Below are 97,544 nucleotides of genomic sequence, written 5' to 3'. Positions count from 1 at the left end.
TATAACCCAACACCTACACACCAAAAAACGCATCGTTATGCGTTTTTTGGGATCGCAATATCTGAAGTGCAATTTGCGTATCTATGGGAGATTCCGAGCACAGCCCCTCAATCGCCACCCATGAGGAAAAGTACTTCGATGTCAGTGGCTCGATCTGCCACCGAGTAATCAAACTAACGCAGAAAGGGGCAGAAACGAGTTATACCGGAATGGCTGCAATTGGCACATAGCCCCCTTCGGCTAAAAAGCATTTTATCCAGTAAACACATACCCCAAAACACTATAAAGTGTAATTATTAGATGTAATTTATATCTTGCTCTTTTTTAAAGTTTGGTAAATGGCTCTAGGTGGAGTTAGCCAATGTGCTACCAGATGAAGTTAACAGTAGTGAAAACCCTAACAATTTAAGTCTATTTTGAAAGGGGATTGCTTTTTATCCATTCTTTCAAGTGGTCAATGAAGTTCCTAACTATCATCGATTGGTTTTTCCTAGACGGATATAATAGGTTAATTGAAATTGATGGGTCACACTCCCAATCTTCTAAAATAACCTTTAAGCGCCCTTTTTCAACATGTTCTTTAATATGCCAATCAGACAAGAGTGCAATACCGTGGTCTAATTCCACCATACTCAAAACGCTGTCTCCTAAGCTAGAAGAAAAGGCAGGGTTTAACTTAACTGTTTTCCGTTCACCTTCTCTAATGAATGACCAATTAGTTTCATTACCAACGGTTAATAAAGTATGCTCTGTTAAATATTCAGGTGAATGTGGCACTCCTCTCTTTTCTAAATAACTCGGCGTTGCACATAAGACTCTCTTTGTATCGGATAGCTTTTGACCTATTAACGATGAGTCCCGCGAAGGGCCATGCCTAACAGCTAAATCAACACCTTGTTCAGTTAAATTTACCAAGCTGTCAGTAGAAATGATTTCAATATTAACTTGCGGGAAATTTTTTAAAAAGCTGCTAATCACAGGTAATAAATAGCTTTGCGTAAAAGAAGCCGACGCAGTTATTTTTATTTTTCCTTTTAACGTATTAGTTGGGTCAAGGTCATGTTCAATCTCATCACTAATACTTAACAGTCTTTGTGCATGGTTATATAGCTTCTCACCTGTAAATGTCGGACTAAGAGTCCGAGTTGTTCTATAAAATAATTTCGCACTCAGTCTGTTTTCGAGCGCTATCAACCTTTTACTTACTGCCGCAGCCGTTAGATTGTGAGCATCAGCAGCCATTCGGATAGATTTGAGTTCAAAAATCGTACTGAATATCTTCAGCTCTTCTATGGAATCAATCACATTATCAACCTTTCGGAATTAATCATTAAACTTTTAGTGTGTTTTTGGTTGTTAATTATGTTGATAACATCACTTTCGTCAATAACAAAGAGGAAATTATTATGAAAGCAATAGCTATTAATGGTCATGGTGACGTTAATGTTTTACATGAAATCGAAGTTGATGCGCCAAAACCAAAACGCGGTCACGTCGTAATAGATGTAAAAGCGACAAGTGTTAACCCTGTTGATACTAAAATCCGTCAAGGCAGTGAAGGCACTGCTGGTATGACTTATCCAGCAATCCTTCACATGGATGTATCGGGCGTAATCAGTGAAGTAGGTGAAGGTGTAACTAACTTTAAAATTGGTGATGAAGTATACGGTTGTGTCGGCGGTATCGTTGGCATTCCGGGTACTCTTGCAGATAAGGTTGAAGCTGACGCTGTATTATTAGCACATAAACCTAAAACGCTTAGCTTTGGTGAGGCGGCTAGCTTGCCTTTAGTAGCAATTACAGCATGGGAAGCAATTATTGGTCGAGCTGAAATCCAGCCGAGCGATAGAGTGTTGGTTCATGGTGGTACAGGTGGCGTAGGCCACATTGGTCTTCAGCTTGCAAAAGCACTAGGTGCACATGTTACAACGACTGTTGCAGATGAAGCTCGCGCAGAAATTGCAAAACAATTAGGCGCAGATGAAACGGTTCTATTCCCTACAGAAGAGCCAAAGGAATATGTTGAACGACTAACCAATGGTCAAGGCTTCGATACGGTATTTGATACAGTGGGCGGGCCCGTTTTACAAAACTCATTAATCGCTGCAAAACTGAAGGGGCATGTTATCTCTACTATTGGTTATGCTGATTATAACTTAACTGAAATGCACTTTAAGGCTCTAAGGTTAGACCTAGTATTTATGGCGATTTCAATTATTCATAACATCGATAGAGAGACTCACGGTGACATTCTAAGCCGACTTGCTGGGCTTGTAGATAAAGGTCAAGTTAAACCGCTTATCGATAGTGTTTTCCCTTTAACTTTACAGGGAGTTAAAGATGCTCACACTCGTCTAGAGTCAGGGTTAGCCACAGGTAAAATCGTAATCGAGCGTTAAATTTCTGTTAATTAATTAAAGGCTGTGTAAGCAGCCTTATAAACCAAGATAAAGGTTAAAAATGGACAATGAAGTAATGATTGTTGTGGATATTCTATGCGAAACACAACATTACCGCACCGTATTAAATGCAATTTATGAATGTGCGAGTGACAGTATTCTTGAAGATGGGTGCGAGCGTTATGATGTTTTCCCTGATGTTAATGGGTCACAAAGAATCACACTAATTGAAATGTGGCGTGACATAGATACTTTAGAGCAACATAAGACACTGTCGCATTATCTTCAATTACAAACGTCTTTAGAAGGTAGAGTGCTATCAGTCGTTATTAAAACAGCTCGTGTGTTTTAAGGCTTGTGATAAATGAAATATCACCGCATATCAGATATTAAAACATCACTAAGATTTTGCTATGAGGGTCTTGGGTTGAAAGTTCTAAAAAGGAAAGACTACTTTGGAGCAAAGTTTTCTCTTATCTTTTAGCTGCACAAGGTGATGAAAGCGCTCAAATTGAACTTACTTATAACTTGGAGCCTGAGTATCTAAATACAGGAAGAAACCTCGGTCATATAGCCTACAGAGTTGAAAATATATACGAGACATGCGCTCACTTACAGGAACTAGGCATTGAAGTAAATCGATTTCCTCAAGACGGTCAAATGGTTTTTTTACGCTCTGCGGATAATATTTCCGTCGAGTTGTTACATGCAGGTGAGCCGCTACCAAAAAACTGAGACTTGAGCTCCAATGCCTAACAATGAAAGTTTGTAGCTTATTTTACAAGTAACCGACAAATCGGTTGGTTTAATTTATATGAGAAAGATAGTATGAAATTTCTATTATTATTAATGACACTAGTTTTCGCGGCTCCAAGTTTTGCTGCGGATAAAATCCTTTTCGTACTGACTAGCCACAATAAAATGGGTTCGTTAGATATGAAAACTGGCTTTTGGTTAGGTGAGTTAACACATCCTTATTACGTCCTTGCTGATGCAGGCTTTGGAGTTGATGTTGCTAGTATTGATGGTGGAATGGCCCCAATAGACCCTAAAAGTCTAGATTTTTCAGATGAAAACAATGCTAGGTTTATAAATGATAAAAAGCTCATGGCTTCAATTATAAATACTAAAGCGATTGAAGATGTAAACAGTGAAGATTATCAAGCAGTAGTTTATGTAGGCGGTCACGGTACCATGTGGGACTTCTCGAACAATGAACGTATCAATAAATTAACTGTTTCAATATATGAGCGAGGCGGTATTGTAAGCGCGATTTGTCATGGCCCAGCAGCTCTTACAGACGTAAAGCTTAGTAACGGACAATACCTCGTTAAAGGAAAAAAATTAGCTGCATTTACTAACGAGGAAGAGTCAAATGTAGGGCTAACAGAAGTTGTTCCTTTCTCACTACAGGATACATTAATGTCCAAAGGTGCAAAGCACATTTATGGTGCTGCATGGACGGTAAACGTTGTGAATGATAGGCGAGTTATTACTGGTCAAAACCCGCAATCAGCTCGTAAAGTGGGCGAAGAGATTCTAACTGGATTAAAAGGCATCAAATAGGCATTTAATGTCAGACACTTATCAATTCAAGGTTTTTAAGTGAATTTCAATAAAGAATGGGTAGTAGTACATAGTGAAAAATATCTTAATTTTAAATGGCGGTAAATGTTTCGCTCACTCTAAAGGTGAGCTTAACAATTCGCTCACAGCCTTTGCTGAAAACTTCTTTGTACAAAGTAACTGTAATGTTCGTAACACAACTATTGATAAAGGATATGATGTCGATGAAGAAATTTCTAAATGGCTGTGGGCTGACTTGGTAATCTTTCAGATGCCCGCATGGTGGATGGGGCCTCCTTGGACTGTGAAAAAGTACATGGATGAGGTGTTTACCAAAGGGCACGGTAAGTTATATAAAGCGACGGTAGGTCTAGAAGTGATATTTCAAAGCAGTATGGATCTGGAGGCTTACTTCACGGTAAAAAATACATGCTTTCTGTCACGTGGAATGCCCCAGTAAATGCGTTCATTGATAGTGAGCAGTTTTTTGAGGGGACTGGGGTAGATGGTGTGTATTTACCCGTGCATAAAGCAAATCAGTTTTTAGGAATGAAGCCACTAGAAACTTTTATTTGTAGCGATGTTATGAAAAATCCCCAAGTAAAAGTCGATATGGAGCGATATAAACTACATTTGGGTGCAGCACTTAAGATCTGATTTAGCATTGTTAAGTATTTTTAAGTAGCTCTACTCTACGGACCTTATGCCTCATAAAAACACCTTGTTCTTACTTACATGGTGTTTTACCTAGATAGTCAGCTGATTACAGCTCTGTTGAAGGTTACCAATGGCCGCCCAATAACTTTCAGAAAGAGTAAAAGAAGATTTTGCTTTAAAAAAACTAGGGGTGTAAGCGAGTGCTATGTGAACGCCCGGAAATGGCACTTTCTAGCCACTCGACAACATAAACGTGGTAGTCGTGTTGTTGCTAGCCAATTCATTATTTTTGTCGGATGGCGTGGCTTCGCCACTTATCCGACCTACACTGCCTAATAGCTATAACTTTTCCTCAAACCTCGGCACCTTTCGCTTATCAGCTTTACTCATAGCAAGCTCTTGAATTTCTTCTTGCTTAAGCTCATCGGATTTATCTTCCAATGATTGCTGATTAGCGTTTTCGTAAGAAAGCTCAGTAAGGAGTGCAAAGTGATCAGAGCCATACTTAGCTAAGCGCTTAATACGCTTTACTTTAAAGCCTTCGCTGTGAAATAAGTGATCGAGCGGCCAACGCATAAAAAAGTAACTTGCATGAAAGGTGTTATAAAAACCACGGCCTTTTCGAGGGTCTAAAAAGCCACTTATTTGCATAAACAAACGAGTGCTGCGCGACCATGCTACGTCGTTTAAATCTCCGGCAACTATAGTAGGCCGTGTAGGGTTTTTAAGTGCTTTAGCCACCATTATTAGCTCTGAGTCGCGCGGGCGCGATGAGTCTTCTTCGGTCGGGCTTGGCGGTGCTGGGTGAATAAAGTGCCCTTGCATTTGCAGGCCTTCATCATTTTCAAACAGAATATGAATTGAAGGAATATCTTCTTCTATTAGCTCACATATTTGTGCATCGAGTATTTTAAACTTGCTGTATAAGTGCATGCCGTAACGATTGTCTTTAGGGCATTCTATGTAATACGGGTAATTTTTTTTAATGACTGATAATTTATTTTCCCACCAGCTATCACTCTCAAGTGTAATAAGTAGGTCGGGTTGGTGCTCATCTACAAGGCTAATTAGCTGCTCACTTTTATGGTTCGACATCAGTACATTTGCCGACATAATTCGTACGCTGTGGTCTATATGCTTTGGTGCGCTTTGCACTTCTTTTTTAGCAAGCCACGTATACGGGTAAATCCATTTACCTTGTAAAATCATTATAAGTAATGAGGTTAAGGCTATAAATACATAACCTATTGCGCTACTTTGCCATAATAAAAACAACGATGTAACGGCTACAAAACTGGCAATATAAAATACCTGTAAGCGCACAAAGTCGCAGCTACGCACTAAGTAATGCTGGCTGTACGACATTGGCAACAAGGTAACCAGTAAAAAAAAGCCAATAATTATAGCCAGCGCAATAAGCATTTTAATATCCTTATAAAGTTAGTTTAGCGACTTAAGATTGAAAGTATTTCTCGGGTGTCGTGCACCATGTGAATAACTGTACGGTCTATTTCAATACTCACTGTACCACTATCTCTAGAGCGTTCAATCACTCTACCTCGTTTATATAAATCACGATCTAAAAAGTCGCCTCGGTGATAGCTTTTACTTAGCCCTGGTGGCGTCCAACCTGCGCGAATTAACTGCTTTGCCTCTTTTTTAGAAAGGTAGTCATTGTCGTTGTGTTTATGTGAATGATGCTTATTATCGCCGTGTTTATGACCATGCTTATCTTTATGCGGTTTTGCGTTTGCACTGATTGAACATAAAGCCAATGCTATTAGTGCTGTGTATGTTAGTGCTCTCATAAATAATCTCTAGCGTAATTAATAGCTAAAGGTTAACAAACACGGCTGAACATCATATGAAACAGCTTACACTTATTTAACGTTGTTTATATTGAGTTTTACAATGGCTTCGCATAATAGCGGGATCGCGTAATTTTAAGTGTTTTGTTTTACGACCAGCATGGCGTTTACGCCACACTTTAAAACTGCCTTTTGAAATATGTTCGCGCATAAATACCACCAGCTGGGAGTATTTTAATCCGTATAACTGCTCTATTGCCTCAAAAGGGGTTCTATCTTCCCACGCCATTTCGATAATGCGTGACTGCTGCTCTGCGTTAAACATGGTATATCTCACAAAATTTAACTTATACGCTAGGTAAAAATACTTAGATCAATGCAATTAAGCTCAGTAACTGTATAATTGGCGTTCAATTTATGTATTTTAAAAGATATCGAATTTTTATTTATGCGCGCAATATTTCTGTTTTTAGCTTTAACTTTACCTTCATTATTACTTGCAGCGCCAAGTAAAACCCTGCGCTGCGTAACAACTCACTACCCGCCTTTTACTATATTTGATGAGAAAAGCGATACGTTCACGGGTTTAGATATTGAATACTTAACCTTTATTGAGCGTAATTTAAATCTTAAAATTGACGTAATTCATCTGCCATGGGCGCGCGTTAAAAAAGAAATGGCGCTGGGCTACTACGACTGCTATTTCTCTTTGGCCAATACAGAGGAACGAGCAAAGTATTTAGATTTTACAAGCGTGCCCTTGCATACTACTAAGTATGGTTTATTTGCTTTAAACAAAGATAAACTACTCACTGACGATTTATCAAATACCCCAATAGCAATGCTACGCGGTGTTGCTGTGCCTGAGGTTATTGCTAAAAAGTATAAACTTGATGAGAATAATCTGCTTCGCTCACTTTCAACTAAAGACACTTTTGAGCTGCTAGAAAAAAATCGCGTTGAATACGCAATAACTAACTATCAAGCAGGTTTGTGGTACTCAAAGGAATATCAAAACGTATACGCTAGGCAGTTCAATGAGTTTACGTTTCCTACTTACATTGCTTTTAAGCGTGGCGTAATAGATACAAAATTAGTTGATGAGCAAATAAAGCGCTTTAAAGCACAAACTCAATAATTAACACTGTACACGTTAAGAGATAACCAATGTTTACAAAACTACCAAAGTGGGTTGAATATGGCGCGTTTACGCTCACATTTATAGCGGGCATAGTAAACGCTGTAGGCTTATTGGGATTTGAGCACCAGGCTATTTCGCATGTATCTGGCTCTGTTACTTTACTTGGTATTAAAGCAATAACTAATCCCAGTGCTGCTTTATTGCTACTTTCAATAATTATTAGCTTTATGTTGGGTTCGGCACTGTCGGGCTTTTTGCTCTCTGGTGGCTCATTAAAACTTGGTCGTCATTACGACACTTTGCTTTTTATTGAAGGATTGCTACTGCTTGCGAGTGCTTATTTACTCAAAAACACATTCGTTTACGGCATTGTTTTAACGTCTGCTGCGTGTGGGTTACAAAATGCGCTAGCAACTAATTACAGTGGTGCTGTTATACGTACGACACATTTAACCGGTATTTTTACTGACCTTGGTTTAATGCTAGGTAAAGCGCTTAAAGGTGAGCAATTTGATACCCGTAAAGGCGTTATGTTTTTACTCATTATTGCAGGCTTTTTACTAGGCGGTATAACCGGCTACGTTTTATTTAAGCATTACTTAGTGCTGGCTTTGGTATTTCCTGCTGTGGCTTGTTTTGTTTTATCAATTACGTATCGGATTTATAGGTTACGTACGCTTTAACGCAACAAGTTTAAATGCATATTAAAACCGCATATTATAGAGGCAATGCAATATAGATTACTTTCAAGGAATGTATGAAACCTTATTTTCTGCCGCTGATATTACCCTTTAGCCACACTGCGTTTGCCAATAATCAAAATAATGATGCAATAGAAACCATAACAACTACGGCATCACGTATTGAAGCGCTATCTACCCCACTCCCTTTATCAATAAGTACACTCAGCGAAGCGCAGCTAAATAGCATAGCGCCTACCCATATTGAAGAAGCCCTGCAACGTGTAGCAGGTGCTAATATTCAACGCGGAAATGGCCAAGAATATTTACCCGCACTTCGCTCCCCCGTACTTTCGGGCGCTGGCGCTTGTGGTGGCATATTGACTTTGGAGGATGGCATACCACTGAGAGCCGCTGGGTTTTGTAACATAAACGAGCTATTTGAGGCGCACAGCGAAATGGCGCAGCGCATTGAAGTACTAAAAGGCCCTGGCTCTGCACTTTATGGCTCAAACGCTGTGCATGGTGTTATTAATGTAATAACGCCCGACACCACACAAGGCGGTGGCTTAGTTGGTTTAGATTATGGCTCGTACGGTTATACTCGCTACAAATTACGCGCAGGGCAAGATTACGGCAACAGCGGTATCGGCATTAACGCAAGTGTTACCGACGATAGCGGTTACCGCGACGACGAAAGCGTAGAGCAACAAAAAGTAAATATTCGCCATCGCTATTCAAATAATAATTTATTACTGACCTCAGGCCTTACTTATACAAATCTTGATCAGCAAACTGCGGGATTTATTACAGGCTTTGAAAGCTATAAAAACGAAGACCTCGCGCAAAAAAACTTTGACCCAGACGCATTTAGAAAAGCACGCGCATTTAGAGCATGGAGCAATGCAACATGGCAATTAAATAACAATGATGTGCTCTCGACTACGTTATATTTTCGTGACCAAAGCATGGACTTTTTTAAGCACTTTTTACCCGGCACACCGCTTGAAAAAAACAGCCAAACAGGTTTTGGCGTACAATCGCTTTATCAATATAATTTACAACGTAATGTAAAAGTAAACCTAGGGCTTGATGGCGAATACACGCAAGCCGACTTTACTCAAAGCCAAAACGAGCCCACTCAAGGTTCTGCATTTTTAGTTGCTACAGTACCCCAAGGTAAGCATTACGATTACGATGTAAACGCCACGCTTTATGCCCCTTTTGCATCGGTTGATTGGCAATTAAATAAATGGTTACTTACCGCAGGTGTGCGCTACGAGCATATGCAATACGACTACACCAATAATATGCTAGCAGGTAGAACAAAAGACGATGGCACAGAATGCGGCTTTGGTGGCTGCCGATACAGCCGCCCTGAGAGTGGGGAAAATAGTTTTAGTAATCTATCGCCAAAGCTTGGGGTTAGTTATCAGTACAATACAAATAACACGCTTTATGCAAACTTTTCTCGCGGTTACAGAGCGCCACAAGCGGCTGAACTATACCAATTACAACGCGAGCAAACTACTGCAAATTTAAGCGCCGAAATAGCAAATAACGCAGAGCTTGGTATTAAAGGAATTTACGAAAAACTACGTTATGGCGTGTCGGTTTACGCTATGAGTAAACACAATACGATTTACCGCGATAGTGACTTCTTTACGGTAAATAATGGCAGCTCTCGCCATCGTGGTATTGAGCTTGAGCTTGACTACCAGCTCACTAAGTCGCTTGCGCTTAACTTTGCTGGCACTCACGCAAAGCATACTTACACTAACAACCAAATACTTAACGGTTTAAATATAAACGGCAACGACATAGATACCGCGCCGCGTAATATTGCTAATCTCGATTTAACATGGCAGGCATTAAACAACGCGCAATTTGCTTTGCAGTGGCACCGCGTTGGTAACTACTACACCGACCCAGAAAACTTAAATAAATACCAAGGGCATGATGTTTTAAGCCTACGCGCACAGTGGCAAGTTACTAGTAATCTTGAGCTACTTGCTCGTATTATTAACTTAACTGATGAGGCCTATGCAGAGCGCGCCGATTACACCAGTTTTACCGGCGACAGATACTTCCCGGGTAGGCCTCGTAACGCGATGCTTTCGGCAACTTATACGTGGTAATGCTTATTTAAGGGCTAAGCTGATTTAAATCGCTCATGTATTTCATGGGCGACTTTTTCATTACCTTTTTAAACATAGTAATAAATGCACTCACCGACTCATACCCTAATAACTCCGACACCTGCTGCACACTTTGCTTATCAGAAAGCGCTTTTAAGGCTGTAATTATATGCAATTGCGTACGCCATTTTCCAAATGTCATACCGGTTTCTTTTTTAATTAACCGCGCTAATGTGCGCTCAGTTAATGCAAACTGCTTAGCCCATTGTGGTAGTGTTTTTCGGTTGTTTGGCTTGTTTATAAGCTGATCGCTCATGGTTTGAATTACCTCGTTTTTAGATAATACAAAATCCAGTGGTTGTACGGGCATATCAATAAGTTGATCAAATAACACCTGCGCTAAACGCGCTGTTTTACTATTTAAAGTATAGTGCTGATTATGCCCAGCCAACTCACACATTAGCTCTTTAACCAACGGCGTAATAGCTAACGTACAGGTATTTAGCGGCATACCGTTTTTACTACTATCAATAAATAAATGACAAAGCTGCGCGTTATCAGACGCCCTATTGCTATGCACCTTTTGTGCTGGGATCCAAATTGCACTGTGCGTGGGCACCATCCACATTTTGGCCGATACTTCACACGTTACATACCCATGCAGCGCTAAAATTAATTGCCCTTTTGGATGGGTATGTAGTGGTATTTCGTGACTTGCATGGGCATGCTCTATTTTGGCTATTATGGGCTGCGCCATAGTTTCAAAATTTTTAATGTCGTCCCAACCAATTGCATCAAACATAGTTTTGTCTGTTTTTAGTTATTTAATGTCATTATCTCTAAATTATAGTTTTTACTAAGCCTTTATACTAGCGCCCATTAAGTATTAGCTTTAATGGTCTTCCCTTTTGTTAAATAACACACCTAAATCACGCTTTGCTGGCATATTACTTGTGCTTGGCATATTACTTATTGCCGCAAATTTACGCGCCACATTTACAGGTATTGCACCTGTGCTTGAACAAATTATTAATCACTTTGGGCTCAGCGCATCGCAAGCTGGTTTTTTAACAACATTGCCACTCATTGCCTTTGCGGTTATATCGCCAATGGCGGCAACTCTTGCTAAAAAGCAAGGGTTAGAGCGCACCTTGTTTGTGGCTTTGTTATTTATACTTGCAGGGGTTGCAGCGCGGGTAATAAATACCTCAGCCATGCTTTTTGTAGGCACCGCTATTATTGGTGTGGGCATTGCCATCGCAAACGTATTATTACCAAGTTTAATTAAGCGCGACTTCCCTGCAAAGGTTGCGTTAATGACCTCAGCCTACGTGCTTACTATGGGCGTGGTATCGGGTGGGTTTTCTACTTTGGTATTTCCGCTTAGTCAGTTAAACGGATTAGGATGGCAACTTGCGCTGGGCTCATCAGCTCTTATTACTTTGGCGAGTATTATTGTATGGATGTCGCAATTAAGTAAGCACACAAAACCCGCGAGTATTGCTCAACACACCGACACGTCAAAAAGTGTATGGCGTTATTTACTAGCATGGCAAATTACCCTACTGCTGGGCTTAAACTCGTTTTTAAATTATATAATTATTACGTGGTTACCAAGCATATTAACCGAAACTGGTCACTCAGCTACCCAAGCAGGTGCTTATCATGGTGCTTTTCAAATAGCGACTGCATTACCGGGTTTAATATTAATTCCGTTACTTGCCAAATTAAAAGATCAAAGCGCGCTTAGCTTTATTTTAGCCATGTTGAGTGCACTCAGTGCATTGGGGCTGCTTTACATGCCTAGCTTTGCTTTTGTTTGGACCCTAATGCTGGGCTTTTGCTCTGGGGCATGTTTTATATTGGGGCTGTCGTTTATTAGTTTACGAACTGACGATTCGCAACAAGCAGCGTCGCTTTCAGGTATGTCGCAAAGCGTAGGTTATTTGCTCGCGGCTATTGGTCCTATGCTAGCTGGTGCATTACACACTACAACAGGCAGTTGGAGTGCGCCATTGTGGTTGTGCGCTATTGCCGGAGTACTGTGTGCTTTATGTGGTTTGGGCAGTGGTAAAAACACCACTTTAGCTAAATCAGCTAACTAGCTGCTGTAACCACGAAAATAAACCAGACGAAGGTTTACTACTCGCGTGCTTTTGCTCATAGCGTTTATTCGTTACTTCGCGCTGTTCACGGCGCTCTTGTGCTAAATTAGCTTTTGCAGTAAAACGCAAGCGCTGCTCTTGAGTAAGCTCATCATTAAAACTAATGGCTGTTTTTTTCACTGCTCGGCTGCTTTTAGGTGAACTACACATATTACTCTCCAAATGACTGACTTATAAGTAGACAGTCATTTGGTTAAATAAATTTCAAACCGCTTACTAAAAAAGTAATACTGATAACCCCAAATAACTAGTTTTGTGGGGTTGTATCAAACGCAGGTACTTCGTGTAAGCCGCTCAACCAGCTCAATGTTGATTTAGCCCAAATTTGTGCTGTTGGCGTAAACTGATCACGCTGATCAACCGCACCAATACGCAAGCCATATACACGGTCAGCTTTAGCTTCGTTAGTTGCATAAAGTGTTGTACCACATGTGCCACAAAAACCTTGCGCACGCTTGTTACCACTTTGCGCTGTTTTAACAAACTCTTTTGGCTCACCTTGGGTAAATACTACCGAATTTGGCTCTGCAATTATAACGGCTCTAAATGGGCCGCTCGACATACGTTGGCAATCGCTACAATGGCAAACAAGTGCATTGTTATTTTGAGACTTTGCCTGGTATTTAATTTCACCACAGTAACAGCTTCCAGTAATTTCCATTATTTAAATCCTTAATGCTTATGAAGATTGAATCGAGATATAAGACCGGCAGTATCGATTCATTATTTTTAAAATATAAAAAATTGCTCGCCGGTTCATTTGTATATTCGGTTAGGTTTTTAATTTTTGAGAGTGATTTTTTCAAAATTGAGCAAGTGCTACAAACATGATGCGATGTTTTAAATAAAACAGCAATACCACGTTAAGCTAATAGCGTAACGTGGTGTTTTTAAGCTATCTTTTATGTGCGTTTAAATAATCAACAGCTAACAGGCTGAGCGCCTTAGTGCCTACTTTAAACGATGATTCGTCGGCATAAAAATAAGGTGAGTGATTACTAGCCACTGTATTTAAATCTTGCTCACTTGGTGTGCCGCCTAAAAATACAAATACACTCGGCACTTCTAATGCGTAAAACGAAAAGTCTTCTGCGCCGGTTATTTTTCCCATTTCAACTACGTTTTCATTACCTGCTGCTTTTTTAAGGCTAGGTAACATTTGCGCAGTTAACTTTGGGTTATTAATCGTTACCGGATAACCTTCGTGAATATGTACCTCTGCAGTAGCACCTGACGATTTAGCAATGTGCGTGGCTGTGGTTTTTATTTTTTCAAATATTTGTGCTCGGTTATCCATATCAAAGTTACGAATTGTACCTACCATTTCGACTTCTTCAGGAATAATATTATTACGTACCCCACCCGCTATCTTACCAAACGAGACAATAGCAGGCTCTTTGGTAATGTTGATTTGGCGACTAACAATATGATTTACGCCTGTTACTATTTGCGCAGCTGCGGCAATGGGGTCAACCCCAGTCCACGGTGCAGAGCCGTGTGCCTGCTTGCCATGTACTGTTATTTCAAACCGGTCTGCACTGGCCATTGCAGGGCCACTTCTATAGCCAATTTTACCGCTGTGCAAACTAGATGTTATGTGTAACCCAAAAGCAGCTTCTGGTTTGTATTGTTTAAATATGCCTTCTTTAAGCATTAACTCAGCGCCCCCCTCTTCCCCCTCTGGTGCGCCTTCTTCTGCAGGCTGAAATACAAACATAATATTACCGTGTAGCTCATCTTTCATGTTTGCAAGCACTTGTGCAGCGCCCATTAGCATGGCCACGTGCGTGTCGTGCCCACAAGCATGCATTATACCTACATCTACACCACGGTAATTAGTGGTTTTAGTTGATTTAAAATCAACATCTGCTTTTTCAGTAACTGGCAGCGCGTCCATATCTGCGCGTAGCATTACTGTCGGGCCAGGCTTTGCGCCTTTTAATAGCCCCACAACACCTGTATAAGCAATCCCTGTTTGTACTTCCATACCCAGCGACTTTAAGTGCTTAGCGACAATACCTGCTGTGCGGGTTTCGCGATTTCCAAGCTCAGGGTTTTGATGAAAATCACGTCGCCAATCAATAACCTGTTGCTCTATCTTTTTAACTTGCTGATCAATGTTTGCATTGGCATTAAACGCACTAAGGGCAGCAAAGCCCAACGCTATTGAAATTAGTGATTTTTTCATCCTGTTTGTCCTTATTATATTTATTGGTTTTATAATATTGATGAGCACGAGCCCTTATGTATTATTGAGAACATAATTAGTTTGCTCTATAACCACTATTACTGAAGGCTCTACAATAATCAATCCCATTTAAGCTAGATGCCCAACTATGAAGGGCCACTTCACTTTTCACTGGTTTTATCTATTTTTAGTTTGAAGTTTTAGCGCTAATTAAGCCTACCACTTTTGCTTTTGTTGATTTTAAAATGGCATTTAATAGTCAACCAACGCACGTAAAGTGAGTTTTAATAAGCGCGGTGGTGGATAGAGGAAGTTAACGAGTAATAGGCTTGGTACATAATTGCTATTCAAACTATAAAATAAGAATAGCAATGTAGAACCTCCTAATGTTGGAGGTAATTATTTATAAGCATTCGCATTTTTAATGCTGTCAAAATCGTTAAAGCGCACGTTATGCTGCGCCATTACTTTAAGTATTTTTTCGCTTAGCATTTGGCGTAAATAAAACGGCTGATTTGGCACAAAATGATGAATGGTATGCGTTTTACCAAAGTTAAAACAAAACAAGTGAAACGGCATAAATAAACGACTCGTTAGTACATGAGTTTGTTCAAGCATATTATTAACGCCGCCATAGTAATGCATGCTTGAGGTAACAAAATTAAGCGAGCTTGAACGAATAATATTAGGCACAATGAGCACAACCATTAAAAATTCAAACACATCCATTGTACTTAACAACCAATTAGGTGAATTTAGCGAAAGTGGTATAAATAAATCAACGATATGAAATATAATAACGCTATATAAAACAGCAAAATACGCAGTCGCTATCGGAAATCCCGCATTAAAAACACTCGAAAAACTAAAGCCATTAATTTCTTTTCTAAAACGTTTAGTAGAAATAACTAACCCTAATAACCCATCTACAATAACTAGCGCACGTAAAAATGGATTTTTAATACCGTTTCCCACCAAGCGTTCTTCTAGGTCTTGTTGTGTGCCTGAGGTTTTGTGATGGTGTAAATGCATTTTACGTCGGTACCATGGGCTAATAGTATTTGGCCGCATTAACCATACTGCTAACATCATAAAGTTATGCATGAAAGGCTGATTGCTAAAGTATTGTTTATGTATAAGGTCGTGCTCTAACTCATGGGAAATAGACGCAGCAATAGCCGCAAGCACTATACACACCCAAGCAGGTATTAGGGCTAAATAATATAAAACACCAACACCAATTAATGCGCTAAGCGACAGCAATAAAATAATTAACCCTAAGGTATTTTGATGTTCAAGTAATGGGTATTTTTGACGAAGTAATGCTTCTTCTGCCTTAATAGCTTTAACAATCGATTGAATGTTCTGTTTGGCACTTAATTGGGTCATAATTAATGTCTTAAAAACCTTGTTGTACAAATAATACCTGAATCAAGCGCAAAATCGGCATAAAGCAGGAATAATTATTATAATACGATTCACTATTATCAATAGTTCAATTGCTCATTTATTCAATCGCATAACAATTTAATAGCACTCATAACCCAAAATATTCGCTTTATATATCAGCCCAAAAAGACTTAAAAAATTTGCCGGTGGAGTCTCCTTGCTATAAACGATTAATTATCAATCAGTTGTTATTACAAACAAAAGAAAATGCTTGCCGCCCCCTCTTTTGTTTGTATAATGCGGATACAGAATAAGAGGTATATAAGTATCCTTTTTATTTTAAGTGGTTTTTCTTTATCTTTTTATGCTTAAAAGATTAAAGAAAAATTATGCCAGCGTGATGAAATTGGTAGACATGGGGGATTCAAAATCCCCTTCCGAAAGGAGTGCCGGTTCGAGTCCGGCCGCTGGTACCACTTTTTGAACCTCAGCTAATTATTGGCTGAGGTTTTTTTATGCCTAAAATTTAACTAGTAATCTATACCACTTCGCTTTACGAAGTGAGCTACTTTTAGGTAAGAAAACCGTGTCGATAACAAGGTAAAACCTAGTTAAGTTTAAGCAAAAGCCACAAACCTTCCATTAAAGCCATCAATGTAATTAGAAAGGTACATAAATCTAATTAGCATGCGAGTTATGCGTCTTGCTCTTGATTTGTTATATTCCCAATTCGATTATTTAACTCTTCGTCACTAACATCTTCTTTATGTGTACCAATGATCCATATATGACCAAATGGGTCTTGTAGTGTGCCGGTCCTATCACCATAAAACTGATCATGTACGGGTCTTATTTCTGTTGCACCAAGCTCAATTGCTTTTTTAAACACGGTATCAACATCTTCAACATAAAGCATAAGGCTTAGCGCTGTACCACCGAGTTCTTTTGGGTTTTTTAAATGCTCTTCAGAACCATTATCTGAAAGCATAATATGCGAATCACCAATTATTATTTCTGCATGGGCTATTCCACCATCAGGTAAAGGCATCTGCATTACATGTTCAGCACTAAATGCATCACAATAAAAATCTATCGCTTTTTGTGCGTCATTCATAATTAAATAAGGTGTAACTGAATGAAACCCTTTTGGTATTGCTGAGACTGCCATAATATTCTCCTTTACTTACGCGGTGATTTTTAATATTTAATTAACTAAATATGCGTTTAATTGCCCCTAAATTTAAGCTTAGCTCATACAAAAAATTGCGTTACTTTTCGAGGTTTAAACGTTTATGCCAAGCAGCAATACTTTCATCAGGGTATTCTTCAAACTGCTTGTCACCTTCATTAATGGGCGCATTTACCCAATTTGCTTTACTACCAAGCATTAAATGAGTGCGCTCTGGCGGTATGGGTAACTCACTATCTATTGCACCAGCAAAGGGGTGAACTTGCTCAGGCCAACGTGCATCGTATAACCACAAGTTAGCACTACAATGCTTACAAAAATGACGCTCTGCAGGGCTGATTTTATCGCCTATTTTTGCATGATAAATAGTTATGTGTTCACGCCCTGTAACCTCAAGCGTGCTGTATTGCGCGTTTAAATTAATAACAAACCCGCCGCTCCCTGCGGTTTTACGGCATATAGAGCAGTAACATAAATTGTAAGGATAAGGGTGTTTTGAGTTGACCGTAAATACCACTTTGCCACAGTGACAAGCGCCATTAAGCTTCATAATATATCCAATATTTATTGTTGGCTTGAACTAATACCTTAACTCGGTGAGCTAAAAAAACCACAACAATTACATGCTGTGGTTTTTTTAATTATTGAGCTTACTAACGCTCCCAATATCTTAAATTACGCAATGTATTTATAAATTTATCGGCTGAATGTGCCTCTAAATCTATCCAACCATCATCTACTTTTCCATCAAGGCCTGCCGCTTTAAATAAAGGCTTAGCCTCATTTGTAAAGCCTATAAATTTCATATGTGCATACGCATCACTTACAAAGTCTTTGGCTTCTGCTATGGCAGCTAGTTTTTCAGCTCCATCTTCGGTGGTGAGTACAAGTACCGCATCGTATAAAACCGATGGACCACCATTAATAACCTGATCAGCTTTAAAGTGCTTACCTTTACTGCATTTAGCACCGCCAACTTGCGGGGCAATAATTTCAAAGTTTGCACCTTCACTTTTAAGTGCATTGGTAACCGAATTGAAAACTTCTGCATTAAAGCCATCACTTACTAAAATACCTAATTTACGGCCTTTGAAGGTGTTGGGCGCATTTTTCAAAATACTTAACGCATCAGAGACAGGTAAGTCTTTACGTGTTGGCATAGCAGCTTCTGCCGGATCTGGCATTTCTTGCAAGCCAAGACCTTCGGCAACTTTATTTGCGAGGGTTTCGTCAATATTTACCAAGTGCGATACCAAACGTTCTCGTATTGGCAAATGCTCAACTTTAGACAGCTCAAACACGTACGCAGATTGAATATGCGCCTGCTCTACCTCTGTTTGACTTAAATAAAATTGACGAGCTTGACTGTAATGATCGCTGAATGTTTCTGAGCGATAACGCAGTTTATCACCGCCACTTACTTCAGGTTCCTTTGAGCTTTTAAAGCCATGTACTGGGCATTCGCGCGGGTTGTTTTCGTCGCCGCTCCATGAGTTTGGCTCATAATTAACACGCCCTTTTGGATTGTGCATTGCCATGTGGCCATCTTGCTGAAAATGACGCATTGGACATTTAGGCGCATTGACCGGAATATGCGTAAAGTTAGGACCACCTAAACGCTTGGTTTGAGTATCTAAGTATGAAAAGTTACGACCTTGCAGTAGCGGGTCAGGTGTAAAGTCGAGCCCCGGTACAATGTTTTGAGTACAAAATGCTACTTGCTCTGTTTCTGCAAAAAAGTTGTCTACAACACGGTCAAGCACCATACGACCAACAATTTGCACTGGTACTTGCTCTTCAGGTATAAGCTTGGTGGCATCAAAAACATCAAATTCAAATTCATCAGCAAATTGCTGATCAAACACCTGTACACCTAGTTCCCACTCAGGGAAGTCGCCGTTGCCAATAGATTCCCACATGTCTCTGCGATGAAAATCAGGGTCCGCGCCGTTTAGCTTAAGTGCTTCGTTCCATACTACAGATTGCATTCCGCCTTTTGGTTTCCAATGAAATTTAACAAATTTCTCATCACCTTTGGCATTAATAAATTTAAAGGTATGAACACCAAAACCTTCCATAAAGCGTAAAGAGCGTGGAATAGCTCTATCAGACATTGCCCACATAACCATGTGCATTGACTCAGGTGACAAACTCACAAAGTCCCAAAAGTTATCATGTGCTGTTTGCGCCTGCGGAAAACCACGATCAGGCTCGGCTTTAGCGCTATGAATTAAATCAGGAAACTTCATTGCATCCTGAATAAAGAATACCGGTATATTGTTACCCACTAAATCCCAGTTTCCTTCTTGGGTATAAAATTTTACCGCAAAACCGCGTACATCACGTGCTAAATCTGGTGATCCTTTATTACCTGCAACCGTAGAGAAGCGAGTAAACACAGGCGTTTTTTCACCTTTTCGCTGAAAAATATCTGCACAGGTTAAATCTTCAAGCGTGTCGTAAGTTTCAAAATATCCGTGTGCACCATAGCCTCTAGCGTGCACTACACGCTCAGGAATGCGTTCATGATCAAAGTGAAAGATCTTCTCGCGCATTATGTGATCTTCTAATAATCCGGGGCCACGTTTGCCCGCACGTAATGAGTTTTGATCGTCACTTACAGGGCAGCCCTGCGCGGTGGTCATGGTAGGGTGTTCATCCGACGCTTTTTGATGCAATTCGCCGCCATGCCCTTTATTACCTGAGTATTTAAATGATTCAGCCATGTTTAGTCCTTCATACAGTTTGATTTAATGGGTCAATAGTTTTTATGAGCTTTAAAGCTAAAAGCGACTATGCAAATGCAAAATAAAGACCAGCCATCCAACCTAGTAAAAAAGGGCTGTACAGATAACAATGTAGTATTTGAGATGATTTATAAAAGAAAAAGTTACACAGGTATGTAACTTTTTCACACAAAAAAGAGCACTTAAAAGTGCTCTTAGGTTTATGCATTTTTAAATTTAGTTAATCTTTATTCTCGTTAACTAAAATAACTTTACGATGTGGGAAAGGTATTTCAATGTTGTTTTTATCTAGTGCTTTTTTAATTAACTCTGGCACTGTGTAAAGAATATCGAAGTAATGCTCGCCCTTACAAAATGGCCTTACTAAAAAGTCTACTGAGCTGCTGTTAAGAGTTTCTACTTCAACAAAAGGCGCTGGATCTTTTAGTATGTGTGGGTGCGCTGCAAGTACCCCATCTATAACTTTACGTACAGCCGTTGTATCTTCACCGTAAGCAACACCAAAATGCATATCTACACCACGAATTGGATGATGTGAATGGTTTATAATTTGCGCGCCCCAAATTTGACTATTTGGTATAATAACCTGTTGATTATCGAACGTTTGTAAAATAGTAGTAAACATATCTACTTCTGTTACTTTACCAAAACGCCCTGCAGCCTCAATAAAGTCATTCACTTTATAAGGTCTAAATATTAGCAACATAACGCCTGCGGCAAGGTTCGACATTGCACCTTGTAACGCCAAGCCTATAGCAAGTCCCGCAGCACCGAGTAAAGCAATAATAGAGGCTGTTTGTACACCAAAGCGATTTAACACAGCAATAATAACGAACGCTAATATGATGTAGCGAGCCATGCTGCCTAAAAAGCGAAAAAGCGTATCGTCAAGATGTGTGTATTTATGACACAAGCCAATAATTAAATTGCGTACTTTGCCCGCTAACCATAAGCCCGCAAGTAAAATTGCAATTGCTAGTAATATGTTGGTTGCCCACGTAATTGCAGCGGGTAAATATTGATTAATATCAATGTTGTTTATTATGTCTTCCATTGTTTTTCCTGTTTTAAAACTTTTAGCTAGTTTTGCTATGCCAAACGCAATAGTTTAACAAAAAATTAACTAAAGTACGAATATAGGTTCAGTTTTACATGTATAAACACTTTGAAGGAGGGATTTCTTAACTACTGCTTTTAAAACTATGGATTAATAAAATATAATTTTAAGCCCTATTTAGCACCAATATTTAATTAAAGATTATACCCAGTAATATCTTGCTATAACGCAGTTTGGCTCATATAGTCAGCAAATTATCACACCTTATTTTGAACATCTTTGTTTATGAAATCTTCTGCTAGTGATTTTGGTACTTTATTAGGTTATGCACCTGGTAATGTTGCTGTTTACTCATCTGATTATGATACGGCTGATGAAAGCATTTATCCTAATCGTAGCGCCTATCGTAGTTACCTAGACGGTATTTACATGGGCTATAAATGGCAATGCGTTGAATTTGCCCGTAGATGGATGTACCTCAATCATGGTTATATTTTTGATGACATAGCCATGGCTTACGATATTTTTGAGCTGCGTTCAGTGCGCGATGTAAATAGCCAAAACAGATTGCCACTAAACGCGTTTAAAAATGGTGCTAAACATCCCCCTCAAGTAGGTAGTTTACTTATATGGGAAGAAGGCGGCGAGTTTGAAGAAACAGGTCATGTTGCTGTCATTGTTGAAGTGCATGAAGATAAAATACGTCTTGCTGAGCAAAATGTAGGGCATCAAATATGGCCAACAAATCAAAACTGGTGCCGTGAACTAAAAGCAAAAGTAACTAAAGATGGCGACTATTGGATTGAGTGCTCTTACAGCGACGCCACTATTTTAGGTTGGATGACACAAACTGATGAAACAGAATATGCTGAGCCAACGTTTGAGCTAAACACTGACTTATTTACTATAGAAGCCCATAAAGCAGCAGATACAGGCCAAGCAAACAAGTCATGGTTAAATATTGCGAATGACGATGAAGCTGCCTACGTAGAAATGATGCAAGGCCATAAACTTACATCCGTAGATGAGGATCAGCATAATTACTTTGCAATATCTCAAACGGCGCAGCAAAGCATTGAGCATGCAACAAATGAGCTGCATGGCTTATTTATGCATGCAACCGACTATGTATTGCAGCACCCTGAGTTATTAGAAAAGTTTAATTTACCCGATGTTGTGCTTAATAAAATTCGCCAATCGTGGGATAACCGCTTAAACCAATTAATTACCAGCCGGTTTGACTTTGCCTTAACAGCAGCAGGTTTAAAAGTTTACGAATACAATTGCGATTCGGCATCGTGTTACATGGAAAGCGGCAAAGTTCAGGGTAAATGGGCAAAACACTTTGGCGTTAAAACAGGTGTAGATGCAGGCCAAAATTTATTTAAAGATCTCGTAAAAGCATGGCGTAAAAGTGAGGTAAAAGGTCTTGTTCATATTCTGCAAGATGATGAACCAGAAGAACATTACCACGCATTATTTATGAAAGAAGCTATTGAAGCCGCAGGCTTTGAATGTAAGCTAGTAATTGGCTTAAGCACACTTCGCTGGAATGAGTCAGGCAACATAGTAGATACTGATGGCGCACAACTGAGTTACGTATGGAAAACCTGGTCGTGGGAAACCGCACTTGATCAAATTCGTGAAGAATGCGAAGCCGACCAATCATTAGGTGATAACTTTGAACCACAATTCAAAGCTGGTGAAACGCCACGCTTAGTCGATGTATTACTGCGTAAAAATGTCATGGTGTTTGAACCGCTGTGGACATTAATTCCAAGTAACAAGGCTATTTTGCCAATACTGTGGAGCTTATTCCCTAATCATAAATATTTACTTAATACCGCGTTTGAGCTTAACGACGAGTTATTACAATCCGGTTATGTAGTTAAACCAATAGTAGGACGCTGTGGCGCTAATATTCAACTTATTGATGAGCAGCAGCAAGTTATAGAAAAAACAATGGGGCACTTTGCAGAGCAAGACCAAATATACCAACAACTATTTGCACTGCCTAAAGTAGACGACTACTTTGTACAAATATGTAGTTTTACAGCCGCCGGTAAATACTCTGGTGGTGGCGTGCGTGTTGATAAAAGCATGATCATAAACGGTCATAGCGATTGTATGGCGCTGCGTATTAAATAATAAACAATACTAAGCCCGCAATTTGCTGCGGGCTTAAGTTTGTGTAGCCCTTCCCTCTTTTAAGTTTTATAGCTATCTCAAGCGAGTTACTCCTGTTAGAGTAAATTTATTAAACACCACAAATTAAGGTATTTCATGGCGAATCAATTTAATGTACTCGGCACACGCTTAAAACTATGTTGCGGTAATGGTGGCTACACACGTGAAGGGTTTTGTTATGAACCAGAATCAGATCTTGGCAATCACAGTGTGTGTGCAATTATGACTGATGAATTTTTACAATTTTCAAAATCACAAGGTAACGATTTAATAAGCCCGAACCCTCTTTACGATTTCGAAGGTTTAAAAGCCGGTGATAAATGGTGCTTGTGTGCAGTAAGATGGCTTCATGCTATTTCAGCAAACGTTGCGCCACCAGTGGTGCTTGAGGCTACAAATAAAAAATCATTAGAAATAGTGCCGCTCGATGTTTTAAAAGCGCACGAATACATAGCCAACGTTTAAATACACCTAAGAGTAACTAAATCGAAGTCTGCATATTTTACAAATATATGCAGGCTTTTCAAAAACCCAATCTCCTCTGCAGCCTTAGAAACCTTAATTTAAAATATAACCAATTGTTTTTGAATCACTTTTCAAATAAAGCAACTTACGGCATAACAGTTGCTTCATTAAGTTTAAGTCATGCTCATAACGCAACATATTATATGAGCAACACATTACTTAATGTAGGAGAAATTATGAGTAACAATAACGAATCAAACAAAACAACTAAATTTACCGCGCCAGGTATGAGTGACGAATCAGCCCAAAAAACAATAGCTACCCTCGATAACCGCATGGTTGCATTGATAGACTTACAACTAACTTTAAAGCATATTCACTGGAACGTAGTGGGACCTAATTTTATTGGCGTACATGAAATGATAGACCCACAAGTAGACATTGTGCGCGAAATGACAGATACAATTGCAGAGCGAATTGCGACTCTTGGTGCAGTACCTGTTGGCACACCAAAATCAATTGTAGATCGCCGTACTTGGGACGAATACTCAGTAGGCAAAGGCCTAGTAACCGAACATTTGGCTGCGCTTGATAAAGTATATAATGGCGTTAATGCCGATCACCGCAAAGCAATTGAGACTCTTTCTGAGCTAGATCCGGTCTCTGAAGATATGATCACCAGCCAACTAGCCGATTTAGAGCAATTTCAGTGGTTCATACGAGCACATTTAGAATCATCTACAGGCGAATTACAAAGCTAATACATCTAAAGTAAGAAAGCCCAGCATTGTTATGCTGGGCTTTTTTTTGCGTAAAAATCTATTTATCGCTACCTAGCTTACCGCCCCCACCCCAGCTAGTACAAAATCAATATAAAAACAATAGAAAATTGGTATTACCAAAATGATTTTTAATTATTTTAACCTCTCCACTATTTCGCAAATTTATAAATCATTTAGAACTTTTAATGGTCGCTCTTCCAATTCAATATCACTTAAAAAGTAAACTAAACACGTATAAAAGTACGACATAAAATTTCAAAATAGTACTAACAAATGTATTAAATAGTACAAATAATATATAAAAATGCCTTTGGTAAAGATACTTCAATAAAATTCATTCAAAATACAAAAAATAAAAACACCCTATAAGCCATTAAATTTATTAAATATAAGAAAAATAAAAGAGGTTTTTGTAATACACATTGTGAAATTTTGGTAAACAAAGGTTGTAAATAAAGTTGAATTGGATTAATTTCAACCATACCACCTGTATGACACACTACAGGAAAGAAACAGTTAAATTGGTTAACCAAGCCAAGTAACAACACACACACAATGACGCAAGTCGTACCCAAACGGGAGAGATACATGAAACTCAATCAAATTACTTCAACATTAATTAATAAGCATAAAAGAAGTAGCTCTACAACAATCAGTGCCGCAGCCCTTTTATTAATGGCTTCTTCAAATATTGCAGCGCAAGAGGCTCCCGCAGCTTCAGAAACGGCAGCTGCAGACATTGAAGTTATTGAAGTAAAAGGCATGCTAGGCAGTATGAAAGCCGCCGCTATGCTTAAGCGTACTGACGGACGTATTGTAGATGCGATTGTTGCTGAAGACATTGGTAAGTTACCAGATAATAATATTGCAGAAGCGTTGCAACGTATTACTGGCGTATCTATTAATACCGATTTTGGTGTGGGTGACAGTGTTTCGATTCGTGGCTTACCTCAAAACCGTGTTGAATTAAATGGTCGCTCTACTATTGGTGACTCTCGTGACGGCATTAGCTTGCAAGATTACCCATCAAGCTTCTTAAAAACAGTAGAAGTAGTTAAGTCTCCTACTGCCGATATGATTGAGGGTGCATTAGGCGGAACAGTTAGTTTAAAGACAGTTCGCCCATTAGAGTTAGATAAACTAACTGGCGCAGTTTCATTAGATGGCGAATACGCTGATAAAACAGAAAATGTAGCTCCTATTTTTAGTGGTTCAATTGGTAACAACTGGGACTTTGATGAAATGGGTACCTTTGGTGCCATTGCTATGTTTTCATTCCAAGATCGCGAAATTCGCCAAGATGAAACATCTAGCCGTGTTAAACCTCAAGATATCGAAATTAATGGCCAAGAAGGTAATACACCTAGTGGCAACGCTATCGTAAGAGACGAGCACAGTGTTGAACAATACGTAGAGCAGCGTAAACGAACTGCTGTAAATTTATCTCTTCAATGGGCACCACAATCTGGTAATGGCATGGTGTATCTTGATTTAAGCGGCACAAAGCGCTCAGGTGAACAAGCTGGTAACTCTATTTTAGGTGTCGCAGGTTCACTATCAACAGATGCAAATACAACTCAAGATGCTAACGGCGTAAATAATTACACGTTAACAAACGAGTTTGGTATTCCTAAAACATACAGTGACTTTCGTGAAACTGACTCGTTTTCAAATGCACTTGGTGCAGAGTGGAACCTTACTGACAGTATCAAAATCTCTGGTGAAATTGCGGTAGCATCATCAGAAAGCGTAAGACCTGATTCTGAATTTACACTTCGCCCAATCGAAAAATCAACATTTGAAGCAAGTGGTGGAACTCAGCTAACAAATCATTTATATGATGGTGCATTTTCTCAAGACGGTAATAAATTACCAAGCATCATTCATTCAGATCCTAATGCATTTACTGACCCACAAAACTTAGCACTTCGTACGTTTAAAAGTGAAGATAGAAGAACAGACAATGACGAAACAGCTATTCGTTTTGATGTTGAAATGTTTGAGCCACTCAGCAGCTTAAGCTGGGTATCTAAAGTAAAAGCGGGTGTACGTGTTACTAACCGCGATTACGAATATGAGCAATACAAAGTAGAAATTAAAGACATTTATAAAAATGCATTTAACGACTCAGACGGTTCGTTAGCCACTTTATGGGTTGATGACTACAACGCTGCTTTTTCAAATAGCTTTACAACAGTTAGCCACGACAACTCATTTGACCAATTAGGTCATTCGGGACAAAACGACCTACTAACCTTTTTAAGCTACAACGGTTTATCTAACCCGGCCAATACTTACGCTCAGCTTCAGCAGTTACTTGCAGGTACTAACCTAGCGTCAACAGGTAGTCTTTCAGATAACCAAGAGTTCCAAGAAAGCGCATACCGCAACGTAGTTGAAGATACTGCTGCCGTGTATATATCAGCCTACTTAGACTTTGATAACATCACTGCAATTGTGGGTGGTCGTTATGTAACTACAGATTTAGAATCAAGCGTATTTCTTAATGGCGAAAAAGTAACTGGCGACAATGACTACAGCGACTTTTTACCAAGCTTAAACGTAACGTATAACTACTCAGACGAAACATTATTCCGCTTTGCTGCAGCAAAAGTTATGCGCCGCGCTGACTTTAGCGAACTAAGCCCTGCATTTGACGTTAATAACGACATCACAGGTGCAACGCAAGGCTCTATTGATTTAGAACCATATCGTGCAACGCAATACGACTTATCTGTAGAGCATTACTTTGACCAAGGTAACGTAATTTCTTTCGCAGTATTTTATAAAGATGTTGAATCTTTCTTAAGTAACGAAAGTAGCTGTGTAGCTGCATCAAGCACTTCAACAGGTCAAAACGTAACTCAATGGAACCAAGTATGTCAGCTTGACGTTGCAGGTGTTTCACAAGACAACCTAGTTTACTCGGATGCAACTGACTTCCCAGTAGATGCTGATGGCTTTAACCATGTAGCAGGCTTACGTGACGCAGGACTAACGGGTATCGATACTGTTAAAAATGTAAACGGTGAAAACGGCTCAGTACAAGGCTTTGAAGTTGGTTATCAACAGTTCTTTACAGACCTACCTGGTGCATTTTCTGGCTTAGGCATTAACGCAAACTACACATACGCAGACAGCGAGCAACCAAACGGTAACCCGTTATTAGATATTTCTAAAAATACGTATAACTTACAAGTATTTTGGGAATACGAAGGTTTCTCTACTCGTCTAGCTTATAACTACCGTGACAGTTTCTTAGATACTGAAAACGAGAAACGTGTAGAAAATATTAACTCAGACGGCAGTATTTCAGCAGAAGGTACTGTTTACGGTAATAACTACCGTGACGACAGAGGCCAGTTAGACTTCTCTGCAAGCTGGGATATTAACGAAAACGTGACCTTAGTAGGTAATGCGACCAACTTAACGGGTGAGCCTTCTATTTACCTATCTGAACTAGGTGGTGCTTGGAAGTACACTGAAGCGGATCGCCGTTACAGCTTTGGTATTCGCGCTAAATTTTAATTTTCCCTAAAAACTAAAGCCTGCTTTTATGCAGGCTTTTTTACGTCTATAAAAAAGTGGCACTTGTGTTAAAACATCGCACAATTTTTATAACTAAATATTTATTTAAAGCAATAAAATTATTATTGAATAATACCCCAAACTAAAATTTAGATACCGCGTAAACAATATCAACCTTCTGCACTTCACTTTTAGCGCACAAACTAAGCACCATACATTGCACTAAAAACCAGCAACCTTGCAGCTTGGTTATAAAATGTCTAGTATTCTAAAGCTGTACTTATAATTGGTACGAAAAAAGGATTAACAATGTTTCTAAAATACATAACAACAATATCAATCACATTATCATTACTATTATTAACAGCATGCGGCTCTGGGGGAAGTAAAACAAAAGAGGCTGAAAGCATTGAAATACCACAATCAAAAGCGGTTATTAATAACAGTCCCTTAAGTGACTACAAAATAATTATCTATGGTAATAGCCATAGTTCACAGTTAGGGGGCTTATTAGAAATAATTATTACAAGCCAGTTACCTAGCACTTCAGTCAAAATAATGACTGTCAGTGGTCGATTTTTAGATGAAATAGTCGCAGTAAATGCGAATGTCGATAAATTAAAAAGTGATAACTGGAGTCATGCAATTTTTCAAGGCCAAAAGTACTCACAATCAGGTTCGACTGACTACCCTACAAGCGCAACTGAGCGATTAATCTCGAACGCAAAAGAGCATAAAATTACACCTATTTTATTTCCAGAGCATCCTCAAAAAGGGGATCCAGCAGAAGCAAAGCAGGTTTACGACCTCCATTTAGCAATCAGTCAAAAACAACCTAGCTGCATAGCGCCAGTTGGCTTCGTGTGGAATCGAGTATTAGAAATAATGCCTAGTATAAACCTTCATAGTGCCGACGGTAATCATGCATCCTATGCTGGGAATGTCCTTACAGCGATGACCTTTTATCAAATCATTACCTCGGAATTAACAGACACAATGCCATTTATTCCTGCTATAGATTTAACACAGCAAGAACAAGCCTTATTTGGACAAGTAGTAACAGAGGTGCTTGAGTTATATCCGGCATGTGGTGCTAAATAATCTTAAAAAATTTAAAACTAGATTTTAGATTTAGTGATTTCTTGAGGTGCTCAATATCAGTACATTAATACTACGCACATAAGCTGATTAAAAGACACCTCAGGAAAATTCAATTTTCACTTTTTTGCCAAATTATAAATTTAATATCTTGATAAATAATCACCTGCAATTTATTAAAATAACCGTCGTCCTAGCTATACTTATTTGAATATTAAATTTACTATCAAAACGTTGTAACTATTAGCAGGAAAACTAAGGTGCTGTCGCGTTTATATAATTTTATGCCCGGTTTAAATACATTGCTGCACTATGAACGCCAATGGTTTGCTGATGATGTAAGGGCGGCGCTATCAGTAGCTGCAGTGGCTTTACCTGTTGCCATTGCTTACGCACAACTAACCGGTGTTAACGCCGCCGTAGGGTTATACTCTTGCATACTGCCAATGATGCTATATGCACTTTTTGGTACTTCAAAACAATTAATAGTCGGCCCTGATGCCGCAACCTGCGCCGTTATTGCCGCTGTAGTAACACCTCTTGCTGCAGGTGACAGCTTTAAGCATTGGCAACTTGTTGTCACCATGACCGCCATGACCGGCTTTTGGTGCTTTATAGCCAGTAAATTTAAGTTAGGTGTATTAGCCGACTTTTTATCTAAACCTATTTTAATGGGCTTACTAAACGGCGTAGCCATCACTATTATTGTGGGTCAATTTTCTAAAGTATTTGGTTTTACTTTTGATGAGCGCTACTTACTTGAACGCCTCGGTGGTGTGCCCACATACCTAGCGCAAACACATGTTCCCACCTTATTAATGGCTTTGTTTACACTGGCGGTCTATTTTGCCATGAAACGGATAAAGCCCACGTGGCCTGCATCTATGTTTGCTATTGCTTTTGGTGCACTTTTGGTATGGATTTTTGATTTAAAACAATTTGATATAAAAACCATTGGCACCGTAACTGGCGGGCTTCCCGTTTTTAATACCCCTGTTTTTGATTTAGGGATTATTCGTGAGCTGGTGGTACCCGCACTTAACTTAGCCATCGTGAGCTTTGTTAGTATGATGCTAACTGCCCGCAGCTTTGCTGCTAAAAATGGCTACGACATAGACGCCGATAAAGAATTTAGAGCGTTGGGTATTGCCAATATAGCGTCAGCTCTTTCGCAAGGTTTTGCCGTCAGTGGCGCCGACTCACGCACCGCGGTTAACGATGCAACAGGTGGTAAAACACAGTTAGTATCAATAATTGCAGCAGCTATTATTGCGCTCATAGCTGTATTTTTAACAGCCCCACTTGAATTTATTCCAAGCGCAGCGCTAGGTATTGTACTTATTATTGCCTCTGTACACTTACTCGATTTAAAAGCTGTTTGGCAATTAAAACGAAAAGACAAACAGGCATTTTACCTCGCCTCAGCCACCTTACTTGCGGTGTTATTTATTGGCGTTATACCAGGGATCACACTTGCTGTATTACTAGGGTTATTTCAATTTATTCGCACTGTTATGCGCCCAACAGACAACATATTAGGCGTAGATGTTAACGGTGTAGTAAGAAGTTTAGACGCCACAGATAAAGCAAAAGCAGTGCAAGGTGTGTTCATCTATCGCTTTAATTCACCTTTAACTTACTTTAATGCCAGCTACTTTAAACGCAGATTACTTGAGCAATACGCAAGGCAAAAAGACGATACACAATGTGTAATAATTGACGCTGTGCCCTGCTTTACTCATTTAGATTTAAGTGTAATGGCCATGCTTGCAGATCTCGACGTTATATTTAAAAAGCGTGATATAAGGCTTGAGCTTGCAGGTAGAAAACGTCAGTTACTTTCGTGGTTTGATATTGCAGGAATGAAGTCAGGAAAAGAAGGTATATATATTCACTCCGATCTATATGTTGCGCTACAAAAAAATAGTGTAAGCCAGCCTACCGACGAAGTTGCCTTATTCGAAGCTCATACCAATTAGGAAGAATTAGCCGTGTTGTAAATTATAAACGGCAATAAAATAAAAAAGAGTAACTGTATTTTATGATTAGTTAAACAGCTAAGCCCCCTGATTGCCCTGTAAGTTATTTTCAATTCACTACATAAGCTATTTAATGGGCTAAAATAACTAAATTCTTAACAGGCTTCTGATATTGAAGTCACATCAATAGAGCAGCTAAGTTATAATACGGTTTAACCAACAACACTACTATACAACCTTGTTGGTTAAATTATTATGTCAATTAGCATTATAAAGTCGTCGATATTGACACAGCGTGTGGCTGCATAAGATCTTTTGCTTTTTCCATTTTCTCGTGGGAATCGGTATGTACAACAATCGCCCACAGACCCGAGCGAGTTGCTTCTCTTATATTATTGATCAAATCATCGTGATCTGGCCTTAACGAAAAAGCTCCAGCAATTAGTAAACCAACAAAAGTACAAAGAATACCTATCGAAACATATGTTTCTAGGATGTGTTGTTGTAAAAATTCAAACTCTAATAAAAAGAGTATACTGGCAATAATCACACCAAAAACAAGACCAACTACGGCAAATACTAAGTGTGATTTCAACATAGTTTTAGCAATTTTTTTATCTTCAGGCTCAACCTTTTCATCGTAATGTTGATCGTGAGGTGGAATTAGCCTTATGCTTTGTTTTACAAAATTCTCGTCATTATTTAAAATATCAAAGGTTGCTTTAGCTTTATGTTCGCTGTCAAAAATACCACCCACTTTAGTGGCTTTATCTCCACTGCTTATATTCGCTTTCATGGCTATTATCTCCGCATTAAATAAATAGTGGTTTAGTAAAACTACTAACACTAATTAATAAAAATTATTGATAATTGAAAATACGACTAATAAATTCACTTTATCATCATAAAAGCAGTTGCAAGACTAACACCAACTTGATTGACGAGTAATAACTCAACTCCCAAAGTAAATAAGCTTACGTGTAAATTAGAGGTGGAGGGGTTATCCTTTGTTTTTTAATACTTTTAGTACCTATTTAAATTCATCGATTATTCTAACCTTATTATTTTTGTTGCGAACTCTGCACTACAATAATTAATGTCCATATAAATCACCGTGTAGAATATACAAAAAATATTTCAAACCTCGAAGCAACTAAAAAGTAATAATTCAGTATCGCCTTGTTGATAAGCCTAGCTATCAACAAGGTGTTAAATTAATAGCATACCCTCGGAGTCAAGTTTGAGGATATATGGCTTTAAGTTAGCCTAAATAATTTGTATTTGAATACTTATAACTTCATGAAGGCCCGTTTTTTATTTCTTTGGATCTATGCTTAAATTACTGTGGATGAACCATGTGTTCAACCTCATGCCAGTTAATTTAGCAATCACTTTAATCACATAAAAGAAAATACCAATCATTGCCGACCTCGACGTTATATTTAAAAAGCGCGATATAAGGCTTGAACTTGCAGGCAGAAAACGCCAGCTGCTCTCATGGTTTGAAATTGCCGGTATGAAGTCAGGAACAGAGGGCATATACATTCACTCAGACCTATACATCGCCCTAAAAAGAAATAGCGTAAGCCAGCATACAGAGGAAGTTAATTTATTCGTGGCAGATGAAAATAAAGAGGCGCTCACACATCCATAAAATACTAAACAGCAGATCAGCTAGCTGATCTGCTTATTGTATTGAGTACTTTTTTATACTTTTGGATAGTTTGAAGGAAAAAACGCTTTTTTAGCATCTTCATCAAACTCTTTTTTAAAGGCTATATCAGTACCAATCACGCGTGCACGTGCAACTGCTGGGCGACTATCAATGCTTTCAAACCAACGCTTAAGATTTGGATACGGTGCTAAACCCTCTTCACCCAATACAACCGGTGCTTTATCAATCCAGCCCCATGCAGATACATCAGCAATGGTGTACGTATCACCCACAATAAAGTCACGACCTTCAAGGTGAGTATCAAGTACTTCGTAATGGCGCTGCGCTTCACGTAAATAGCGATTAACCGCGTAATCAAGCCCTTCTGGCGCCATGTGTCTAAAGTGTACACTTTGCCCTGAATACGGACCTAAACCAGATGCGATAAACATTAACCACGACAGCATTTCAGCGCGGTCCTCGCCCTTGCCTTCAAGCTTCCCATACTTTTCAGAAAGGTACATTAAAATAGCATTCGAATCGAACACACGTGTTTCACCATCAACAATTGCTGGCGCTTTAGCGTTTGGATTAATTGCTTTAAATTCAGGTGTATGTTGCTCACCTTTTAAAGTATCAAGAGGAACAAGTTCAAACGGTAAGCCTGTTTCTTCTAAAAAGAGTGCAACCTTCATTGGGTTAGGAGTATGGTGAAAATAAAATTTAATCATGTAAAGTTCCTCAATAATTGAGCAACGATTAAAGCACAACTTGAGCGGGTGTTCAAATTAAGTTTTAACTAAGTAAAATACACAGTTAAAACGTGATTTAATTGTGAGTATTTCGTGATACTACATTCGTAAATATCATTTAGGCTGAATGCAATATCAGCCTTTGCGAGAAGTAACATGCCTTTTAAAGCACTATCCCATCCATTTTTAATTTCACTTGTTGGGTTAATAATTTTTTGCTTTCAAAGCCAAGCTGCTGAGCAAGTAACTATTTCCAGTACAGCTAATCCGACTACCTTTTTAGAGCTTTACACGTCGCAAGGTTGCAGTAGCTGCCCACCAGCAGAGCGCTGGATTTCAACGCTTACAGATGATGAAAAACTATGGACTGATTTTATCCCTATTAATTTTCATGTTACTTATTGGGATTATTTGGGTTGGAAAGACCCGTTTGCCTCTGCTGTGTTTAGTAAAAGACAACGCACGTATAAGGCACTCGGTAAAAGTAGGATTGTAGCTACTCCAGGATTTATGGTTAACGGCAACGGGTGGCAAGGTTGGTTTTATAAACAAGCTATTCCTGTAGCTAAAGCCCGTTATTTAGGTAATTTAAAAGCGACTATAAACAACAGTAAAATTAATCTCGAATACGATACTGTTAATATCGAAGATAATACTGACCAAAACTTAATAGCCCATGTAGCTCTGTTAGGCTTTGGCATAGAAACACAAATACACAGCGGCGAAAACGCAGGCCATAAGTTAAAACACGACTTTGTTGTTATTGGCTACGAGCAAAATGACATGCAGACCAAGCAGCAATTATCATTAGCTGACTTAACCCTGCCTCGCGCTAAAAAAATATCGCCAACAAAGCAAGCCTTAGTGTTTTAGGTATCTAAAAAAGGCGATCCTTCCCCACTACAAGTTGCAGCCGATTGGTTTTAAAAATTACAGTTAATTGAATAAAATTACTAATTAACAACTCAGCGCGCAATAAATCTCCTTGTATATCAACTATAGAAAAAGGCTTTCAATAATTTAAAAACTAATGAATTAGCATTGTTATTACAAAGAATTTATTCTTTTTCATTGTGTGTATCTGTATAAAACATAAATAACATTGTATTTACATCAACTTTTGTTTATAAAGTAAGTTGAATGGACTCTTGAAATAAGTAATTGACTTATAAGTATAAAAATCAAGCGCCTATCAATAAAAACTTCTGCAATTATCTATATGGACAAAAATTTATGCGAATTAACCAAAGCCACATTAAAACAATTGTAATCGCTGCAATTACAGCTTCGTCTTTAGCTGGGTGTGCTACAACATCATCAAAAGTAATAGAAACACCAACTGTTGCTAGCTATAACACAACCTACTCAGGTGCAAAAAGCAAACTAGTCGTAGGTCAGTTTGTAAACCGTTCGAGCTTTCAAAATGGTATATTTGCATCAGGCCAAGACCGTTTAGGTAGCCAAGCAAAAACAACACTAATGAGCCACTTACAACAAACAAATCGCTTTAGTGTGCTTGATCGCGACAATATGGCAGCCCTTGCGGAAGAGGCAAAGTTAACAGGTACAAAACAAGTTCTTAGCGGTGCTAAATTTGTTGTAACTGGTGATGTAACAGAGTTTGGCCGTAAAGCCATTGGCGATCGCCAGCTTTTTGGTTTATTGGGTAAAGGTAAATCGCAAATTGCTTATGCTAAAGTAACGCTTAATGTTGTTGATGTTACTACATCAGAAGTTATTTATTCAGTGCAAGGTGCTGGTGAATACAGTCTATCAGAACGTGAAGTTATTGGTTTTGGTAGCACAGCTTCATACGATGCCACATTAAATGGCAAAGTACTTGACCTAGCTATTCGCGAAGTCGTTAACAAGTTAGTTACTGGTCTTGAGGCTGGCCAATGGGGCAATAAATAATGAAAAAGCTAATTACCTTAGCATTTGTTTGTATAGCCCTAACGGGTTGTAACTCAACGAAAGAACCTATTTACTATTACGGCGACTATAGCACTGCCGTATACGCCTATTTAAAAGCAGATGACGTAACAGCCGAAGAGCAAATTAGTATGCTTGAGCAAATTATTGCCGATGCCGCAAACAAAAGTAAGAATGTTGCACCTGGCCTACATGCTCACCTAGGTATGCTGTACTTTGAAACGGGTAATCCTTCATTAGGCACTACTCACTTCGAAACTGAGAAATCACTTTTCCCAGAATCAGTTCATTACATCGACTTCCTTCTAAAATCTGCGAAAGGCGCTTAATATGCTTAATTTAAAATCATACACAGCGATCGCATTAGTCGCATTACTCGCTGGTTGTGTTTCACCTCCACCAGCACATGACTACACAGCATTTAAACAAGCAGACCCTCACTCAGTTATTATTTTACCTCCGCTAAATAATACACCTGAAGTAATTGCACCATACAGTGTGATGACTCAAATGGTCGCGCCTATAGCTGAGTCGGGTTTTTATGTTTTTCCTGTTGCTTTAGTTGATCAAACCTTTAAAGGTAATGGCCTCACTGTTGCAAGCGACGTACACCAAGTACCGGCGAATAAATTACATGAAATTTTTGGTGCAGACTCTGCGCTTTACATCACTATTGAAGAATACGGCACTAGCTATGTTGTAATTTCTAGCGAAACAGCTGTAACTGTGTCAGCCTCACTAGTTGATTTACGCACTGGCGAGCAATTATGGCAAGGTAAAGCAAGAGCCTCTTCAGCTGAACAACAAAGTAATGGCGGTGGTGGCCTTGTAGGTATGCTTGTTATTGCAGCAATCAATCAAATTGCTGAAACGGTAACCGATAAAGGCTTTGAAATCGCAGCAATGACTTCAACACGCTTACTTTCTTCAGATGTTTACAACGGCTTATTATATGGACCTCGTTCACCTAATTATGGCCAACCAGCACCAAGCGAAAAGAAAAAATAAACTTTATAATTACTAATCTATTCTAGAGTTTTAAAAGGCCGTACTACCAAGTAGTAACCGGCCTTTTTTTTGGACGCTCAATTAGTACCGGCTATGCGCAACAGCCGTACGACTATTAATTATCTCAAACCAACCACTTTAGCAGTCGTTCAATTTACTTATGTTTACAAATAATTATGATTTAACTAGATTTACTGATTATTTTTATTCACAATTCGTTCACTTTTATACATTAGTTATGCTCAGCGTCATGGCTAATCTTATATTTCAGTTTATTTATATGGCTTATCAAAGCTCAGATTAAGGAAGATGTAATGCGAAAGCTACTCTCTGTAATATTTTTATCAACGAGCTTCATTTCCGGTTGCGGTGGCGGGGGTGAAGACGCCCCAAACTCCGCTGTAACTGCTGTTAATGAAACATCAAAATCAATTAGTGCCACTTGGTTTTACGAGTACCCAAATAAATGCTTAGAAACATTTCAGTTTAATACAGATGGTAGTTTCGAAATCAATTCTAATCAGTCGAATGTAACCGGTAGCTACTCATTTGATGCATCTGTTGATAGCGGTGAACGTCACTCATTAACCCTAAGCTTTGAGCAACAAAATCAAGGGTATGACTGTGAAAGTTCTTTTGATTATATTGTTGGGGCTAACCTTGAGCTATTTGCTAGTTTTCCTAATGAACAACAAATGCAATGGTATGAATCAGGCACTGGCGGCAGTGCTATTTTTACACTTGATAGAGCAATAACGTTGTCTTTATCAAGCGCACCTACTGAAGCAAAAGCAGGTGAAGAAGTTACATTCAATGTAAATAAAGATGCTGAGTCAGACACCCCAGTCGAGTTATTATACGGACCCACTGGAATGACGGTATCAAGCAAAGGGGAAGTAAAATGGACCCCACTATTGCCTATGATAACGCAACAAAATACGGTTAAATTTGCTTTTACATCTGATAGAACCCTTGAGCCATTAGTTAGTGAAATAAATGTAACAATACCAAACTTTAAAGCACCTACAATGCGAAAGGATATTGAGCTCACCCATATATCTAACGGTATGCAAATTGGTAACTTCATTGGCGATGAAAATAACGAAATGTTGGTGCTTGATAAATTAGGTGGACTGTCTGTTATATCTCAAAAAAGCGATGGATTCGAATCAATTTACAGCTACCCATACTCTTTTGGCGGTAATCAGAATGAAATGCGCCTATCTGTATTTAAAGAAGATAATGGCGTAAACAATACCTTTGTAGGAACAAATAATAATATCTATCAAGTAAGTGGTTTTACACAGCCCCCTCGCAGTGTATTTTCGACAAGTAAAACTATCCACAATTTTATGGTAAAAAATATTGATAGTGATAGCGAACCTGAATTAATCGTAATTTTTGGTGAAAGCTATAGCGCTAAAGAAGCTGTTGTTTACGACAATAATTTTCAAACAGAGCTTTTTAGCTTTTCTCTAGAGGGAGATTCTCCTATTGAAATAGCTGTTGCCAATATCGATAGCGACACATCATTAGAATTAATACTCTCAAACGGTGAAGTTTTTGATATCCAAAGTGCTAGCAGTCAATGGTTTAACGCTGACGGCTTTGGCCCAATTATGGCAACAGGTGACGTAAATAGCGATGGTATAGATGAGATCATTAGCACTGAAGGATGGAATTCGATAACAGTATGGAATGCTAATGATCGCTCTCAAATCCTAACTATTAATAATCAGGATAATTGTTCTGTAGCCACAGCAAATATAGATAACGACCCAGCCGATGAGATAATAATTGGCGACTGCCAATGGGGTCAAGTTCACGCCTACGATATTACTGTTAATACCCATGCAGAGCTGTGGACACTGCCACTTATAGATCATGGCAGCGCTGCGATGGTTGTTGGCGATATTAATAATGATGGTAAAGAAGAAATTGTTTGGGGGACAGGCTTAAGCAGTTCAGGTAAAGATATACTAGTAGTCGCTGGTATTACTCCAAATCCCGAAATTTTATGGCATAACGCAAATAGAGAATCACCTTCACAATACGATTCCTATATTGCAGCTGGGTGGGCAAATATAAGCCCTGAAAAAGAGGCGGCAGTTTATATAATTCCTAGTACAAATAGTGGCTATATTCGCCCTCGATACTTAACTATGAATGAAGATGGTGAAGTTACACCTAATTATAATAGCTCATCAAATATTCTCGAAGCAGCCCTAGCAGCAATAGGTGATATAGATTCAGACAATTATGATGAATTATTTATATTTGGAACTCGCAATTACTCTCCTTCCCTAAACGTAATTGAATTAGAGTCTGATATTTCTAAATGGCAAGTAACGACAGAAGATGACTCTTCTAATTATAATGCTTTAGAGGTTACTGATATTAATAACGATGGCTATGACGATGCATTAATAGCCACATATGAAACACTTACCGTACACGACATTAGTAACAATAATATTCTAGCTACATGGACAGCTAGCAGTGCCATCACCTCAATTACTGCCACAACAAGTACTTTAGGGGAAAAATTAGTAATACTAAGTACTCGAGATAGCCTAACAACTCTTACCTTTGAGAATAATAAACTGAGCATGCGCTCCAGTTCAGTAAACTCAGAGGAATGTAAGAGTCTTTATGCACAACCTCAAACGGATAGTGTTTTATGTTTTTCTCCTGAATACTCATATCAGGGTAATTTAGTTACTTTTTCATTAGACTTAGAACTATTACTAAAAGCTCGAATTAATGGTGAAGTAACAGGCCTAATACAATTACCTTATTCTGATAATGTATTAATTACCACAAACTCAAGTGACAATAATTATTATTCACAATCAAGTCTTATCTCTGAAGTTAGTACAAAGACAGGTGACATTATATGGCAAGGCTACCCATTAGCGGGAGAAGTAATGGGTAACTCAATAAAATTTGGCAAAATAGGTAAAGATACAGTGCCACTAGTTTTTGGCACTAATGTTGGAATGTTTTTAACTCATTAATTTAAATTAAAGGGCTACTTGTGGTTTATTAAAAATAATAAACCACAAGTATGCACGAGAAAGTAGAGATAATTTAGTTTTGACTAAATAAACATGAGGTTTAAAAACTAAATTTAATAGCAACAGAAAAAATAGTTTTTATAATAATACTAACTAAAAAAGCCACCATAAAAAACATAGCAAATGCTGAAACAGCCCCGCCACCGGTATACCCTGCTTTAGCTTTTTCCACCATCAATACATAAATTCCTAACCCTACGCTTACCTTAAACCATAGCCAGTAATCGTTGCTAAAAAGAGGAATTGCAGCAAAACCTATTATGGGCACTAATATTTTGCCCTCTTCGTTTTTGTGTAATAAATAAAAAGCCATAATCGCAATATAAAATAGAGCCGTTATATCAGGCATATAAATAACTTCCTTGTAAGAAAATAATAAAACCAATAAACGCGGCGATTATACCTATTACTGAGTCCCTATAAAATCTGATAATTGTGTTTACTTTTTAGCTGTGCAATATTAATTCACTAATAAGTACAAGGATTGCTAAACCTATTTACAGGTTTGGTATAAAAACTAAAAGGATGAATATGATTAAGCCATTTTACGCTAGCTGTTTGTTAGCCCTCTTGCTATTAACACCCAGCCTTGTAATAGCAAATCCGACAGCCTCGCAATATCAGGAAATTCTTAACGAGAGCCTAGTTGAAAACGAGCCCGGGGTATCGGTAATTATAAGCAAAAATGGCAAAGTACTTTTCAAAGGAACGCGCGGGCTTGCCAACCTTGAGCATAACATTGCACTTAATGAGCAAAGCGTTTTACGTTTAGGTTCTATTTCAAAACAATTTACTGCAGCTGCAATTATGATGTTGCAAGAGCAAGGTAAGCTAGCGGTTACCGATGATATTCATAAGTATGTTGCAAGCTTCCCCACCGAGGGCAACCTCGTCACAATCGAAAACTTATTAACCCACACCTCAGGCATAGCCAACTACACAGATGACGACGACTTATTCGATAAAGAAATACAAGTACCCATCAGCGTTGACGATACACTCAAGAGATTTGCCAAACACCCAATGGTGTTTGAACCCGGCGAAGCGATGGCTTATTCGAACACGGGCTATTCACTGCTAGGTAAAATAATTGAAGTAGCGAGTGGGCAATCTTACAAAGACTTTATTGAACAAAATATATTTAAAAAACTAGGGATGACTCAAAGCAGCTATGAAGGGCAAGAAATTGTTGCTCACCGCGCAGCTGGGTATGAGCAAACAGAGCAAGGCTTTATAAACACAAGTTATATTAATATGGACTGGCCTTATGCCGCAGGTGCGCTTATATCTACCCCAACCGACTTAAACATTTGGTTTAGCGCATTATCGTCTGGCAAGCTTATTAGTAAAGCAAGTTATGAGAAGATGGTTAGCCCTTTTAAACTCAATGACGGCAGCTTTTCATCCTATGGTTACGGATTAATTATTAAGCCTTTGAATGAATACACCGTAATTAAACACACTGGCGGAATAAATGGCTTTTTAGCACATGCACGCTATATTCCAGAGCAAAAGCTATATGTTGCAGTACTGGCTAATTCAAACCACATAAACCCTATTTTTATCAACGAAAAACTCACAGCCAAAGCACTGGGTATTGCGCTCCCCGAGTTTAAAAAAGCAGATGTAACAGCGCAGCAGTTAGCGCCCGTATTGGGTGATTACCGTATTGATAAAAACACCTTACGCAGCCTAATTTTTGAAAATGACGTTTTGTATTCTAAGCGCACCGGTGGCGATAAAACAAAACTAATTACCATGTCTAAAAATAGCTTTTACTATCCTAATTCAAACAATTACTTAGTAATAGAAAAAGACAGCCAAGGCCAATTAGTAATGAAGTATTTTAGTGGATTATCAACAACGCCCACTGAGGCGATTAAAATTTAGCGACAAGTTTGAGCGAGGCACAAAATGCTTCGCTCTTGCTAAATAGCTCTCTCTAAAGCTACTTTGATTTATTAAGCATCGCTTTTAAATCGGCAAATGGAGAATGCGTTGCAGCCTCAACTTTTCGCTCTGTAGTCGACCCGCCATACATAATATGTTCGTGGTATTTATTGTGCTCATTGTCGTGGCAATAAATACACAATAACTCCCAGTTACTGCCATCCTCTGGATTATTACTATGGTTATGATCTATATGATGCACCGTTAACTCTCGTAAATTAGAGTACTCAAACTCACGAGCACAACGCCCGCATACCCAAGGGTACAATCTTAAGGCTTTAATTCGGTAACCTTCCTCTTGCTTCACATAAGCCTGAGGTACTGCGTTATTCTTACTCATAGTATTCCTGGTAAATTTACTATTTTGGTGATCAATACTAAAAAAACTTAATTACTGACAAATCACCAAAAGAAGTATCTATATGCCGGCCTGTTTGCTCCCACGCGCGTAGTACGACCATAAGTTTTTTATTGTCGGAAGTCCAAGAAATTCCACCACCGTATGCTTCAACTTTTTCGGCGCCCGAATCTTTTAACCCCAGCCCAGGGTTTGTGTTTTGAATATGCCCTTTACCTACTTTGTATTCAGCAAATACGTGAACATTATGCGGTAACGAAAATGATAAAAGCGAGCCAATACTCGCCCCATACGAATTAGAAATTAACTTAGTGATCTGTGGCACAGGTGAACTTAAAAAATCAGCCTGAAACACAATATTATCTTTATTCTCAAGAGATACATGCTTGAAAGACCAAGCGCCAACAACACTTAACGACAAATCAAATTTGCTGCTTAGCTTTGGCCTATTAAGAAAAAAATGCTCAAACAAAGACTCTTTATTATTGAAGGTATAAAAGTTGTGTTGGCCAGATAGCTCAAACTTGGTTGAACGTGTATTTTGCGAGAAAATTTGATCCGTTTGATTGCCGCTTAAATTGCTAGCCGTGCTTTGCAGCCCTTCAAGCGTTTGATAGTTGAATGTGATTTTAGAATTTTTAAATTTTCTATACGAAAGCAGTATATCCTGTGTTTTTGTTTCAACATCATCTTCAAAAATGTCGGCAGAGTAGCCAATTTCAATGTCGTTAATATCAAAAAACACACCCACACGCTGGTTATTTATGGGCTCTAACGAAAACAGTGTTTTTTGATTACTCCCAGCCAAGTCGTCGTATATTAACGCATGGCTAGTATTTGGATTTGAAATAGTTGTGCGTACCGATTTTAAGTCGAAGTCAAAAGCTAATACAGAACCAGATAGAAATGCCGCTAAAACAGCAAAGCCCACAATAACTAAATAATTGCGATTCATTAAAAACACTCAAAAATTAATTTGTATTAGAGTAGCGTTTTTTTCACCTTAACTTATCACAAAAGATTAACAATTGATGAAAACTTTAAATAATGCGCTTTATGCCATTTTTTGAGGGGCTTTCAAGGTCAAACTCATTCACATGCTTAATTAGCTCCGGGAAGAACGCTAAAAACACGGCTTCTAATTCATCGTAATTCTGTGCTATATCGTCAGCCGCGCCCGCAAAAGTGTTCGTAAAACGAATGCGTTTGGCTATGTTATCGAGCGCAAGCCCTACCCCCTCAACGGTTTCGTACTCTTTAAACCAATCGTTTTTAGTCATACTTGTTACAACATGCTGCATTCGCGGTGGCATAACAGGTATACGGTTATTTAAAAGCTGATAGCTGGTGTACTTAAAATCACTTAAAGGTTGCTTGCTAAATCGTTGCCAATGCACAATTAAAAAGTGATCAAACACCACATCAATAGCCACACCCGCAAAGCGTGTACGCTCGGGTGAAAAGTATTGTTTAGCGTGTTTAACTGCGCGGTGAGAGTCGGTAAATTTATCAACTAAATAATGGTTATCGAGGCCATTTTTAACTGTGTTTGGTAAGTGCTTTACATGTCTTTTTCCACCAAAATCCCCCAACAGGTTCCCAAAGTGAGAATCGGCTGTGGGCTGCGCTAAATAAAGATGAGCTAAATAATTCAAAGTGTTCTCTGATTGGCTAATACAAATAAATAATAACGCAAATTTAAACCAAACTCACATTCGTGTTTAAAGCAGTACTTATGGTTTTGCTTACCAGTTTTTACTCAAACAAACTCATAGTATTGTATAAACATCGCAACTATAAAACGTCTATATAAAAAGCCGCTATATCAGCTATGGCGGCTTTTAAATGCTTAAGCTTTGTTGTTAGTTTAGTTACTCGACTTTACCCAATTTCCATTATCATTTTTGCTATAACTATTTTTAACCGCCGACCAAGCTACTTTGTGCGCTGTTGTTTCGCGGTCATCATCGTTTTTTCTATCGCTAGGGTCCTTATAGGTATCCCACGCACTATTAAACGCCTCTTGATATATCTCTTGAGCATGTTTAGGTAAGTTACTTTTTACCGACTCAGGTAATTCATCACGATTTTGATATGGCATAACTTTCTCCTTATATTTACTCAATTACGCCACAAGCAACACGTTTGCCACCGCCACCTAATGGCTTTGGCTTATCTGCATAGTTATCACTTCCTTCGTGAATCATTACTGCGTGTTGTTTAAGTTTTTCAAGCGTGAGCCTTGGTGCTAAAACAGGCGATTTAGCTTGGCCACTTTCATTTACATACAACGCCGGTAAATCGCCTAAATGGCCATCCCCCCAAGGAGCATCATGATGCTCGCTAGCTTTTGGATCGAAATGCCCACCAGCGGCGCCCCCCGGCACAACTTTATCGCCTTTTTTCTTGGGTTCACAACTAGCAAATTGGTGAACATGAAAACCATGCTGCCCCGGTGTTAAACCTTTTAAACTTGGTGAAAAAACAACACCGTTATCATTTTCTGTTAGTGTAATAGTACCTAGTGATTGCCCTTGGCCTGACTTAGTTACTTGGTGCATTTGAACTTTTACATTAGCCAGTGCGCTATTTTGTAGTAACACACCGGTAAGTAGTATCGCAAAAGCTGGTTTTAAAACGCGGGTTAAAGATCTTTTAGCGTTTGAATCAAACTGCAAACAATTCATCATCATCTCCTCGTTTAGTATCAAATTAATAAAACAATAACGCTAAATTAAGCGACTATTAAACAAGTAGTTTCAATGTATATACCAGCCCTACGCGTAAACATGAATTTATGTATTATTTATTTTTAATCTATTGATTAAAAAGTAAATTTATAATTTTTATTAATTTTAAATAAATAGCTAATTAATTAAAAAAAACTGACTTTCACCCAAAAGTTAAACAAAAACCAAGGCATATTTACAAACAGAATGGCAACTTTACAAAACTCATAAAAGAAGACTACCAACGATCCAGTCCAAAAAGACAAGCCAAGTTAAAAGGCAGCTATTAAAAAGGCCGTTATTATATAGGCGGTAGTTTCAAGAGTTCGTGTTGTTAGGGGGCCTTACGACATGTAATAAAAAGCGCCTATCTACATAAGTCTTTTCTATAATCAAAGCATGTTTAAAACCAATTTACTTATATATGGAGTTTATTTAATGACAAAAAATTACGTTAATATTTATGATTGCTCCGCCGTTAAAAACGAAAAAAAAGGTGAAACGAAGTTTCACCTTTTTAATTAATTTTGAAACTAATTAGTTAACGTTAAGCCGTAGAAACGTTACTTGCGCCTGCATTGTTAAGTATTTCTTCAATAGCGTTTTTGTTGTCACTATCGTACTTAACACCAATTAATATAGAGCCCTTTTCAATGGCATCTTCATAATATTTAATTTCGTGCTCAGGAATAAATGCACCAATTGCAGCACCTAAAGTACCACCTACTGCGGCGCCTGCGCCACCAGCAGCAAATGCTGCGACTAATGGTCCGGCAACTAATAAGCCCGTACCACCTGTTGCTACAGTACCTACTGCAGTAAAACCGCCAATAATTGCAGCAAGAATACCACCTGAAGCCGCGCCTACAAGGCCACCTTCAGCGGCTTTTGTACCTTCGTCTACAGCAAAATCTTCCTTTGCGTATGAGTCGTTGGCTACAATGCTTATGTCAGCTTCATTAATACCTAAAGCTTCTAATCTATAAATTGCGAGTGTTGCTTGTGATGCACTTTCAAATAACCCAGTAATAACGGTACTCATAATAACTCCTTTATTTTATTTAAGAAAATACACTTACTACCAAGCAAAACCCAAACCACAAATTTAACTAATAAAAATCAATACCTTAAATAAATAATTGTATCAATTTACTTATTTAAAAGGTAAAAGTTGCTAAGCTTTGTAAAAAACTCCTACCTAATATAAGAAAACTTACTAGTAAGCAGTACGCAGCTTTAACACAAAATAAATTATTACTTACTCCACGTAATTTCAGCTAATTGGTTAGTTGCTGTTTGATGAATGATCAGCCCATTATTCCCCATGCGCATATGCCTAATTAAGCCAGAGTAAACTCCTTCTTTACTCGGAATTTGCCAGCTCTGCATAGTTTCGGTATTAAGGTCGAACCTTACTAAGGTTTCAGGACGCTTGGCTGACTCGTTAAACCAAATGGCGTTATCGGCATATTCAATTGCATACGGATGACTGTTTTCACCACTGGGATTATCCCACTGCGTTATTTTACCGTTTTTGGGGTTATAGCGGCCAAGTTTACCCATACCAGAGTTAACATAAAAAACTATATCGTCAGGCGTAATGGCTAATCGCCTAGTATGCGTTTTAGCGCCTGGGAGTTTTATCTCACTAAGCTCCATGGTATTTTTATCAACTTTAACCAAACAGTTACTACCATTACACGACACCCACGGCGTGCCTTTTGAATCAAGCTTAATACCATATGGCCGTGAGCCTTTAGTGGGTAAAGTAGCCAATTGAATATCGCCAGTTGTAGGGTCTAGCTTGCCAATCATATTGCTATGCTGGAGGGTAAACCAAAATATTCCGGCTTCATCAAATACACCAGTATGCGGGTCGCGGGCATTTTTATTTGGCATTTTATACACTTTAAATTTTTCGGTTTTTAAGTCTAAATATCCAACCGTGCCATTTTTATTGCCTAAAAACCAAGGGGTTTGATTTTTATCAAGCGACACACTGTGCGCATAGGTACCACTTGGCAGTGTGTACTCTTTCATATCGCCGGTTTGAGGGTCTAACCTGCCTAAAATATTACCCCACTGGCCAACCCACCAAATAATGCCATTTTTACCTTGCACCGGATCGCGAGCGCGCTGCCCAAGCGTTGGCACTTGCCAGTACTTAAAGCTAAGCTTTAAATCGCCAGCAACAACCTTAGATTCGCGCTTAGTGTTTACAGGATAATGCTCAGCTAAATAAGCGCTTATATCTTTATTAAGCGCAGTATCTGCGCCCGCATCAACCATATAGCTTATTAATGTTTGCCAGTCCTGCTGGCTATAACCCGCACTGCGCTCAAGATTAGTTAAACTATGGCAACTAGCACAAAGCTGCTCAACTAGCGGCCCCTTATCGTTGCTCAGCACTGGTAGCGGCACTGCCAAAGTGCCCGACACTGTCATTACCAAAACGTATTTATTAAATAAAAATCGATTTTTACTCATAACGCCCTCCCTTGTTTTTTAATATTAAAGCATAGGGTGGAAGTGTTTACTATCTGTACAGTAATGAGTGCGATAAGCCGGCTAGAAGGTAAGTTAAATTGCAGAGTTAATATCTAAAAAGAAGATTTTGAGCAGAGTTGCGCACGCTCTACAATGGTTATTTAGCTTGTGTACAAATGTGGTGAAAGTGTGATGTGAGTGTGGTTTTAAACGACTAATTTGCATGAAACAAGAACGCCCTAATTTAAAAGCGCCTCAGCCTATCGGTACATAAATTGCTGTTATTAATATTCTTACTTAAAGAGTTATACATAAATAACGCTGCCGTTATTTATAAAAAGGAGAACATTATGAGTAATAAACAACTAATTACGACAATAGGTATAGGTCTCGCCGCTGCATCAGCAGGTATGTTAACAAGGAAAACTTTACAAAAATCGTGGGAAAAGGTTACCAACGAACCAGCTCCAAAAGATAGACCAAGCGAAGAAACAGATCTTAAAGAGGCCGTTACATGGGCAGTAGTCTCAGGTATTGGTGCGGGTGTTGCAAGAATGGCCGTACGTTATGTGCTAGACAAGCGCCGATCCAAATAAGCCTACCCAATTAATACCTCTTATAAGTATTAAGTGTGGTGAGGCGCTAAAGGCGCCTTGCGACAACCACTCCCCAGTTGTCGCAAGCAACTTGGCAAAAGCTTAGGTTAAGGTTACTTAACTATTGAGCTAAAAAATATATTAATACCCAAATCGGAGTTCAGTGATGAAACTTAAAAAGTCGGATGGCGCGGCCGCGCCACTTATCCGATCTACATAGGTTGACAAACTGGAGGTGCCTTGCAACATGACCCTTTATTTTAAGCAGATACACTCTATTGGACATTAACTCCCTTTCAAAGTTGTTGCCTGCCTACAAGCTTGCGTATAATGCCCACATTCCGGCTGCATTTTTTAGCCGCTAACTTGGATTTTAATAATGAAAAAACTCTCTGCAGTGCAAATAAAACAGCAAGCGCTTGTACTCAATACTGCTGAAAAATTAGAAGAGCAAGGCCGCGCTGAGCTCCCTGGTATGTTGCAATGCTGGTTTGATGTGGAATATCACTTATTTCCAAGTTCACTACTGCTGTGTTTTCAGTTTGAAAACGAGCAAGCCTTAGCAGCCGCAGAGCCTGATTTATTAAAATGGCAAAAGCGTTTAAGCGGCGTAATGCTTAAAAAAGGCGTGATTTTAAAAGATATGCGTAAACATTTAGTGTTTACCTTAAAAGGGCCAGATGATTAAAGCAGGGTTTTAAAGGACTATAAAGCCTTTCGCTCGTATCGTCGAAGCGCATAAAACCATAATGAAAAGCCGTTGCATTGCTGTAACGGCTTTTTACTTTTATTAGAACTTAAAGTAGAACCTATAAAGATCAATTTTTGACTTAGGGATTTTTATTAGCCGATGATACTAATTGGCCGTTAAACAATACTAATGCACGGCAAAAGCAAATTTCAGTCGATTCAACGTTAATCGGTTGCCCTAAGTTAGTAATAATAGGATAGTAAATTACACATAAAAAATAGCCTTATATTAGGAATATTATGATCAAAGTATTATTAGCGACCAGCTTAATTGCCTCTTCATTCGCTGCTTTAAGTAATCCTTTAACTGTTGAAGAACAGCGTATCAACAAAGCCCAATCGGCAATGCCAAATGTTTTAAATGCATTTACCTCACAAGTATCAAGTTTTGAGCAACAATTTAAAGAATTAAGCGACTTTAAAAGTGCAAAAGCATTAGTACAAAACTTTAGCTTTGAACTGTGGGAAAACGCCAAGCAACGCATAATAAAAACCAGTAACTACGACGACCGAGAGCTCTACTGGGCACGCCTGCTTTCAAGTAAAGTAATACGCACAACATCACCTAAATTCTCAATTACGCAGGCTCAACTAAATACTTTACTAACCCTACTTGAGGAAGGCAGTAGAGGCCGTACCGACCTTGCTTTTTCATCAGGCAGCACTAAAAAAATATTACTAACAGGCTTTGACCCTTTTTTACTCGATAAAAACATAAACCAAAGTAATCCTTCAGGTGTTGCGGCGTTATTACTCGACGGCCAAGTTATTAATTACAACGGCATAAGCGCAGAAATTAACACCGTTATGGTGCCTGTACGCTACGAAGACTTTGATCAAGGTATAATAGAGTCGCTACTTGCCCCCTACTACGCACTTAATAATGTAGACATGGTAGTAACCGTAAGTATGGGCAGAACAGAATTTGATTTAGAGCGTTTCCCAGGTAAACGCCGCAGTGTAACCGCCCCCGATAATGCCAATATTGTGTATGGTGGAACGCAAACAAGCCCAGTAATACCAAAGCTTAATGGCCGACCACTCCCAGGCAATGAGTTTGTAAAATTTAGCTTGCCTGTAACTTACATGCAACAAGCTAAAGGCCCTTATAAGGTTATCGACAATCACGAAGTCACCACGCTTGAAAAAACCTATAAAGCGGGTTCGTATGGCGAACTTAAAAATAGTATTGCGGTAAATGGCGGCGGCGGTGGTTACCTGTCTAACGAAATATCGTACCGAAGTATTCGCCTGCGAGATGCGCTTAATTCAAGTATACCTACAGGACATATTCATACCCCACGGATACAACAATTCGAACCTGAAACAGAAGCTAAAATAGTAAAACAAATAAAGGCAATGCTAGAGCAAAGCTTAGTAGCGCTATAGTTTATAACAACCAATTTAAGCGCATAATAAAGGGCAATATTATTGCCCTTTTTTTCTCACGCACTCTCCCACGGTTAATCACATGGTAAATACATTCTTAAACTTTATTCGCCGTGGTCTAGACAGAGTAATTGACTCGACGAGCAATAAACTATAAATCTAGGTACTTGGTATGTAGTCAAAACTTTGCTCTTCATATGATGGGATTAATCTAAGTTAGGGGACATTGTGAACCGCTGAAGATATACTCATTATTCAAGAGTTAGCGCTCTATTTAAAACTCAATGAAAAAACCGCTTACCGATTAGCTAGCTAAGGTAAACTTCCTGACTTCAAGGTCAGTGGTAGCTGGCGTTTTAAACGTGTAGATATTAAACAATGGATTGAAGAGAAAGAACAGTGGCAAAAATAGTACTTAGGTCAGATTCTGATGAGATAAGAGATATCCATGTTATTTTTCTACATGGGCTAGGAGGAAGTGCTAACAGCACTTGGCTTAAAAAAGGCTCTAAAGATGAAGCTTGGCCAATGTGGTTAGTTGAAGATAATAGCGATCTAAACATATGGACTGTTGAATATTCCGCACCAAAATTATCTTTCAATAGCACTGGTATGGGTATCCCTGACCTTGCTACCAATATATTTGAACATATGCTAAAAACTCCTCAGCTATCTGAAGGCGAAATATTTTTTGTTTGTCATAGTCTTGGTGGGTTAATTACGAAGCAAATACTTAGAATTGCTCATGATCAAACTAATAGAGTCGAAGCACAACAATTTTTAGGCAGAGTGTCAGGTGCGGCTTTTTTAGGAACTCCTCACTTGGGCTCTGACATAGCTTTACTTGGCCATAATTTAGCTGCTAGAACTCTCTTAAAGTGTACTACTTTATTAAAGCCATCAGTAGCCACTGCATCTTTAAGTAGAAATGATCCTAATTTAAGAGAACTCAACACTTGGTATAGAGATTGGTCTTCGAATGCCCCAATAAGACACCTTATCCTTACAGAAACAAAGAAAATGTATGGTGTAATACAAGTTGTTAAGCCTGACAGTGCAGATCCAGGCTTACCGGAAACTAGAGCTATTCCTATTGAATCTTGTCACGAAAACATCTGTAAACCAGTAGACAAAGAAGACGAAATTTACACACACGTCAAAGGCTTTATATCTCAAAAAAAAAGAGAATTTCATGAGCTATGGATAAATTCTAGGTTTTATAACGATACAAACTCATGGGAAGGATATAGTAACTGGGCAAATTGCCCCCATGGAACATCCGGTGAATATTTCTTTGATGAACAGGTTAGGTTACTTGATTCATCGTCAAACAATAATGAAGGACATAAAGGTTTAGACGGCTTAAACCTTATTCGCGGTAAATTACTAGAAAAAAAAGCATCTATTAGACTTATTGGTTTATCTGGTGTTGGAAAAACTAGATTTGTGCAAGCTTTATTTGATGAGCGTATTGGTGAAAATCCATTACCCCATAGGGCTGTATTCTATACTGATATGGCCAACGCTCCAACACCAACGCCACAAGCTCTGGCAGAAAAAATCGCTGGAGAAGGCCGTAAAGCAGTTTTAATTATAGATAACTGCCCACCTGACTTACATAGATCACTTACAACCTTATGCAGCGTTGAAAGCAGTAACACCAACTTACTGACTGTCGAATATGATTTAAGAGAAGACCAACCAGAGCAGACTGAAGTATTCTCTTTAGAGCCATCTTCAATCGAGCTTATAGAAAAAATACTTAACGCTAGATATCAGCACCTAGGTCAGCAAAACTCTAGAACAATTAGTGAATTTTCAGGTGGTAACTCAAGAATAGCTTTGGCTTTGGCTGAAACAATAGGTAAAGACGAAAACATTTCAAGTCTAAGGGATGAGAACTATTTAGAAGGCTATTTTATCAACGCCATACCAATGAAAAGTCACTCGAAAAGGCAGCTCAATATCTTTCACTAGTTTATTCATTCCAAATTAATAGTGATAAGCTATATAGTGATGATATTACATTTCTCAGTAACCTATCAGAAATTCCTTCAAAAACTATGTTTGAATCGGCAATAGAACTAAAACGTCGAAACTTAGTTCAGCAACGTAGTAAGTGGATGGCTGTATTACCCCACCCTATTGCTAATAGGTTAGCCAAATATGCGTTAGAAAATATAAGTTCCGCTATTATTTCCAGTAACTTTAATGAATCTACAAACGAGCGATTATTAAAGTCATTTTCTAGGAGACTAGGCTACCTACCTCAATGTGAAGAAGCTAAAATCATCGTTAATGATTGGTTAAGTGAAAATGGGCTGTTATATAAACTATATACAAAAGGCAAAAGTAAGCTTGCTTGGATATTACTTAATAATGTAGCACCTATTTCAACGAAAGAAGCTTTATTTCACATTGAAGCTTTAGCTAAACAGCCTGAGTTTTGTACACGAAAAAATAAGCAATTTACCGAAATAACAAGGCTTATTAGATCTATTGCATATGAGGAACAGTATTTTGACACATGCGCTAAATTGTTATGCCAATTCACACTATCTGAAGATAAAACTGAGAATTACAACTCTATCAGAAATATTTTAAAATCACTGTTCCAACTATATTTATCTGGTACTCATGCAACCAAAGAGCAGCGATTAAATGTTATAAATAATTTAATTGCTAGCGATACTGAGAATAGCATTGAGCTAGCTTTTGAGCTTTTAGATTCATCTCTAGAAGCTTGGCACTTTTCCTCACACCATAGCTTTGATTTTGGTGCAAACCCAAGAGACTTTGGTTACAGACCAAAGACCAACCAAGATGTTGAAGACTGGTATAAACTATTCATCGAATATACCGCTGAGTTAATAGCCAGTGATTCTCAAGTTTCGTCATTCGCAAAGAAAATACTCAGTAAAAACTTACGAAGCTTATGGCGAATAAGTTGCCTTAGAGATGTAATTGAGAAGACATGTGTAGAAATAAGCAAATCAGGAATGTGGAGCGATGGCTTTGAAGCAATCCACTCAATATTGAGGTTTGACTGTAGTTCATCAAATGAAGATAATATTCAAAGGTTAAAGTCAATTTCTGAACTACTATCACCAAATTGTATTCTGGACGATATAGATATGTACGTTTTAGCTGAACCGTGGAAATTTTATGACCTAGAGGAGATGGATGATAATGGTAAAGTAATTGAGCGAGGGTATAAAAAAGGGCACGAATACTCTATTGAATTAGGTACTCAATTAGCAAATAGACCGCCAAAAGAACTTGATGATATTCTATTCAAACTACTATCACACCCAGAAATAAGTTCTAATTTATTTGCATTCGGCAAAGGGCACGCTGAAGGAATAAAAAACAACTCTGAAACATTAACTAGAGTAATAGGTGCACTAGAAAACCTTCCAGAAAAAGAGAGAAATTTTGATTTTTTATGTGGCCAAATATATTACCTTTCGACACATAATATCGCACTGACTAATCATTTCTTAGATAGCCTTCTAATTCATCCTACACTTAAACAACACTTCATCAGAGTTCAACTAAGTTACCCGATTAATGCAGAATCTACCGCTCGTATTATTCAAGCACTACAGGAAAACACATGCCCTGTAAGGGATTATTATGACCTAGCATCTGGACGAAGGCACGAACAGATACCTGATGAAAAATTATGCGAAATTTTGGATTTGATTTGGCATAAAGATGGTGGGCAGAGAGTTGCTATCGATATATTATCTATGCGGTTTCATGGACTGAAGCAAAACCTGCACTATATTGTTTCAGATTTGCTTAAAGAAAAAACAGCATCACTTTTAGCATCATTTGAATACTCAGAAGAAAAAGGGCCTTCCGGTGGCAGCGATTATAGTTTAACCAAAATAGCCAATGTCTGCTTTTCTGCTGGTACAAATGAAGAGTATGCTTTAACTGTTCTAGAAGTAATTAAAGCAAAAATTTTGAATCATATTATCGGCAGATATGATTTCCCTGAATTTATGACTACAGTTATTCAATTACACCCAATATTAGCTCTTGAAGTTTTTATCGGTAAGAGTACTGAAACCGAGAGCCAGATAAAAAATGCGATAAAAGGTAGATTTGACAAGAAAGCAAGTCCATTCTCTAAAGTTGATATCGAAAGCACTTTAGATTGGTGTAAAAGCAATGGCATTAATAGTTATCCTGTACTCGCATCTATAATTACACCATATCAATCAGATGAAAAATCAATTAAGTGGACTCCACTAGCGATAGAGCTATTAAATACTTGCCCTGAACCAGTTAAAGTTCTAGATGAATATCTCGCAAGCTTCAGCCCGAGTGGGTGGACAGGCTCAAGAGCAAAAATACTTGAATCTCGATTACCATTATTTCAGCCATTAATAGGTTCAACTAACGAAGAAATATCAGCATGGGGTATTGCTAAAAAAGTTCAATGGAAGGCATATATTGCTAGTGAATATGAAAGAGAAGCAGAACGTAATACAGAGAGAAATGAGAGGTTTGAGTGGTAGCTGTGAATTCAACAGAAAATAGAGGGCCAGATCTTGCTTCTTGCCAAGACCAAACAATGACCTCACGTTTAAACCCTCCCCCGTCGTCACGCCCTAAAATAAGCAATTGATGAGTAATGCATTTCATGGATGAAATGAAAGCCATGATTGCACATGGATGTGCTTTCATGGCGTTTACGTTCACATCAATTGTGCATTTAAGGATTAAGCGTGATGCTCGGGTGGCGCTGAGAGGTGACGAATAACCGAAGCGCAGCTTCGCAGTATGAGGAAGTGAAGGCATGGATGCCGACAGTAACCCAGCTTCAAGGATGAATTACTTGCAGCAGAGTAAAATTTAAAAACCTATAGCCCCTCTTTGGCTCACCAAGCCAGCGCGACAAAACCTTGAATAAGGTTTCTAATATTTAAAAGTACGAAACGTATTCGCGTTATCGGTGATGATAACCTCAAGCACCTATTCAAATACTGATTCGGGCTATCGCCCGTGCGTCAGCAAGCTAAACGCCTACAACTAATAACACATACTCTTGGCTTTGAGCGAGTAAGTATATTTGTGATTCGTTGGGTTTCGTTTCACTCTTCCCAACCTACATCATATTATTTATGGCTTATCACCACGCACAAAAAAGCCGTTCCATTGCTGCAACGGCTTTTATAATTTTGATAAATAACCACTCTACTATAGAAATTTTTCTGGTTAGCGGTAATAGAGATTGTGACTAGAGCGGCTAAATTTTAAAGCTAATTTTTACACTGAACTTTAATAAAGTTTGTGATCAATAAAACGATATTACGTTTATGCTCATTTCTGTTGTGAAACTAAGTACCTTAATACTTTATTTGATTGATGAGCGAAAGCAATATGCTTACAATCTAATGGCCTCCCTGTTTCAGGATGCTCAGCAGTTATTAGTGGATCTCCGTTTTTCTGAATCATAGCTTCAAATAATTCAGCTTCATCTAGCTCAGCCGCAAGCATCAAAGGTGTAAACCCATTAATCCTAGTATTATGACTGGCATTAGCGTCAGATCCTGCATTTATGAGTAATTGGGCTATTTTTCTCATATCATCTAATGTCATAAACTCTTTAACTCTATCTACTATCAAGTTATGCCCAGAATCTGTAATATTTTTAAACATTGGATCTTGTAAACACTTCTCGTAATTTCTTTTAACTTCATCCAATGTAGCGCCCATTAAACCGTTAGAATGTCTCCTTATAGTATCTAATAATTCATCATTCAGAGGATGTTCTTTTATCAAATTCTTCAAAACCTCTGGTCTTTTTATAATTCCGATTTTACACAAAGTTGCGAAGAGTGCTGATTGTTTATCAGTATTCCCTCTAAAGTTAACGTTTGCTCCCATCTCTATGACCTTGGCTACGACTTCTGGCCTGCCTGTATCAACGGCACATACTAGAGGTAATAATTCTTTTTTGGATGTTTTCGTATTAACAACACCTTCACTATGTTTAATAGAGCTTATTAGCTTGAATAACCTATCGTCCATGCTTGAACCATGATCCAATACATCCATTTGCAAGATAGAAAAAAGCAATGCAGATTCATTGGAATCAGATAGTGCATTTACATTTACACCTGTATTAATGAACTGTGAAACTGTTTCCACGCAATTCATCCATGAAAAATAGACTATTTGGGGCATCTGCTTACCCCAGGTATCTCCAACAACTATTTTTTTATTTGGGCTTCGAAAGTTAGGCTCAATACTTTGCTTAAAAGAACCAAGTAATGGTCCTATCCGTTGTGCTCCATTTGAGGAACTGTCATTAAACTGTAAAGCCGGTGGAAAATGCTTATGAAATGTTGCTGCATATAGTTTTAATTCCCAATCTTCAACAACACTATCAAAGCGATTAGCTTCTAATTGGCTTTTATCTTCTTTATGCAAAGGTATATCAATACCAAATAGGATTGCAGAGTTTTTCAACCTCTTAATAAAAGCCTTATCTGGTGTCGGTTTAAGGCTAGAAGCAATACTGAGAGCTTCTTTTATAATTTCAGGTATCGATGGCCCAGCAAAAAATAAAGCTTGTTCAAACGTTGCTTTAAAATGGCTATTTGCTTCTTTAAGCTCCCCATTCAGAGCATGCCATCGAGCGCGATACCAGCTCAGCCAATATCCCATATTAAATTTGGGGTGCTTAAAAGTTGAGACTTCAAGCTCGTCAATCAACGTTTTTAAGCACTGTTTTCGATCTGCATCAGAGAGTTCTTTATTTTCACCCTTTTTATAAAAAATGTAATCTATCTCTAGCCCTTGCTCCCCTAGCGATTTGAGCCAAACTTGATTGTTACTCTTTAAATGCCATATATATTGTTCAACTTGACTTAAGCTCAGTACATCAACATTGACTAATTGCTCTGGGTAAATATCGGCATAATTTCGCTGTAAATTATCGATAAAACGGGCTGCTAAAATAACAACTTTAATCTTTTCCCATTCATGCCCCTCTACTTCAGAATTAGAAAGGTAATCTGGAATATTTGTTATATTAGATAGCTTTGGCAGTTCATCATTACTTTTCCAAAGCTTGAAGCGATGACGTTTTTCTTTTGGAATAAATTTAAGAAAGCTATCCCACCACTCAATATTTGAAGATAACCAATCAAACGCCTGGGTTATCCCATTAGGATGAAGGTTATTTCTCATTAAATAATTTGGTCCCTCAATTACTTTTCCCATAAAAAGATTGAATTCAACAGCAATTGTATCGAGGATCCACCGGGTAAGAATTGCTTCAGTCTCTACTCTGGTTATACCGTCCATAGGAGTTGAGTTTACCAATTCAATATATTCCCGCATCATTGATTCAAATTTAGCTTCTAATTTTTTAGAGAAGCCCTTACTGATGAACTTAGAAAGAGGAACTGAAATAGATTCCTTGAATAAACTTGAAGCTAAGGTGTAGGGCTGGTCATATTTGAAAGCAAAAGTGTCTAGCTGTTTATTCGATGCTTTAACTCCTATTGCACTCGCGATAATGCGTACTATTTCAACAGGTGTCATAAATGGTTGGCGCTTTTCTTTAAGCATAATCAACTTCCATTGTCATAATTCTTTTAAGGTTTCGTTTAAAGTTAAGATGTGAGCGTCTATCACTCGGCGTACAAGGAACTGCAATGCGACCACCTTTAGGCGCATATATCAAGCCGTGCTTCTTTCCTTGTTTGAACACCCAACCAGATTTAATTAAGTGTTTTACCAACTTACTAATTTCTTTATCTTTACTATATGCAGACATAATCAAAATAAAGGACTAGAAAGTCAACAACTTCCTAGTCCTGACTCCTTAATCGTTTTTGTTATTATTAGCGGCAGCACGAGCTGCTCTTGCAGCAAAGCCTTTTGATGAAACTTGGCCGCCATTTGCTTTTGCCTCACCACTTTGAATACGAGCAACAGCTTTTGTGGTCATAGGTGCTTGATTAGATTTTGACTTAGACATAATTTTCTCCGAAATGAATTAACCCTGTATTGGGTGACAAGTAATTTACAAAGAAAATGACTAACCGTCAGTTATGTAACTCGCTGAGAAATTTTTATTTTTGTATTGGCGTATTTTTACTAATATATTTCATTGGAATTAAAAAGGGGGTTAAATCTCGACTTCATACATTAAGGTGTTAGCTGATAAATCTTGTATTTATCTAAGACCAAACACCAACCTCACGTTTAACACCCTTCCCCGTCATCACGCCCTGAAAACAAGCAATTGATGAGTAATTCATTTCATGGATGAAATGAAAGCCATGCTTGCACATGGATGTGCTTTCATGGCGTTTACGTTCACATCAATTGTGGTTTGAAGGATTAAGCGTGATGCTCGGGTGCGCTGAGAGTGTCCAGAGAGGGACCAGCGGCAGCCCCTCTTTGGCTGCCGTCGCCAGCGCGACAAAACCTTGAATAAGGTTTCTCTTCTCTAAAAAGCGCGAAAGGCATTCACATTATCGGTGACGATAACCTCAAACACCTATTCAAATACTTATTCGGGCTGTCGCCCGCGCGTCAGCAAGCTAAACGCCTACAACTAATAACATATACTCTTGGCTTTTGAGCGAGTAAATATATTTGGGATTTGTTGAGTTTCGTTTCACTCTACCCAGCTTACGCTACTTGTGTTGTAAGGCGAAAGTTAAGTGCTTTCATCACTTTAAAAATAGTTTCCCAACGTGGCTTGGTTTTACCGTTAACTGCTTTATATAAGCTTTCACGATTTAACCCCGTTGCTTTAGCAATATCACTCACGCCATGTTTTTTTACTAATAAGCCAAGTGCTTCAATAAAGGTATTTGGATCATCATCAGCTAAACACTCTTCTAAAAATGTATTAATTTCTTGCTGTGTTTCCATATAGTCAAACGGGTTAAAATCTGATGTTTGTAGCGCCATAATAATTACTCCAATTTATTCAACTTGCTAAACAAATGTAGCCCAAAGGCTACATGCGTGCAATTTTATTTAAGGGATACCGAATTTTGATTTAGCAATCAACGCGTCAGCAAGCTAAACGCCTACAATAAATAACACATACTCTTGGCTTTTGAGCGAGTAAGTATATTTGTGATTTGTTGGGTTTCGTTGCACTCTTCCCAACCTACGCCATATTATTTATGGCGAATCACCACACACAAAAAAGCCGCTGCATTGCTGCAACGGCTTTTATAATTTCGATAAATTCCTCTCTACAGTGGAATTTTTTTCAAAAATTAATCGCGATAAGTCTCAACCGCAGGGCATGAACATACTAAGTTACGGTCGCCGTATACGTCATCAATACGTGTAACGGTTGGCCAAAACTTGTTTTTAGCCACTGCAGGCACTGGGAATGCAGCGTAAAAACGGTCGTACGCGCGGTCCCATTCGTTACCTAACACATCGCCTTGTGTATGCGGTGCAAACACTAGCGGGTTGTTTTCGATTGACCATTCGCCAGAGATTACTTTTTCGATTTCGCCTTTAATTGACACCATTGCTTCGATAAAGCGATCAATCTCACCTTTTGATTCAGACTCAGTTGGCTCAATCATTAATGTGCCAGCTACTGGGAACGACATAGTTGGTGAATGGAAGCCGTAATCTTGCAAGCGCTTAGCTACGTCCATTTCAGTAATGCCTGATTGCTCTTTAAGCGGGCGTAAGTCAACAATACATTCGTGAGCAACACGGTTGTTACGACCACGGTATAAAATTGGGAAGTGCTTGCTTAGCTCATGCGTTAAGTAGTTAGCATTAACGATTGCCATTTCAGTGGCTTGCTTTAAGCCCTCGCTGCCCATCATGGTGATGTAAGCCCATGAAATAGGTAAAATAGCAGCTGAGCCATAAGGCGCTGCCGATACCGCACCGTTACCGATGTTAGTACCTGGTACGTTAATTACGCTGTGGTTTGGCATAAACGGCGCAAGATGCGATTTAACACCAATTGGGCCTACACCTGGACCACCGCCACCGTGTGGAATACAAAATGTTTTATGCAAGTTTAAGTGCGATACGTCTGAGCCAATAAAGCCTGGGCTTGTTACGCCAACTTGCGCGTTCATGTTTGCGCCATCCATGTAAACTTGGCCGCCGTGCTCATGAATAATGTCACAAATTTCGCGAATTGTTTCTTCATATACGCCATGCGTAGACGGGTATGTGATCATGATACACGATAAGTTTTCAGACACTTCCTCAGCTTTTGCTTTAAGGTCTGCCATGTCTACGTTACCGTTTTTGTCGCAGTTAACTACCACAATTTTCATGCTCGCCATTTGCGCTGATGCAGGATTAGTACCGTGCGCAGAGCTTGGGATTAAACATACATTACGGTGTACGTCGCCGCGTGACTCGTGGTATTTACGAATCGCGATTAAGCCTGCGTATTCACCTTGCGCGCCAGAGTTTGGCTGAAGCGATACTGCATCGTAACCGGTAATGTTTACTAGCCAGTCGTGAAGCTCGCCAATCATTATTTGGTAACCCTCTGCTTGATCAAGCGGGCAGAATGGGTGAAGGTTTGCAAACTCAGGCCACGTAATTGGGATCATCTCTGCGGTCGCGTTTAGTTTCATGGTACATGAGCCTAACGAGATCATTGAGTGATTAAGCGATAAGTCTTTGCTTTCTAGTCGCTTAATGTAGCGAAGCATGTCTGTTTCGCTGTGGTAGCTGTTAAAGTTTGGATGCGTTAGTACTTCGTCATCACGTACTAAACTTGCAGGGATAGACTCGCTGCCATTTGCTTCAACGTCGGCTGCAATAGCGTCAACACTTAGGCCATGGCCTTCGCCTAAAATAATATCAAATAACTCAGTAATATCGGCACGTGTTGTTGTCTCTGATACCGAAATTGAGTACTCGCCTTCGTGGTTTGTTGCAAAATTTACGCCTTTTGCAATTGCACGCGCTATTACGTCGTCTTTGTTGTCGCTTACTACTGTAAGGGTATCAAACCAAGTGCTGTGCTTAAGTGCGATGCCTTTAGCTTTAAGGCCACTTGCTAAAATATCAGCAAAGCGATGTATACGCTGCGCGATAGTTTTTAAGCCTTGTGGGCCGTGGTACACCGCGTAAAACGCTGCCATGTTGGCAAGTAATACTTGTGCTGTACAAATGTTTGAGTTGGCCTTGTCGCGGCGAATGTGTTGTTCGCGCGTTTGCATTGCCATACGTAGTGCGTCGTTACCTAAACGGTCTTTAGATACACCAATAATACGACCTGGTAATGAACGTTTGTATGCGTCACGTGTTGCAAAAAATGCAGCGTGTGGACCGCCGTAACCCATAGGTACGCCAAAACGCTGAGCCGAACCAAGTACTACGTCTGCGCCTAGTTTACCCGGCGCTTTTAACAGTAATAAACTCATTATGTCGGCAGTAACACAGGCAATGGCCTTTTTGCTTTGTACGCCAGCAATTAGGTCAGTTATGTCTACCACTTCGCCTGATGTAGTTGGGTATTGGAACAATGCGCCAAAAATGTCGTGGTTTACGGCATCTTCTGCTTTACCTACAATTATTTCAAAACCAAACTGCTCGGCACGCGTTGTTACTACGTCGATTGTTTGTGTGTGTACGTCGTCGGCAATAAAAAAGGCATTGGCTTTTTTAGCTTTTGATACGCGTTTTGCAAGGCCCATAGCCTCTGCAGCCGCTGTTGATTCGTCAAGTAGTGACGCGCTTGCTAAATCAAGACCAGTTAAATCTAGGGTCATAGTTTGGAAGTTTAATAATGATTCTAAACGCCCTTGAGCAATCTCTGGCTGATACGGTGTGTACGCTGTATACCAACCTGGATTTTCTAGTACGTTACGTAAAATTACGTGCGGTACGTTAGTTGGGTGGTAGCCTTGGCCAATGTACGATTTGAAAACTTTATTTTTGCTTGCTACTGATTTTAAGTAGCTTAGTGTTTCAACTTCAGTACGGCTTTGTCCAACTGTTAGCGGTTGCTCTAGACGAATGCTAGCCGGTACAGTTTGGTCAATGAGCTCTTGCACACTCGATACTTCTAAAGCACTTAGCATATCGCTTACTTGTGCTGGGCTTGGCCCAATATGGCGACGAATAAAATCTTGCTTTTGCTCTAGTTCTTCAAGAGATTTGGCGTTTGACATGTGTCCAGATTCCTATGATCCAAAAAATGTGGCTACTGCTGATGGGTAAACAGCAATAACTTAAAATTCTTATGATTTAACAGCTTACTTTGTATGGAAAAGTTAACTGTAAAATCATAAAAGCCCCGATATCTAAATAAAACACGCGGGGCTTTTAGTTATCTACAAAGAATAATTATTCTTCGTCGATAGTGTGCGAGTAACCTTCAGCGTCTAATAAGTTGTCTAGCTCAGACTCGTCAGATGCTTTAATACGGAATAACCAACCGTCGCCGTAAGCGTCGTTGTTTACTGTTTCAGGTGAGTCTTCAAGTTCTTCGTTAATAGCAACAATTTCGCCACTGATAGGTGCGTAAATGTCTGATGCTGCTTTAACTGACTCTGCTACTGCACAGTCTTCGCCAGCGTCTACTTCGTCGCCAACTTCTGGTAATTCAACAAATACCATGTCGCCAAGAAGTTCTTGTGCATGCTCAGAAATACCAACAGTAAATGTACCGTCGCCTTCGTTACGAACCCACTCGTGTGAAGGTGCGTATTTTAACTCGCTAGGAATGTTGCTCATTTTATTTGTCCTTTGGTTTATATTGGGAGGATATCAATCACTGTAATTACACTGATTGATATAACCAAATTATTTAAATTATTGATTTACCGTTACGTACAAAGCTAGGCTTTACTACTTTAACGTTTACTAATTTTTTACGCATTTCTACTTGAGCTGTATCGCCTGTTGAACGTGGTACACGTGCAAGGGCTACACTAAAACCAAGTGTTGGTGAGAAAGTACCTGAGGTAATAACCCCTTCACCACCATCAACAATTACTTTAGAACCGCTACGCAAAACGCCTTTTTCTTCAAACACTAAGCCAACTAGTTTGTCAGTGCTTTTTTCTGCGCGTTGCTTAACAAGTACGTCACGACCAATAAAGTCACGATCTTCTGGTTCCCATGCAATGGTCCATGCCATGTTAGCTGCAAGTGGTGATACGCTTTCGTCCATATCAAGGCCGTAAAGGTTCATACCTGCTTCTAAACGTAGCGTGTCGCGTGCACCTAAACCAGCAGGCTTAACACCTGCGTCTAGCAGTTGTTGCCATAAATCGGCTGCTTGGTCGTTCGGTACTACTATTTCGTAACCGTCTTCGCCAGTATAACCCGTTGTGGCAATAAATAAATCACCTACTTGAACACCAAAAAATGGCTTCATACCTTCAACAGCGGCTTGTTGCTCAGCATTTAAAAGAGTAGCTGTTTTTGCTTTAGCGTTAGGGCCTTGCACTGCAATCATTGCAAACTCTGGGCGCTCTGTAACAGTTACGTCAAAGTCGCTCGATACGTTAGCTAAATGCGCTAGGTCTTTTTCGCGCGTCGCTGAGTTAACAACTAGGCGGTAAAACGTTTCACTAAAGAAATAAATAATTAAGTCGTCTATTACACCGCCTTGCTCGTTAAGCATGCCTGTGTAAAGCGCTTTGCCTGGTACGGTTAATTTTGCAACGTCGTTAGCTACTAGCTTACGTAAAAATGCTTTTGCTTGAGGCCCTTCAATATCAACAATAGTCATGTGTGATACGTCAAACATACCAGCGTCGGTACGTACGCTATTGTGTTCTTCTATTTGTGAGCCGTAGTTGATTGGCATTTCCCAGCCATGAAAATCAACCATTTTTGCGCCCGCTTCTAGGTGCTTAGCATGTAGTACAGTTTTAGAAGTCATAACATTCCTTCACGTTTAAATTAACCCTGTTTAGGGCGTGGCTTAAATAGATATAAAAACAGGTAAACATTGTTATGCTCGCCTGTTGTTTTTATTCGTTATGCGGCTTCACTATGCATAAGTGCAAAGCCTTGCGCTTGCATGTAGCTTTGCCATTTTTGTAATTCTTGTTGTTTAGCTACTAATACAAAGTGTTGTTCGTCGTTTTTATCAATGGCGGTAATAAATACATCACCGCTTTGTGCACCGTAGCAAAGTTGCGCGTCAGAAAGGCGCAAACCTGGTGTTAATTTAAAAGCATTAACTAGGGTATCAAATGCGTTGTCGCCACTTAAAATAAAGCTTGCTAGGTCGGTGCGTACTACATAATCAATATCAAAACGTAATTGCTGCTCGTTTATAAGCGCTTGTAGTTGAAGGCTTGCGTTGTGTGGTAGTACGAATCTAAAGGCGGTTTCGCTAAAGTAATAAACAGCAAAACTGTAGTCAGAATTATAGTCGCCATCAAGCGTGCCTTTTAAGCCTAAACCGCTGGCGGTAAGCTTAGTTAAATCAAGGCCTAAAATAGTGCTTAAAAATACACTGGTTTCGGTTCCGCTAAAATCCATTACAACGTGATTGTTGTTAGTTTGCAAAGCGTTAGTAACCGCACTACTTGCGTTGCTGTGGCGGGCAAACATTATTGGGTTAAAAGTCATAACAGACACCTGTGTATTTTCGATTACAAAAGTATATTGCCCACGTCTATCAACAACAAATTGTAATTATTTATCAATTGATAAATAATACTTATATATATGGCTATATAAATTGTAATTTTAAATATGAAAAACATATCAACAGACGGTTTACGTACTTTTGTAATGGTAGTTGAAATAGGTGGCTTTGCTAAAGCAGGCGATTTACTTGGCCTGTCGCAACCTGCTGTAAGTTTGCAAATCAAGCGCTTAGAAGACGTGCTTGGCTATAAACTATTTAAAAAACAAGGGCAGCGCCAAGTATTAAACCAGTACGGCGAGCTATTATTGCCTATGGCAAAACAAATGATGCAACACAACGATGCTATTTTGCAGCAGTTCACCTCAGAAAACATTGCAGGTAAAGTGCGCTTGGGTATTCCGAGCGAATTTGCAGCGCGTATTTTACCCTCAATTATTGGCGACTTTGTGGCGCTCTACCCTGAGGTGTCGTTAGAGGTTAAGTCGCGTTTAAGTAAGCATTTGCTTTCGGCTTCTCGCCAAGATCAGTTTGATTTAGTACTTGCGCTAAATGAGCGACTCAACTCTGATAAGTTTCCTATTTTTATGCAAGACGAACTAGTGTGGGTGGGCGACCTGTCACTTGCGCATAATGAGGTGGTTACCCTAGTTACCGCACCAGAGGGATGTATTTATCGTCGCCGTGCTACTGATGCATTAAAAAGTGCAGGCATTAAATACCGAATAGTTTATAGCAACGCCGATTTAACCGGCCTTATTGCTGCATTAAAAGAAGGCTTAGGTATTACGGTACTTGCCAAAAGTACAGTACCGAGTGAGCTTAACTATCAGGTTCAAACCAAGCATTTACCAGCTCTTGGTAATATTGGTATTAGTTTGGTTAAAAGTTCGGGTGAGTCGGAAAATGCGGTAGATAAACTCGCTGAATTTATAGCTCTACGCTTGGGCTAGCGCTTACGTAGCACATATAATTCGTTCAGCCTTTATAGCTAGTAAAGCAATTACAAAATAATACAAAAGAAACAATTTAGTTAATTAAGTTGCATAAGCAGGTGTTTTTAGTTCTATTAAACTGAATAATTAAATAGTTAATAACATTGATTCGTATTCGTTAACGTGTTCAAATTGCGCCAATTAAGATAATTGACATGATTAGGAACACAATGAACCCTAAGTTTTTAGTATCTACTTTAGCAACTGCGGTTGCTTTGTCTTTTAGTGCTACTGCAATAGCAAAAGACACCAGCAATAAAGAACAACGCTTTGAACAAATTACTGTTATTGGCTCTCAGCAAGCAATTAACGATATTCCTGGTTCGGCTACGTTTATTTCTGAAGAAGATCTTCAAAAATTCCAGTTTACCGATATTTCTCGCGTTTTAGCGTCTGTTCCGGGCGTTTACGTGCAAGAAGAAGACGGTTATGGCCTTCGTCCTAATATTGGTATGCGCGGTACAGGTACTGGCCGTAACGATAAAATATCAGTAATGGAAGACGGTGTATTAGTTGCACCAGCACCATATTCAGCACCTTCTGCATACTACTTCCCTACTATGGGTCGTATGGAATCTATTGAAGTATTAAAAGGCGCAGCCTCAGTTAAGTACGGCCCGCGTACTACAGGTGGTGTTTTAAACTTACTTTCGCGCAGTTTACCAACTGAGCCAAATAGCTCAAAAGGTATGGTAGATGCAGCCCTTGGTAGCGACGGTTACTACAAAGGCCACGCTTACTTTGGTAAAGAAAAAAATAACACAGCGGGTTTAATTGAAGTATTTACTTACGGCGCAGACGGCTTTAAAGAGCTGCCAGTAGGCAATGACAACACCGGCTTTGAAAAAACAGATTTACTATTAAAGTTTGGCCATACGTTTGGTCAAAACGATGCGCATAATCTTGAGCTAAAAATTAAGTACTCTGACGAAACATCAGACGAAACATACATGGGCTTAACTGACGAAGACTATCAAGAAAGTCCTTACCGTCGTTATGCTGCATCGCAAAACGATGAAATGAATACGCGCCACAACGCATACCAACTTAACTACGCGTACCGTTTTGGTGATGGCTATGAGTTTTTAGCTACGGCTTACTTAAACGATTTTCATCGTAACTGGTATAAAGCCAGCAGCGTAGGCTTAAGTACTCTTGAGCAGTACAGCGATTTTGAAGCAAACCCTACAAGCGAAGGTATTGAAGGTATTGGCGTTAAAGCTAATAACCGCGACTACCAAGCTAAAGGTATTCAGTCTGAATTACATATTCCTGCAGGCGATCACTATGTGACTGTTGGCGTACGTTACCACGAAGACGAAATGGATCGTTTTCAGTGGGAAGACAAATACACACTTAATCAAGACCTAAGCTTAACACTTACAGAGCAAGGCGTTCCGGGCTCAGACAGCAACCGCGTAGATAGCGCAGAAGCAAGCACCTTGTTTATTCAAGACGAGTGGACAATTGATGCATTAGTAGTAAGTGCAGGCCTTCGTTATGAAGACATTACTATTACGCGTGAAGAGTGGTCTAAATCAGATCCAACACGCAGCAACGGTTTAACTAAAGATGTGTCGAACGACACTGAAATTTTAGTGCCGTCACTAGGTGCTACTTACACGCTTAACGAAAACGTAACGCTACTTGCGGGCATTCAAAAAGGGTATGCACCAGCAGCACCTGGTAATGCTGACCAAGAAGAAGAAGAAAGTGTAAACATTGAGTTTGGCTCTCGCTTTAATATGGATGGCTTTAGCGGTGAAGTAATTGCCTTTTACTCAGACTACGACAACATGCACGGTAACTGTACTGCAGCGGTTGGTTGTAGCGACGACAACATTGGCGACCAATACAACTACGGTGAAGTAGAAGTAGCAGGCTTTGAATTTAGTGCAGCACGTACGTTTGCAACTGATACAGCTATGTTCCCAGTTAAATTAACGTACACCTACACAGACTCTGAGTTTAAAAACGATTTTGATTCAGAAATTTGGGGCGCGGTAGAAAAAGGCGATGCAATGCCTTACGTACCAGAAAACCAAGTAGCGTTATCGTTAGGTGCTGAGTTTTCTGCGTTTGTAGTTAACAGCCAAATACGTTACGTATCTGATGCGCATGCTAACTTAACGCAGTCGGGCTTAAACGCAATTGATAGCCGCGTAGTATGGGATTTAGCTGCTAAATACTTAATCGATGAAAATCAAAAAGTATACCTAAGCGTTGATAACTTGTTTGATAAAACATACGTTGCTAACCGTTCAAACGGTGGCATTCAGCCAGGTAAGCCACGTACGATACAGATGGGCTACACTTATAGCTTTTAAGCTTAAAGCTGGTTAAACGGTTCACTAACAGCGTTAATAATTTTTTATGTAAAAGCACTACACATCTAAATTATTGCCTTGTTATTAAACCGTTTACCTGCGCTTTGTATAGGAGAATGTTTCACTAACAGCGTTGATAATTTTTTATGTAAGATCACTACACATCTAAATTATTGCCTTGTTTTTAAACCGTTTACCAAAGCTTACAAAGTTAAAGCGTAAATTACAGACACAAAAAAGCCGAGATTGAATTTCAATCTCGGCTTTTTAATACATAAAACTTATCGTTTTATATATTAGTTATTTGCGTTACGTTGGCGTAATACTTCAAACAAACAAATACCCGTGGCTACCGATACGTTTAAGCTTGAAACAGTACCCGCCATTGGGATTTTAACAAGCATATCGCAATGCTCACGCGTTAAGCGTCGCATGCCCTCGCCTTCTGCGCCCATAACAATAGCCATTGGCCCTGTTAAGCTTGCGTCAAATACGTGGTTATCAGTTTCGCCAGCGGTACCTACAACCCATACGCCTGCATCTTTAATTTCGCGAAGCGTACGCGCAAGGTTAGTCACTTGAATAAGCGGAACTGTTTCGGCTGCGCCACAGGCAACTTTACGTGCGGTACCGTTAAGCTTAGCCGACTTATCTTTAGGTACAATCACAGCGTGAACACCTGCCGCGTCTGCACTACGTAGGCATGCGCCTAAGTTATGCGGATCGGTAATACCATCAAGCACAAGTAAAAACGGTGTGTCTTCACGAGCGATTATCGCATCAAGATCTTTTTCATTAAACGTTGGCGCTGCTTTTACGTTAGCAATAATACCTTGATGCTGCTCACCTTTTGATTTGCTATCAAGGGCTTTACGCTGCATAAACTGTACTGAAATACCAAATTTACGTGCTTCATCAATAATCGGAGTTGAGCGTTTGTCGTCACGACCTTTAAGGGCGTAAATTTCTACAAAGCGCTCTGGTTCGCTTTCTAAAATTGCTTCAACAGAATGAAAGCCAAAAATTAATTCATTACTCACGTATTGTCTGCTCCTGGGCTAGTACGTTTGCGGGCATTTTTGCCTGCTCTTTTAGGCTTTTTAACGGCCTTCTTCTTTGGTTTTTTCTTTACGGCAGAGTCTGCTGCTTTTTTATCTGCAGGTTTTGTTGCAGACTTATTTGCAGGCTTGCCTTTATCTTTATTTGCTGGCTTTTTTTTACCTTTTGGTTTGTCATCGCTGTGCGACTTTTTACCTGGTACTTTGCCTGCTTTTAATTGCGAACGCACACTTGCTGGCGCATGCTCAGACTTACCTGAACCTTTTTTTGGTGCACGACGACGTGAGTATCTGTCTTGTGCAACATCGCCTTTAAGCGTTAAGTTTATACGGCGATCGTCTAAACTAACCGACGCAACTTTTACTGTTACTTTATCGCCAAGGCGATAAACTTTGTGAGAGTGCTCACCTATTAGGGTGTGTTTTGCAGCATCATGCGCAAAAAACTCGTCGCCTAAATTAGTAACGTGTATAAGCCCATCAATTTGTAAATCATCTAAGCGAATAAACAAACCAAAATTGGTAACCGATGAAATAACACCATCAAACTCTTCACCTACATGGTCTTGCATAAACTCACATTTAAGCCAATCAGCTACTTCGCGAGTTGCATCGTCAGCACGACGCTCTGTTGTAGAACACTGCTCACCTAGTTGATCAACTTCATCGTCGGTATAAGCGTATTCGCCAGACGTTTGCTGACCTTGTGCTTTTATTACGGCTTTAATAGCACGATGCACTACTAAATCTGGGTAACGACGTATTGGCGATGTAAAATGCGCGTAAGCCGATAACGCTAAACCAAAGTGACCAATGTTATCTGGCTGATATACAGCTTGTTTCATTGAACGCAGTAACATAGTTTGAATAAGTTCAGCTTCTGGGCGGTCACCTAGTCGCGCTAATACTTGCGTTATTTCTTTTGGTGTTGGCTCGTCGCTTAATGTACTTTCAATACCTAACTCGCCTAAAAACTTAGTAAAGTTACCTAGTTTTTCTTGATCTGGTTCGTCATGCACACGATAAAGCGCACTCGCTTCATGCTTTTCAAGAATTTTAGCCGCTGATACGTTGGCTAAAATCATACATTCTTCAATGAGTTTGTGCGCGTCGTTACGAATAACAGGCACTATTGATTCTATTTTACGCTGAGCGTTAAATACAAAACGTGTTTCTAGGGTTTCAAACTCTATGGCACCACGGTCTTGGCGTGCTGCTTTAAGTGCCATGTACATTTGCTGTAAATCAGTTAAATGTGGCACAACGGCTGAGTATTCTTCGCGTAGTTTTTCGTCGTTTTGTAAAATGGCATTTACTTTGGTGTAAGTTAAACGTGCATGCGAGTTCATTATCGCTTCGTAAAACTTATAACCCGAAAGTTTACCCGCGCTCGACACGGTCATTTCGGCAACCATACATAAGCGATCTACTTTTGGATTAAGCGAACATAATCCATTAGAAAGCACTTTTGGTAGCATCGGAATTACTTGCTCAGGAAAATACACTGAGTTACCACGCAAAATTGCTTCTTTGTTAAGCGGCGTGTTCATTCCTACGTAATGCGATACATCGGCAATGGCAACCCATAAGCGCCAGCCACCTGATTTTTTAGGTTCACAATATACTGCGTCATCAAAGTCGCGTGCATCTTCGCCATCAATAGTTACAAGTGGTAAATCACGTAAATCTACGCGACCTTGTTTGTCAGCTTCTTCAACAAATTCACCTAGATGAGCAACTTGTGCTTCAACTTCTTCTGGCCATACATGTGGAATATCGTGATTGCGCAGTGCAACTTCAATTTCCATACCTGGGGCTAAATGCTCACCAAGTACATCTATAACTTTGCCTACCGCGTTCATGTTACGGCTTGGGTTTTGCGTAATTTTAACCTGCACCATTTGGTTATGGCGGGCACCGTTTTCGTTGCCTGGTAAAATCATTATATCTTGCGTTATGCGCGGGTCTTCAGCGACTACAACAGCAACACCGTGCTCAACAAAGTAACGGCCAACAATTGGCGCGCGCTCGTTAGTAAGCACTTTTATAATACGTGCATCGCATTTTGAGCCAGAACCACGTTTAGTGCCTTTAGCTAGTACAATGTCGCCATGTAACACCATATTCATTTGGTGCTTAGCAATAAACCAATCTTTACTCTCGCCTTCAACTTCTAAAAAGCCGAAACCGTCTCTGTGGCCTATTACTTTGCCTTTGGTTAAACCGGCTTCGTCAATTAGGGCGTAGCATTTAAATTTATTGAAATACAGCTGTCCGTCACGCTCCATAGCGCGAAGGCGGCGTTTAAATGCTATTTGGCGTTCGTCATCGTTTACTGCTAGTTCTTCACATAATTGCGCGTAGTTAGCAGGCTTTGAACGCTCTTGAAGGTGAGTAAGTATAAACTCACGACTAGGGACTGGGTTTTCGTACTTTTCTTGTTCTCGACTGAGATTTGGATCTTGGTTTGACATTCACTATCTTGTTAGTTGGTTATGTAGGTATTTTAACCCATATAGTTATAATGAGACAGGTAAAAGCTATTAAACTTTTAAGAAAGCACTTTTACCTTGCTGTTTACCTTGCTGTATAGTTTAAAAATCTAGCGCAATGGGGCTTAACGATCCCTTAACTGCAAAGTGTTTAGTCATCTCGTAGCAATGCTAAAACCTATACTATTTTTTTTGTAGGTTTTTCCACAGCAGTTTACTTATATTATCAATAAAGCTTGGGTCTTCTTCTTTCATCGTAAGTAAAATCTGCTTATTCATTTGTGTTTTATTTTGAGCGTAAATCCAACGATTTTTATTAAACTGCTGGGCAAACTCAAGTACACCCGCTTGTAGTTCGTCGTTATTTGCAAACACAGCTTCAACTACTTTGTTCTCTAGCAACTGCTGTGCACCAACCCGCTCTCCTGACATAGCTAGGCGATTAAAGAATGTTTGCGAAATTGCTTTATTAATTATAGGAAACATCGATGGAACAAACGGCACCATTACATCCACTTCAGGAAAACAAAAAAAGCCTTTGTCTGATTTCATAAATCTAAAGTCGCACGCACACGCAAGTACAGAACCATTACCATAGGTATGCCCGTTTAACGCAGCAATAATAGGCATAGGAAAAGTAACTATACGTTTAAATAAGTCACTTATTTGAATCATAAAGTCTGAAATTGCTGCAGGTAAAATACTTGGATTAGACATCCATTGAAGGTCGATACCCAATGACCAGTTTTTATCACTTGAAGACGTTAAAATAACTGACTTAATATTTTGTTCTGCTTCAATGTGGTCTAGGTGTAAATTAAACTCAGCCAAAAACGCTGGGTTGTGGCGGTTTTCAGCGGTATTCATGGTGAGTATAGCGATATTATTTTTAGTTGTTAGTTCTATTAAATTTGCCATTAAAACCTCTTTTAGCGCTTTTTAAGCTAATTTTAAGCGCTGTTCGTTACTTTTACATATCATAGTAATACTTTGCTTATAATTTATAAACCCGCTAATTAAAGCCACCCTTTTTGTTTAGCTATACGCGCAGCATCTATGCGGTTAGTGGCGTTTAATTTTGCAATGGCATCCGATAGGTAGTTACGCGTAGTCCCTTCGCTAATAAATAACTGCTTGGCTATGTCGCTTGTTTTAAGGCCATCGCTTGCAAGTTTAAGGGCTTTGCGTTCTTTATCGGTAAGTGGATCTGCGTCGTCTAATGCATTAATAGCAAGCTCTGGGTCAATTACCTTTTGTCCCTGCATTACTTTTTTAAGCGCATTTATTAACTCTTCACTTGGTGCTTCTTTTAAAATAAAACCTTTTACGCCAGTCGTAAGCGCTCGCCTAATATAACCCGCACGAGAAAATGTAGTCATAATAACCATTTTTATAGCAGGAAATTTAGCGGCTATTTTTTCGCTAAGCTCTATACCATTCATGGTTGGCATTTCTATATCGGTTAAAATTATATCGGGATGCAAATCACTATCAAGCGCCTCAATTGCATTAAGTGCATCTTGCCCGTTACTTGCTTGACCAATAATCTCAATATTAAAATCAAGCCCTAACAATGCTGCTACTGCGTCGCGTACAAGCGCCTGATCTTCCACTAAATATACTCTGATCATTATAAATCCTTAGCTGTAATTGGAAGCACTACTTTTAAAGTAAAATTATCGCCACAGGCAAATACTGCACTGCCATTTAGTTGCTCTGCTCGCTCTTTAATACCATTTAGGCCATTGCCCGAATTCAATGTACTGCACGGACCATGGTCAATTACGGTTATAAGTAACTGCTGCGCTGTTTGTTCTATATTTATTTCGCAATTTTTTGTATTGCTATGGCGTAATAAGTTAGTAACTGCCTCTTTAATTACAAGGCCTGCTATACCCTCTACTTTAGCGGGCAGAGCATTTAAAACCACATTAAATGAAACGTTAAATCCTTGCTCTATTAACCTTTGCTTTAACTGTGCTACTTGGCTGACAAGATTAAGCTGTTTTAAATCACTTACGGCGCTTCTTACATCGCTAAGTAACTGCCTTGCCAAATCGGCCACTTGTGCAATTTCGCTATTTGCTTGAGCGTAGCGCTCTCCTTGGTTTAATTTATTAGCAAGCTCAGCTTTTAAAGCAATAGATGAAAGTGAATGACCTAAAATATCATGCAAGTCGCGAGCTATTCGTTCTCGCTCTGCAATAGCTGCTAATTGCTCTAGTTGGTTAGCGCTTTCTTGTTCGCGCTTTTTGTATAAGCTTTCTCTTTTTGCTGCAATACCGTAACTAAATAATGTGGCGCATAGAATCAAAGCAACGCCTAAAAAGTATTGAACCTTACCTATATCACCAATATATGTGCTTAATAAAACCGTGAATATAATTGCGATCGCAGCATAAATCCTTTGACGGGAGCTGTAAGAGTAGCCTGCTATATAGGCTACGAAACCAAATAAAGTAGGCGTACCTGTGGTGTAAAAAGTAGCGCAAAAACAAATTAAGAGCATGGCTACAAATAACTTAGTCACCCCTGCGCTTTTACAGTTTATTGCTTTTACATACAAAAGAATAAAAGCAATATAGAAGGCTAAAGACATAACAATTTGGTTAACGGTAAAGCTCGAAAAATTAATTATTAGCGGGAGTAAATAAAAGCCGGTAAAAATTAAATGTCCATATTTCCAAAAACCTTTATCGCTTTGTTGAGAAAAGCTGCTTAACGAGCTCATACTAATACCTCTGGCATATTATTTTTACTTATAGCACTATTTTTATTAATAAATATAAATAACATAAAAATGCATACCAGTATAAAGCAATCTGCGTACGTAATAGTAAAACTTAACGCCTCTAGCACTTCATTAATAGTTAAGCTGATTAAAATTAAAGAATTCATAATTACCTCCTGTTGAGTAAGGTAACTATGCCCGCGTACAAAAATAATAAGAGTGTGAAGTGTCATCAACTTTAATGACTTTTGTCATGCGGTAAAAAATTCATCTTAAGAATTTTTAAGCAATGTTAATATATTCAAAAAGTACAACAAGGAAACTAAATGCAGCCTCAGCAACAAAGTTTAATTTATTTACACATAGCGGTATTACTTTTTGGCGGGACCGCTCTATTTGCCAAACTTATTGGTTTAAATGCTTTAGATATTACCGTTTACAGAACTGCAATTGCAGGAATGGCTATTTTAGCCATGCTTTATTTTCAAAAAAAACAAATTAAACTCAACAAACCTAAAGACTATCTTATTGCGTTATTTTTAGGTGTTGCGGTGGGTATTCACTGGGTTACCTATTTTGCTGGTATGCAAATGGCCGGTATAACTATTGGAATGCTGGCATTTTTTAGCTACCCCGTAATGACGGTGTTTTTAGAACCCTTATTTAATAAAAGCAGGCCAAAAGCAAAAGATATAATAAGTGCAGCGGTGGTTGTTTTAGGTATTTACTTATTAGTACCAAGTGCAAACTTGGGCGATGATGTAACCCTAGGTGTAATAACAGGTGTGATATCAGCATTGTTTTTTTCAATAAGAAACATTACTCATAAGCGCTACTTTAGCCAATATGGCGGGCCGCAAACGATGTTTTATCAAACCTTAGTGGCAAGCATTATGTTGTGTGCATTTATAGAAGTACCAGTGTATGAGGTTAGTAATCATGACCTGATTTTAATTGCTGTAGCGGGTGTTATATTTACAGCTACACCGCACTCGTTATTTGCAGCAAGTTTAAAGCATTTATCAGCGGCAACTGCGGGGTTAATTTCTTGCTTGCAGCCACTTTATGGCACCATACTGGCTATAGTAATTATTCATGAACGTCCTACTGTTATGACGTTAGTTGGTGGAGCACTCATAGTGAGTGCCGCTTGTTTTGAAACGTGGTCAATCACTAAAAAGGCTCGACAATGAAAGTATTTGCACACCGTGGTGCCAGTGGGGATTTTCCTGAAAACACCAAAAGCGCTATTTTAGAAGCGTTAAAAGTAGGTGTTGATGGTATTGAAGTAGATATTCAAAGTTCCTTCGATGATTACATGGTAATACACGATTCATGGCTTGATAGAACCACCAGCGGTAAAGGCAGGGTGAGTAACTTTACCGCTCATGAGCTCTCTAAGCTTGATGCTGGAAATGGTGAAAAAATTCCTACTCTTCAGCAGCTGTTTGATTGGAATAACAATAAATCTTTATTAAATATTGAGCTTAAACACACGTTTGCACTAGAAAGGTTTGTGGCTCTATTAGAACAAAACATTGAAGCTAAAAAAATATCGAAAACCAATATTTTAGTATCATCGTTTGATCATCATCAACTACAGTGGCTTAAAAACAAGCTACCATGGCTTAAAATAGGCGCCCTTACTTCTTCTATTCCAATTAACTATGCAAAGTTTGCTAGTGATTTAAACGCTTATAGCGTACATGCAGATAAAACCTTTATAAATAAGGCCTTTGCAGAGGATGCAAAAAAAAGAGGCCTAAAGATTTATGCTTATACAGTCGATAGGGAAGAAGATATAGCGCTAATGCTTGAGTATGGCATAGACGGAATTTTTACAAATTACCCAGCGCGAACCAAAGCTTACTTGTTGTCGTTACAAAAAGGCTAACTTACATTCCCCTCACTTAAATAACAATCGTAGGGCTTGAGCATAATGAGTGGTTTCATGAAAATTTATAACTATATAGAGCAAACATTCTTTTTTACGTTAACCCGTAAAATAGTCGGTAATTTAAGTTTTGTATTATTGTTCCAAGCAATTACGTTATTTTGGCTGCATCAGAGTTTAAGCGAACAACAGCAAAGTACAGGGCTATTTTGGCTGCTTACGCTTGTGATTATATCTGGTTTTATTTTTACTCTTTTTTATATGCGTTTTTTAATTGTTCGCCCTGTTACTGCTATGCGCGATACTTTGATAGAAATAAACCAACAAGATGCAAATTTAGCAGCAAAACTTCCCCACTTTTCGTATGACGAATTTAAAGATTTAAGTTCACAATACAATATATTTACTGCCCATTTAAGTGAGTTACTCAGCACAACATATAACAGTGCTCAAGCGAGTGCACACAGCAATACACAAGTCACTGAATCAATGAAAAATACTGAGCAATCAAGTGAGCAACAAATACAGTTAAGCCACAGTATTATTAATGCCAGTATGCAAATAACCCAAAGCTTACAAGACATAGTAAATAATACAGATAGCGTACATAACGTTAATAATGAACACCTTAACTTTGTAAAACTATCTGCGTCAGAACTCGCTGCTTTAGTAGAGCAGGTAAAACTTATTACTAATATGCTAGGTAGCTTTTCAAATACAATTGCGGGACTAAAAGAGAACAGTGAAAACATTCGTAGTATTTTAAAAATGGTTGAAGAGTTTTCTGATCAAACTAATTTGTTAGCCCTCAACGCCGCAATAGAAGCAGCTAGAGCGGGTGAAGCAGGCAGAGGATTTGCCGTAGTTGCAGACGAAGTACGCACGCTTTCAATAAAGGTAAGTGGCGCAACTAGGCAGATTAGCGACTTTATAAATCAGATGAATGATTTGGTAAACGAGACAAATAAAGAGTCTGAGCAATTAATGACTCACTCTAATAACGCACAAAGCTCAATTAGTGCAACCTGTGATGGCTTTACTAAAATGCTTAGTGAGTTTGAGCACAACCAGCAGCAGCTGCAACAAATAGCCAGTGCTGTACATTTGCTTGAGGGCACCCAAAGTACGACTCACCAATCGGTAGAGCAAATCGTAGCTTTAGGGGAGCAAGCTAAACAACAAATAGATACGGCATTAGCCGATAGCGAGCAATCTCAACAGCTAAGCTTACAAACCCAACAACAGTTAAAGCGCTTTGTGCACTAAGAAGCGTTTTCGGGCTCAGAGAAATATGGTAAATTACGCAGCTATTAATTTAAGTGTGTAAAGCGTGTGAGCAACCCTACCCCAGACTATGAAAAATTAGCCCTGCAAATAAAAACCTGGGGGCAAGAGCTTGGCTTTAGCGAAGTGGGCATTACTGATATTGACTTATCTAAGCACGAAGCCCAATTGCAACGTTGGCTTGATGCAGGCTACCACGGCTCGATGGATTATATGGCTGCCCACGGTATGAAACGCGCCCGCCCTGCTGAATTAGTGCCTGGTACACAGCGTGTTATATCCGTAAAAATGAATTATCTCCCTCCCGATGCTGGCTTTGCAAAAACCTTAAAAAATAAAGAAAAAGCATATATAAGCCGCTATGCATTAGGTCGTGATTACCATAAATTAATGCGTAATCGTTTAAAAAAACTCGGCCAAAAAATAGAGCAAGAAGTTGGCGAGTATGGCTTTAGACCCTTTGTAGATTCAGCCCCTGTACTTGAGCGTCAACTTGCCGAAAAAGCCGGCTTAGGGTGGCGTGGTAAGCATTCGTTATTAATTAACCAAGAAGCTGGGTCGTGGTTTTTTTTAGGCGAGCTATTTATTGATTTACCTCTACCAATTGATGCAGAAAACACCTTTGAAGGCTGCGGAAAATGCGTTGCTTGTATTACTCTTTGCCCAACAGGTGCAATTGTAGAGCCCTACGTTGTTGATGCACGTAAATGTATATCGTATTTAACCATAGAACACCAAGGGCCAATACCAGAGCAGTACCGTTCTTTATTAGGTAATCGTGTTTATGGTTGTGATGATTGTCAGTTGGTATGTCCTTGGAATCGTTATGGACAAATAACTGACGAAAATGATTTTCATCCTCGCACTCAATTAAAAGATAAAGATTTACTTGAGCTGTTTGCCTGGGATGAGCCTACATTTTTAAAAAATACCGAAGGCAGCCCTATTCGTCGCATTGGTCACGAACGTTGGTTACGTAATTTAGCAGTTGGTTTAGGTAATGCAGAGTTCAGCCCCGCTATTATTAATGCCCTACAAGATAAAAGCCAAATATGCAGCGAACTTGTTTTAGAGCATATTGAATGGGCACTTGCTCAGCAAAACGATAAACAACGATTACAAATTCGTAAAACAGCTAGGTTAATTAGAATTGTAGAAAAAGGCTTACCAAGGGATGCATAGCACCGCTTAAGTAAACCTTTATATTGCGAAGTAACTAGTTTTTCAAAAGTAACGATAGATCTTGTTCTATCTCTGTAAAGGCTGCTTTGACTTGTTTAACAGACTCTTCTCTTGCTACTGAGTTTTGGATAGTTTCATCTACTTTTTTATAAATAAACACCTCCTGATCTTCATCCAGTCCCATTGATGGGATACGTTCTTCGAGCTCTTCTTGTAACTGTTTAAACACTTTTTCGTTGTTTTGACGGTTTTCATTCAACAAGCTAATTAAGCTATGAAACTTACTATGAACAGTACTTGCTACGGCATTAAGTTTCGCTCGTTGTGATTCAAGCATTTTCTTGGTCATAATGGCGCGTAGCTGCTGCTCGGTAACACTGACAATAAAACATACGTGGTCGCGTATACGACCATGCTTATCAGGGTCATGATCGGGCATATTTAAAATGAGTAAGCTAATCAATTCATAGTTAACTAAAATTCGGTGCGAAAACTCATGTAAGCGCCCTTTGTTTTTCAGCATTTCAAATAGCTCCACCACAATAGGTGAACACACGCCGTTTAGTGCAAAGTGGCTAATTTCATTATTTTCTCTAAATTCTACATTGCTTTGTAAATCAAAAGACTGCAGACAATCTACAAGCGCTTTACCTAGCTCTTGAGGATCGTTAATAAAGCCTATGTTTTCAACGTAGTTAACTATTTGCCCCATTTCACTGCTATTGGCCATTGCATTAAATGCAGTTGATGTTGCATCTTCAACTTGCTTTTCTAGACTTTGCTTTTCAACGAGTACTTGATTTAAATTTTTAAGCTTAGATTTAAGTTCGTCATGGCCAAAAGGTTTTACAATATAATCTTCTGCGCCAACAGAATAGCCTTCCATGCGTTCTTCAACAGTGCCGCGAGCAGAAACAAACATAACAATAATGTGTGCGGTATTTGGATTTGCTTTAAGTGCTTTACATACTTCATAGCCGTTCATTTGCGGCATACTTACGTCGAGTAATATAACCTGAGGCATATAACCTTCAACCATGTTTAAACACTCAGGACCATTTGTTGCTACTTGTAATTCAAAATCAAGCTCCTCTAAAATTTCCTCAATAATTTCAAGGTTAAAGGGTTCGTCATCAACGGCAAGTATTTTAGTTAAGGCCATAATTTATCATCCATTCAAATTCTTTAAAAAGTTATTTGGTATGCCAAAAAACAATTAATTAGTGTGTTGTATTAACTGATCTTCAGCTAAATGCTCGTCTAAGTTTATTTCTAATGGCACTTGTATAGATATAGTTGCACCACCATTTTCGTTGTTACGTGCAGTGATTTCACCTTGGTGTAAAGATACAAACTCTCTACACAATGCAAGGCCTAACCCTGTGCCACCAGCACCACTATTTGTTTTACTGCTTTGCACAAACTTAGTAAAAATATGCTCCAACTCATCTTCTGGTATACCGACCCCATTATCGGTAACCTCTATAGTAGCAAGCTTATTATCTGACTCTAAATTTACCCGTATTTTACTTTTAGGTTCGCTAAATTTAAGTGCGTTACCTAGTACGTTTCGAAGTAACTGGTTTATTTGCTCTTCATCACATTGTGCAATTACAGGTAATGGCTGTGCGGTAAATATAATCTCAATTTCTTTTTCCATTGCCGTACCAGACACATCATCAATACTTGTTTTAATAATATTCGCTAAATTATAGGGACGAGGGTTAAATGGAAACTTGCCTACATCTAGCTTAGATAGGTCGAGTAAATTATTTAGTAACGACAGTAAACGCTCACCACTACTCTCTATTCGCGATAAATACTTAATGAGTTTTTCTTTTGCAAAATCTCCAGCTTCTAATTTACTTAAACCAAAACGAGAAAAGCTTAAAATAGAGTGCATAGGTGTTCGAAGTTCATGCGACATGTTTGCTAAAAATTCTGATTTACTTAAGTTTGCAGCCTCAGCCACATTTTTAGCATGCTCGAGTTGTGAAGTACGTGCTCTTACTTGCTCTTCAAGAACATCTTTTGCTTCAAGTAATAAATCCTCTTTTTGCTTAAGATGGGTTACATTTTTAAATATGACCGCAAGTGCTATTTCGCCATGGTGATCTATCTCATTAAAAGAGCCAACTAAGGGTATATAACCTCCTGCTGTTTTAGATAAACGTAAATCGCAGCTAAATTGTCGATTACTATTTAATGTCGAAATCTTATCTTTAATACCTAAAATTGAATCATCATCTAAAAAATCAAATACTGATTTACCTTCGAGTTCATTAAACGGTAAGTTAAATAGTCTCAAGCAAGCATCATTAGCTTCTATCACTCTACCGCACTTTTCAAATAACATAATTGCATCGGGCGTATGTTTATAAATAACCTGAAGTAGGCTGTCTTTTTCAATTAGGGCATCAACCGTATCTTGTAGCCTTTCTACAAGCTCTGCGTTATGACGTTTTAATAACTCTGTTTGCCATAATTTATGTATTGATTGTAATAGTGAGCTATCGTTTAAAGGTTTAATAAGTACGTCTTCTACACCTTGACGAATTGCGTCGATCATTGAAACTTGATCAGGGCGTGAGGTAAATAACAAACAACGACAATGCGGTTGGGTTACTTTTAAATTTGAAAAAATTCCTAAACCTGTTCCGTCATCTAAAATAAAATCGCTTATCAGTATATCTATTTGCTTTTCTTTACTAATTTCTAAAGCTTCTGCGGAGGTTGTTGCAGTATGAGTCTCGATATGAGCACCGATTAAGCTATTTTTCATTTTTTCGAGACGTTCAGGAACATGGTCGACGAGTAAAATAGTAGGTAATTGCAAAATATGGTTAGAGCCTAATTCTAATAGGCTCTCTAAAAGAGAAGTAATTTCTTTATTAGAAAAAAATGGGTAGACCACGGTTGCGTCAGGCGCAATATGATTTAGCTCGCTAAACGCAGTTAGTTGTTCACCGCTTTGTGCTTTTGGCGCAAGCAGCATAAAGCGCTCTTGCGCTACTTCGCTTACAAGCGGTTTTATAGAATCAACAGGCACACCATGGGCAACAACAACTAAGTCGTAATCGCCTATATTGGTATACATGTCTAGCATGCTGAAATGAATTAATTCGACCTCACACCCTATTAATTCTAAAAGCACTTTCACACGCATCGCGATGACACTACTACTATCAATAATTAATATTTTTCGAATCATCAAGCCACACTTCAAATTAATAAACTTAATATCCTAATAGCGTAGTCTATTTTTATTTAATTGGCATAAAGCCCTATCGTTATTTTGTAAAAAAATATTACAAGCTTTCAAAAAACAGTTTATTTAAGATGCTTTCCAAAAATAGTCAGGCTGTAGGGCTTGTTATCCATTATGGCAACGCTTGGTAACTCGCCCCATATTTCAAAATCAAAATGCTTAAATAATTTAACACTGGGTAAATTATGACTAAAAATAAAACCAAGCAATACTTTAATATTTAATTGCTTAGCTTGTGTTTGAGCAAATATCATTAGCTTTTTACCAAGCCCTTTACCTTGTGCTTTACGGGTAATGTAAATGCTCATCTCTACTGTGCCATCGTAAGCAGGACGCCCATAAAACGATTTATAACTTACCCAAGCAAGTACTTGGTTATTTTCGCAGTAAACATAAATAGGCCTTTTATCGTTATGGCTATTAAACCAGTCACGCTTTTCGTCAACAGTAACTTCTTCGGTATCTGCAGTTACCATTCGCCCTGCAATGGTTTCGTTATAAATGGCTACAATTTCATTAAGATCATCAATAGTTGCTAAACGGGTTGTCATAGGTCATTCAAAGGTTGATCAATTTGTTTCATATTAGCGTATGATTATCCAATCAAACAATTGAAAAGTTTAGGTAATGTAATGCTAAAAAAAATTATAATAGGATTAATGGCTTTATTTATTAATGCCCCACTCCACGCTGAAACATCATCAACTATTAACCAAACCTCTACCCAAGACTGTCAAGATTTTACCAATGTCGATGTTCGAAAGCTTCGCTCAAAAGAATCTATTAATTTATGCCAATTTAAAAATAAGCCTTTATTAATAGTAAACACGGCAAGCAACTGTGGTTTTACACCCCAATTTAAAGGCCTTGAAGCGCTATATCAACGATACAAAGAACAAGGCTTAGTCGTATTAGGGTTCCCTTCTGATGATTTTTTTCAAGAAGAGGATAGTGAAAAAGAAACTGCAAAAGTATGCTTTGTAAATTATGGTGTAACCTTCCCTATGTTTGCTACAAGCGAAGTGCGTGGTAGTAAAGCGAACCCAATTTTTAAATATTTGAATGAGCAAACTAGCTCTCCAAATTGGAACTTTTATAAGTATTTAGTGTCTGCTGATCGTGAGACGGTTTTACGGTTTAACAGCAAAGCAGCACCTGATTCAGAACAAATGATTGCTGCAATTGAAACTGTGCTTTCTGATAAATAAGTTTATACTGGTACAATTAGTTGAAACTAACTAGAATGATATTTTAATTCGGTTAAAAAAACACCACACTATACTCGGGAGATTTTATGACAGTAGCAAGCGCACGACATATACTTGTAGACAGTGAAGCACAATGCTTAGACTTAAAAACAAAAATTGAGCAAGGCGAAGACTTTGCTGAATTAGCCAAAGCGCATTCAAACTGCCCATCAGGTCAAGATGGCGGTGCTCTTGGTGAGTTTGGTCCTGGTATGATGGTTCCAGAGTTTGATAAAGTTGTGTTTTCAGCTCCAATTAACCAAGTACAAGGCCCTGTGCAAACTCAATTTGGTTATCATTTACTTGAAGTTACTAGCCGTTCAGAATAAATTTAACTGTATCGTAAGTAACGTTTTATAAAAGCCGCTTATGCGGCTTTTTTATGGAGTAATTATGCAATTAATTGGTTCTGTACCTTCACCTTACGTGCGCCGAATTAGAATTTGGGCACAACAAAACAACTGTAAACTAGAGCTTGTGAGTCTTGATATATTTTCTGAGCAAGATCGCCCTACTATGGCCAGTAAAAATCCAGCTCGAAAGATTCCCATTCTGGTAGATGGCGACTTAACACTTAGTGACTCTAATTCTATATTGCGCTATTTACTTGAAAAAACAGGTCAACCAAAACTAACGTGGCCGCAAGAGCACTTACTTACGACTATAAATGCCTGTAACGATTCGCTAGTAGAAATGTTGCTATGTGAACGCTCTGGATTTGACACCAAAAGCGATAAACTCTTTTTTAATTTGCAAAACGAACGAATTGAACAAACATTAAGCTTTTTAAATACCCATTTAAGCGATGAAGAATTTAAAAGCTGTGAATACCTCAACATCAGTTTATACTGCCTGCTTGATTGGATTTGCTTTCGTGAATTAACTGACTTTAGTCAGTATTCAGAGCTTGTTGCTTTTCATAAGCAATATGGCAAGCGTCAAGCAGCAATAGATACTAATCCTCGTCACTAATTTAAAAAGGTAAACACATGAGCGATATCGAAATTGAATCACAACTAGTTAACTTTGTAGAAAAAGTACGTGTTAGCGAAGTAATTTGGGCACTTGGTGCAGAAGATAATGGCTTTGTAGTGTGCGATTCTAACCAATTTGACGAAACTGACGTACTACTGCTTTGGGAAAGTGAAGAAGCAGCTAAAGCGCAATGTAAAGAAGAGTGGAAAGACTACAGCCCTGTAGAAATAAATCTTGATGAATTTTTAGATGCATGGGTTGAAGATTTAAATGAAGATAACGCACTTGTTGGCATTAACTGGAATGATGACCAAGTATGTACAGAGATTGAACCTACTGGTTTAGCTCGCGCATTAAGTGAATAATACTTTATACGCTTTATTTTAAGAGCGGATAAAACCCGACTAGCATCTACTGCTAGTTGGGTATAAAATAAAACACATCATTATTTTCAAGGTATTACGTTGAAAACCCATCTTGGTCGCCGGCCCTTTTCAGCCATGGAACTGCACACTCTTTATAATGGATATATATACGGTGATTTTAAAGTTGCACGTGAGCAACCAAAACACTGGCATTTTTGGCTTCCTCTAATTGCATACTACAGTGGTGCATATAGCGATGAAATTGGCTATCTAACGCTTGATGATCTGTCCCTTGAAAAAGATGTCTTATGTTTTAATTTTCATACTCACGGTAAGATAAAACCTCGCTTAGTTCCAGTGCATCAGGCACTTATAGATGCCGGGTTTAATGAATATTTAGCATTCATAAAATCACAAAATCAACAACGATTAATGTTCGACTTACCCGCTAAAACTGGCAGATACAGTGAAAAAGTCCGTATTTGGTTTTCAGGTGAAGGTGAGCGAGCCGGCTATTTACAAAAGTGTGATATACCAAACGTTGATCAACTCGGTATGAAAACAGCCATAAGCAGCCTTCGTCTTAACTTTGAGCAACAAGTGCGTATACATGCTCTGCAAGCCAACTCTAAAGACGCCTTTAATTATCTCATGGGATTTAACGAATACCCACATAATGAATTTAAGGACGTGCTTTTATTAAATAACGTGATCCAAAAAATACGTATTATTAACTCACACCTGCATTGGCAGCGTTTTATAACACGCGAAAGCCACTGACAAACTTTGTTACTATTTCCCCTTAAAGTCATCGTTATAATCAATTACTCTATTAAAAAAAACTGTTAGGATATCTAACCCCCTAATAATATGAGCATAAAAAAGCCTATTTAGGGTAGTTTCTAACAACAACAATCTAGGGATCACTATGTTTCTTAAAAGCCTCTTAACAGTGAGCGTTGCTTTGGCAATGGGTGCTGCAAACGCTAACGAATTCGTTATTGAAAAACTCGCAAAACCAAGTTCACAACAGGTATCGTTAACACTCGATCCGAGCCAAGATACATTCACAGGGATGACTGAGATTTCCCTAGAAGTACTAAAACCAACAAAATACATTGAATTAAATGGCGTAGCTTACGCTGTTAAAATGGCGCAACTGCTTGGCGACGAAAACTGTGACTTAAACAACGAAATGCTTAAAACAGGTAAAGTTAAATTTAGCTGTGATGAGCAAATTCAACCAGGTAAATACACCCTTAAAGTTGATTTTTCAGCGCCATATAACCGTCAAAGTGTTGGTTTATACAAAACGTTAGACCAAGGCACACCTTACTTATTTACTCAATTTGAAATGAGTGATGCACGCCGTGCATTTCCTGTTTTTGATGAGCCAAGTTACAAAATTCCATTTCAGTTAACGATTACCGCGCCTACATCACAAAAAGTATATTCAAATACGCCAGAACTAAAAACAACGGTTGATGGCGATATGACCACACACTTTTTTGATAAAACGCCGCCAATTCCTTCATACTTAGTCGCGATGGCTGTTGGCCCATTTGAAGAATTAGATATTAAAGGCATGCCAATTCCTGGTCGTGTAATTACCCCTCAAGGTAAAATTCACTTAGCCCAATACGCAAAAGAAAACATGCCAAAAGTACTGGGCGCACTTGAAGCGTATTTTGGTATTCCTTACGTTTACAAAAAATTAGACTCAGTAGCGGTACCAGAGTTTCCATTTGGCGCAATGGAAAACTCAGGCTTAGTAACCTACCGAGAAGATATTTTATTAGTTGATTTAGCTGCAGCAACACGCAGTAAAAAACAGCGTAATGTATCAATTATTGCTCATGAACTTGCTCACCAATGGTATGGTAATTTAGTAACCATGAAATGGTGGAACGACTTATGGTTAAACGAAGCATTTGCTAGCTGGATGGCTGCAAAAATTACTAAGCAGCTTAACCCTGAGTTTGAATCGCACTTAGACCTGCCACAAAACAACGTAATGGCACTTGATGCACGCCTAAGCACCAAGCCTATTCGTAAGCCAATTAAAACCGAAGCCGACATTATGGACGGTTTAGGTCTTGCTTACAGTAAAGGTAGTTCAGTACTTGCTATGGTTGAAAACTGGATTGGCGAAGATGCATTTCAAAAAGGTATTCAAAGCTACTTAAAAGAGTTTTCATATAAAAATGCTGAAGCGGCCGACTTATGGGAAGCACTTGGTAAAGCGTCAAATAAAGACGTAGCGAGTGTTTTAAAATCGTTTATTGAGCAATCTTCTTTCCCACTAGTTAAAGTAACTCAACAAGGTAGCAAAGTAACTATTTCACAAAGCCGCTTTGTAAACGCAGGCGTTGATGCGCCAGAGCAGTTATGGAATGTACCGGTGGCAATTAAATATGGTGCTGGCGATAAAGTGAAAACAGCAAACGTATTACTTAATAAACAAAGCCAAACACTAGATTTAGACTTTGAACCAGAGTGGATTTATCCCGACCAAGGTGCATTAGGCTACTACCGCTGGGTAATGGATGATGCACAATTTAGCGCACTTGTTAAAAAGGCGCCAAGCGTACTGAGTGACCGTGAACGCTTAGCGTTACTATCTGCTACTGATGCGCTACTTGATGCTGGTGTTATATCTGCTGCTAAGTTAATGCAAACACTTGAAGTGTTCGTAAGCGATAGCCACCCTCGCGTAGCAAATACCGCACTAGGTTACTTAGTGTCGCAACAGCGCACTTTTAAAGACGATAGCAATAAAGACCTATGGCCTGAATTTATTCGCGGTGCAGTAACGCCTGCTGCTAAAAAATATGGTTTAGAAGCAAAAGCGGGTGAAGATGGTGCTATTGCACAACTTCGTGCAGCCGTTGTATCACGCTTAGGTTTTGATGGTGAAGATCAAAATGTCATCAATAAAGCCAAAGAACAAACGCAGGTTTATTTAAATGATCCACAAAAGGTAGACCCATACTTAGCGGGTACGTACTTAACTCTTGCTGCTTTTCATGGTGACAAAGCGCTGCTTGATCAATTCATGACAACGTTTAAAACGACTAAAGATCCGCAAGTACGCACAAACATGCTTGCAGCTATGGGCTTTTTTGGTAAACCTGAGTTACAAAAAGCGGTATTAGCTTATAGCTTAACGGATGAAGTAACGGCATCTGACATGCGTACTATTTTGTCAGGTCAAAGTTACACAGATGAGCGCCAAGCATTATTTATTGATTGGGTTTACAGTAACTACGATAAAGTAACAGCAAGCTTACCGCCGTTCTTTATACCTAACTTGCCGTACTTTACAACTGCAAGCTGTGATGCAGAAAGTTTAGCGACAACAAAAACCTTCTTTAACGAAAAAGTAGCTGATGTAGCTGGTTACGCTCGTACATTAAGTAAGCTTGAAGAAAGCACAAACGATTGTATCGCGCTTAAAACACGTGAACTTGAATCGGTTAATAGCTTTTTAAAAAGTAAGTAATTATTAGGTTTATTGAGCTATAAAAAAACAAAAGCCGCTGAAAATAAATTCAGCGGCTTTTTACGTTTATATTTTTGCTTTATTAATTACCAATAATCATAGTTAGCTTGGCTATAAAATCTTTGGCTGCTTGCTCAGAATTTATTTTAAACGCAACACCGTAGTGAATAGGTTGAGCGCTTTTAAAAATGCGCGTAGGAAAGCGTGTCATCTCACTGCTATGGAAGTACCCTTGCGCACGCGTCACGCCATCGATATCATTAAAATCATCGCTAAACACTTCAAATGCTGGGCGAATTACTATTTTACCCTTGCCGCTTTCGCTGTGGGTATAAAATGCTTCTTTAGAGTTTACTAACATGTACTCTGCAATATTTTTAATCTTAAAATTACTTCTGCACTGTAATTTAATGAGCTGTTCTGTCAGCTCGTCTGCACTATAAGCCACGTGTAATCCCTATTAGTTAATTTGCGTATTAGATTAACGCATACACACAATAAAATCTGAATTTATTTGTCTGCTTCACTTTGTTATATCACATACAAAAGCGAGTTTTTCATTGTTGTAACTCATTCTTGTTATATTTGTTTCGCAGTAGGTGCTTAAATTAAGCCATTGCGATACTTCATCACTTCCATCAAGTTTACGCTGATAAACGCGGTTTTTAATAGCATAAGCAATGGTCGCATTATCTTTTAAAATAAAATCTTGAACTTGAGCCGGTAACCTTAATAGGTCTTCAACTTGTTTATCTTGTGGATTAAAACTCGCTAAAATGTGTTGCTCGTTTTTAGTGTAGCTAAATAAAAATGCAGCCATTAAGTTGTTATAAATAAGCGTTCGGCCAATATTACTGGCAGCTATTTCCCCCTTCGCTTGTGCAACAGAAGTATATTGAAGCGTGTGAGGCTTTCCTAAAATAAACATCACTAAATCATTTTGGACACCCCATGCATGGTATCCAACAGGTTCAATCCAATCAAAAATACGACGTGGCGCATCTTCATTTTTGAGTGGGTATTGCCACAATTTTTGCTTACCGTCAGCTTCTACAACAATCGCTGATATCGCATCACCACTTGGCATAACTGTTGGTGAGTATTCGCTTACGGGAGAGTTAGTTATATTGGTAACTTTTTTTGACGTGAAATCATAATAAGCAATATCAGTTTGGCTTTGCCCTTTATTAAATACTTCATGAGTAAAGTATAAACCTGTACTTGTTAAGTGCGGTTGGTTGTTATAACTATTTTTATCGCTCACAATACTAACTTGTACCCCGAAAGGTGTATTTAAATCAGCAAGTAATACTTGGCTTTTTGGCATGCTAGCCTGCACCACTATTGGGCTCAGCGCTGCTATAGAAAATAATCCAAGTAATGGTTTAATAAGTTTCATGCTTTCTCTCGTTTTAATTTTAAGCACCTCATGATAACGTTATTTGCTGATGGCGTCACTTGAGCTAAGTCAGTCAACTCTTAAGATACCCAAACGACTTAAAATAATGTTAAGTTTAGTCTGGTTATAAAACCTGGTCCTAAAAAAGAGAATTAACATGTCAGCTAAAAATCCTATTATTGCGATTACGGGTTCATCTGGTGCGGGTACAACCACCACAACGAATGCAATTAAACATATTTTCCGTAGCCTTAATATTCAAGCGGCTTTTGTCGAAGGAGATAGCTTTCATCGTTACACTCGCCCCGAAATGGATAAAAAAGTTCGAGAAGCACAACAAGAAGGTAAACATATTAGTTACTTTGGCAGAGAGGCCAATGACTTTGGCGCTTTAAAAACGCTGTTTGAAAACTATAGCGAAACAGGTCAAGGAAAGTTACGCCGCTACTTACATACCTTTGATGAAGCCGTTCCGTACAATCAATTACCAGGTACATTTACACCTTGGCAAGATCTTGACCATAATACTGACATTTTGTTTTATGAAGGGTTACACGGTGGTGTTGTTGATCAAGATGTAGACGTTGCAAAGCATGTCGATTTATTAATAGGCATGGTTCCAATTATTAACCTTGAATGGATTCAAAAATTAATACGCGATACATCCGAACGAGGCCATTCTCGCGAAGCGGTTATGGGCTCTATTGTGCGCAGTATGGATGACTATATAAATCATATTACCCCGCAGTTTTCTCGTACCCATATTAATTTTCAACGCGTGCCGACCGTTGATACATCAAACCCATTTAGCGCCAAAGATATTCCATCTCTTGATGAAAGCTTTGTAGTTATTCGCTTTAGGGGGATTGATGATGTTGATTTTCCTTATTATTTACGGATGATCGAAGGCAGTTTTATGTCTCGTATTAATACGCTTGTAGTACCAGGGGGCAAAATGGGCTTAGCTATGGAGCTGGTTCTTACTCCACTTATTAAAGATATTATTTTGAAAAAGCGTGCACTGGAAAACTTAGCACCTTTGGATATACCTATTTAACTCCTCTTCTAAGATTGAGCTCTCTCACGTACACTGCTGATTTTAGTAACAATAAGGGACATTGTGTTGTACTCATTAAAAATTATTGTGGGTTCTAAAAACCCTGTAAAAATTAACGCGGCTAAACATATTTTTGCAATGTATTTCCCTGAACATGAAATTGATTGCCAAGGTGTTGATGCCCTATCCAATGTGCCAGATCAACCTATTGGCGAAGAAGAAACACGTGTTGGCGCACAAAACCGTGTTAATTATTGCAAAGAGCATTACCAAGCTCACTACTACGTGGCAATGGAAGGCGGTGCAGAGCAATTTAGCTATGGTGCAGCAACGTTTGCTTACGTAGTTATTGATAATGCCTTAAATCAGGTTGTAGGGCGCAGCAGCAACCTCCCCTTGCCTCAAGTGCTTTATAACGCATTACTTAACGGCGAAGAGCTTGGCGATGTAATGGACAAAGCATTTAATACCACCAACGTTAAACAAAAAGGGGGCGCTATTGGGTTACTTACAAACAATCACGCCACGCGCGAAAGCACCTATACACAAGCACTCACTTTAGCTATGGCGCCCTTTCTACACGTAGATCTCTACAGCCAAACAAATTAATTTAGGAAGTTTAATGAAATACAACTATGTATTGTTTGATGCAGACGAAACCTTATTTAGGTTTGATATTTTAGCGGGCATGACTCGCATGTTTAAAGCTTACAACGTAGATTTTAGCCAAGACGACTATATTCATTATCAAAAAACCAATAAGCAGCTGTGGGTTGATTATCAAAATGGCACTATTAGCGCAGATTACTTACAAGTAACACGCTTTAATGAATGGGCTTCAAAACTCAATGTGCCCGCAAAAGAGCTAAACGATGCTTTTTTAGATGCTATGGCGCAAATTTGCGAGCCATTACCTGGTGCTATTGAGCTTTTAAATAAACTTAAGCCAAATGCTCGATTAGGTATTATTACTAACGGATTTGCCCGCTTACAAACCGTACGCCTTGAGCATACTGGCTTAAAAGATATGTTTGAATGGTTAGTAATATCTGAACTTGTGGGTATAGCAAAACCAAATAAAGCGATTTTTGAGCACACATTTGAGCTAATGGGTAACCCAGATAAAAGCGAGATACTTATGGTGGGTGATACTGCTGCAAGTGACATACTTGGCGGCAACAATGCAGGTATTGATACTTGCTGGTTACAACACCCTGGTGAGCAATTAGCCGATGGAATAAAACCAACCTATACAGTAACTCATTTAAATCAGTTACAAGCTCTTTTAGAGTTATAATAGAGTAAATTTTACGCAAAAAAAATGACGCTAATTAGCGTCATTTTTTATAACTGTTTGTGAGCTGTTCTTTTACTGCTTTTAGGCTGGAGCTAACTCAAGACCGGGTGCAGGCATCGTCACAGGCGTTTCAAATGTTGCCCACTCCCATGCTGACTCTGTAGCCATAATTTTACGTAGTAATTTATTATTTAAATCATGACCCGATTTAAATGCAGTTACTTTACCCAAAAGGTTATGACCTGTCATAAACATGTCACCAACACAGTCTAATATCTTGTGCTTAACAAACTCATCGCTATAACGTAAGCCATTAGGATTTAAAACTTTGAATTCATCAAGTACCACAGCACTATCCATGCTACCACCTAGCGCTAGGTTGTTTGCATGCATGTATTCAATATCTTTCATAAATCCAAAAGTACGCGCACGGCTAATTTCTTCAATAAAGCTTTGCGTTGTTATATCCAACCCAATACGTTGGCGACTTTCATTGATAGCTGGGTGGTTAAATGCAATCTCAAAGTCGATATGAAAACCATCATATGGTTCAACTTCAGCCCACTTACCATCTTCTTCAATGCGTACTTTTTCTTTAATACGGATAAAGCGTTTAGCAACGTTTTGTTCTTCAATTCCGCCCTTTTGTAACAGATATATGAATGGTAATGCACTACCATCCATAATCGGCACTTCTGAGCTGTCTAATTCTACAATTAGATTATCAATGCCCATTGCAGCAACAGCTGCAATAAGATGCTCAGTAGTTGATAAGCGAACACCATCTTTGTTAATTAAACAGGTACACAACTGCGTATCACCAACGGCTTCAGGTGTTGTTTCAAAATCAACAACCGGATCAAGGTCGACACGACGAAATACAATCCCAGTATTTGCGCTCGCAGGTCGGAGAGTTATTGTGACCTTCTCACCTTTATGAAGTCCAATTCCTATGGCTTTGACTACTTGTGCAATCGTACGCTGTTTAATCATAGGTATGCTCACTTTTAAATCAGTTACAGTTAGACGGCGGATTTTAACATAAATCCTTTTGCCTTTCAATATTTGTACATATTTCAAACAAAAGTATTATTAAATGTTAATCTGCCTGCTTACGTAAAAAAGCGGGAATATCAAAATAATCACCACCTTCTGATTTATCTGCTTTTTTACTATTTTGCGCTGAAGAACTTGAACTCGTTGAAGGCGCTTTTTCTTTGCTTTGCGCTTGCTCTTTAGTCGTATTTTCTTCAGCGTTTGTATCTTGGCTTGCAAAACTTGGTACGTACATGCTGCTCGTTTGGTTTGATGTGCTTGCAACATCAGAACCTGATGCTTTTTTAAAGCCGTTATCAACAATACCAAACTGTGGACGACGATCGCCGCCTAAACCAGTTGCAACAACCGTTACACGTAGCTCATCAGTCATTTCTGGGTCGATTACCGCACCAACAACAACCGTTGCGTTTTCTGACGCAAGTGCTTTAACGTGATTACCAACAATTTCAAATTCTTCAATCGCAATGTCCATACCAGCGGTAATATTAACTAAGATACCTTTAGCACCTGTTAAATCAACGTCTTCTAGTAGTGGGCTTGAGATAGCTGCTTCTGCAGCTTCTTGTGCACGATCAGGACCTGACGCAGACGCCGTTCCCATCATTGCAGTACCCATTGCAGACATTACTGTTCTAACATCGGCGAAATCCACGTTAATTAAACCAGAACGTGTAATTAGCTCTGCTATACCTTGTACCGCACCAAATAATACGTCATTAGCTTTAGCGAAGGCATCTAGAAGTGTAGTCCCTTTCCCTAAAACTTTAAGCAATTTATTGTTAGGAATTGTAATAAGTGAATCTACAATTTCTGACAATTCATTAATGCCTTGTTCAGCGGCTGCTGCACGTTTTTTACCTTCAAAATCAAAAGGACGTGTTACAACTGCAACGGTTAAAATACCGAGTTCTTTAGCAATTTTAGCAACTACCGGTGCTGCACCAGTACCTGTACCACCGCCCATACCGGCTGCAATAAATACCATATCGGCGCCTTCAAGGCTGGCACGAATTGTATCTGCATCTTCTTCAGCCGACTTACGGCCTACTTCAGGGTTTGCGCCCGCACCTAACCCAGAGGTTATTTGCGTGCCTAGTTGAACTGTAATATCGGCAGCAGAGTTACGTAATGCTTGCGCATCCGTATTAGCGGCTATAAAACGCACGCCTTCTATCTGTTGTTTTACCATGTGCTCAACAGCGTTACCGCCACCACCGCCCACGCCGATTACTTTTATTACAGCTTCTTCGCTGTGTTGTTCCATTATATCAAACATGTTTACTCTCCGACTTGAGTCTTAAAACTCGCCTTGGAACCATTTAGTAATGCGGTTCCACCAATTATTGTTATCCTCTGCTTTCGACTTTTGTGCATTCATCGATTGCATGGTACGCCCGTATTGTAACAAACCAACAGCGGTTGCGTACGAAGGATCATCTACATAGTCTGTCAAACCAACCATCCCGATTGGTCTGCCTATTCTTACTGGCATTTGGAAGATGTCTTCTGCCACTTCCATAGCGCCAGTCATTTTAGCAGTTCCGCCTGTTATAACGAGACCTGCCGCAATTTGGTCTTCTAAGCCTGAACGACGAATTTCTTCCATCGCAAGCTCAAATAATTCTCTAAAACGAGGCTCTACCACCTCAGATAATGTATGGCGCGACATTAATCTTGCTGGTCGTCCGCCTACACTTGGTACTTCAATTGTGTCTTCGCTACTTGCCATTTGGCTACTAGCACATGCGTATTGTACTTTGAGTGACTCTGCATGTGATATAGGTGTGCGAAATATTTTTGCAATATCACCAGTAACTTGGTTACCCGCTACAGGTATAACGGCAGAGTGACGAAGTGCGCCATTAATATAAATGGTGATATCCATAGTACCGCCACCAATATCAAGTACTGCAACACCTAGCTCTTTTTCGTCATCTGTTAGTACAGAATAGCAAGACGCAAGTGCAGTAAAGATAAGTTGATCGACTTCAAGACCACAGCGTTCTACACATTTTTCGATATTTTTTGCCATATCGTTTGAGCACGTAATGATATGTGCACGCGCTTCCATACGAACGCCGCTCATGCCTAGTGGGTTTTTAATGCCCTCTTGCATATCAATGCTGTATTCTTGTGGCAATGCATGTAGCATTTTACGCTCTGCTGAAATAGGCACAGAACGCGCAATATGTATTACGTTTTCAATGTCTTCGTCAGTGACTTCGGTGTTATTGATTGCCACCACGCCACTTTCGTTTTGACACTGTATATGTTTGCCAGAAATACCTAAATACACAGAGCTTATACGACAATCAGCCATTAACTCGGCCTCGTCTATTGCTCGTCGAATAGACTCAGACACTAAGTTTAAATCGTTAACGCCGCCTTTATCCATACCATGAGATACTTGGCTGCCCACACCAACAATGCTGAGCTTGTTATCTGCGGTGATTTCACCTACCGTGGCAACCACTTTCGAGGTGCCAACGTCTAATCCTATTACTAGGTTTCTTTCTGCTGACTTAGTCATGCCTTACTCTTATTTTGTAATTGTTCTTCTTGCATTGGCTTAAAGCTTACTGCAAGGCCGGTATCATACCGTAAATCGATTGTATCTACTTGTGCATCTGCACGTTGTTCCATTCGTGGATAAACGTCTATAAAACGTTGTACACGCTTGGCTTTATCTTTACGCCCTAAATTTAAGCGAATCCCGTTATCTAGCCAAAGTTGCCACGAAAAACGCTCCGATAATGCCAAACTTGTTAATGTTAAACCATTAACTCTGAGCATTTCATCAAATTGCTTAAAAGCAACCCACGCCTCTTCTTCGCTACCTTCTGGGCCATATAACTGCGGTAAGTTATCATCTAACTTATCGCTGCTGGCTTGAAATGCTTGGCCACTTTGGTTGAGCAACAAGTCGCTATTCCAGTGAGCAACTACTTCATGTTCAACTACATACACCTGTATAGTATCAGGCCATTGTTTACGTACCGAAGCGGTAGCAACCCAAGGCAAGTCTTGAACTAGCTGCTGCACGTGCTTAACATCAAGTTCAAAAAAACTACTTAAATCGGCTTTTTTAATTGCTTTTATAATTGCCGTTTCATCTGTGTATTTGGGATGTCCTTGCACTGTAAGGTGCTTAATTTGAGCATCTTTATTTTCAACTAACCAATCAGATACACCTGTGGTTATTTGTACTAAGCCTATAACCACAACCAGAAAAAAACTCACTCCAAAAATCAGCGACCAATTAAAGTTAAGTTGCTGTTTTAGTTGTTGAGCTTTTTCTAAAAGGGGATGCATATTAAAGCGTTTGCTCTAAAATGCGAACAACTAATTGCTCAAAAGTTGCCCCGTTCGCTTTTGCAGCCATCGGTACTAGTGACTTTTCAGTCATGCCTGGTACTGTATTTACTTCAAGCAGGTAAAAATTCCCTTGCTCGTCTTGCATAGCATCAACACGACCCCAACCACTTGCACCCACTAAATCAAACGCATCTAGCGATATGGCTTGTAAGTACTTAGTATCTTGCTCTGATAAATCTGCAGGGCAATGATACTGGGTTGTATTTGATTGATACTTAGCTTGGTAATCGTAAAAGCCATTAGGTGTCGTCATCTCAATGACTGGTTGTACATCGTCGCCAAGCACCGTGATTGTAAATTCACGACCAGTGATCCACTGCTCTACAAGTACTTGGTTATCAAACTTAAATGCATTAGCTAGTGCATCTTCAAGCTCTTGTGTTGTACTTGCTTGCGCCATACCTATACTTGAACCTTCATGCGATGGCTTAACCATGACCTTTTTAAATTCATCCATAATGGCTGCAGCATCAAAGCCTTTTTTAGCATCAACTACGGTATAAGGTGCAGTGCTTAAACCCGCTGATTTAAATAAGTGCTTACAACGTACTTTATCCATAGCAAGTGCTGAACCTAGTACATTACTGCCCGTGTAAGGCAAGTCCATAAATTCAAGTGCTCCCTGCACTGTGCCGTCTTCGCCACCACGGCCATGCAAAGCGATAAAAACGCGATCTACATTTAATTCTTTTAACTCCCACAAAGAACGACTTTGTGGGTCAAATGCAATTGCATCAATACCACTATTTTGCAGCGCATTTAAAACAGCCTGACCCGATCGTAAAGACACTTCACGCTCTGCTGAGTTACCACCTAGCAGTACCGCTACTTTACCAAATTGTGTGTTTACCTGAGTCATACTTCACCTTGCTTAAGTTTTTCTATCGACATACCCGTTGCAGCTAATGTTTTAACTAACTGACCTATATTACCAGCGCCTTGGGTTAATACTAAATCATTGTTTTGTAAATTTGCGGCCAAAACACCTGCAAGCTCAGCATTTGTTGCTACGTGTAGCGGCTCTTTGCCACGTTGACGAAGGCTACGACATAAGCTTTTGCTGTCGGCCCCTACAATAGGATCTTCACCAGCGCTATACACATCAAGCAATAGCAACTGATCTACATCAGCAAGTACTTTTACAAAATCTTCGTATAAGTCGCGTGTACGAGAAAATCTATGAGGTTGATATACCATTACTAAACGCTTATCAGGCCAACCTTCACGTACTGCTGCAATTGTTGCTGCAACCTCTGAAGGGTGATGCCCGTAGTCATCAACTAACATCACATTGCCCCGCTCGTTTTCAAATTCACCATAGTGCTGAAAACGACGGCCAATGCCTTCAAACTTCTGCAGCGCTTCTAAAATTGCATGATTCGCAATGTTTTGATCTTTTGCCACAGCAATCGCAGCGGTTGCATTAAGTGCGTTGTGTCTACCTGGCATATTCAACGTGGCAGTTAAACACTCACCTTGCTTGTTAGTTACTGTAAATGTGCACGTATTAGCTGATTGGCTAAAGTCGCTCATGCGATAATCAGCATCCTTCGATTCGCCATACGTAATAACTGGGCGACCAAAGCGCGGGATAAG

At 39.0% G+C, this 97,544-nt stretch carries 88 protein-coding genes, 1 tRNA gene and 2 pseudogenes (1 of these 91 cut by a window edge); 45 read left to right on the top strand and 46 right to left on the bottom strand.

Annotation, left to right across the window (positions count from 1 at the left end; translation table 11 throughout):
• Positions 1–411: 411 nt before the first annotated feature.
• Complete coding sequence (locus H5116_RS06325; RefSeq protein ID WP_182715754.1) at positions 412–1,305, bottom strand: LysR family transcriptional regulator; 894 nt, start codon at positions 1,303–1,305, stop codon at positions 412–414.
• A 101-nt stretch (positions 1,306–1,406) separates the two neighbouring features.
• Here H5116_RS06325 and H5116_RS06320 point away from each other — a divergent pair, with 101 nt between their 5' ends.
• The 6 genes from H5116_RS06320 (at position 1,407) to H5116_RS20515 (ending at position 4,622) form a co-directional block, all read left to right on the top strand.
• Positions 1,407–2,399: a zinc-binding dehydrogenase gene (locus tag H5116_RS06320; RefSeq protein WP_182715753.1), complete on the top strand. Its 993-nt coding sequence runs from the start codon at positions 1,407–1,409 to the stop codon at positions 2,397–2,399.
• A gap of 61 nt (positions 2,400–2,460) precedes the next feature.
• Entirely contained in the window at positions 2,461–2,751 is a 291-nt protein-coding gene (locus tag H5116_RS06315; RefSeq protein ID WP_182715752.1) for a putative quinol monooxygenase, read from the top strand.
• Between the two features lie 176 nt (positions 2,752–2,927).
• Positions 2,928–3,134 (top strand): VOC family protein, encoded by a 207-nt coding sequence (locus H5116_RS20520; protein ID WP_409074700.1) that lies wholly within the window; start codon positions 2,928–2,930, stop codon positions 3,132–3,134.
• 93 nt (positions 3,135–3,227) lie between these two features.
• Entirely contained in the window at positions 3,228–3,965 is a 738-nt protein-coding gene (locus H5116_RS06310; RefSeq protein WP_182715751.1) for a type 1 glutamine amidotransferase domain-containing protein, read from the top strand.
• 73 nt (positions 3,966–4,038) lie between these two features.
• Positions 4,039–4,425, top strand: coding sequence for an NAD(P)H-dependent oxidoreductase (locus H5116_RS06305; RefSeq protein WP_409074699.1), 387 nt, complete (start codon positions 4,039–4,041; stop codon positions 4,423–4,425).
• Positions 4,395–4,622 (top strand): hypothetical protein, encoded by a 228-nt coding sequence (locus H5116_RS20515; protein WP_409074698.1) that lies wholly within the window; start codon positions 4,395–4,397, stop codon positions 4,620–4,622. Before H5116_RS06305 ends, H5116_RS20515 begins: the two co-directional genes overlap by 31 nt.
• Positions 4,623–4,961: 339 nt before the next feature.
• Here H5116_RS20515 and H5116_RS06300 read toward each other — a convergent pair whose 3' ends face one another.
• From H5116_RS06300 to H5116_RS06290, 3 genes are all read right to left on the bottom strand, one after another.
• Positions 4,962–6,044 (bottom strand): endonuclease/exonuclease/phosphatase family protein, encoded by a 1,083-nt coding sequence (locus H5116_RS06300; RefSeq protein WP_182715750.1) that lies wholly within the window; start codon positions 6,042–6,044, stop codon positions 4,962–4,964.
• A gap of 23 nt (positions 6,045–6,067) precedes the next feature.
• On the bottom strand, positions 6,068–6,430 hold the full coding sequence (locus H5116_RS06295) for a hypothetical protein (protein ID WP_182715749.1): 363 nt from the start codon (positions 6,428–6,430) through the stop codon (positions 6,068–6,070).
• Between the two features lie 76 nt (positions 6,431–6,506).
• Positions 6,507–6,755 (bottom strand): TIGR03643 family protein, encoded by a 249-nt coding sequence (locus H5116_RS06290; RefSeq protein WP_039485113.1) that lies wholly within the window; start codon positions 6,753–6,755, stop codon positions 6,507–6,509.
• Between the two features lie 123 nt (positions 6,756–6,878).
• On the opposite strand from H5116_RS06290, the gene H5116_RS06285 reads away from it, so the two are divergent.
• From H5116_RS06285 to H5116_RS06275, 3 genes are all read left to right on the top strand, one after another.
• A complete protein-coding gene (locus H5116_RS06285) occupies positions 6,879–7,568 on the top strand; it encodes an ABC transporter substrate-binding protein (protein WP_182715748.1) in 690 nt (229 codons plus the stop codon).
• 29 nt (positions 7,569–7,597) lie between these two features.
• Positions 7,598–8,254: a YoaK family protein gene (locus H5116_RS06280; protein ID WP_182715747.1), complete on the top strand. Its 657-nt coding sequence runs from the start codon at positions 7,598–7,600 to the stop codon at positions 8,252–8,254.
• Between the two features lie 74 nt (positions 8,255–8,328).
• Complete coding sequence (locus tag H5116_RS06275) at positions 8,329–10,389, top strand: TonB-dependent receptor (protein ID WP_182715746.1); 2,061 nt, start codon at positions 8,329–8,331, stop codon at positions 10,387–10,389.
• Positions 10,390–10,396: 7 nt separating this feature from the next.
• Here H5116_RS06275 and H5116_RS06270 read toward each other — a convergent pair whose 3' ends face one another.
• Positions 10,397–11,191 (bottom strand): helix-turn-helix domain-containing protein, encoded by a 795-nt coding sequence (locus H5116_RS06270; RefSeq protein WP_182692930.1) that lies wholly within the window; start codon positions 11,189–11,191, stop codon positions 10,397–10,399.
• A 106-nt stretch (positions 11,192–11,297) separates the two neighbouring features.
• On the opposite strand from H5116_RS06270, the gene H5116_RS06265 reads away from it, so the two are divergent.
• A complete protein-coding gene (locus H5116_RS06265) occupies positions 11,298–12,494 on the top strand; it encodes an MFS transporter (RefSeq protein WP_182715745.1) in 1,197 nt (398 codons plus the stop codon).
• Here the strand turns inward: H5116_RS06265 and H5116_RS06260 are convergent.
• The 4 genes from H5116_RS06260 to H5116_RS06245 form a co-directional block, all read right to left on the bottom strand.
• Positions 12,483–12,704, bottom strand: coding sequence for a hypothetical protein (locus H5116_RS06260; protein WP_154903460.1), 222 nt, complete (start codon positions 12,702–12,704; stop codon positions 12,483–12,485). The genes H5116_RS06265 and H5116_RS06260 overlap by 12 nt on opposite strands.
• 97 nt (positions 12,705–12,801) lie before the next feature.
• Complete coding sequence (locus tag H5116_RS06255) at positions 12,802–13,215, bottom strand: GFA family protein (protein ID WP_007377055.1); 414 nt, start codon at positions 13,213–13,215, stop codon at positions 12,802–12,804.
• Positions 13,216–13,449: 234 nt separating this feature from the next.
• A complete protein-coding gene (locus H5116_RS06250) occupies positions 13,450–14,742 on the bottom strand; it encodes an amidohydrolase (RefSeq protein ID WP_002958068.1) in 1,293 nt (430 codons plus the stop codon).
• A 399-nt stretch (positions 14,743–15,141) separates the two neighbouring features.
• On the bottom strand, positions 15,142–16,131 hold the full coding sequence (locus tag H5116_RS06245; RefSeq protein ID WP_182715744.1) for a fatty acid desaturase: 990 nt from the start codon (positions 16,129–16,131) through the stop codon (positions 15,142–15,144).
• A 391-nt stretch (positions 16,132–16,522) separates the two neighbouring features.
• Between H5116_RS06245 and H5116_RS06240 the strand changes: the two genes are divergently transcribed.
• Positions 16,523–16,607: transfer RNA gene (locus H5116_RS06240), tRNA-Leu, on the top strand.
• Between the two features lie 218 nt (positions 16,608–16,825).
• On the opposite strand, the gene H5116_RS06235 is transcribed toward H5116_RS06240, so the two are convergent.
• From H5116_RS06235 to H5116_RS06220, 4 genes are all read right to left on the bottom strand, one after another.
• Entirely contained in the window at positions 16,826–17,299 is a 474-nt protein-coding gene (locus H5116_RS06235; RefSeq protein ID WP_182673298.1) for a VOC family protein, read from the bottom strand.
• 100 nt (positions 17,300–17,399) lie between these two features.
• Positions 17,400–17,870, bottom strand: coding sequence for a GFA family protein (locus tag H5116_RS06230; RefSeq protein ID WP_058154198.1), 471 nt, complete (start codon positions 17,868–17,870; stop codon positions 17,400–17,402).
• Positions 17,871–17,973: 103 nt separating this feature from the next.
• The gene (locus H5116_RS06225) at positions 17,974–20,046 is read right to left on the bottom strand and encodes a catalase (protein ID WP_182715743.1); all 2,073 of its coding nucleotides are present in this window, start codon (positions 20,044–20,046) and stop codon (positions 17,974–17,976) included.
• 241 nt (positions 20,047–20,287) lie between these two features.
• A complete protein-coding gene (locus H5116_RS06220; RefSeq protein ID WP_182694396.1) occupies positions 20,288–21,121 on the bottom strand; it encodes a mechanosensitive ion channel family protein in 834 nt (277 codons plus the stop codon).
• Positions 21,122–21,409: 288 nt separating this feature from the next.
• On the opposite strand from H5116_RS06220, the gene gss reads away from it, so the two are divergent.
• From gss to H5116_RS06190, 6 genes are all read left to right on the top strand, one after another.
• Positions 21,410–23,272, top strand: a complete 1,863-nt coding sequence (gene gss / locus H5116_RS06215; RefSeq protein ID WP_182715742.1) for a bifunctional glutathionylspermidine amidase/synthase — start codon at positions 21,410–21,412, stop codon at positions 23,270–23,272.
• 135 nt (positions 23,273–23,407) lie between these two features.
• Positions 23,408–23,776 carry a DUF2237 family protein gene (locus H5116_RS06210; RefSeq protein WP_182715741.1) on the top strand — a complete coding sequence of 123 codons (369 nt, stop codon included), beginning with the start codon at positions 23,408–23,410 and terminating at the stop codon, positions 23,774–23,776.
• Between the two features lie 236 nt (positions 23,777–24,012).
• The gene (gene dps, locus H5116_RS06205) at positions 24,013–24,537 is read left to right on the top strand and encodes a DNA starvation/stationary phase protection protein Dps (protein ID WP_024595435.1); all 525 of its coding nucleotides are present in this window, start codon (positions 24,013–24,015) and stop codon (positions 24,535–24,537) included.
• A gap of 609 nt (positions 24,538–25,146) precedes the next feature.
• Complete coding sequence (locus H5116_RS06200) at positions 25,147–28,086, top strand: TonB-dependent receptor (protein WP_182694014.1); 2,940 nt, start codon at positions 25,147–25,149, stop codon at positions 28,084–28,086.
• A gap of 309 nt (positions 28,087–28,395) precedes the next feature.
• Positions 28,396–29,187, top strand: coding sequence for a hypothetical protein (locus H5116_RS06195; RefSeq protein WP_182715740.1), 792 nt, complete (start codon positions 28,396–28,398; stop codon positions 29,185–29,187).
• A 257-nt stretch (positions 29,188–29,444) separates the two neighbouring features.
• The gene (locus H5116_RS06190; RefSeq protein ID WP_182715739.1) at positions 29,445–31,163 is read left to right on the top strand and encodes a SulP family inorganic anion transporter; all 1,719 of its coding nucleotides are present in this window, start codon (positions 29,445–29,447) and stop codon (positions 31,161–31,163) included.
• Between the two features lie 268 nt (positions 31,164–31,431).
• Here the strand turns inward: H5116_RS06190 and H5116_RS06185 are convergent, their stop codons facing one another.
• Entirely contained in the window at positions 31,432–31,959 is a 528-nt protein-coding gene (locus H5116_RS06185; RefSeq protein ID WP_182715738.1) for a hypothetical protein, read from the bottom strand.
• A gap of 621 nt (positions 31,960–32,580) precedes the next feature.
• On the opposite strand from H5116_RS06185, the pseudogene H5116_RS20305 reads away from it, so the two are divergent.
• Positions 32,581–32,817, top strand: a pseudogene (locus H5116_RS20305) (sodium-independent anion transporter); the annotation flags it as partial.
• Positions 32,818–32,870: 53 nt separating this feature from the next.
• On the opposite strand, the gene H5116_RS06180 reads toward H5116_RS20305, so the two are convergent.
• Complete coding sequence (locus H5116_RS06180; RefSeq protein WP_182696547.1) at positions 32,871–33,548, bottom strand: glutathione S-transferase family protein; 678 nt, start codon at positions 33,546–33,548, stop codon at positions 32,871–32,873.
• Positions 33,549–33,725: 177 nt separating this feature from the next.
• Here H5116_RS06180 and H5116_RS06175 point away from each other — a divergent pair, with 177 nt between their 5' ends.
• The 5 genes from H5116_RS06175 (at position 33,726) to H5116_RS06155 (ending at position 39,526) form a co-directional block, all read left to right on the top strand.
• Entirely contained in the window at positions 33,726–34,442 is a 717-nt protein-coding gene (locus H5116_RS06175) for a DUF1223 domain-containing protein (RefSeq protein ID WP_182715737.1), read from the top strand.
• A gap of 360 nt (positions 34,443–34,802) precedes the next feature.
• The gene (locus tag H5116_RS06170) at positions 34,803–35,483 is read left to right on the top strand and encodes a CsgG/HfaB family protein (protein ID WP_076923668.1); all 681 of its coding nucleotides are present in this window, start codon (positions 34,803–34,805) and stop codon (positions 35,481–35,483) included.
• Positions 35,483–35,830: a DUF4810 domain-containing protein gene (locus tag H5116_RS06165; RefSeq protein ID WP_008165258.1), complete on the top strand. Its 348-nt coding sequence runs from the start codon at positions 35,483–35,485 to the stop codon at positions 35,828–35,830. The genes H5116_RS06170 and H5116_RS06165 overlap by 1 nt, the downstream gene beginning before the upstream one ends.
• A gap of 1 nt (position 35,831) precedes the next feature.
• Positions 35,832–36,509, top strand: coding sequence for a DUF799 domain-containing protein (locus H5116_RS06160; protein WP_165743139.1), 678 nt, complete (start codon positions 35,832–35,834; stop codon positions 36,507–36,509).
• 314 nt (positions 36,510–36,823) lie between these two features.
• Entirely contained in the window at positions 36,824–39,526 is a 2,703-nt protein-coding gene (locus H5116_RS06155) for a VCBS repeat-containing protein (protein ID WP_182715736.1), read from the top strand.
• A 100-nt stretch (positions 39,527–39,626) separates the two neighbouring features.
• Here the strand turns inward: H5116_RS06155 and H5116_RS06150 are convergent, their stop codons facing one another.
• Positions 39,627–39,971, bottom strand: a complete 345-nt coding sequence (locus H5116_RS06150) for a hypothetical protein (RefSeq protein ID WP_259398785.1) — start codon at positions 39,969–39,971, stop codon at positions 39,627–39,629.
• 146 nt (positions 39,972–40,117) lie between these two features.
• On the opposite strand from H5116_RS06150, the gene H5116_RS06145 reads away from it, so the two are divergent.
• The gene (locus tag H5116_RS06145; protein WP_182715735.1) at positions 40,118–41,476 is read left to right on the top strand and encodes a serine hydrolase; all 1,359 of its coding nucleotides are present in this window, start codon (positions 40,118–40,120) and stop codon (positions 41,474–41,476) included.
• A 58-nt stretch (positions 41,477–41,534) separates the two neighbouring features.
• Here H5116_RS06145 and H5116_RS06140 read toward each other — a convergent pair whose 3' ends face one another.
• The 7 genes from H5116_RS06140 to H5116_RS06110 form a co-directional block, all read right to left on the bottom strand.
• Positions 41,535–41,876, bottom strand: a complete 342-nt coding sequence (locus H5116_RS06140; RefSeq protein ID WP_024604747.1) for a YajD family HNH nuclease — start codon at positions 41,874–41,876, stop codon at positions 41,535–41,537.
• Positions 41,877–41,913: 37 nt separating this feature from the next.
• Positions 41,914–42,849: a hypothetical protein gene (locus H5116_RS06135; protein WP_182715734.1), complete on the bottom strand. Its 936-nt coding sequence runs from the start codon at positions 42,847–42,849 to the stop codon at positions 41,914–41,916.
• 85 nt (positions 42,850–42,934) lie between these two features.
• On the bottom strand, positions 42,935–43,549 hold the full coding sequence (locus tag H5116_RS06130; protein WP_182715733.1) for an ACP phosphodiesterase: 615 nt from the start codon (positions 43,547–43,549) through the stop codon (positions 42,935–42,937).
• Between the two features lie 212 nt (positions 43,550–43,761).
• A complete protein-coding gene (locus H5116_RS06125) occupies positions 43,762–43,995 on the bottom strand; it encodes a ChaB family protein (protein WP_182715732.1) in 234 nt (77 codons plus the stop codon).
• A gap of 16 nt (positions 43,996–44,011) precedes the next feature.
• The gene (gene sodC, locus H5116_RS06120) at positions 44,012–44,581 is read right to left on the bottom strand and encodes a superoxide dismutase family protein (RefSeq protein WP_182715731.1); all 570 of its coding nucleotides are present in this window, start codon (positions 44,579–44,581) and stop codon (positions 44,012–44,014) included.
• 589 nt (positions 44,582–45,170) lie between these two features.
• Positions 45,171–45,665, bottom strand: a complete 495-nt coding sequence (locus tag H5116_RS06115) for a general stress protein (protein ID WP_002958042.1) — start codon at positions 45,663–45,665, stop codon at positions 45,171–45,173.
• A 212-nt stretch (positions 45,666–45,877) separates the two neighbouring features.
• A complete protein-coding gene (locus H5116_RS06110) occupies positions 45,878–47,110 on the bottom strand; it encodes a cytochrome C (RefSeq protein WP_182715730.1) in 1,233 nt (410 codons plus the stop codon).
• Between the two features lie 350 nt (positions 47,111–47,460).
• Between H5116_RS06110 and H5116_RS06105 the strand changes: the two genes are divergently transcribed.
• From H5116_RS06105 to H5116_RS20290, 6 genes and pseudogenes are all read left to right on the top strand, one after another.
• Positions 47,461–47,706: a DUF4235 domain-containing protein gene (locus tag H5116_RS06105; protein ID WP_002958040.1), complete on the top strand. Its 246-nt coding sequence runs from the start codon at positions 47,461–47,463 to the stop codon at positions 47,704–47,706.
• 379 nt (positions 47,707–48,085) lie between these two features.
• The gene (locus H5116_RS06100; RefSeq protein WP_182693644.1) at positions 48,086–48,394 is read left to right on the top strand and encodes a hypothetical protein; all 309 of its coding nucleotides are present in this window, start codon (positions 48,086–48,088) and stop codon (positions 48,392–48,394) included.
• Between the two features lie 302 nt (positions 48,395–48,696).
• On the top strand, positions 48,697–49,845 hold the full coding sequence (locus H5116_RS06095) for a hypothetical protein (RefSeq protein ID WP_182715729.1): 1,149 nt from the start codon (positions 48,697–48,699) through the stop codon (positions 49,843–49,845).
• Positions 49,846–50,089: 244 nt separating this feature from the next.
• A pseudogene (locus H5116_RS20300) lies at positions 50,090–50,257 on the top strand (helix-turn-helix domain-containing protein).
• Entirely contained in the window at positions 50,245–51,822 is a 1,578-nt protein-coding gene (locus H5116_RS20295) for a hypothetical protein (RefSeq protein ID WP_310735986.1), read from the top strand. Before H5116_RS20300 ends, H5116_RS20295 begins: the two are co-directional and overlap by 13 nt.
• A 146-nt stretch (positions 51,823–51,968) precedes the next feature.
• Positions 51,969–54,374 carry a hypothetical protein gene (locus H5116_RS20290; RefSeq protein ID WP_259398784.1) on the top strand — a complete coding sequence of 802 codons (2,406 nt, stop codon included), beginning with the start codon at positions 51,969–51,971 and terminating at the stop codon, positions 54,372–54,374.
• 805 nt (positions 54,375–55,179) lie between these two features.
• Here H5116_RS20290 and H5116_RS06085 read toward each other — a convergent pair.
• The 7 genes from H5116_RS06085 to H5116_RS06055 form a co-directional block, all read right to left on the bottom strand.
• Positions 55,180–57,438, bottom strand: coding sequence for a hypothetical protein (locus H5116_RS06085; protein ID WP_182711450.1), 2,259 nt, complete (start codon positions 57,436–57,438; stop codon positions 55,180–55,182).
• 256 nt (positions 57,439–57,694) lie between these two features.
• A complete protein-coding gene (locus H5116_RS06080; RefSeq protein ID WP_008166284.1) occupies positions 57,695–57,850 on the bottom strand; it encodes a hypothetical protein in 156 nt (51 codons plus the stop codon).
• 659 nt (positions 57,851–58,509) lie between these two features.
• Entirely contained in the window at positions 58,510–58,794 is a 285-nt protein-coding gene (locus tag H5116_RS06075; RefSeq protein WP_007579952.1) for an addiction module antidote protein, read from the bottom strand.
• A gap of 317 nt (positions 58,795–59,111) precedes the next feature.
• Complete coding sequence (gene gcvP, locus H5116_RS06070; protein WP_182715728.1) at positions 59,112–62,003, bottom strand: aminomethyl-transferring glycine dehydrogenase; 2,892 nt, start codon at positions 62,001–62,003, stop codon at positions 59,112–59,114.
• Between the two features lie 175 nt (positions 62,004–62,178).
• Complete coding sequence (gene gcvH / locus H5116_RS06065; protein WP_002958029.1) at positions 62,179–62,568, bottom strand: glycine cleavage system protein GcvH; 390 nt, start codon at positions 62,566–62,568, stop codon at positions 62,179–62,181.
• A 73-nt stretch (positions 62,569–62,641) separates the two neighbouring features.
• Positions 62,642–63,724, bottom strand: coding sequence for a glycine cleavage system aminomethyltransferase GcvT (gcvT, locus tag H5116_RS06060; RefSeq protein ID WP_002958027.1), 1,083 nt, complete (start codon positions 63,722–63,724; stop codon positions 62,642–62,644).
• A gap of 98 nt (positions 63,725–63,822) precedes the next feature.
• Positions 63,823–64,422 (bottom strand): hypothetical protein, encoded by a 600-nt coding sequence (locus H5116_RS06055; RefSeq protein ID WP_002958026.1) that lies wholly within the window; start codon positions 64,420–64,422, stop codon positions 63,823–63,825.
• Between the two features lie 126 nt (positions 64,423–64,548).
• Between H5116_RS06055 and H5116_RS06050 the strand changes: the two genes are divergently transcribed.
• Both H5116_RS06050 and H5116_RS06045 read left to right on the top strand, forming a co-directional pair.
• Positions 64,549–65,394: a LysR family transcriptional regulator gene (locus H5116_RS06050; RefSeq protein WP_002958025.1), complete on the top strand. Its 846-nt coding sequence runs from the start codon at positions 64,549–64,551 to the stop codon at positions 65,392–65,394.
• Positions 65,395–65,606: 212 nt separating this feature from the next.
• Positions 65,607–67,763: a TonB-dependent receptor domain-containing protein gene (locus H5116_RS06045; protein WP_182715727.1), complete on the top strand. Its 2,157-nt coding sequence runs from the start codon at positions 65,607–65,609 to the stop codon at positions 67,761–67,763.
• Positions 67,764–68,059: 296 nt separating this feature from the next.
• On the opposite strand, the gene rlmB is transcribed toward H5116_RS06045, so the two are convergent.
• From rlmB to H5116_RS06020, 5 genes are all read right to left on the bottom strand, one after another.
• The gene (gene rlmB, locus H5116_RS06040) at positions 68,060–68,803 is read right to left on the bottom strand and encodes a 23S rRNA (guanosine(2251)-2'-O)-methyltransferase RlmB (protein ID WP_002958023.1); all 744 of its coding nucleotides are present in this window, start codon (positions 68,801–68,803) and stop codon (positions 68,060–68,062) included.
• Complete coding sequence (gene rnr, locus H5116_RS06035; RefSeq protein ID WP_058154169.1) at positions 68,800–71,295, bottom strand: ribonuclease R; 2,496 nt, start codon at positions 71,293–71,295, stop codon at positions 68,800–68,802. Before rnr ends, rlmB begins: the two co-directional genes overlap by 4 nt.
• Before the next feature lie 201 nt (positions 71,296–71,496).
• Positions 71,497–72,231 carry an enoyl-CoA hydratase/isomerase family protein gene (locus H5116_RS06030; RefSeq protein ID WP_002958021.1) on the bottom strand — a complete coding sequence of 245 codons (735 nt, stop codon included), beginning with the start codon at positions 72,229–72,231 and terminating at the stop codon, positions 71,497–71,499.
• Between the two features lie 98 nt (positions 72,232–72,329).
• Positions 72,330–72,944 (bottom strand): DNA-binding response regulator, encoded by a 615-nt coding sequence (locus H5116_RS06025; RefSeq protein WP_024599310.1) that lies wholly within the window; start codon positions 72,942–72,944, stop codon positions 72,330–72,332.
• Positions 72,944–74,044: a sensor histidine kinase gene (locus H5116_RS06020; RefSeq protein ID WP_182715726.1), complete on the bottom strand. Its 1,101-nt coding sequence runs from the start codon at positions 74,042–74,044 to the stop codon at positions 72,944–72,946. The genes H5116_RS06025 and H5116_RS06020 overlap by 1 nt, the downstream gene beginning before the upstream one ends.
• Before the next feature lie 326 nt (positions 74,045–74,370).
• Here H5116_RS06020 and H5116_RS06015 point away from each other — a divergent pair, with 326 nt between their 5' ends.
• From H5116_RS06015 to queG, 4 genes are all read left to right on the top strand, one after another.
• Positions 74,371–75,237, top strand: a complete 867-nt coding sequence (locus tag H5116_RS06015) for a DMT family transporter (protein WP_024594632.1) — start codon at positions 74,371–74,373, stop codon at positions 75,235–75,237.
• The gene (locus tag H5116_RS06010) at positions 75,234–75,938 is read left to right on the top strand and encodes a glycerophosphodiester phosphodiesterase family protein (RefSeq protein WP_182694311.1); all 705 of its coding nucleotides are present in this window, start codon (positions 75,234–75,236) and stop codon (positions 75,936–75,938) included. The genes H5116_RS06015 and H5116_RS06010 overlap by 4 nt, the downstream gene beginning before the upstream one ends.
• A gap of 45 nt (positions 75,939–75,983) precedes the next feature.
• Positions 75,984–77,204, top strand: a complete 1,221-nt coding sequence (locus tag H5116_RS06005) for a methyl-accepting chemotaxis protein (protein WP_182715725.1) — start codon at positions 75,984–75,986, stop codon at positions 77,202–77,204.
• Positions 77,205–77,270: 66 nt separating this feature from the next.
• On the top strand, positions 77,271–78,404 hold the full coding sequence (gene queG, locus H5116_RS06000) for a tRNA epoxyqueuosine(34) reductase QueG (RefSeq protein WP_058154164.1): 1,134 nt from the start codon (positions 77,271–77,273) through the stop codon (positions 78,402–78,404).
• A 34-nt stretch (positions 78,405–78,438) separates the two neighbouring features.
• On the opposite strand, the gene H5116_RS05995 is transcribed toward queG, so the two are convergent.
• The 3 genes from H5116_RS05995 to H5116_RS05985 all read right to left on the bottom strand — a co-directional run bounded on the left by H5116_RS05995 (position 78,439) and on the right by H5116_RS05985 (position 82,223).
• Complete coding sequence (locus H5116_RS05995; protein ID WP_182693580.1) at positions 78,439–79,566, bottom strand: PleD family two-component system response regulator; 1,128 nt, start codon at positions 79,564–79,566, stop codon at positions 78,439–78,441.
• A 54-nt stretch (positions 79,567–79,620) separates the two neighbouring features.
• On the bottom strand, positions 79,621–81,615 hold the full coding sequence (locus H5116_RS05990) for an ATP-binding protein (RefSeq protein ID WP_182711443.1): 1,995 nt from the start codon (positions 81,613–81,615) through the stop codon (positions 79,621–79,623).
• A 119-nt stretch (positions 81,616–81,734) separates the two neighbouring features.
• Positions 81,735–82,223 carry a GNAT family N-acetyltransferase gene (locus H5116_RS05985; protein WP_039485299.1) on the bottom strand — a complete coding sequence of 163 codons (489 nt, stop codon included), beginning with the start codon at positions 82,221–82,223 and terminating at the stop codon, positions 81,735–81,737.
• Positions 82,224–82,304: 81 nt separating this feature from the next.
• On the opposite strand from H5116_RS05985, the gene H5116_RS05980 reads away from it, so the two are divergent.
• The 6 genes from H5116_RS05980 to H5116_RS05955 all read left to right on the top strand — a co-directional run bounded on the left by H5116_RS05980 (position 82,305) and on the right by H5116_RS05955 (position 87,761).
• The gene (locus tag H5116_RS05980; RefSeq protein ID WP_182694709.1) at positions 82,305–82,880 is read left to right on the top strand and encodes a glutathione peroxidase; all 576 of its coding nucleotides are present in this window, start codon (positions 82,305–82,307) and stop codon (positions 82,878–82,880) included.
• A gap of 86 nt (positions 82,881–82,966) precedes the next feature.
• On the top strand, positions 82,967–83,248 hold the full coding sequence (locus tag H5116_RS05975) for a peptidylprolyl isomerase (RefSeq protein WP_002958009.1): 282 nt from the start codon (positions 82,967–82,969) through the stop codon (positions 83,246–83,248).
• Between the two features lie 64 nt (positions 83,249–83,312).
• The gene (locus H5116_RS05970; protein ID WP_024605976.1) at positions 83,313–83,891 is read left to right on the top strand and encodes a glutathione S-transferase family protein; all 579 of its coding nucleotides are present in this window, start codon (positions 83,313–83,315) and stop codon (positions 83,889–83,891) included.
• A gap of 17 nt (positions 83,892–83,908) precedes the next feature.
• Positions 83,909–84,259, top strand: a complete 351-nt coding sequence (locus tag H5116_RS05965; RefSeq protein ID WP_002958007.1) for a DUF2750 domain-containing protein — start codon at positions 83,909–83,911, stop codon at positions 84,257–84,259.
• Between the two features lie 99 nt (positions 84,260–84,358).
• Complete coding sequence (locus H5116_RS05960; RefSeq protein ID WP_138488564.1) at positions 84,359–85,039, top strand: hypothetical protein; 681 nt, start codon at positions 84,359–84,361, stop codon at positions 85,037–85,039.
• Positions 85,040–85,187: 148 nt separating this feature from the next.
• Positions 85,188–87,761: a M1 family metallopeptidase gene (locus tag H5116_RS05955; protein WP_058154160.1), complete on the top strand. Its 2,574-nt coding sequence runs from the start codon at positions 85,188–85,190 to the stop codon at positions 87,759–87,761.
• Positions 87,762–87,843: 82 nt separating this feature from the next.
• Here H5116_RS05955 and H5116_RS05950 read toward each other — a convergent pair whose 3' ends face one another.
• Both H5116_RS05950 and H5116_RS05945 read right to left on the bottom strand, forming a co-directional pair.
• Entirely contained in the window at positions 87,844–88,209 is a 366-nt protein-coding gene (locus H5116_RS05950) for a hypothetical protein (RefSeq protein ID WP_007376965.1), read from the bottom strand.
• Positions 88,210–88,284: 75 nt separating this feature from the next.
• Positions 88,285–89,160 (bottom strand): hypothetical protein, encoded by an 876-nt coding sequence (locus tag H5116_RS05945; RefSeq protein ID WP_182715724.1) that lies wholly within the window; start codon positions 89,158–89,160, stop codon positions 88,285–88,287.
• A 157-nt stretch (positions 89,161–89,317) separates the two neighbouring features.
• On the opposite strand from H5116_RS05945, the gene H5116_RS05940 reads away from it, so the two are divergent.
• The 3 genes from H5116_RS05940 to yjjG all read left to right on the top strand — a co-directional run bounded on the left by H5116_RS05940 (position 89,318) and on the right by yjjG (position 91,514).
• Positions 89,318–90,217 (top strand): phosphoribulokinase, encoded by a 900-nt coding sequence (locus H5116_RS05940; protein WP_002958002.1) that lies wholly within the window; start codon positions 89,318–89,320, stop codon positions 90,215–90,217.
• Between the two features lie 63 nt (positions 90,218–90,280).
• Entirely contained in the window at positions 90,281–90,826 is a 546-nt protein-coding gene (yjjX, locus tag H5116_RS05935) for an inosine/xanthosine triphosphatase (protein ID WP_096040826.1), read from the top strand.
• 13 nt (positions 90,827–90,839) lie between these two features.
• Positions 90,840–91,514, top strand: a complete 675-nt coding sequence (gene yjjG / locus H5116_RS05930; protein ID WP_182711439.1) for a pyrimidine 5'-nucleotidase — start codon at positions 90,840–90,842, stop codon at positions 91,512–91,514.
• Between the two features lie 81 nt (positions 91,515–91,595).
• Here yjjG and lpxC read toward each other — a convergent pair whose 3' ends face one another.
• The 6 genes from lpxC to murC all read right to left on the bottom strand — a co-directional run.
• Positions 91,596–92,507: a UDP-3-O-acyl-N-acetylglucosamine deacetylase gene (lpxC, locus tag H5116_RS05925; protein ID WP_002957999.1), complete on the bottom strand. Its 912-nt coding sequence runs from the start codon at positions 92,505–92,507 to the stop codon at positions 91,596–91,598.
• Positions 92,508–92,613: 106 nt separating this feature from the next.
• On the bottom strand, positions 92,614–93,849 hold the full coding sequence (gene ftsZ, locus H5116_RS05920) for a cell division protein FtsZ (protein ID WP_154903867.1): 1,236 nt from the start codon (positions 93,847–93,849) through the stop codon (positions 92,614–92,616).
• Positions 93,850–93,870: 21 nt separating this feature from the next.
• Positions 93,871–95,103, bottom strand: a complete 1,233-nt coding sequence (ftsA, locus tag H5116_RS05915) for a cell division protein FtsA (RefSeq protein WP_182715723.1) — start codon at positions 95,101–95,103, stop codon at positions 93,871–93,873.
• Positions 95,100–95,885, bottom strand: coding sequence for a cell division protein FtsQ/DivIB (locus H5116_RS05910; protein WP_002957996.1), 786 nt, complete (start codon positions 95,883–95,885; stop codon positions 95,100–95,102). Before H5116_RS05910 ends, ftsA begins: the two co-directional genes overlap by 4 nt.
• A gap of 1 nt (position 95,886) precedes the next feature.
• Positions 95,887–96,807: a D-alanine--D-alanine ligase gene (locus H5116_RS05905; RefSeq protein ID WP_058154153.1), complete on the bottom strand. Its 921-nt coding sequence runs from the start codon at positions 96,805–96,807 to the stop codon at positions 95,887–95,889.
• A protein-coding gene (murC, locus tag H5116_RS05900; protein WP_182715722.1) for a UDP-N-acetylmuramate--L-alanine ligase crosses the window boundary here: on the bottom strand, positions 96,804–97,544 show its 3' portion. Its footprint extends 711 nt past the window's final position; 741 of the gene's 1,452 nt are visible here — the last part of the coding sequence; the start codon falls outside the window, past its right edge; the stop codon is at positions 96,804–96,806. The genes H5116_RS05905 and murC overlap by 4 nt, the downstream gene beginning before the upstream one ends.

The organism is Pseudoalteromonas sp. SG45-2 (assembly GCF_014164115.1).
Classification (GTDB): Bacteria; Pseudomonadota; Gammaproteobacteria; order Enterobacterales; family Alteromonadaceae; genus Pseudoalteromonas; species Pseudoalteromonas distincta.
This window is presented reverse-complemented; position numbering and strand designations above follow the sequence as displayed.

Coding starts and splice junctions, on each gene's coding strand:
- H5116_RS06320 (WP_182715753.1), top strand. CDS start 1,407: ATGAAAGCAATAGCTATTAATGGTCATGGTGACGTTAATGTTTTACAT.
- H5116_RS06315 (WP_182715752.1), top strand. CDS start 2,461: ATGGACAATGAAGTAATGATTGTTGTGGATATTCTATGCGAAACACAA.
- H5116_RS06310 (WP_182715751.1), top strand. CDS start 3,228: ATGAAATTTCTATTATTATTAATGACACTAGTTTTCGCGGCTCCAAGT.
- H5116_RS20515 (WP_409074698.1), top strand. CDS start 4,395: ATGCTTTCTGTCACGTGGAATGCCCCAGTAAATGCGTTCATTGATAGT.
- H5116_RS06300 (WP_182715750.1), bottom strand. CDS start 6,044: ATGCTTATTGCGCTGGCTATAATTATTGGCTTTTTTTTACTGGTTACC.
- H5116_RS06295 (WP_182715749.1), bottom strand. CDS start 6,430: ATGAGAGCACTAACATACACAGCACTAATAGCATTGGCTTTATGTTCA.
- H5116_RS06290 (WP_039485113.1), bottom strand. CDS start 6,755: ATGTTTAACGCAGAGCAGCAGTCACGCATTATCGAAATGGCGTGGGAA.
- H5116_RS06285 (WP_182715748.1), top strand. CDS start 6,879: ATGCGCGCAATATTTCTGTTTTTAGCTTTAACTTTACCTTCATTATTA.
- H5116_RS06280 (WP_182715747.1), top strand. CDS start 7,598: ATGTTTACAAAACTACCAAAGTGGGTTGAATATGGCGCGTTTACGCTC.
- H5116_RS06275 (WP_182715746.1), top strand. CDS start 8,329: ATGAAACCTTATTTTCTGCCGCTGATATTACCCTTTAGCCACACTGCG.
- H5116_RS06270 (WP_182692930.1), bottom strand. CDS start 11,191: ATGTTTGATGCAATTGGTTGGGACGACATTAAAAATTTTGAAACTATG.
- H5116_RS06260 (WP_154903460.1), bottom strand. CDS start 12,704: ATGTGTAGTTCACCTAAAAGCAGCCGAGCAGTGAAAAAAACAGCCATT.
- H5116_RS06255 (WP_007377055.1), bottom strand. CDS start 13,215: ATGGAAATTACTGGAAGCTGTTACTGTGGTGAAATTAAATACCAGGCA.
- H5116_RS06250 (WP_002958068.1), bottom strand. CDS start 14,742: ATGAAAAAATCACTAATTTCAATAGCGTTGGGCTTTGCTGCCCTTAGT.
- H5116_RS06245 (WP_182715744.1), bottom strand. CDS start 16,131: ATGACCCAATTAAGTGCCAAACAGAACATTCAATCGATTGTTAAAGCT.
- H5116_RS06235 (WP_182673298.1), bottom strand. CDS start 17,299: ATGGCAGTCTCAGCAATACCAAAAGGGTTTCATTCAGTTACACCTTAT.
- H5116_RS06230 (WP_058154198.1), bottom strand. CDS start 17,870: ATGAAGCTTAATGGCGCTTGTCACTGTGGCAAAGTGGTATTTACGGTC.
- H5116_RS06225 (WP_182715743.1), bottom strand. CDS start 20,046: ATGGCTGAATCATTTAAATACTCAGGTAATAAAGGGCATGGCGGCGAA.
- H5116_RS06220 (WP_182694396.1), bottom strand. CDS start 21,121: ATGGAAGACATAATAAACAACATTGATATTAATCAATATTTACCCGCT.
- gss (WP_182715742.1), top strand. CDS start 21,410: ATGAAATCTTCTGCTAGTGATTTTGGTACTTTATTAGGTTATGCACCT.
- H5116_RS06210 (WP_182715741.1), top strand. CDS start 23,408: ATGGCGAATCAATTTAATGTACTCGGCACACGCTTAAAACTATGTTGC.
- dps (WP_024595435.1), top strand. CDS start 24,013: ATGAGTAACAATAACGAATCAAACAAAACAACTAAATTTACCGCGCCA.
- H5116_RS06200 (WP_182694014.1), top strand. CDS start 25,147: ATGAAACTCAATCAAATTACTTCAACATTAATTAATAAGCATAAAAGA.
- H5116_RS06195 (WP_182715740.1), top strand. CDS start 28,396: ATGTTTCTAAAATACATAACAACAATATCAATCACATTATCATTACTA.
- H5116_RS06185 (WP_182715738.1), bottom strand. CDS start 31,959: ATGAAAGCGAATATAAGCAGTGGAGATAAAGCCACTAAAGTGGGTGGT.
- H5116_RS06180 (WP_182696547.1), bottom strand. CDS start 33,548: ATGATTAAATTTTATTTTCACCATACTCCTAACCCAATGAAGGTTGCA.
- H5116_RS06175 (WP_182715737.1), top strand. CDS start 33,726: ATGCCTTTTAAAGCACTATCCCATCCATTTTTAATTTCACTTGTTGGG.
- H5116_RS06170 (WP_076923668.1), top strand. CDS start 34,803: ATGCGAATTAACCAAAGCCACATTAAAACAATTGTAATCGCTGCAATT.
- H5116_RS06165 (WP_008165258.1), top strand. CDS start 35,483: ATGAAAAAGCTAATTACCTTAGCATTTGTTTGTATAGCCCTAACGGGT.
- H5116_RS06160 (WP_165743139.1), top strand. CDS start 35,832: ATGCTTAATTTAAAATCATACACAGCGATCGCATTAGTCGCATTACTC.
- H5116_RS06155 (WP_182715736.1), top strand. CDS start 36,824: ATGCGAAAGCTACTCTCTGTAATATTTTTATCAACGAGCTTCATTTCC.
- H5116_RS06145 (WP_182715735.1), top strand. CDS start 40,118: ATGATTAAGCCATTTTACGCTAGCTGTTTGTTAGCCCTCTTGCTATTA.
- H5116_RS06140 (WP_024604747.1), bottom strand. CDS start 41,876: ATGAGTAAGAATAACGCAGTACCTCAGGCTTATGTGAAGCAAGAGGAA.
- H5116_RS06135 (WP_182715734.1), bottom strand. CDS start 42,849: ATGAATCGCAATTATTTAGTTATTGTGGGCTTTGCTGTTTTAGCGGCA.
- H5116_RS06125 (WP_182715732.1), bottom strand. CDS start 43,995: ATGCCATATCAAAATCGTGATGAATTACCTGAGTCGGTAAAAAGTAAC.
- sodC (WP_182715731.1), bottom strand. CDS start 44,581: ATGAATTGTTTGCAGTTTGATTCAAACGCTAAAAGATCTTTAACCCGC.
- H5116_RS06115 (WP_002958042.1), bottom strand. CDS start 45,665: ATGAGTACCGTTATTACTGGGTTATTTGAAAGTGCATCACAAGCAACA.
- H5116_RS06110 (WP_182715730.1), bottom strand. CDS start 47,110: ATGAGTAAAAATCGATTTTTATTTAATAAATACGTTTTGGTAATGACA.
- H5116_RS06105 (WP_002958040.1), top strand. CDS start 47,461: ATGAGTAATAAACAACTAATTACGACAATAGGTATAGGTCTCGCCGCT.
- H5116_RS06100 (WP_182693644.1), top strand. CDS start 48,086: ATGAAAAAACTCTCTGCAGTGCAAATAAAACAGCAAGCGCTTGTACTC.
- H5116_RS06095 (WP_182715729.1), top strand. CDS start 48,697: ATGATCAAAGTATTATTAGCGACCAGCTTAATTGCCTCTTCATTCGCT.
- H5116_RS20290 (WP_259398784.1), top strand. CDS start 51,969: ATGGCTGTATTACCCCACCCTATTGCTAATAGGTTAGCCAAATATGCG.
- H5116_RS06085 (WP_182711450.1), bottom strand. CDS start 57,438: ATGCTTAAAGAAAAGCGCCAACCATTTATGACACCTGTTGAAATAGTA.
- H5116_RS06080 (WP_008166284.1), bottom strand. CDS start 57,850: ATGTCTAAGTCAAAATCTAATCAAGCACCTATGACCACAAAAGCTGTT.
- H5116_RS06075 (WP_007579952.1), bottom strand. CDS start 58,794: ATGGCGCTACAAACATCAGATTTTAACCCGTTTGACTATATGGAAACA.
- gcvP (WP_182715728.1), bottom strand. CDS start 62,003: ATGTCAAACGCCAAATCTCTTGAAGAACTAGAGCAAAAGCAAGATTTT.
- gcvH (WP_002958029.1), bottom strand. CDS start 62,568: ATGAGCAACATTCCTAGCGAGTTAAAATACGCACCTTCACACGAGTGG.
- gcvT (WP_002958027.1), bottom strand. CDS start 63,724: ATGACTTCTAAAACTGTACTACATGCTAAGCACCTAGAAGCGGGCGCA.
- H5116_RS06055 (WP_002958026.1), bottom strand. CDS start 64,422: ATGACTTTTAACCCAATAATGTTTGCCCGCCACAGCAACGCAAGTAGT.
- H5116_RS06050 (WP_002958025.1), top strand. CDS start 64,549: ATGAAAAACATATCAACAGACGGTTTACGTACTTTTGTAATGGTAGTT.
- H5116_RS06045 (WP_182715727.1), top strand. CDS start 65,607: ATGAACCCTAAGTTTTTAGTATCTACTTTAGCAACTGCGGTTGCTTTG.
- rnr (WP_058154169.1), bottom strand. CDS start 71,295: ATGTCAAACCAAGATCCAAATCTCAGTCGAGAACAAGAAAAGTACGAA.
- H5116_RS06030 (WP_002958021.1), bottom strand. CDS start 72,231: ATGGCAAATTTAATAGAACTAACAACTAAAAATAATATCGCTATACTC.
- H5116_RS06025 (WP_024599310.1), bottom strand. CDS start 72,944: ATGATCAGAGTATATTTAGTGGAAGATCAGGCGCTTGTACGCGACGCA.
- H5116_RS06020 (WP_182715726.1), bottom strand. CDS start 74,044: ATGAGCTCGTTAAGCAGCTTTTCTCAACAAAGCGATAAAGGTTTTTGG.
- H5116_RS06015 (WP_024594632.1), top strand. CDS start 74,371: ATGCAGCCTCAGCAACAAAGTTTAATTTATTTACACATAGCGGTATTA.
- H5116_RS06010 (WP_182694311.1), top strand. CDS start 75,234: ATGAAAGTATTTGCACACCGTGGTGCCAGTGGGGATTTTCCTGAAAAC.
- H5116_RS06005 (WP_182715725.1), top strand. CDS start 75,984: ATGAGTGGTTTCATGAAAATTTATAACTATATAGAGCAAACATTCTTT.
- H5116_RS05995 (WP_182693580.1), bottom strand. CDS start 79,566: ATGGCCTTAACTAAAATACTTGCCGTTGATGACGAACCCTTTAACCTT.
- H5116_RS05990 (WP_182711443.1), bottom strand. CDS start 81,615: ATGATTCGAAAAATATTAATTATTGATAGTAGTAGTGTCATCGCGATG.
- H5116_RS05985 (WP_039485299.1), bottom strand. CDS start 82,223: ATGACAACCCGTTTAGCAACTATTGATGATCTTAATGAAATTGTAGCC.
- H5116_RS05980 (WP_182694709.1), top strand. CDS start 82,305: ATGCTAAAAAAAATTATAATAGGATTAATGGCTTTATTTATTAATGCC.
- H5116_RS05975 (WP_002958009.1), top strand. CDS start 82,967: ATGACAGTAGCAAGCGCACGACATATACTTGTAGACAGTGAAGCACAA.
- H5116_RS05970 (WP_024605976.1), top strand. CDS start 83,313: ATGCAATTAATTGGTTCTGTACCTTCACCTTACGTGCGCCGAATTAGA.
- H5116_RS05965 (WP_002958007.1), top strand. CDS start 83,909: ATGAGCGATATCGAAATTGAATCACAACTAGTTAACTTTGTAGAAAAA.
- H5116_RS05955 (WP_058154160.1), top strand. CDS start 85,188: ATGTTTCTTAAAAGCCTCTTAACAGTGAGCGTTGCTTTGGCAATGGGT.
- H5116_RS05945 (WP_182715724.1), bottom strand. CDS start 89,160: ATGAAACTTATTAAACCATTACTTGGATTATTTTCTATAGCAGCGCTG.
- H5116_RS05940 (WP_002958002.1), top strand. CDS start 89,318: ATGTCAGCTAAAAATCCTATTATTGCGATTACGGGTTCATCTGGTGCG.
- yjjG (WP_182711439.1), top strand. CDS start 90,840: ATGAAATACAACTATGTATTGTTTGATGCAGACGAAACCTTATTTAGG.
- lpxC (WP_002957999.1), bottom strand. CDS start 92,507: ATGATTAAACAGCGTACGATTGCACAAGTAGTCAAAGCCATAGGAATT.
- ftsZ (WP_154903867.1), bottom strand. CDS start 93,849: ATGTTTGATATAATGGAACAACACAGCGAAGAAGCTGTAATAAAAGTA.
- ftsA (WP_182715723.1), bottom strand. CDS start 95,103: ATGACTAAGTCAGCAGAAAGAAACCTAGTAATAGGATTAGACGTTGGC.
- H5116_RS05910 (WP_002957996.1), bottom strand. CDS start 95,885: ATGCATCCCCTTTTAGAAAAAGCTCAACAACTAAAACAGCAACTTAAC.
- H5116_RS05905 (WP_058154153.1), bottom strand. CDS start 96,807: ATGACTCAGGTAAACACACAATTTGGTAAAGTAGCGGTACTGCTAGGT.